This is a genomic window from Acinetobacter proteolyticus (assembly GCF_000367945.1).
GTDB lineage: Bacteria > Pseudomonadota > Gammaproteobacteria > Pseudomonadales > Moraxellaceae > Acinetobacter > Acinetobacter proteolyticus.
In genome coordinates this window covers 2,069,747-2,185,089 of record NZ_KB849179.1, presented here as the reverse complement: position 1 = coordinate 2,185,089, position 115,343 = coordinate 2,069,747, and the positions used below count along the sequence as shown (strand labels likewise).

Annotated in this window: 107 protein-coding genes, 1 tRNA gene and 1 riboswitch (1 of these 109 cut by a window edge); of the genes, 60 read left to right on the top strand and 48 right to left on the bottom strand. The window is 41.4% G+C overall.

What is annotated here, in order from left to right:
* A protein-coding gene (locus F993_RS06890) for a TonB-dependent receptor (protein ID WP_004655427.1) crosses the window boundary here: on the top strand, positions 1 to 1,296 show its 3' portion. The gene continues 945 nt to the left of window position 1, outside the view; only the last 1,296 of its 2,241 coding nucleotides appear in the window; its start codon lies beyond the left edge, outside the window; it ends in the stop codon at positions 1,294 to 1,296.
* Between the two features lie 56 nt (positions 1,297 to 1,352).
* Here F993_RS06890 and gigC read toward each other — a convergent pair whose 3' ends face one another.
* Positions 1,353 to 2,237, bottom strand: coding sequence for a LysR family transcriptional regulator GigC (gene gigC / locus F993_RS06895; RefSeq protein ID WP_004655424.1), 885 nt, complete (start codon positions 2,235 to 2,237; stop codon positions 1,353 to 1,355).
* A gap of 84 nt (positions 2,238 to 2,321) precedes the next feature.
* On the opposite strand from gigC, the gene F993_RS06900 reads away from it, so the two are divergent.
* Both F993_RS06900 and F993_RS06905 read left to right on the top strand, forming a co-directional pair.
* Positions 2,322 to 3,083, top strand: coding sequence for a ferredoxin--NADP reductase (locus F993_RS06900; protein WP_004655422.1), 762 nt, complete (start codon positions 2,322 to 2,324; stop codon positions 3,081 to 3,083).
* 126 nt (positions 3,084 to 3,209) lie between these two features.
* On the top strand, positions 3,210 to 3,461 hold the full coding sequence (locus F993_RS06905) for a hypothetical protein (RefSeq protein ID WP_228254117.1): 252 nt from the start codon (positions 3,210 to 3,212) through the stop codon (positions 3,459 to 3,461).
* Positions 3,462 to 3,491: 30 nt separating this feature from the next.
* Here F993_RS06905 and F993_RS06910 read toward each other — a convergent pair whose 3' ends face one another.
* Positions 3,492 to 3,914 (bottom strand): hypothetical protein, encoded by a 423-nt coding sequence (locus tag F993_RS06910; protein ID WP_004655415.1) that lies wholly within the window; start codon positions 3,912 to 3,914, stop codon positions 3,492 to 3,494.
* A 204-nt stretch (positions 3,915 to 4,118) separates the two neighbouring features.
* Between F993_RS06910 and F993_RS06915 the strand changes: the two genes are divergently transcribed.
* From F993_RS06915 to F993_RS06925, 3 genes are all read left to right on the top strand, one after another.
* Positions 4,119 to 4,319: a hypothetical protein gene (locus F993_RS06915; protein WP_004655414.1), complete on the top strand. Its 201-nt coding sequence runs from the start codon at positions 4,119 to 4,121 to the stop codon at positions 4,317 to 4,319.
* Positions 4,320 to 4,545: 226 nt separating this feature from the next.
* Positions 4,546 to 6,141 (top strand): mechanosensitive ion channel, encoded by a 1,596-nt coding sequence (locus F993_RS06920; protein ID WP_004655413.1) that lies wholly within the window; start codon positions 4,546 to 4,548, stop codon positions 6,139 to 6,141.
* 212 nt (positions 6,142 to 6,353) lie between these two features.
* Positions 6,354 to 6,533 carry a hypothetical protein gene (locus F993_RS06925; protein ID WP_004655412.1) on the top strand — a complete coding sequence of 60 codons (180 nt, stop codon included), beginning with the start codon at positions 6,354 to 6,356 and terminating at the stop codon, positions 6,531 to 6,533.
* 45 nt (positions 6,534 to 6,578) lie between these two features.
* Here the strand turns inward: F993_RS06925 and F993_RS06930 are convergent, their stop codons facing one another.
* From F993_RS06930 to F993_RS06950, 5 genes are all read right to left on the bottom strand, one after another.
* Positions 6,579 to 7,775, bottom strand: a complete 1,197-nt coding sequence (locus F993_RS06930) for a BaiN/RdsA family NAD(P)/FAD-dependent oxidoreductase (protein WP_004655410.1) — start codon at positions 7,773 to 7,775, stop codon at positions 6,579 to 6,581.
* A gap of 54 nt (positions 7,776 to 7,829) precedes the next feature.
* Entirely contained in the window at positions 7,830 to 8,702 is an 873-nt protein-coding gene (locus tag F993_RS06935; protein ID WP_004655409.1) for a 1-aminocyclopropane-1-carboxylate deaminase/D-cysteine desulfhydrase, read from the bottom strand.
* 66 nt (positions 8,703 to 8,768) lie between these two features.
* The gene (locus F993_RS06940) at positions 8,769 to 9,932 is read right to left on the bottom strand and encodes an HlyD family secretion protein (protein ID WP_004655408.1); all 1,164 of its coding nucleotides are present in this window, start codon (positions 9,930 to 9,932) and stop codon (positions 8,769 to 8,771) included.
* Positions 9,933 to 9,955: 23 nt separating this feature from the next.
* The gene (locus F993_RS06945) at positions 9,956 to 11,602 is read right to left on the bottom strand and encodes an MFS transporter (protein WP_004655407.1); all 1,647 of its coding nucleotides are present in this window, start codon (positions 11,600 to 11,602) and stop codon (positions 9,956 to 9,958) included.
* A gap of 13 nt (positions 11,603 to 11,615) precedes the next feature.
* Positions 11,616 to 12,164 carry a TetR/AcrR family transcriptional regulator gene (locus tag F993_RS06950; protein WP_004655406.1) on the bottom strand — a complete coding sequence of 183 codons (549 nt, stop codon included), beginning with the start codon at positions 12,162 to 12,164 and terminating at the stop codon, positions 11,616 to 11,618.
* A 185-nt stretch (positions 12,165 to 12,349) separates the two neighbouring features.
* Here F993_RS06950 and F993_RS06955 point away from each other — a divergent pair, with 185 nt between their 5' ends.
* From F993_RS06955 to F993_RS06970, 4 genes are all read left to right on the top strand, one after another.
* The gene (locus F993_RS06955) at positions 12,350 to 13,027 is read left to right on the top strand and encodes a DUF1345 domain-containing protein (RefSeq protein WP_004655405.1); all 678 of its coding nucleotides are present in this window, start codon (positions 12,350 to 12,352) and stop codon (positions 13,025 to 13,027) included.
* 100 nt (positions 13,028 to 13,127) lie between these two features.
* Positions 13,128 to 13,895 (top strand): class I SAM-dependent methyltransferase, encoded by a 768-nt coding sequence (locus F993_RS06960; RefSeq protein ID WP_004655404.1) that lies wholly within the window; start codon positions 13,128 to 13,130, stop codon positions 13,893 to 13,895.
* Between the two features lie 103 nt (positions 13,896 to 13,998).
* Complete coding sequence (locus F993_RS06965) at positions 13,999 to 14,607, top strand: hypothetical protein (protein WP_004655403.1); 609 nt, start codon at positions 13,999 to 14,001, stop codon at positions 14,605 to 14,607.
* A gap of 7 nt (positions 14,608 to 14,614) precedes the next feature.
* The gene (locus F993_RS06970; RefSeq protein ID WP_004655402.1) at positions 14,615 to 15,133 is read left to right on the top strand and encodes a hypothetical protein; all 519 of its coding nucleotides are present in this window, start codon (positions 14,615 to 14,617) and stop codon (positions 15,131 to 15,133) included.
* A 109-nt stretch (positions 15,134 to 15,242) separates the two neighbouring features.
* Here the strand turns inward: F993_RS06970 and F993_RS06975 are convergent, their stop codons facing one another.
* Positions 15,243 to 16,865: an oleate hydratase gene (locus F993_RS06975; RefSeq protein ID WP_004655401.1), complete on the bottom strand. Its 1,623-nt coding sequence runs from the start codon at positions 16,863 to 16,865 to the stop codon at positions 15,243 to 15,245.
* 359 nt (positions 16,866 to 17,224) lie between these two features.
* Here F993_RS06975 and F993_RS06980 point away from each other — a divergent pair, with 359 nt between their 5' ends.
* Complete coding sequence (locus tag F993_RS06980; RefSeq protein WP_004655400.1) at positions 17,225 to 17,848, top strand: LysE family translocator; 624 nt, start codon at positions 17,225 to 17,227, stop codon at positions 17,846 to 17,848.
* 61 nt (positions 17,849 to 17,909) lie between these two features.
* Here F993_RS06980 and F993_RS06985 read toward each other — a convergent pair whose 3' ends face one another.
* The 3 genes from F993_RS06985 to metG all read right to left on the bottom strand — a co-directional run bounded on the left by F993_RS06985 (position 17,910) and on the right by metG (position 21,861).
* Positions 17,910 to 18,887, bottom strand: coding sequence for an MBL fold metallo-hydrolase (locus F993_RS06985; RefSeq protein WP_032812513.1), 978 nt, complete (start codon positions 18,885 to 18,887; stop codon positions 17,910 to 17,912).
* A 129-nt stretch (positions 18,888 to 19,016) separates the two neighbouring features.
* Entirely contained in the window at positions 19,017 to 19,706 is a 690-nt protein-coding gene (locus F993_RS06990) for an SEL1-like repeat protein (protein ID WP_004655397.1), read from the bottom strand.
* Positions 19,707 to 19,803: 97 nt separating this feature from the next.
* A complete protein-coding gene (gene metG / locus F993_RS06995; protein WP_004655396.1) occupies positions 19,804 to 21,861 on the bottom strand; it encodes a methionine--tRNA ligase in 2,058 nt (685 codons plus the stop codon).
* A gap of 204 nt (positions 21,862 to 22,065) precedes the next feature.
* Between metG and F993_RS07000 the strand changes: the two genes are divergently transcribed.
* Positions 22,066 to 22,521: a hypothetical protein gene (locus F993_RS07000; protein ID WP_004655394.1), complete on the top strand. Its 456-nt coding sequence runs from the start codon at positions 22,066 to 22,068 to the stop codon at positions 22,519 to 22,521.
* Here the strand turns inward: F993_RS07000 and F993_RS07005 are convergent.
* Together F993_RS07005 and F993_RS07010 are read right to left on the bottom strand one after the other, a co-directional pair.
* Positions 22,518 to 22,976: a hypothetical protein gene (locus F993_RS07005; protein ID WP_004655391.1), complete on the bottom strand. Its 459-nt coding sequence runs from the start codon at positions 22,974 to 22,976 to the stop codon at positions 22,518 to 22,520. The two genes, F993_RS07000 and F993_RS07005, sit on opposite strands and share 4 nt — an antisense overlap.
* Positions 22,977 to 23,048: 72 nt before the next feature.
* Positions 23,049 to 23,546, bottom strand: coding sequence for a hypothetical protein (locus F993_RS07010; RefSeq protein WP_004655390.1), 498 nt, complete (start codon positions 23,544 to 23,546; stop codon positions 23,049 to 23,051).
* Positions 23,547 to 23,655: 109 nt separating this feature from the next.
* Between F993_RS07010 and F993_RS07015 the strand changes: the two genes are divergently transcribed.
* Positions 23,656 to 24,192, top strand: coding sequence for a GNAT family N-acetyltransferase (locus F993_RS07015; RefSeq protein ID WP_004655388.1), 537 nt, complete (start codon positions 23,656 to 23,658; stop codon positions 24,190 to 24,192).
* Between the two features lie 186 nt (positions 24,193 to 24,378).
* Complete coding sequence (locus F993_RS07020) at positions 24,379 to 24,828, top strand: hypothetical protein (RefSeq protein ID WP_004655386.1); 450 nt, start codon at positions 24,379 to 24,381, stop codon at positions 24,826 to 24,828.
* A gap of 95 nt (positions 24,829 to 24,923) precedes the next feature.
* Here the strand turns inward: F993_RS07020 and F993_RS07025 are convergent, their stop codons facing one another.
* Positions 24,924 to 25,604 carry a hypothetical protein gene (locus tag F993_RS07025; RefSeq protein ID WP_004655384.1) on the bottom strand — a complete coding sequence of 227 codons (681 nt, stop codon included), beginning with the start codon at positions 25,602 to 25,604 and terminating at the stop codon, positions 24,924 to 24,926.
* A gap of 260 nt (positions 25,605 to 25,864) precedes the next feature.
* Between F993_RS07025 and apbC the strand changes: the two genes are divergently transcribed.
* The gene (apbC, locus tag F993_RS07030) at positions 25,865 to 27,094 is read left to right on the top strand and encodes an iron-sulfur cluster carrier protein ApbC (RefSeq protein ID WP_004655380.1); all 1,230 of its coding nucleotides are present in this window, start codon (positions 25,865 to 25,867) and stop codon (positions 27,092 to 27,094) included.
* Between the two features lie 146 nt (positions 27,095 to 27,240).
* Positions 27,241 to 28,119 (top strand): 5'-methylthioadenosine/S-adenosylhomocysteine nucleosidase, encoded by an 879-nt coding sequence (locus tag F993_RS07035; protein WP_004655379.1) that lies wholly within the window; start codon positions 27,241 to 27,243, stop codon positions 28,117 to 28,119.
* A 24-nt stretch (positions 28,120 to 28,143) separates the two neighbouring features.
* Here F993_RS07035 and F993_RS07040 read toward each other — a convergent pair whose 3' ends face one another.
* Positions 28,144 to 28,701, bottom strand: a complete 558-nt coding sequence (locus F993_RS07040) for a DUF2062 domain-containing protein (protein WP_004655377.1) — start codon at positions 28,699 to 28,701, stop codon at positions 28,144 to 28,146.
* A gap of 316 nt (positions 28,702 to 29,017) precedes the next feature.
* Here F993_RS07040 and F993_RS07045 point away from each other — a divergent pair, with 316 nt between their 5' ends.
* The 10 genes from F993_RS07045 to F993_RS07085 all read left to right on the top strand — a co-directional run bounded on the left by F993_RS07045 (position 29,018) and on the right by F993_RS07085 (position 46,521).
* Positions 29,018 to 29,611 (top strand): LysE family translocator, encoded by a 594-nt coding sequence (locus F993_RS07045; protein WP_004655374.1) that lies wholly within the window; start codon positions 29,018 to 29,020, stop codon positions 29,609 to 29,611.
* Positions 29,612 to 29,717: 106 nt separating this feature from the next.
* Positions 29,718 to 30,287 (top strand): dCTP deaminase, encoded by a 570-nt coding sequence (gene dcd / locus F993_RS07050; RefSeq protein WP_002120290.1) that lies wholly within the window; start codon positions 29,718 to 29,720, stop codon positions 30,285 to 30,287.
* Between the two features lie 361 nt (positions 30,288 to 30,648).
* Complete coding sequence (locus F993_RS07055) at positions 30,649 to 33,630, top strand: two-partner secretion domain-containing protein (RefSeq protein ID WP_032812507.1); 2,982 nt, start codon at positions 30,649 to 30,651, stop codon at positions 33,628 to 33,630.
* Between the two features lie 86 nt (positions 33,631 to 33,716).
* Entirely contained in the window at positions 33,717 to 35,420 is a 1,704-nt protein-coding gene (locus F993_RS07060) for a ShlB/FhaC/HecB family hemolysin secretion/activation protein (protein WP_004655370.1), read from the top strand.
* 419 nt (positions 35,421 to 35,839) lie between these two features.
* Positions 35,840 to 38,485, top strand: a complete 2,646-nt coding sequence (locus F993_RS0119765; RefSeq protein WP_004655369.1) for a hypothetical protein — start codon at positions 35,840 to 35,842, stop codon at positions 38,483 to 38,485.
* A 13-nt stretch (positions 38,486 to 38,498) separates the two neighbouring features.
* Positions 38,499 to 39,263 (top strand): hypothetical protein, encoded by a 765-nt coding sequence (locus F993_RS07065; protein ID WP_004655367.1) that lies wholly within the window; start codon positions 38,499 to 38,501, stop codon positions 39,261 to 39,263.
* 21 nt (positions 39,264 to 39,284) lie between these two features.
* Positions 39,285 to 41,747 carry a hypothetical protein gene (locus F993_RS07070; protein WP_004655366.1) on the top strand — a complete coding sequence of 821 codons (2,463 nt, stop codon included), beginning with the start codon at positions 39,285 to 39,287 and terminating at the stop codon, positions 41,745 to 41,747.
* A 17-nt stretch (positions 41,748 to 41,764) separates the two neighbouring features.
* Entirely contained in the window at positions 41,765 to 43,726 is a 1,962-nt protein-coding gene (locus tag F993_RS07075) for a hypothetical protein (RefSeq protein WP_004655365.1), read from the top strand.
* A 188-nt stretch (positions 43,727 to 43,914) separates the two neighbouring features.
* Positions 43,915 to 45,351, top strand: coding sequence for a hypothetical protein (locus tag F993_RS07080; RefSeq protein ID WP_004655364.1), 1,437 nt, complete (start codon positions 43,915 to 43,917; stop codon positions 45,349 to 45,351).
* 141 nt (positions 45,352 to 45,492) lie between these two features.
* A complete protein-coding gene (locus F993_RS07085) occupies positions 45,493 to 46,521 on the top strand; it encodes a DUF6160 family protein (RefSeq protein WP_004655363.1) in 1,029 nt (342 codons plus the stop codon).
* Between the two features lie 65 nt (positions 46,522 to 46,586).
* Here the strand turns inward: F993_RS07085 and F993_RS07090 are convergent, their stop codons facing one another.
* Both F993_RS07090 and F993_RS07095 read right to left on the bottom strand, forming a co-directional pair.
* Positions 46,587 to 47,516: a tRNA dihydrouridine synthase gene (locus tag F993_RS07090; RefSeq protein ID WP_004655362.1), complete on the bottom strand. Its 930-nt coding sequence runs from the start codon at positions 47,514 to 47,516 to the stop codon at positions 46,587 to 46,589.
* Positions 47,517 to 47,596: 80 nt separating this feature from the next.
* Positions 47,597 to 48,406 carry a cytochrome C assembly family protein gene (locus F993_RS07095; RefSeq protein ID WP_004655360.1) on the bottom strand — a complete coding sequence of 270 codons (810 nt, stop codon included), beginning with the start codon at positions 48,404 to 48,406 and terminating at the stop codon, positions 47,597 to 47,599.
* Between the two features lie 147 nt (positions 48,407 to 48,553).
* Between F993_RS07095 and ffh the strand changes: the two genes are divergently transcribed.
* Both ffh and F993_RS07105 read left to right on the top strand, forming a co-directional pair.
* Positions 48,554 to 49,963 (top strand): signal recognition particle protein, encoded by a 1,410-nt coding sequence (gene ffh, locus F993_RS07100; RefSeq protein WP_004655358.1) that lies wholly within the window; start codon positions 48,554 to 48,556, stop codon positions 49,961 to 49,963.
* A 150-nt stretch (positions 49,964 to 50,113) separates the two neighbouring features.
* Positions 50,114 to 50,701, top strand: coding sequence for an RBBP9/YdeN family alpha/beta hydrolase (locus tag F993_RS07105; RefSeq protein ID WP_004655356.1), 588 nt, complete (start codon positions 50,114 to 50,116; stop codon positions 50,699 to 50,701).
* Here F993_RS07105 and F993_RS07110 read toward each other — a convergent pair.
* Entirely contained in the window at positions 50,671 to 51,414 is a 744-nt protein-coding gene (locus F993_RS07110) for a pantothenate kinase (protein ID WP_004655355.1), read from the bottom strand. The two genes, F993_RS07105 and F993_RS07110, sit on opposite strands and share 31 nt — an antisense overlap.
* A 15-nt stretch (positions 51,415 to 51,429) precedes the next feature.
* Complete coding sequence (locus F993_RS07115) at positions 51,430 to 52,206, bottom strand: biotin--[acetyl-CoA-carboxylase] ligase (RefSeq protein ID WP_004655353.1); 777 nt, start codon at positions 52,204 to 52,206, stop codon at positions 51,430 to 51,432.
* Between the two features lie 6 nt (positions 52,207 to 52,212).
* Here F993_RS07115 and F993_RS07120 point away from each other — a divergent pair, with 6 nt between their 5' ends.
* Positions 52,213 to 53,013: a sulfite exporter TauE/SafE family protein gene (locus F993_RS07120; protein ID WP_004655351.1), complete on the top strand. Its 801-nt coding sequence runs from the start codon at positions 52,213 to 52,215 to the stop codon at positions 53,011 to 53,013.
* A gap of 5 nt (positions 53,014 to 53,018) precedes the next feature.
* Here the strand turns inward: F993_RS07120 and F993_RS07125 are convergent, their stop codons facing one another.
* Positions 53,019 to 53,561, bottom strand: coding sequence for a GTP-binding protein (locus tag F993_RS07125; protein ID WP_004655349.1), 543 nt, complete (start codon positions 53,559 to 53,561; stop codon positions 53,019 to 53,021).
* A gap of 14 nt (positions 53,562 to 53,575) precedes the next feature.
* Positions 53,576 to 54,541, bottom strand: a complete 966-nt coding sequence (locus F993_RS07130; RefSeq protein ID WP_004655347.1) for a hypothetical protein — start codon at positions 54,539 to 54,541, stop codon at positions 53,576 to 53,578.
* A gap of 352 nt (positions 54,542 to 54,893) precedes the next feature.
* Here F993_RS07130 and F993_RS07135 point away from each other — a divergent pair, with 352 nt between their 5' ends.
* From F993_RS07135 to F993_RS07155, 5 genes are all read left to right on the top strand, one after another.
* A complete protein-coding gene (locus tag F993_RS07135; protein ID WP_004655345.1) occupies positions 54,894 to 55,589 on the top strand; it encodes a GntR family transcriptional regulator in 696 nt (231 codons plus the stop codon).
* Between the two features lie 10 nt (positions 55,590 to 55,599).
* A complete protein-coding gene (gene smc / locus F993_RS07140) occupies positions 55,600 to 59,091 on the top strand; it encodes a chromosome segregation protein SMC (protein WP_004655343.1) in 3,492 nt (1,163 codons plus the stop codon).
* Position 59,092: 1 nt separating this feature from the next.
* The gene (locus F993_RS07145) at positions 59,093 to 60,070 is read left to right on the top strand and encodes a cell division protein ZipA C-terminal FtsZ-binding domain-containing protein (RefSeq protein ID WP_004655340.1); all 978 of its coding nucleotides are present in this window, start codon (positions 59,093 to 59,095) and stop codon (positions 60,068 to 60,070) included.
* Positions 60,071 to 60,141: 71 nt separating this feature from the next.
* A complete protein-coding gene (gene ligA, locus F993_RS07150; protein ID WP_004655338.1) occupies positions 60,142 to 62,169 on the top strand; it encodes an NAD-dependent DNA ligase LigA in 2,028 nt (675 codons plus the stop codon).
* Positions 62,159 to 62,983, top strand: coding sequence for a hypothetical protein (locus F993_RS07155; protein ID WP_004655336.1), 825 nt, complete (start codon positions 62,159 to 62,161; stop codon positions 62,981 to 62,983). The genes ligA and F993_RS07155 overlap by 11 nt, the downstream gene beginning before the upstream one ends.
* Positions 62,984 to 63,031: 48 nt before the next feature.
* Here F993_RS07155 and F993_RS07160 read toward each other — a convergent pair whose 3' ends face one another.
* Positions 63,032 to 64,087, bottom strand: a complete 1,056-nt coding sequence (locus F993_RS07160; RefSeq protein ID WP_004655334.1) for an SDR family oxidoreductase — start codon at positions 64,085 to 64,087, stop codon at positions 63,032 to 63,034.
* Between the two features lie 353 nt (positions 64,088 to 64,440).
* Between F993_RS07160 and ftn the strand changes: the two genes are divergently transcribed.
* Complete coding sequence (ftn, locus tag F993_RS07165) at positions 64,441 to 64,905, top strand: heteropolymeric bacterioferritin subunit Ftn (RefSeq protein WP_004655332.1); 465 nt, start codon at positions 64,441 to 64,443, stop codon at positions 64,903 to 64,905.
* Between the two features lie 281 nt (positions 64,906 to 65,186).
* Here ftn and F993_RS07170 read toward each other — a convergent pair whose 3' ends face one another.
* The 7 genes from F993_RS07170 to benA all read right to left on the bottom strand — a co-directional run bounded on the left by F993_RS07170 (position 65,187) and on the right by benA (position 73,346).
* Positions 65,187 to 66,446: an OprD family outer membrane porin gene (locus tag F993_RS07170; protein ID WP_004655330.1), complete on the bottom strand. Its 1,260-nt coding sequence runs from the start codon at positions 66,444 to 66,446 to the stop codon at positions 65,187 to 65,189.
* Positions 66,447 to 66,491: 45 nt separating this feature from the next.
* The gene (locus tag F993_RS07175; RefSeq protein ID WP_004655329.1) at positions 66,492 to 67,850 is read right to left on the bottom strand and encodes an aromatic acid/H+ symport family MFS transporter; all 1,359 of its coding nucleotides are present in this window, start codon (positions 67,848 to 67,850) and stop codon (positions 66,492 to 66,494) included.
* A gap of 469 nt (positions 67,851 to 68,319) precedes the next feature.
* Positions 68,320 to 69,513: a benzoate/H(+) symporter BenE gene (benE, locus tag F993_RS07180; protein WP_004655327.1), complete on the bottom strand. Its 1,194-nt coding sequence runs from the start codon at positions 69,511 to 69,513 to the stop codon at positions 68,320 to 68,322.
* Positions 69,514 to 69,569: 56 nt separating this feature from the next.
* Positions 69,570 to 70,355, bottom strand: a complete 786-nt coding sequence (gene benD, locus F993_RS07185) for a benzoate diol dehydrogenase BenD (protein ID WP_004655326.1) — start codon at positions 70,353 to 70,355, stop codon at positions 69,570 to 69,572.
* Positions 70,356 to 70,376: 21 nt separating this feature from the next.
* Positions 70,377 to 71,393 carry a benzoate 1,2-dioxygenase electron transfer component BenC gene (gene benC, locus F993_RS07190; RefSeq protein ID WP_004655324.1) on the bottom strand — a complete coding sequence of 339 codons (1,017 nt, stop codon included), beginning with the start codon at positions 71,391 to 71,393 and terminating at the stop codon, positions 70,377 to 70,379.
* A gap of 73 nt (positions 71,394 to 71,466) precedes the next feature.
* Positions 71,467 to 71,967, bottom strand: coding sequence for a benzoate 1,2-dioxygenase small subunit (gene benB / locus F993_RS07195; RefSeq protein ID WP_004655322.1), 501 nt, complete (start codon positions 71,965 to 71,967; stop codon positions 71,467 to 71,469).
* On the bottom strand, positions 71,964 to 73,346 hold the full coding sequence (gene benA, locus F993_RS07200; protein ID WP_004655321.1) for a benzoate 1,2-dioxygenase large subunit: 1,383 nt from the start codon (positions 73,344 to 73,346) through the stop codon (positions 71,964 to 71,966). The genes benB and benA overlap by 4 nt, the downstream gene beginning before the upstream one ends.
* A 249-nt stretch (positions 73,347 to 73,595) precedes the next feature.
* On the opposite strand from benA, the gene F993_RS07205 reads away from it, so the two are divergent.
* Positions 73,596 to 74,555 (top strand): LysR family transcriptional regulator, encoded by a 960-nt coding sequence (locus F993_RS07205; RefSeq protein ID WP_004655319.1) that lies wholly within the window; start codon positions 73,596 to 73,598, stop codon positions 74,553 to 74,555.
* Positions 74,556 to 74,633: 78 nt separating this feature from the next.
* On the opposite strand, the gene F993_RS07210 is transcribed toward F993_RS07205, so the two are convergent.
* Positions 74,634 to 75,209 carry a peroxiredoxin gene (locus tag F993_RS07210; RefSeq protein ID WP_004655317.1) on the bottom strand — a complete coding sequence of 192 codons (576 nt, stop codon included), beginning with the start codon at positions 75,207 to 75,209 and terminating at the stop codon, positions 74,634 to 74,636.
* Positions 75,210 to 75,341: 132 nt separating this feature from the next.
* Here F993_RS07210 and F993_RS07215 point away from each other — a divergent pair, with 132 nt between their 5' ends.
* From F993_RS07215 to F993_RS07245, 7 genes are all read left to right on the top strand, one after another.
* Positions 75,342 to 75,671 (top strand): DUF6176 family protein, encoded by a 330-nt coding sequence (locus tag F993_RS07215; RefSeq protein WP_004655315.1) that lies wholly within the window; start codon positions 75,342 to 75,344, stop codon positions 75,669 to 75,671.
* Between the two features lie 42 nt (positions 75,672 to 75,713).
* Entirely contained in the window at positions 75,714 to 76,427 is a 714-nt protein-coding gene (locus F993_RS07220; protein ID WP_032812505.1) for an alpha/beta fold hydrolase, read from the top strand.
* A gap of 320 nt (positions 76,428 to 76,747) precedes the next feature.
* The gene (gene bioA, locus F993_RS07225; RefSeq protein WP_004655312.1) at positions 76,748 to 78,043 is read left to right on the top strand and encodes an adenosylmethionine--8-amino-7-oxononanoate transaminase; all 1,296 of its coding nucleotides are present in this window, start codon (positions 76,748 to 76,750) and stop codon (positions 78,041 to 78,043) included.
* Positions 78,030 to 79,184, top strand: a complete 1,155-nt coding sequence (locus F993_RS07230; protein WP_004655310.1) for an 8-amino-7-oxononanoate synthase — start codon at positions 78,030 to 78,032, stop codon at positions 79,182 to 79,184. The genes bioA and F993_RS07230 overlap by 14 nt, the downstream gene beginning before the upstream one ends.
* Positions 79,181 to 79,969: a malonyl-ACP O-methyltransferase BioC gene (bioC, locus tag F993_RS07235; protein ID WP_004655309.1), complete on the top strand. Its 789-nt coding sequence runs from the start codon at positions 79,181 to 79,183 to the stop codon at positions 79,967 to 79,969. Before F993_RS07230 ends, bioC begins: the two co-directional genes overlap by 4 nt.
* A complete protein-coding gene (gene bioD, locus F993_RS07240; protein WP_004655307.1) occupies positions 79,966 to 80,607 on the top strand; it encodes a dethiobiotin synthase in 642 nt (213 codons plus the stop codon). The genes bioC and bioD overlap by 4 nt, the downstream gene beginning before the upstream one ends.
* Positions 80,608 to 80,861: 254 nt before the next feature.
* On the top strand, positions 80,862 to 81,527 hold the full coding sequence (locus F993_RS07245; RefSeq protein ID WP_004655304.1) for a hypothetical protein: 666 nt from the start codon (positions 80,862 to 80,864) through the stop codon (positions 81,525 to 81,527).
* 74 nt (positions 81,528 to 81,601) lie between these two features.
* Here the strand turns inward: F993_RS07245 and F993_RS07250 are convergent, their stop codons facing one another.
* The 5 genes from F993_RS07250 to F993_RS07270 form a co-directional block, all read right to left on the bottom strand.
* The gene (locus tag F993_RS07250) at positions 81,602 to 82,021 is read right to left on the bottom strand and encodes an ExbD/TolR family protein (protein ID WP_004655303.1); all 420 of its coding nucleotides are present in this window, start codon (positions 82,019 to 82,021) and stop codon (positions 81,602 to 81,604) included.
* Positions 82,022 to 82,035: 14 nt separating this feature from the next.
* Entirely contained in the window at positions 82,036 to 82,464 is a 429-nt protein-coding gene (locus F993_RS07255; RefSeq protein ID WP_004655302.1) for an ExbD/TolR family protein, read from the bottom strand.
* An 11-nt stretch (positions 82,465 to 82,475) separates the two neighbouring features.
* Positions 82,476 to 83,351, bottom strand: a complete 876-nt coding sequence (locus tag F993_RS07260; RefSeq protein ID WP_004655301.1) for a MotA/TolQ/ExbB proton channel family protein — start codon at positions 83,349 to 83,351, stop codon at positions 82,476 to 82,478.
* A gap of 41 nt (positions 83,352 to 83,392) precedes the next feature.
* A complete protein-coding gene (locus tag F993_RS07265; RefSeq protein ID WP_004655299.1) occupies positions 83,393 to 84,106 on the bottom strand; it encodes a TonB family protein in 714 nt (237 codons plus the stop codon).
* A 154-nt stretch (positions 84,107 to 84,260) separates the two neighbouring features.
* The gene (locus tag F993_RS07270) at positions 84,261 to 86,960 is read right to left on the bottom strand and encodes a TonB-dependent receptor (protein ID WP_004655296.1); all 2,700 of its coding nucleotides are present in this window, start codon (positions 86,958 to 86,960) and stop codon (positions 84,261 to 84,263) included.
* Positions 86,961 to 87,618: 658 nt separating this feature from the next.
* Here F993_RS07270 and F993_RS07275 point away from each other — a divergent pair.
* Genes F993_RS07275 through F993_RS07300 form a run of 6 tightly spaced genes read left to right on the top strand, consistent with a single transcriptional unit; the run spans position 87,619 to position 97,128 of the window.
* Complete coding sequence (locus tag F993_RS07275; protein ID WP_004655295.1) at positions 87,619 to 89,403, top strand: ABC transporter substrate-binding protein; 1,785 nt, start codon at positions 87,619 to 87,621, stop codon at positions 89,401 to 89,403.
* Positions 89,404 to 89,414: 11 nt separating this feature from the next.
* Positions 89,415 to 91,232, top strand: a complete 1,818-nt coding sequence (locus F993_RS07280; RefSeq protein WP_004655294.1) for an ABC transporter substrate-binding protein — start codon at positions 89,415 to 89,417, stop codon at positions 91,230 to 91,232.
* 26 nt (positions 91,233 to 91,258) lie between these two features.
* On the top strand, positions 91,259 to 93,277 hold the full coding sequence (locus F993_RS07285) for a M3 family metallopeptidase (RefSeq protein ID WP_004655291.1): 2,019 nt from the start codon (positions 91,259 to 91,261) through the stop codon (positions 93,275 to 93,277).
* Positions 93,278 to 93,289: 12 nt separating this feature from the next.
* Positions 93,290 to 94,228, top strand: coding sequence for an ABC transporter permease (locus F993_RS07290; protein ID WP_004655290.1), 939 nt, complete (start codon positions 93,290 to 93,292; stop codon positions 94,226 to 94,228).
* Between the two features lie 10 nt (positions 94,229 to 94,238).
* Entirely contained in the window at positions 94,239 to 95,381 is a 1,143-nt protein-coding gene (locus F993_RS07295) for an ABC transporter permease (protein ID WP_004655289.1), read from the top strand.
* A 13-nt stretch (positions 95,382 to 95,394) separates the two neighbouring features.
* Positions 95,395 to 97,128, top strand: a complete 1,734-nt coding sequence (locus F993_RS07300) for an ABC transporter ATP-binding protein (RefSeq protein ID WP_004655288.1) — start codon at positions 95,395 to 95,397, stop codon at positions 97,126 to 97,128.
* Positions 97,129 to 97,178: 50 nt separating this feature from the next.
* Here the strand turns inward: F993_RS07300 and rluB are convergent, their stop codons facing one another.
* Genes rluB through F993_RS07315 form a run of 3 tightly spaced genes read right to left on the bottom strand, consistent with a single transcriptional unit; the run spans position 97,179 to position 99,562 of the window.
* Complete coding sequence (gene rluB / locus F993_RS07305; RefSeq protein ID WP_004655287.1) at positions 97,179 to 98,129, bottom strand: 23S rRNA pseudouridine(2605) synthase RluB; 951 nt, start codon at positions 98,127 to 98,129, stop codon at positions 97,179 to 97,181.
* 42 nt (positions 98,130 to 98,171) lie between these two features.
* Entirely contained in the window at positions 98,172 to 98,771 is a 600-nt protein-coding gene (gene scpB, locus F993_RS07310; RefSeq protein ID WP_004655286.1) for an SMC-Scp complex subunit ScpB, read from the bottom strand.
* The gene (locus F993_RS07315) at positions 98,768 to 99,562 is read right to left on the bottom strand and encodes a segregation and condensation protein A (RefSeq protein ID WP_004655285.1); all 795 of its coding nucleotides are present in this window, start codon (positions 99,560 to 99,562) and stop codon (positions 98,768 to 98,770) included. The genes scpB and F993_RS07315 overlap by 4 nt, the downstream gene beginning before the upstream one ends.
* 242 nt (positions 99,563 to 99,804) lie before the next feature.
* Here F993_RS07315 and F993_RS07320 point away from each other — a divergent pair, with 242 nt between their 5' ends.
* A complete protein-coding gene (locus F993_RS07320; RefSeq protein ID WP_004655284.1) occupies positions 99,805 to 100,521 on the top strand; it encodes a GNAT family N-acetyltransferase in 717 nt (238 codons plus the stop codon).
* Between the two features lie 191 nt (positions 100,522 to 100,712).
* On the top strand, positions 100,713 to 101,219 hold the full coding sequence (locus F993_RS07325) for a hypothetical protein (RefSeq protein ID WP_004655283.1): 507 nt from the start codon (positions 100,713 to 100,715) through the stop codon (positions 101,217 to 101,219).
* Between the two features lie 105 nt (positions 101,220 to 101,324).
* Here F993_RS07325 and F993_RS07330 read toward each other — a convergent pair whose 3' ends face one another.
* Positions 101,325 to 101,942 (bottom strand): L-threonylcarbamoyladenylate synthase, encoded by a 618-nt coding sequence (locus F993_RS07330; RefSeq protein WP_004655282.1) that lies wholly within the window; start codon positions 101,940 to 101,942, stop codon positions 101,325 to 101,327.
* An 87-nt stretch (positions 101,943 to 102,029) separates the two neighbouring features.
* Positions 102,030 to 102,692: an elongation factor P hydroxylase gene (locus tag F993_RS07335; protein ID WP_004655281.1), complete on the bottom strand. Its 663-nt coding sequence runs from the start codon at positions 102,690 to 102,692 to the stop codon at positions 102,030 to 102,032.
* 96 nt (positions 102,693 to 102,788) lie between these two features.
* Between F993_RS07335 and F993_RS07340 the strand changes: the two genes are divergently transcribed.
* The 6 genes from F993_RS07340 (at position 102,789) to lysM (ending at position 106,536) form a co-directional block, all read left to right on the top strand.
* Positions 102,789 to 103,349: a YceD family protein gene (locus F993_RS07340; RefSeq protein ID WP_004655280.1), complete on the top strand. Its 561-nt coding sequence runs from the start codon at positions 102,789 to 102,791 to the stop codon at positions 103,347 to 103,349.
* A gap of 75 nt (positions 103,350 to 103,424) precedes the next feature.
* A complete protein-coding gene (gene rpmF, locus F993_RS07345) occupies positions 103,425 to 103,610 on the top strand; it encodes a 50S ribosomal protein L32 (RefSeq protein WP_004638135.1) in 186 nt (61 codons plus the stop codon).
* Positions 103,611 to 103,807: 197 nt separating this feature from the next.
* Positions 103,808 to 104,800: an ACP S-malonyltransferase gene (fabD, locus tag F993_RS07350; RefSeq protein ID WP_004655277.1), complete on the top strand. Its 993-nt coding sequence runs from the start codon at positions 103,808 to 103,810 to the stop codon at positions 104,798 to 104,800.
* Positions 104,797 to 105,531 carry a 3-oxoacyl-ACP reductase FabG gene (fabG, locus tag F993_RS07355; RefSeq protein ID WP_004655274.1) on the top strand — a complete coding sequence of 245 codons (735 nt, stop codon included), beginning with the start codon at positions 104,797 to 104,799 and terminating at the stop codon, positions 105,529 to 105,531. Before fabD ends, fabG begins: the two co-directional genes overlap by 4 nt.
* Before the next feature lie 86 nt (positions 105,532 to 105,617).
* On the top strand, positions 105,618 to 105,854 hold the full coding sequence (gene acpP, locus F993_RS07360; RefSeq protein ID WP_004655272.1) for an acyl carrier protein: 237 nt from the start codon (positions 105,618 to 105,620) through the stop codon (positions 105,852 to 105,854).
* Positions 105,855 to 106,062: 208 nt separating this feature from the next.
* Positions 106,063 to 106,536 (top strand): peptidoglycan-binding protein LysM, encoded by a 474-nt coding sequence (gene lysM / locus F993_RS07365; protein ID WP_004655271.1) that lies wholly within the window; start codon positions 106,063 to 106,065, stop codon positions 106,534 to 106,536.
* 79 nt (positions 106,537 to 106,615) lie between these two features.
* Here the strand turns inward: lysM and F993_RS07370 are convergent, their stop codons facing one another.
* Positions 106,616 to 107,383, bottom strand: coding sequence for a hydroxymethylpyrimidine/phosphomethylpyrimidine kinase (locus F993_RS07370; RefSeq protein ID WP_004655267.1), 768 nt, complete (start codon positions 107,381 to 107,383; stop codon positions 106,616 to 106,618).
* Positions 107,384 to 107,476: 93 nt separating this feature from the next.
* On the opposite strand from F993_RS07370, the gene F993_RS07375 reads away from it, so the two are divergent.
* Positions 107,477 to 108,151, top strand: coding sequence for an HAD family hydrolase (locus tag F993_RS07375; RefSeq protein WP_004655265.1), 675 nt, complete (start codon positions 107,477 to 107,479; stop codon positions 108,149 to 108,151).
* 48 nt (positions 108,152 to 108,199) lie between these two features.
* Here F993_RS07375 and ribB read toward each other — a convergent pair whose 3' ends face one another.
* Positions 108,200 to 108,859, bottom strand: coding sequence for a 3,4-dihydroxy-2-butanone-4-phosphate synthase (gene ribB / locus F993_RS07380; RefSeq protein WP_004655262.1), 660 nt, complete (start codon positions 108,857 to 108,859; stop codon positions 108,200 to 108,202).
* A 98-nt stretch (positions 108,860 to 108,957) separates the two neighbouring features.
* Positions 108,958 to 109,115, bottom strand: a riboswitch (FMN riboswitch).
* 184 nt (positions 109,116 to 109,299) lie between these two features.
* Between ribB and F993_RS07385 the strand changes: the two genes are divergently transcribed.
* A complete protein-coding gene (locus F993_RS07385; protein WP_004655260.1) occupies positions 109,300 to 109,515 on the top strand; it encodes a hypothetical protein in 216 nt (71 codons plus the stop codon).
* Between the two features lie 12 nt (positions 109,516 to 109,527).
* Positions 109,528 to 110,706 (top strand): hypothetical protein, encoded by a 1,179-nt coding sequence (locus F993_RS07390; RefSeq protein ID WP_004655258.1) that lies wholly within the window; start codon positions 109,528 to 109,530, stop codon positions 110,704 to 110,706.
* 13 nt (positions 110,707 to 110,719) lie between these two features.
* On the opposite strand, the gene F993_RS07395 is transcribed toward F993_RS07390, so the two are convergent.
* From F993_RS07395 to F993_RS07420, 6 genes are all read right to left on the bottom strand, one after another.
* Positions 110,720 to 112,510 (bottom strand): patatin-like phospholipase family protein, encoded by a 1,791-nt coding sequence (locus tag F993_RS07395; protein ID WP_004655257.1) that lies wholly within the window; start codon positions 112,508 to 112,510, stop codon positions 110,720 to 110,722.
* Between the two features lie 189 nt (positions 112,511 to 112,699).
* Positions 112,700 to 113,080: an aspartate 1-decarboxylase gene (gene panD, locus F993_RS07400; protein ID WP_004655255.1), complete on the bottom strand. Its 381-nt coding sequence runs from the start codon at positions 113,078 to 113,080 to the stop codon at positions 112,700 to 112,702.
* 139 nt (positions 113,081 to 113,219) lie between these two features.
* Positions 113,220 to 113,801: an aminoacyl-tRNA hydrolase gene (gene pth / locus F993_RS07405; RefSeq protein WP_004655253.1), complete on the bottom strand. Its 582-nt coding sequence runs from the start codon at positions 113,799 to 113,801 to the stop codon at positions 113,220 to 113,222.
* Positions 113,802 to 113,820: 19 nt separating this feature from the next.
* Positions 113,821 to 114,117: a 50S ribosomal protein L25 gene (rplY, locus tag F993_RS07410; protein WP_004655250.1), complete on the bottom strand. Its 297-nt coding sequence runs from the start codon at positions 114,115 to 114,117 to the stop codon at positions 113,821 to 113,823.
* Positions 114,118 to 114,212: 95 nt separating this feature from the next.
* On the bottom strand, positions 114,213 to 115,166 hold the full coding sequence (locus tag F993_RS07415) for a ribose-phosphate pyrophosphokinase (RefSeq protein ID WP_004655249.1): 954 nt from the start codon (positions 115,164 to 115,166) through the stop codon (positions 114,213 to 114,215).
* Positions 115,167 to 115,266: 100 nt separating this feature from the next.
* Positions 115,267 to 115,341: transfer RNA gene (locus F993_RS07420), tRNA-Gln, on the bottom strand.
* Positions 115,342 to 115,343 lie beyond the last annotated feature (2 nt).

The window sequence follows — 115,343 nt, the reverse complement described above, 5'->3', positions numbered from 1 at the left end:
GAATATAAGCTTTTACCGAATTTAAAAGCATTTGCAGGTGCAGGTTTTAATGAACGTGAGTATCGTGGACATTTATTTGGTACGCGTATGGTTGTGCGTGACCTGCCAGCCAATTCAATGGGAATGAATAATCCTGCTTTGATTGGGGCGAATGGTGATGCACTGGCACAATATTATCGTGTCGGTTCAAAGGAACATAACACCACATTTAATGCGGGTTTAGAGGGTCAAATTTTCACGGGTGATATTTCTCATACGCTGGCATTCCGTGCGGATTATCTCAAACGTAAATACAGCCAACATAAAGGGCGAGGTGCAGCTGAGGTCTATTTCCCAACCAATATTTACAATCCAAGCAATGAAGGGCATATGCCAGATACATGGCCAGAGATTGTCCCTACTGCGGATGATGTATATGTCAGCTATAGTCTGAGTGACCAGATTTCCATGCTGGACGATAAGCTACAGTTTATTTTAGGTGTACGCTATCAAGACATGGATTTAAAAGCGCTGACCACCAATACCAAATTAAATGCTGATAAAGTGTCTCCGAGTGCAGCAATCGTTGTGAAACCTTTTGGTGAGGAAACCTCGTTCTATGCCAGCTATGTTGAAGGTCTGGTCAGAGGGACAACCGTGAATGTGGCTACGGATGTCAATAACAAAAAAACCTTTGCGCCCTTTGAAAGCAAACAATATGAAGTCGGTGCCAAATATCAGGGAGATCGTTGGTTACATACGTTAGCGCTCTATCAGATTAAAAAGCCAAGTACGATGACAATGCAGTTGGCAAAAGATGATCCACGATATGTAGATGGTAAAACGACACAAATCACAACTGATGGCGCGAAGACCGAATCCAAAGGGGTTGAATATGGTTTTTCAGGTAAAGTAACGGATGATCTGATTGTTTACGGTAATCTGGCTTATATTGATACTGAATATAAAAAAGCGGCTATGAACCAAGGTAAAACGATTGAAGGTACACCTGAATTTACCGCAGGTGTTGGGGTTGACTACCAAATCCCATTGATTGAAGGTTTAAGCGTCAATGCCTTTGCGACTTATGTTGATGAGCAATATTTAACGGCGGATAACACACTCAAGTTACCTGATTATACCCTGGTTGATTTAGGTGCGAAGTATGCAACTAAACTCGGTGGGGTCAACACAACATTCCGTGCCAATGTTGATAATGTTGCAGACAAGAAATATTGGGATGGTGTATTTACCAGTGGCTTTACCACGGTAGGTGCAGGCCGTACCTATAAATTGGGTGTTAGCTTCGACTTCTAATCATGAATGCAATAAAAAACGCTTCTGATCGGAAGCGTTTTTTATTTTCGCAACAATTAAATTTTATTTTCACAGAACTGCAAAAAGGCTTTTAAACCCGGTCCTTGATACTTTTGACGATGCACGAGCATATAGAGCGGGCGGGTTAATTGCCAGAATGGAGTATCCAAGATCACCAACTGACCTTTCTCTTGTAGCGGTTCAATCGCGAGGCGTGATACGCAGGACATGCCTAAACCACCCGCGACAATTTTTAGGATCGCTTCATTATGACCTAGTGTTAAACGGATATTGGCATCTGGCAGATCTTGCAAAATCGCATTATCAAACACTTCACGAGTGCCTGAGCCTTCCTCACGTAAAATCCACTCCACATCTAGAAAATCAGTTGGACTCACGGGGCGATTCAGCTGTGCCAAGGGATGATCAGGCGCACAACATACGGCTAGCTCGTCATCACGCCAATGGATACATTGCAACTGAGGCAAATGACAAGACCCTTCGATCAAGGCTAGATCCAGCTGGAATTGATTAACCGCTTCAATCATTTGACGGGTATTGCCGACTTGCAGTTGCAAATGTGCTTGTGGATGGCGTTGCAAAAAGTCAGCCATCAAGTCAGGCATTAAATAGTCACTGATGGTGAGCGTTGCACCTAAACGTAGGTCAATACTTTGTAATTCACCTTTAGCCGCTTGCTCAAACGATTCACAACGACCTAAAATTTCTAAAGCTTGCGGGAGTAAAAAACGTCCCAAATCATTGAGTTGTAATCTTTTACCTAAACGGTCAAACAATGGTGCACCCAGACCATCTTCCAAATCAGCTAAAGCCATACTTGCCGCACTTTGTGTGAGTCGGACAGCATCACTCGCTTTGGTAACCGTTCCTTCCTGAGCGACCGCCACGAAAACAGCCAATTGGCGTAATGTCATGCGCATGTTAAATAGCCTTAATGTTTTGAGTATCCATCAATTATTCGATCATGCTAACATGAGCGCACTGTTTCGTGCCACGTTCTCATCATGTCAATTGAAAAATTTAGCGTAGAAAAGGTTTTATCTGTACATCGTTGGACTCATAATCTTTTTAGCTTCACCATGACCCGTCCAGCACATTTCAAATTTACCGCAGGGCAATTTGCCCGTATTGGTTTAATGGTTGAGGGAGAATTGGTTGTCCGTGCCTATTCTGTTGTTTCGTCACCTTTTGATGAAACTTTAGAATTTTTTTCAATTGTTGTGCCTGATGGCGCTTTTACCTCGAATCTGCAACACCTCAAAGTCGGTGATGAGTTGTATCTGGAAAAAATTTCCTATGGCTATTTAACGTTGGCACGTTATCAGCAACCTTTACCACAGGATTTATGGTTATTGGGAACAGGGACGGGACTTGCGCCGTTTTTATCGATGTTACAAGACTTTGAAACATGGAATAAATATCAGCAGATCAATCTGGTGTATAGCGTACGGACTGAATCTGAATTGGCTTATGTCGAGCGTATTCAAGAGATTGCAGCCTTATTTGGCGAAGGGCATACCGGCTTTAAATTTATTCCAATTATTACCCGTGATCCGAACGCAGCCCTGCATGATCGCTTGCCTGTTTTAATTGGCAATGGTGAATTAGAAAAAGCAGCAGGACTGTCTTTTAACCGAGACAGTAGTCATGTGATGTTATGTGGTAATCCACAAATGGTGGAAGATACCAAAGAAGCGCTGAAGCAACGTGGTCTCATTATGAATCGTCGTGGTGAAGGGAATATTGCCGTAGAGAATTATTGGTAAAGCAAATACATCATCACTTTAGTTGTTTTAATAAGAATAAGGAAAAAAAGTAGGATGGAGGAGCAAGTCGGAAAAAAGGCAATTGGAAAAGTTCCTTATATCGCTTTTTTTGTAGGAATGCTCATCATGAGCATTTTACTCATCTACAGTTATACGACGATATATACTGGCGGATGGGGTGATTTAAGTCGAAATATCATGGTTGGACTGTCCTTATTGGTTTTTGCAGTCTATTGCCTGTTCTTTTTTATTTGCTCGTTGTATCTGTGGGTAATTTATCACAAACAGCCCAACTTGGATGTGTCTCCAACACATTGGGCTATGGCATTACATGGTTTGGCAGTTGTGTTGATATTATTGTTTTTTGCGGGTAGCTAAACTCAATCAGATAATGGTTTCTGTTTGATCTTAATGTACAAACATATCCATAAATTCACGAATTTCTTGAATAGCAGTATCGACATCCGTGGTTAACCACGTCGGCTCGAACAAGCCGATATAGTGTTCCAAGCGATCTTGTGGCACCACCAGACGCACTGGGCAATCTTCTTCAAGTAGACGCCAAGGCAGAATAGGTACTTCATTATCCAGAAACGGTTGTACATTGCGAATATCGACAATCATGGCATTGATACAGTCGGGCAATGGCATCACCGAAAATTCTTCGGTACGACGACGGAAGTACTCTAAATCGCCCCATTTTAAGATATAGCTCGGCTTGTTGAACTCAATAATTCCAATCAAATGTTCATCGCGTGTGTGATGTAAAAAACATTGATGAGTCACATCAGTGTCTAATTCGAGGGAGATGCTTTGTTGGCTGTAGGACATAAAGCAGAACGATTGAGAAATGAGGCGCGTATTATAGCTTATTTTAGCCCATTCTAAAACCGCCTATATTTTAGACAAAAAAAGGATTGATGAAAAGTAGAGTTCTGCAACTATGGCAACGATAGTCCGAAGCTTTTTCACACAATGCAACAGTCAGTGTTGTTAATATAAAACTTGAAAAGTAAAAGGATGAGGGCTGCTATCATGCATGATTTTAGTAAGCCACAGCCTCATGTGGCCAGCAAAGAAGAAATTACCAAAAAGAGAAGATTACCCGTTTATATTTTGATTATGGTCGGAATCTTCCTGATTGCATTACTTGTTTATATGGTTGCTGATCATTCAGCCAATCCAACTGCTCAAGTGATCATGTCACAGTTGCAGTCGGCCATTCTGAATGCTTAGGCAAGCATTTTTAGACCAAAACCCATTCATAATAAAGCTCATTGATGTGAATCAATGAGCTTTTTTGCAAAATTATGAGACCTTTTTGTTGTATTAGTGCTGCCATTGATTGATTGGAAAATAGACAAAAACTAAGGTGGAAGCATCCATAAATCATGTTCTTCATTGCAGAACGTTCTTGGGTGGATGTGTATCAAGATTTAAAACACAATATAAGGATAACAACATGAATGAATTTTTTAATGACCCCTCCAATCGAGGAGGATTTGATGCAATGTATTATTGGGATCAGTTTCATCCTATTTTTGCTGCAGTTGTCATCCTACTGGTGGGATGGATTGTTGCTTTGGTGATTGCAGCAGGTGTGAAAAAATTACTGCAAAAACTTGATACCAATCATAAATTGTCTTCCGCAACTGGCCGTACCCCAAATATCGAAAATCTGATCTCCAAACTGGTGTTCTGGTTTGTGCTGATTCTGGCCGTGGTGGGCGCACTCAATGTATTAAATATCAGTGGGGTCAGTGATCCTTTCAGCAATATGGTGGGTCGTGTGTTGGCCTATGTACCAAACTTGCTGGCAGCCGTTGCGGTGGGTTTTATTGGTTGGATTGTGGCACGTCTGGTTCGAGCAGGGTTGACCAATGTCCTTGCCAGAACTGAACTGGATGAGAAGCTGAGTAATGAAGTTGGTGTCAGCTCACTCAGTACCAATATCGGCGAGATATTTTATTGGTTGGTGTTATTACTGTTCTTGCCAATTGTTTTATCGATTCTTGGTCTGACTGGCTTATTGATCCCTGTACAGAATATGGTGAATGAAGCGATTGCTTATCTACCGAATCTGTTCATCGCCGCTGTGATCATTTTCGTGGGATATATTCTGGCGAAAATTGTTCGTGGGATTGTTGAGGGGCTCAGTAATAGTCTTGGCCTACAAGCACAAGCAGAAAAAGTTGGCTTATTTAAAAACTCGAATGTGGCGAAGTTCTTAGGTTCATTTGTGTTTGCCATCATTATTATCACCACCTTAATTGTGGCCTTTGAAGCATTGGGAATCCAAGCGATTTCTCAACCAGCAACAGCGATGCTGAATCAAATCATGTATGCAATACCACAAATTATTGCAGCAGGTTTGATCTTGATCGTGGCCTATATCGTATCGCGTTTTGTGGGACGTTTAGTCGCGGAACTGATTTCTGGGGCTGGGGTGGATGAAATCCCGATGAAGCTTGATTTACAACGCTTCTTGGGTCAGACCCGTGTTTCTGATGTGGTTGGTTATCTCATTGTTTTCTTTACCATGTTGTTTGCGGTTTCAGAAGCAGCCAATCGACTTGGCTTAGAGCAGGTCAGCGTACTGATCGCCATGTTTATCCAGTTTGGTGCCAGTATCTTACTTGGTGCAGTGATTCTAGTAATCGGCTTCTGGTTGGCCAATGTAGTTGCCAATATCGTTCAACGTGGTGAATACAACAGCTCACGCTGGTTGGCGAATTTGGTTCGTATTCTCATTATGGGTTTAGTGATTGCAATGGGCTTAAAAGCTATGGGAATCGCAGATTCGATTGTGAATTTGGCCTTTGGTTTAACCTTGGGTTCTGTGGCAGTCGCTTTTGCTCTAGCTTTTGGTTTAGGTGGTCGTCAACCTGCAGAACGTTTGCTTGGCGATTTACTGGATAAAGCAAAAAATGAAGCAAAACAACCGAATCCTTTACATAAGAAGGAGGTTGTAGCAAGTGAAACTGTGAATCCAACAGCACCGACTGCGACCAATCCGGTGAATCCAACTCCACCAACACCACCGTATTCGGATGAATAGAAAAAATAATCTTTGATTTTTTTGATTAATTCGACCACTCTAAGCAGGGTGGTCGTTTTGTTTGTATCAGTATTATTGGGTGTTATTTGGGATTGTAATTGGGTGTTTTAAGCGGGTTTAAATGCTTTAATGAAGAAATTTGACCTCAAAAGCAATTCATTTATAGCTCAAGTATCAATAGTCTCTAAATAAAAAGTCGATAGGAGAATGAAATGAAGAGGCCAAATCGAGTATTCGCACCGATTATTATTGCAGGGATTACCGTTGGATTCTTGGCGAGTGCTTATAAGTTTGTCGTTGCTAAATCAAACCCTTCTAAAGAGAAAAGTATTGAAAATACGCAGCACATGACAACTTCTGAAGCGGCAAACTCTTCCGAGCAACGCAACTAAGCGGGTTGCATTCAATCAAGCCCGCAGTATTCCGATGAGATCGTATTAAACGAATTGAGCTGCGGCTTGTGCAGAAGACCACGCCCATTGAAAGTTATAGCCGCCTAAGTGCCCCGTCACATCGAGTACTTCACCGATAAAATAGAGCCCTTTCTGTTTTTTACTTTCCATGGTTTTGGACGATACTTCACTGGTATCCACCCCACCGAGTGTGACCTCGGCAGTACGATAACCTTCAGTGCCTGACGGTTTTACCGTAAAGGCATGCAATTGCGCCGCAATCTGTTCGAGTTGTACATCACTGAGATTGCCAATTGGCGTTTCACTTTGTTCTGCCCAAATCAGTTGCTGTAATTCAAGTACGATACTTTTGGCGGTAAATTCACTGATTAAGGTACGCAGTAGAACTTTAGGCTGTGATTTTTTCTTGTCTTTAAAGAATTGTGCAAAGTCTTGGCTTGGGAAGAAATCAATTTTAAAGCTTTCCCCAACATGCCAGTAGTTTGAAAGTTGTAATGAGCTTGGGCCACTGAGACCGCGGTGGGTAAACAGCAAAGCTTCGGTAAATTGATGACGATCATTGACCAAAGTGGCATCTAACGCATTGCCGCTCAAGCGTGTGGTAACTTCTTTAAACTGATCGGAGAAGGTGAAAGGAACCAGACCCGCACGGGTTGGGTAAACATGATGACCAAACTGTTGCGCCAGTTCATAACCAAAACCCGAGCCACCGAGGGTTGGAATAGATAATCCACCCGTTGCCACGACTAAGGATTCACAGTGATAAGTCCCTTGACTGGTTTCAATCATAAAACTTGAATCTGCCTGAGCCTTCACTTGCTGTACTTCACAGTGGGTTTGAATCTGTACACGTTTGGCTTTGTCACATTCTGAAAGTAAAAGTTCCAGAATTTCTTTAGCGCCTTTGAGTGTAAATAATTGTCCGTGTTTGCGTTCTTCGTACTCGATGCCATATTCACAGACTAAACTGATAAAGTCCCAGTTGGTATAACGGGTTAAGGCTGAGATGACGAAATGCGGGTTTTCAGACAGAAAATTGGCAGGTTCGACCTCCAGATTGGTAAAGTTACATTTACCACCACCTGACATCAAAATCTTTTTGCCGACTTTATTGGCTTTTTCCAAGACCACAACTGAGCGCCCACGTTTGCCTGCTTCTGCAGCCAACATCAAGCCCGATGCGCCTGCACCTAAAACAACAACATCAACTTGATGAACCATGGGAAAATACTCAAGGGAGGAAAAGCGGGCAATTATAAAAGATTTATGCGGCTTTTAGTATGTTTTCAATTTTCCTTGCAAGCCACCGGTATGGATCGCCAAAATACGTGTATGTTCAGGAAAATACTGCTGCTGGATTAAATCGAATAGCCCCAGCATCATCTTGGCGGTATAGACCTGTTCCAAAGGAATTGCATATTGTTGTTCGAAGTGTTGCATAAATTGCAGCAACTCAGCTGTGGTTTTGGCATAACCACCACAGCAGTAGGCATCGGTTAAAGACCAATTACTTTTATTGGTCCACTGTTGAATATCCCGTTTTAGGAAGTCGCCTTTCAATGCTGAAAAACCTAGAACCTTTTGTTGTGCAGTGCTGCTTTCAATCAGTCCAGCAATGGTGCCACCTGTTCCAACTGCACAACAAATCACATCATAATTTTCTCGATCATCTTTGCTTAAAATTTCCTGTGTCCCTTGCAGTGCAAGTGCATTGCTGCCACCTTCAGGAACCATAAAGGCTTGAGGATATTGCTGTTGAAGTTGTTGTAAATATTCCATCTCATAGCGCAGTCGATACTCAGCCCGGCTGACAAAATGCAATTGCATGCCAAAATCTTGCGCTGTCTGTAGGGTAGGGTTTAAGTCTTGAGTTGCAAGTTCTTCACCACGAATTATGCCAATGCTTTGCAAGCCAAAGCGCTGTGCAGCATAGGCGGTTGCAGCAATATGATTTGAGAATGCACCCCCAAAAGTCAGGATTTGGGTCAAACCTTGTTGTTGTGCTGCAAGCAGGTTGTATTTCAGCTTATAAAATTTATTACCTGAAATATGAGGATGAATTAGGTCTAGACGCTTAATGGTCAGTTGCACTGAACTGGGAAGCGTTAATGTTTGATAGGGTGTGGGAAAAGCAATGTGATCAAACATTTTCGAACAAGAGAAATAGATTTGACCACATTGTAAATGGATTTGATTGAGAATGTCAGTGTTGCATTAGGAGTCAGTATCCACCGAGGTAATTACCGACATCCCAGGACGTAAGTTTTCGATGCCTTTTTGATTTGGATCTATGGCGATGCGGACTGAAATACGTTGTACCACCTTGGTGAAGTTACCTGTTGCATTGTCGGGTTTGAGCACGCTGAACTCTGAACCTGCCGCAGGGGAAATCTGTTCAACATGTCCTGTAAATTTCTGATGATTCATCGCATCGACGGTGAAATAGGCTTTTTGCCCAATTTTCATATTGGCAATTTGAGTTTCTTTAAAGTTGGCAATCACCCACGTTTGTGTCGGGATCAGATAAAGCAGTTGTGTTCCCGCTGCGACATATTGACCGACCCGTGGATTGACTTCACCTAATTGTCCATCCAGTGGTGCAACAATGGTGCTGTAGTCCTTGGTGGTATTGGCTTGGTCGAGTTGTGCCTGTGCACTATTCACTTGTGCTTTTAAGCCAGATTGCGCCACTTGCGCTGTTTTTAAAGCTTCTTGCGCCACCAAGATATTGGCTTCGGCCTGTTTCAATAAGGCGTGATTATTCTGCGTATCTGCCGCGGCTTTATCTTGTTCAGATTTAGACGCCGCACCGCTATCACCCAATTGCTGGTAGCGTTTTAGCTGTGCTACAGATAAATCGTATTGTGCCTTGACCTGATCCAGTTTGGCCTGTGCGGCCACAACATCAGCCTGACGTTGTGCAATGGCTTGGGTTTGGTTGGCAAGGCTGTTTTCAGCCTGTTCTACCCCAGATGCTGCCTGTGTGACTTTTTGATCATAGGTGGTGGCATCAATATGCATCAAAACCTGACCTTGTTTAACTTGATCAAAGTCTTTGACCAAGACATCTTTAATATAGCCATTGATCTGTGAAGACAGGATGGTGGTTTTACCTTTCACATAGCTATTGTCAGTTTGTTCAACTGCTGTATGGAAGGGGCCAATGCGCCATGCCCATAAAATAATGGTGATTCCGACCAATAGCACCAGCAGCATCCACCATAGGGTAGAGCGTTTGGTTTTAATGAGTTTACTGGTCGGCGGTGGAGGTGGTGGTGGCATTTGGACGACAGTCTCAGGCACCTTTGCTGCTTGAGTTGTCTCATTTTGCTCAGTGGTTTGAGCATTATTATTTTCGGGTTTCTCTTGTTCGGACATAAGCTTTTCTCAATCAAAAAGGACTAACTGGCTGCTTGCAGATTCTTTCGGGTTTTGTATTTATCCCGTGCATATTTAAATAAGCCCCACAGCAATAACACCACTGCAAAAATACCGTTCAATACAATCACATCGTTATAGGCACGCACCTGCGCCTCACGGGTGACCACTTTATTTAGGTTCTGCAAGGCTTGGTTATTTTGTAAAACAGGGTCATTGCTACTGACCGTAGCACTGCGCTGATAAGCCTGTAAGCGTTGGGCCACTATTGGATTTGTCGGATCAAGATTGCTATTGATTTCGACTTTATAATCATAGGTATGGCGCTGCTGATAGGTGTTGAAAAAGGAGGAGCCGACCAAACCACCAAAGTTCTGTGTGGCCGAAAACAGCACAATAAAGGTCACCACATATTGCGGACCGCGTTGTAGGGTACGCATAAAGCCCATCAGCAGCAGTGGGCCGATAAACACGCCTCCTGCAAAGCTGACGAGAAATTGACTGCGGTAAAAGTTGGCAGGACGTACATCACTGGTCAGGTGATAGTCCAGCGCACAAGCAATCAAAATCAAGATTTCAGCCAGAAATAAATTCAGAATCACCCGTTCGCGGTGAAAGGTCAGCGCACTAAATACAGAACCTGCAATGGTGCCGCAGAAGATCACCACATACAGTGGTACAAACTGGTCGGGTCCCATGCCCATGGTTTTCAAAAAATTGACTGCGGCATAGCTTTGTTCTGACATCAGTAAACGTAGGGCGAAGGCACTGACCACAAAACTGAGCAGATCACCAGCCGCCAACCAACGGGTCATAATCAGTGGATTACTGCGATAATGTTCGTAAGTAAGCCCCAATACAATCAAACAAAAACCCACAATTAAGGTATAAGCCAGCCAAGGGCTATTGAACCACCATAGAATCGGCCCTTGGGTCAGTACGATACACAGGCAGGCAAAACCGGGCGCCAGCAAGGCAAAGGTAAAGAAGTCCTGCTTCTCAAACACCTCCATACGTAAGCTACGGGGGAGTTTTAATGCCACCACCATGGCAAAACAACAAATCGCCAAGCCCAATTCAAAGGTATAAATCACGTCCCACTGGTTGGCGCTAAGCAGAAAAGGCGAGATGATCCATGCCAAAGGCAGACCAAGTTGCTGAAAGCCGAAGGCCAGATAAATTCCTTTGGCCATATCCGCCTTTCCAAAGGCCTGCATGGTGTAATACATCCCCAGTGAACTGAGTGGTGCCGCGGCCAGACCTGCAATGAATCTTACAAATAAGGCCATTTCATAGGTTTTGACAAAGATATGTAGAATCAGTACACCAATAAAAACTAGCAAACCGATTTCAGAAAAAAGGCGTAAGCCATATTGTTGGCGGGCTTTAAACAGAATCAGGTTAGAACTGACATTTGCCATCACATAAGCTGCGGGGAGCCATGCTGCCTGCGATGGGGTGAGGCCATATTCACCTTGGAAAATCGGCAAATTCGCAACAATAAAACCATTACTTAAACTGGCTGCAATACAAATAAACAGACCAATAATGAAGTAAGCAAAACGTTTCGGTCTGGCATGGGCAATTGCAGCAGGCGAACCAGGTAAGGTTGGGCGCTCATCAGCTGACCAATCTGGAGGAGTCTCAAGATAGCGAGGGCTTTTATCCATGTTATTTCCCGAACTAAACTTTAATGCCGTTTAATAATAATTCTATTGCACGTTTGGCTAAGCGAACTTGATCTGAGGTGTTATGCCCTTGAAATGAAGATCCCAAAATCGCCGTGATCATACCGAAATCTTGCGGGGTGAGATCAGAACGGCAGAGTTGATGCTGTATGGCTTGATCAATCAATGGCTGTAACGCTTTATCACGCCGCTCATAAATGTTTAGCATGATTGGGTCTTGCCGATCAATAATGCGCCAGTAATCAATAAGAACCACCAGATGGGGGAGCTGTTGGATATGACCTTCAATCAACCGAATAAAACCATCATTAAATTCTTGTAGTGCCTGTGCTCGTTGTTCTAAACGTGTAATCGCTCGTTCCAGCAAGGCAGCAATCAGCGCTTTACGATCGGCAAAATTACGATAGAAGGTTGCACGTCCCACGCCAGCATGATCAATGATAGCTTGCAAAGGCACATGAACCCCTTGTTTGCGAAAGATTTCTTCGGCTGCATTCAGGAGTTCATCACGATTATGCGCTGCCAATTGCTGACGTTTTGCCATGACCTAAATTTCTTGGGAGATATAGAGTGAATTAAACGGACATTTTTGTCCGAAGTAAATATACTGAGAAACTTTATTTTGTTTAATTTCGGTAAAATCGCCGTTCAGAGGGATTTTCTTAGACAATACAGTGTTAAAAAATAAGAGTAAATTACGCATGCATAAAAAATACAAATAGGTGAAAAATGCAAGGATTCATTCCGCGGTTGCTGCAAGGAATAAAATATCGGCCATATTTGTCTGCAACTTTCTCTTTGGGACTGGTGATTTATGGGGCTTTGCATCTGCTTACCCAATGGCATTGGGCAACCTGCTTGCAGCTTGGTTGGAATATTGCGATTTGGCTGTATTTATTTCTGACCTTGAAAATGATGTGGCATTTGGATGCCACCCATATTTTACAACGCGCCAAGCAGCAGGATGAAGGCAAGTGGATGATCTTGACCGTTGTTCTTGTTGCCATTGTAATCTGCTTTATTTCGATTGTGGTGCAATTGGGACACGTCCCCAAAGATCAGCCGATTTTAAAAAGTGCCCTGATTTTACTCACCATCGGGACGATTTTTTCAACTTGGTTATTACTGCATACGTTATTTGCGATTCATTACGCGCATGACTATTACCTTGCCAAAAGTCGTCATCAAGATGCAGGTCTAGATTTTCCAAAAACCGATCAACCGGATTATCTGGATTTTATTTATTTCAGTTATATCATTGGTACCTCCGCACAAACCGCCGATGTCTCGATTACCAGTTCAGAGCTGAGACATCTGAATATTTTTCACTGTGTCTTGGCTTTTATTTTTAATACCGTGATCTTGGCTGTGGCGATCAATGTTGCAGCCAGTTTGATTGGCTTATAATTGATAACTTATTTTTATTAATTAATATAAAATTGATCATTTTTGTTTTTGATTGAGATTGGCTATTTTGAATCTAAACCCATAGCGCAAGGCTAAGAAGATGAATACCCAGCATCAAGTCAATCAACAGCAATATCAAGATAAATCGCAAGCCTATTTAAACAGCACGGTGCATGCGCAAGGTGTTGAGTTTGCAAAAATGCAGCACTTGATCCAGTCACATCAATTTAAAACCGTGTTGGACTTAGGCTGTGGTGGTGGCCATGTCAGCTATCAGATCGCACCATTTACCAAAGCAGTGACGGCTTATGATTTAACGCCGTCAATGGTGGAATTGGTGGCTCAACAAGCCAAGCAAAAGGGCTTTGATCATGTCAAGGCTGTGCAAGGTGCTGCCGAAAGTTTACCTTTTGCCGATCAAAGCTTTGATTGTGTAATTACACGCTATTCAGCACATCATTGGCAAAACGTGGCACAGGCGATGGCGGAAATTCGCCGTGTATTGGCGTCACAAGGCAAGGTGATTATTGTCGATATTTTAGGGCACTCAAATCCCGTGATGGATACTTTCTTTCAGAGTATTGAAAGCATTCGAGACCCAAGTCATGTACGCAATTATAGTTTGCAAGAATGGATGCGCTTTGCAGAATGTGCAGGTTTTAGGGTAGAGAGCGTTGAAAAGCAATATTTAGATTTAGAGTTCAACAGTTGGACGGAACGGATGCAGACCCCGGACTATGCGATTCAGACCATCCGTAATTTACAGAACAAGGCATCTGATCAAACCCAGCAATATTATCGCATTCAAGCAGATGGTTCATTCAGCAGTGAAGTGTTGTATTTGGTGCTTTCAACCTCATGTGGATGAGGCCAGCAATAAAACATTGAATTCCCAATCTATTCTAAGCAGAATAAGCGGTCTATTTTGTGGCATATAGACCACGGCTTAAATCAATTGGGTATATTATAAAATGACAAATAGATTAATTTTAGCGATCAGTTTGCTCTGTTGCAGTACCGTGCTATGGGCTAAAACCGAAGTTTTGGCTCAAGCGGGTGAGGTCAAAATTATTAAACGAAACTGCAATGTAAAAACCGATGCCTGTGACTATATCAAAATCTATAAAGGTCAAGAAAAGGTCTTAATATCGCAATGGAATAAGACGGCAAGAGCCTATCAATTCACCCCAAAACTGATTGGTTTTCAGTTGGGTGCCACTGGCAGTGCGCATATCCTCACGGTGTATGATCAAGATAACAAGCAGCAGGAATTCTTTGAATTATTAAAAATGTCACCCGATCAAAAGTGCTTTGTGACCAAACAGCAATTGGACAAAGAACATGACAAAGTGGTGTTTTACCGTTTGCCTGAACTCAAGCCTTATTTAAGCATCAGTAAAAAAGATCCAAAGTTTAGCGAGATGGGACAGATTGGCTATTCCACATTCTTTGATGAGAGCGATGCATCGTTTAATTTTGGCTATGATGCAGAAGAAGACGGAGAGAAATACTTTCAGGAGATCAAAGTTGAAAATCCATGTAGTTTAAAACCGAAAATCATTAAACAAGGTGATGAGTAAAATCAAAATGACTAAGCAAAATAAGATGTTGAAATGGGTACTTACTGCCACGCTATTGGTTGCTACACAGACTGCTTTTGCTGCGGAAAGCGTCAAGAAAACGCGTTATGGGCAAGTGCAAATTAAAGTCAGTCCGGAGACTGGACAAGAAACGCTATATTTTAATCATAAGATGGTACTGCCAAAAATTGAGGGCAACAACGGTCTGTCAATTGAAGGCATTTATCAATTACACCTGGATGATGTGGTTTTGGTGCAAGACATTGGCGGCAGTGGTTGTCCGATCCAACTGAATTTTGTGAAAATCAGTCCGAATCAGAAAGTGACAGTTTCACCTGTTTTTGGTTCATGTTCAGATCTCATTAAAGTTTCAGCGAAGCCGAATCAAATTATCGTGACCATGCCTGACTTTATGGGTGCGCCAGAAAGTGAGGAGCAAGAACGCAAAGTTGCTCAGAAGAAAATGATTTATAGCTATGATGGAAAACTACTGAAAGAAAATGGCAAGCTGCTGCTTCAAGAATGAGTAAGCTATTCAGCAAATTCGAGTGAATTTTGCTTATAGCTCTATGGACTAATCATGTGGATGAAGTAGATCTTCAAGATCTACTTCATGTTTCGTATTTCACGATGGTTTAGTGAAATACGGTTTCCAAGGCTTTTAAGCCGACTTTAGGGTCGAGCAGACCGTTGTAGATTTCAGGAACTTCACGATCTACGCCTAAGAGTTGGTAAATGGCGAGCATGGCGCCACGGATGGAATATTCCACGGTAAACACCACATCATCTTCCAGTTCCACAAATTGACCCAAGAAAGCAAAATTAACGGCATTCTCTGGAATCAGTAAGGGACGATCGCCTGTTTTACGACAAGCAAACAGCGCAGAGGCATACGGCATCATTACCGTGCTAATGTCACTATGCGCCAGTACATGATCTAGGATATCGTCGAATCCGAGTTGATGAATTAACTCAATCACAATCTCTTGCCCAGTGGCTTCACTCATTGGTTTTTTGATGTAGTCACCGATGTGATCAATTTCAAAGCCATAGCCCCATAGGGTAAATTTGCCTTCTGGTAGGTCAGCAAAATGTGGCTGTGCAGGCACCACGATGGATAAATGCCAGCCTGATTCAAACCAAGTCATCAGTGCACCCGTTCCCGGTTCATTGCCTGTGTATTCAATGATACGTTTCAGCAGCACATCATCATGCAGGGTCAGGGTAAAAGACTTCCATTTATGTTCGTCGATATTGCCATTAAAGGTCATTGGGCGACCAAAATCAGGTGCTTTTTGTGCAAGGGTTTCCCATAGGCGCCAGCCATGATCCTGTCGATCACGAATTAAGGCTGGCACATCATTTTGACCGCCATAACGTGAATCTGCTGTAATCGAACCTAAGGTAAATAATGCGAGATCATGTTCACCTAAGATAATCTGTTCAGTCCCTTCTGGGAGATTCAGATAAAGCTTGCTTACCTTACGTTGTTTGCTCTGCTCATCTTCAATAAAATCAGCATCGGTGACATACGTGCCAAAGCGTACATCTACACCTTGTTCGACCAACCAACGTTGCAGAGGATAAATCATCGAATCATATTGATTGTATTTAGTGCGCTTAACCCCAGCCAAAGTATGAATACGGGGTAATTCTTGAATAAAGCGTATGAAATAGCGGCGTAATTCTGCTGCACTATGCCATTTCTGAAAGGCAAAGGTGGTGCGCCACATCCGCCAGAAATTGCTTTGAAAAAATGCATCATCAAAAAATTCATCAATACGACGACTGCCAATCCGTTCTTCTTTGAGTGCCAACAGGCGTAGCATCTGGGCACGATTTAAGGTGGATAAACCGAGCTTTTCGGCCTCTGCAATGACATGATTCGCATCAATTAAACGGGCTTGGGCATGGGTCTTAATTTTTTCATTAAATTCACGGCATTCCTCACGGACAGAAATGTTTGGATCTTCCAGTGAGGGGATGCTAGAGAATAGATCCCATGTACATAAATAGGTTTCATCGGTCAGCATTCGTCCGCCACGCGTCACCCAAGCATGATTGGGATTGAGTGGATTATGTCCACCATCCATTGAACCACCTGAAACCTCAAGCTCTTCTAAAATATGAATGTTTTGGGCGGGTACTTTGGCGTCACGAATAGCAAATGCTGCCGCCGCCATACCTGCAATACCGCCGCCAATGATCCAGAGATGTGATTGTGAAGGGTCTAAAGTTTTCAGTTTTTTAGTTTGCATCTGATGTGCCTCGGTTATCGTTATTGATGAAAATGAATTTAATTCCATAAATTTATTATGGGATTTAAACTACTAAAAATAAATGAAAGTTACACTAAAATGGATGACAAATTTTGATCATAAAATTAGTTTTATAGAAAAATCGGATACTTGATTTATGACGGAGATGAATATGCTATTTTTAAGTGTTTGATATTCATTATGAATTGAGTCTTTGCTCTAGTTTATTGCTTTCTAATCAGATGACATCGACTGAAGCTCTCAAAAATTGCTGAGATTAGTCAAAATTTTTATATCTTCTGGCGATACTTTTTCAGTAAAATTAATATTTGAAAATTATTCTAATCTAGAGGTTTCACTTGGAATCGTTATTGATTTTAGGCTCAATTGCTTTGGCGTTAATGTTGGGTGCAATCAGCCCAGGTCCTACATTTATTTATGTGGCTAAAAACTCAATTGCGATTTCGCGTAAGCATGGCTTATTTACTGCCTTGGGAACTGGAACAGGGGCTGCATTATTTGGTTTGCTTGCTGTTATGGGTTTGCAGGCAATTTTATTGGCGGTACCTTCTGCTTATATTGCACTAAAAATATTTGGTGGTCTGTACTTGCTTTGGCTGGCCTATAAAATTATCAAACATGCCAAAGAGCCAATGGAAGCAGTCAATGGCACTGTGAATCGCATGAGCTACGCACAAGCCTTTCGTTTGGGGCTGATTACTCAGCTCAGTAACCCGAAAATTGCGATTATCCTTGCCAGTATTTTTACCGCCTTATTACCGAAAGACATTCCAAGTTATTACTATGTGGTGTTGCCAATGCTGTGCTTCTTTATTGATGCAGGTTGGTATTCGTTGGTTGCGGTGGCATTGTCAGCCGAAGGCCCACGTAAAGTTTATCTAAAATCTAAATCGTTATTTGATCGCATTGCGGGTGGGGTGATGACCTTGCTCGGATTAAAACTGATCTTTGGTATGAAATAATAGAGCAGAAAAAGCGACCAAGAAGGTCGCTTTTTTATTGCCTAGAATCAGCGCATACAGCTTAATCTTTAAAATGCACAGGAATCCATTGATAGCTCTTTCCATCAGCAGAATAAATATGTCCAATTCCCGGGAAAGGTAGATGTGGTGCTGCAATGGTTTGTCCATTTTTAGCGAAGTCAGCAAACTGTTTTAAGCGTGTAGCAACGGCTTTTTTCGGGTCAATATCGTATTCAATCGCAGTTTCGGGCTTATCAAATTGCACAGTATGCGAATGCACGATATCCCCAATAAACACCACGCTTTCGCCTTTGCTTTTTAATTCATAGCTAAAGTGACCAGGCGTATGTCCCGCCGTGTTAATGACTTTAAAACCTTGAATCTCATCACCGAGTTTATAGGTCTTAAAGCGTTGTTTGGCTTGGTATGGGGCAATCGCCTGTTTAATGTGCTTAACCGTTCCTTCATAACCTGCTTGTTTGTCTTTCGGAAGCTTAGCTGCCTGTTTTGGATCTAACCAATAATTGGCTTCATCACTGGAAACATAAACGGTTGCATTGGGGAAGTTGGCAACGCCATCTTTACTGATACCGCAAACATGGTCAGGATGTAAATGCGTGAGTAAAATGGTATCGACCTGTTCCGGTTTATAACCTGAAGCCTCTAGGTTTTTTAGAATCGAGCCTAAATGCGTACCAAAACAACTGGCTGCACCACTATCCACTAAAACCAGTGATTTTCCTGTATTGACGAGGAAAGCATTGATGGAGGTCTGTACGCCTTTATCCTGATCTGCATAGTACTTCTTTAAGATTTGCTGCACTTGTTGCTGAGAAATATCTTTAAACAAGCTTGGCGACATAAAGTTAGTGCCATCGAGCAGGGCGGTAATTTGTACATCACCGACTTGGTGTTGATAGTAGCCCGCAATTTGTTTTTGCTGTTCAATGATTGGCAGGATCTTGCTTGTTTCTGCATGGCTAAGTAAAGGGAAGCTGCTCAAGAATGAGACGGAAAGGAGGAGGGCTCTTTTTTTCATAGAATCATTAAATTTATTAGAGAAAAACTTTTTTACCATGAATTCAAATAAAATTGGGTATTTGAGCGCAGAAAAAAATCCACTTTTGTAAGCGGATTTTATGAGAGGTTCTCGTCTTAGCGTATGGCTTTACTGCTGGGTTAGCTTGGAAAAGTCTACCATTTCAAATTCTTCAAGATCACAATTTGCCAGTGCACATTTCTGCTCGGTATAGGCCGCTTCACCTAAATTTTGTTTGGCCTTATTTGCCCAAAACGCAGCTTTTTTGGCATCTTGCTGTTCAACCGGCAGTCGAAAACCATATTCATCTGCAAGTGTCATTTGTGCAGCAACAGAACCTTGCTGCCCTGCTTTTTCGAGTAAGGGGATGTATTGCTCAGTAGTTGAATAGTATTGCGCCAGCAAATAACTTGCATAAGCATCCTTTTGATTGGAAAGCTTTTGAATTGGCTTAAGATCGATTTGTTCTTTTAGCGCTGAATCTTGTGAAAATAGAGCAAATTCTAAAAGTGCAACAGATGCAGTTGAGTCTCCTTGTTTGATATAGTGATTCATCTGCTTTAAAAATAAGTTTTGTTGTTGATCGATATATTCTTTTGCCTTCTCCTCCTTATTTTCTGAAAGTAGCTGTTTTAATGTAGGATCAACTTTTATATTTTGATTCTCGTCATCCGATTGAAATAAGGTATTGAATATTAGCTGAACTTGATCTTTAGCTTGTTGTACTTGAGGACTAAATTGAGATTGAATTTCCTGAGCTAAAGCAATTTGAAAAGAAAAAATGCTGAAAAAGAAGACAGTGATTATTCTCTGGAACATGTTTTACCTAATGTATTTTTCGTTCATTTAATATTTTGGTTGAATTATAGCAATAAAAAAAGGGCTTCCGAAGAAACCCTTACATAAGTTTTATATATTAAGACACTTTATCGCCTGGTTTTGCGCCAGATTCAGGTGAAATCACCCAAACACCTTCACCATTACCTGCGGCAAGTACCATACCGTTAGAAATACCAAAGCGCATCTTACGCGGTGCAAGGTTAGTCACCATTACCACTAATTTGTTTTTTAGATCTTCTGGCTGATAGAACTCGCGAATACCACTAAACACATTACGTGGTTCAGCTTCACCGACATCTAAAGTCAATTGCAGCAATTTATCAGAACCTTCAACCGTCGCGGCTTCCAATACTTTTGCCACACGAAGATCAACCTTCATGAAATCTTCGATACCGATAATTTCAGCTTCACCTACTTTTGGCTCAGGCTTCTTCTCGGCTTTCTTTTCTTTTTTCTTCTCTACTTTCGGCGCTTCTGCCGCCGCAGCTAAAGAATCTTTAGATGCATCCACCATTGCAGCCACAGCTTTGGCATCAACACGTTGCATCAATGGCTGGAATTGAGCAATTTCATGACCAAGCAAGATGTGCTGACGTGATGCAAAGTCAAAGCTTTCAAGTTGTAAGAAGGTTTGAACTTGAGCTGCAAGTGTTGGCAACACAGGCGCCAAGTAAATCGCAAGTTGACGGAATAGGTTAATACCCACCGAGCACACATCGTGAACTTGTTGCTCTTGACCTTCTTGCTTGGCAAGTGCCCAAGGTTTTTTCTCATCAATATATTGATTGGCGCGGTCAGCCAAAGCCATGATTTCACGGATTGCTGCTGAGAATTCACGTGCTTCATAAGCCTGTGCGATTGAATCACCTGCATCAATAAAGCTTTGTACCAGTTCAGATTCTGCACATGTCTCTGACAAGGTATTATTGAAGTTGCTGTTAATGAATTTTGCACAACGGCTGGCAATATTTACCACTTTACCCACAAGGTCAGAATTCACTTTCTGAACGAAGTCATCTAGGTTCAAATCTGAATCTTCAACTTTGTCAGACAGCTTAGATGCAAAGTAGTAACGTAAATATTCAGGATTCAAATGCTCTAAATAGGTTTCAGCTTTAATGAAAGTCCCGCGAGACTTCGACATCTTCTGACCATTCACGGTTAAGAAACCATTCACAAATAAACCTGATGGGGTACGGTAGTTGGCACCTTCAAGCATTGCAGGCCAGAACAGCGCATGGAAGTAAACAATGTCTTTACCAATGAAGTGATAGACTTCTTTATCGCTGTCTTTTTTCCAAAAATCATCAAAGCTTAGATCAGGACGTTTAGTTTTGATGTAGTTTTCAAAACTCGACATATAACCAATTGGTGCATCGACCCAAACATAGAAATATTTGTTTGGCGCATCTGGAATTTCAAAACCAAAATAAGGTGCATCACGCGAAATATCCCAATCCGATAAACCCGCTTCAAACCATTCGTCTAGTTTGTTGGCAATCGAAACAGGCAGACGACCTTGGTCACGGGTCCATTTCTGTAAGTATTCTGAGAAATTCGGAAGTTTAAAGAAGTAGTGATCTGATGATTTCTCAACAGGAGTCGCACCACTTAAGGTTGAGCGTGGGTTTTCTAATTCGGTAGCGTTATAAGTTGTACCGCACACTTCACAGGCATCGCCGTATTGATCTTCCGCTTTACATTTCGGGCATGTACCTTTAATGAAACGGTCAGACAGGAACATGCCTTTTTCAGGATCGAATAACTGTGTTACAGGACGGATTGCAATATTGCCTGCTTCACGGTTTTTGATATAGATTTCTTCTGAACGTGCTTTGTTCTCGTCACTATTGGTTGAATCATAGTGATCGAAATGTACGCCAAAACCATCAAAGTCACGGATATGTTCTTTCTGAACATTGGCAATTTGTTGTTCCGGACTAATCCCATTGGCTTCAGCACGTAGCATGATTGCTGTACCGTGAGCATCATCCGCACATACATAAGTCACATCATGGCCCATTGCACGCATCGCACGAACCCAAATATCTGCTTGGATATAACCGAGTAAGTGACCCATATGGATAGGACCATTGGCATAAGGTAGGGCATTGGTGACTAAAATTTTACGCACGGATATTGTTCTCTCATTCGTATTTGCAAGGCAGATGATTTTACATGACTTGACCCGGACTTGCACAAGGGATTCAGTGAAATCTTTTCAAGCTGCGTTATGGGGCTATTTTCACGACTTCATGCAAGCTTCACTTGTACTTCAATCAAAACACATTTCCTTTACTGATAATGGTTGTATGGTCAATAAATAAAGGAAACAACCATGAGATCTTGGCATTTGCTTTGTGCATCTTTTTGCGCAAGTGTGGCATCGGTTTTTAGTTTTGTGATTCCGTATTGTTTGTTCTTAAATTTTCAGCAAAACCATTTATTGCACGTGGTCAGCAATGCGATGCAAGTGATGCTGTATCTCACGCCATTTCTCGTCGTGCTTGCTTTTATCTTCTACGTCATCGTTCTATCAGTATTGAAATTACCCAGCAAAATTTTTGATTTGCTACAATTTTTTAAAGTCAGTCTGGTCTTTCTTACAGGGTGGATGTGCTTAGTATTGATAATTTTATTTGAAGATCAGGTCAATGGCTTTGATTTTGAAACATTGGCCGTGAGTCTTTTTATTTTTGTTGCGGTTTTACCTGTGCTTGCGGTGGGCTGTATCAGTGCCAATAGTTGTTATGTATTGATATGCAAGAAACAGTATAAAAGTGCTTTTAGTTAAGTACTTTTAATTAACTGGAGCTTTTTTGTGTCATGGTAGAAATAAACACTGTAGCTTTTGAGTTTAGTTTGATGTCCACTCATGCTGAAATAACCTGAACAGGGTACTTGCCATTGCTTCTCTGTATTCTCAGTAAAGCCGATCCAAGCTTGGCCACTAAATGTAAACGTAAGATCATCTTTCATTGTAAATTCATCAAAATAGATTGCATCGCACCAGAATGTATTTTGACCAAAATTTAATTTAGAAAATTTCCAGCAACTTAAAAAAGCAATTAAGGTTTCTAAGTCTTGGCTTTGTTGATATGTTTTGAATTGAAGAATAGTGTGGGCAATATCACGCTCTATAGCCAAGACTCTACGTTGAATTCTTCTTTTGTTGGAGTAAACATATTTTGACCACTTTTCATACCTTTCATCTTCTTGTTTTTGCAGTATAAGTTCTTCTTTATTCATATTCGATTTTGAGTCATTTTATCTATGAATTTTTGATTATTGAGTTGAGAAAAAAGTATGTATCCCGAAGGATTACATACTCTGCATTTGTTTTACAGTGACGCTGTGCTTAGAGTTCTTTCTTAAAGAGATAATTTTGCCTTTCGATAAGAAATGGATGTGATAGCCCTTTAACCCGTCCGTTTTAGGATCAAGGGTAATTTCAGCAAACATCGGCGTCTGCCAAAGTTCATCACTACCCAAAATACCTAACCAAGCCTGTGCTTTTAAGGCAACACTAAATTCATCTCTGATTTCAAGCTCAGTAATGCTGAGTTCACTGCACCAATGTTCAGTTTTAGGAAACTCGGCTTTAGAAAATTTCCAGCAAATGGTTAGCGCCAGACTACTTTCAACAGGTGCTTTATCGTCACTCTGTTGATCAATCACTGGAATTAACTGTTCAGCAAGATCTTTTTCAAACGAAAGAAGCATTTTCTGGATTCTTCTTTTACTGGAAAGAATGTAGTTCAAGCGTTTTTCTTGGGCCTGAAGTTCATGCTGAATTTCTAAAAGTTCATTTTCATTCATATTAGGCAATTCTGCTATCTAGGTCTATGATTGAGATATTGCGGAAGTATATCCGAACTATCTCCTTATATTGTTAATAGTTTTTAATACAAATTTATTGGATGTAAAAATGATCGAAACTGCACGATTACGCTTAAGACAATGGCAAGCAGAGGACTATGCATCCTTTGCCGCAATGGGTACTCATCCACAGGTGATGGAATATTTCCCTAAACTCCTGACTCGAGCAGAAAGCGATGCATTGATTGATCGAATGAAATCAATTATCGACGCAAAAGGTTGGGGTTTTTGGGCGGTTGAATTAAAACACAACCAGCAATTTATTGGTTTTACCGGTTTACATGATCAACCGACACAATTTTCATTTTCGCCGTGTGTGGAAATTGGATGGCGACTCGATCAAGCCTATTGGGGACAAGGTTATGCACCAGAAGCGGCTCAAGCTGCGCTCGCATTTGCTTTTGATCAATTGAAATTGGAGAAAGTGGTTGCCTTTACCACTTTGGGAAATGCCAAATCACAAGCCGTGATGCGAAAATTAAACATGCAAAAAGTGTCTGAGTTTCAGCATCCCGCTTTAGCCTCAGAGCATCCTTTAAGCTGGCATGTGCTGTATGAGATTCTACGATCTGATTTTGTTGAATAAATGGGAGGTTATTCATTTATATGATTTTTATATCTAAAAATTAAAAGCTTTATCAATCCGCAATCATTTGAATCTTCCTGTATTTCATTTGTTTCAATTTGCAGCAATGGACAAAAAGATCCTCCAAACACGGTATAACTAAGACTGGTCCAAACAATATGTTTTTACCTATAGTGAGGAAATACCATGACAAATGAAAAACTTGATGAATTAAAAGACCAAGCCGCAGAATTGGGTAATGACTTAAAATACAAAGCGAAAGAAGCTCAGCTACAAGGTGAAAAAGCAGTGGATGACTTAAAACATTCCGCAGAGGAATTAAAGTTAAAAGGTGAAAAAGCCTTTGATGATTTAAAGAAAGATGTCTCTGAGCAAAATGCAGAGGGTAAAGAAGCGGTTTCATCTAAAGTGGATGATCTTAAAGCCAAACTTGAAGATACCCAACATGCGGTTCAAGATAAATTTGATCACTTTAAAGAAGAAGCTAGCCATAAACTGGATGATGCCAAAGCCAAAGCCTCTGAGTTGAAAGATGAAGCTGCTGCAAAGTTTGATGATCTAAAAGCTCAAGCAAGTCATAAGCTGGATGATTTAAAGAAAGCAGCAACGGATACCATCAATAAATTCAAAGGTTAAGCTTGCTAACCTTGTGATCGACTGAAGATCTTCCTCAAACATAGGCAAACTATGTTTGAGGATTTTTATTTGGATATTTTTTAAATGGGTTTCGATCAGGCCGTACAAATAAATCGTACTGGCTGATTAATGGGCATATCAATGTAGTGTTGGCGTTCGAGATCGAAAATCTTATAAAAGGGCTGAGTACGTTTTTGATAAGGAAAAAGCTGATTCATTAATGCTGTTTCTAAGGGTGGCTGAGTTTCTTGGTGGTGTATTTTGCCTTCTTTATCGATGTAGAGTTTGACATTCAATCTGAATGATTCACCTTCTAATGGAACACTTTTTTGTAAAAGCAAACAGGCCATTTCAGTTAAGGACGACGGTGCGGAAACCCGTCGGATACGTTGTATAACAGCTTGATCTTGCATGGAAATAAAATAATAAACTTGCTCATAGTTTGAGAATAGGCGTTTATTATTGTGATCACGCTGTTCTGCCGAAGTCTCCTGAGTGGGTAAATCCTCTGGCTTTATCTGTTGTGCAAGCGCTAAAGCATGCCGATTAAGTCGCTCTGAGTTACTTGCTTTGAATAATTGAACCTTTAATCCGTTTTTTTCTGGACTGATTCTAATTGATATCTTAATTTCAGACGATGGAGTTTGCTCTTTTTGCTTATTTACCACGATTTCTGTTTGTGGTGGCAATTGATAAACAGCACGATTCATCGATTCTTGGGCGAGTAGCGGGAAGCAAGCAAATAAACTACATATCGCCAAATAATATCGTGTCATTGAACACCCTCCTAAGCATAAACATCATGTGGCTCAGCATATGATGAAAGCGTCATCCTATATTTTTATCGTCTATATGATCAGCTTAACAAGATATCCCGTTCCTGTGAAAAGTATCAGTTGCTGAAGATTGAAATTTAAAGCAGAAAAGTTGCTATAAAAAATGAGCAATTATCTGTTTTGATATGAGCGTCAATTCTTCAATACTGCTAAACTAACCAAACTCAGTGAAATGTTGATCTGTTTTTGGAGTAAACAAAATGTCGTGGCTTTCTTCCTTAAAATCTGTTTTTTCACCAGCACAAGAAGTGAAGGAAGACGAGATTCAAACAGTTCTACAAAATTATGTACTGCCACATTCTGACAATGCGTTAAAAGAACGCATTAGCCAAGTGAATGTACAAGGTCGAATTTTACAACTTACAGTGAATACCTTTCCTGAAGAAAAAGATCACTTACAGCAAATCCATGATGAGCTGGCTGAAGCTTTGGAAAAATGCGGTATCCAAGAATTAAACTTACATATTATCCAACAAAAACATGCGGCGCATGGTGAAGCAGGGCATAGTTGCTCATCGAAGCCAAAAGCAGAAAATAGCAATTTACCTCCTGTGATGGATGCATCACCTCAAGTAGAAGCCGATCCGAATAATCCTCCGATTCAAAAAGCTGCACCACAACAACGTGATGTGGCTGCGCATCCACGCATTCAAAATATGATTCTGGTTTCCTCAGGGAAGGGCGGCGTAGGTAAATCAACGACTACGGTGAATCTGGCACTTGCATTGCAACAACTTGGTCTAAAAGTTGGTGTGTTGGATGCCGATATTTACGGACCAAGTATCCCAACCATGTTGGGCAATGCGGGTAAAACCCCACAGATTGAAAATGAACACTTCGTACCTTTAGATGCTTATGGCATGGCGGTACTGTCGATTGGGCATTTAATTGGTGCGCACAATACGCCTGTGGCTTGGCGTGGTCCGAAAGCGACTGGTGCCTTGATGCAGTTGTTCAATCAGACTTTATGGCCTGATCTAGATGTGCTGGTGATTGATATGCCACCCGGTACAGGCGATATTCAGCTGACTTTGGCGCAACGTATTCCTGTGACAGGTGCAGTGATTGTCACTACGCCGCAAAATGTGGCGCTAATGGATGCCACCAAAGGGATTGAATTATTTAATAAAGTGAAGATTCCAGTACTTGGTGTGATTGAGAATATGTCGACGCATATCTGTTCAAATTGCGGTCATGAAGAGCAAATTTTTGGTACAGGTGGTGGTGATCAGCTATCTGAGCAATATCATATTCCTTTGCTCGGTCATTTACCCTTAGATGCAAAAATCCGAGAACATGCAGATCAAGGCACACCAAGTGTGATCGCAAAAGATGCAGCCGCAGACAGTTATCTCAATATTGCACAAGCCGTGTTGCAACAAATGGAGAAGTTACCCAAACGTCAGAAAGATGATAAGCGTATCTTCTAAAATGCTTAAAAACCCAGCATATCCTGCTGGGTTTTTACTGTTTGATTAAAATAAGTTTTTATTTTTACGCTTTAAAAATAAATTAAAAAAATAAAAAATGGTATGTTGCTTGCTTATCACTTGTTTTGATTTTTGAGTATAGATCAATGATGCAATTTAAAAGCCTGATGGGTATTGTCAGTGTTTGTGCAGCTTTAGTTTTAAGTGGCTGTAATGGAGATGGTTCTTCAGATCGTAATAACCAAGTACAGGAAAAGCCAAAATTACAACCGATTGTGATCCAAGGCGCATTGCCTGTTGAATCAGAGCGAATGGCATCAAAACTAGAAAATGTGAGTGTAGAAACCATTGGTGGCTGGAAATTCTGGAAAGGCACTTATAAAGGCTATCCAATGGTGGTGTCTAAAACCCGGATGGGCATGAGCAACTCGGCCGCAGCCACTGCCATTGCAATTCAGCATTATCAACCGATTGCGATTATCAATCAGGGTACCTCGGGTGGACATGATCCAGACCTAAAGGTGTTTGATATTGTATTAGGCAAATACACCACCAATATCGGTGCATTTAAAACCCCAAATAAGCCAATTGGCGGTGGTTCTAATTCACTGGAGTGGAATGAAGCATTTGATGTCTTACCAGAAGATGAGTCTGATCCAGAACCGATTGCGATTCGTAAATTCGAAGGGGATAAGGAATTACTGATCGCCGCTTATAAAGCCAAAGTGCATTACAGCAAAGGACAAGTGGTTGAAGGCACTATCGGTTCAGCAGATACCTGGAATAATGAACTCGATCGTATCAACTTTTTCCATACTAAATATGGAACCTCTGTAGAGGAAATGGAAGCCGCATCGGTGGCGCAGATCGCGCAACAGTTCAAAGTACCATTCCTTGGGGTGCGCATCTTATCGAATAATATTACCAATAATGGTGCCTATGACTCTGCAACAGGGGAAGCGTGTCAGGATTATGCACTTGAGGTTGCTGAACAATATATGAAGGCAAAAGCAGACGCTAAATAATGAATATGATCGAGAAGAAATCATTTAAATGGTTTCTTCTCTTTGTTGTTTTTCACGTTTGCGCCAACTGCGAATCACCACCCAACGCCATAACAGGTGAGTCGCTAGATAAAATAAAACGGCAAATAAAACGGCTTCAATCATTAAACCAGAAACCAAAATCTTGGCCAAACTAAAATCTATATGGCCATGCCCAAAGTTTTTAATCCAGTTTAAAATTTGATGTAACACTCCAAGCAACATCTCTTTATTAATCATATTGACGTGATAAATTTTTGTCCCAAACCAAAAACCTAAATACAGAATTGGCACCACGGTAAAAGGATTGGTGAGCCACGCCATACAGAGACCGATCGGTAAATTTACTTCAAAAAATAACACCGTCAAAATAATAAACAGACTATGGAATGGAACAGGCAAAATGCCCCAGAAGGTGCCAATAAACATGGCTTTTGCAATTGAGCGACGATTCACATACCAAAGCAACGGATTTAAGGCGCGATCACCAAAAATTTTCATCAGCTTAAGGCCAGCGACTTTCTCTGATGAAGGCAGCCACTTGTGAAAGAATTGCTTAGGCATAAATGCGAAAATAGACCCAATAGGACAGATAGATAGGAAATTGTATAGAAAATAACACGATTTACTTAGCGAAAACTTAAAATAGCGCTGAACATTATTGCACTAAAAACAAGACCAAGGCGAATAGCTTACATTTATTGTATTTTAAATAGGCGTCTTTTATGCTGTGACTGTTGAGTAGAGTTGACTTGAAATCTATAAAGTAAATATAAAACAGTTGCTTAAGTTGTATTTGGTCATAACTGTTTACAGTTAATTTTTTGCTATGGTTTAGGAATTGGATTAATCTGAAAATATCTTCTAGTGAGGTCATTCAATGATTTCATGGTTCTTTATTGGTTTAGTCATTACCATTCTGTTGACTCCTGGTCCCACCAATACCTTATTGGCATCTTCGGGTATTCAAGTTGGATTACGCAAATCTTTACTCTTGATTCCAGCAGAAGCGGTTGGCTATATCATCGCAATTAGTGCATGGGGCATGCTGATTGGTAAAGTCTCAGCAACTTTGCCTGCATTGCCGATTTTTCTGAAATTATTAAGTGCGGGTTATATCGTCTTTCTTGCGATTAAATTATGGCGCACTGCGAACCAAGAAGTGGCTTTAAATCAACCAACGATTCGACCTAGAGAGTTGTTATGTGCAACCTTGCTTAATCCGAAAGCATTGTTATTTGCTTCAGCAATTTTTCCTGTTGCAGCATGGAAAAGCCAAGAGATTTATATGGCACATATGAGTACTTTTGTCGGCTTGATTTTGCCCATTGCATTATTCTGGATTTCAGTCGGTGCAATGTTAGCAACCAATAAAGTTGCATGGTTATCTCAATCAAAATTACAGCGCACTGCATCTGTAGTACTTATGGCTTTTGCCATCCCAATTAGCTATTCAGCATTGATCAATTTATAACTTTGACAGCGTTATCCACATAACAGGATAGCGCTGTTGTTTTCATTGATACCATTTTACGTTAAAGTACTCGCCAATTATTAACTTCGTCTATGGATAAAAAGTCATGGCAATAAAATCTGATCGTTGGATTCGTGAAATGAGCGAAAAACACGGCATGATTGAACCTTATGCAGAGAATCAAGTTCGTTTTGATAAAAACGGAGAAAAGTTGATTTCTTATGGGGTATCGAGCTATGGCTACGATGTTCGTTGTGCGCGCGAATTTAAGGTGTTTACCAACGTTCATTCAGCGATTGTTGACCCAAAGAACTTCGATGATAAAAGCTTTATCGATATCGAATCTGATGTGTGTATCATTCCACCAAACTCATTTGCGTTAGCGCGTACGATTGAATACTTCCGTATCCCACGTAATGTGTTAACCGTTTGCTTGGGCAAATCGACTTATGCGCGTTGCGGGATCATTGTGAATGTAACGCCATTAGAGCCTGAGTGGGAAGGTCACGTTACTCTAGAGTTCTCAAATACCACCAATTTGCCAGCGCGTATTTATGCAGGTGAAGGAGTTGCGCAAATGTTGTTCTTTGAAAGCGATGAAGTATGTGAAACATCATATAAAGATCGTGGCGGTAAATACCAAGGTCAAACAGGTGTGACTTTACCGAAGACCTAATTATTAATCGTTTTAAATTTTTAACCATTGATCATCGGGTCAATGGTTAAAACCTTCTCATTAAAAGCTAAATATAATGCTTATCACATCATCATAAATCGTATCATTTTTAATGAATAATAATTCTTAAATTTTTAGTATTTCCTTATTTTTAATCAATTAGATTTATCCATCTAAATAAAATGTTCTACGTCTCGTTCTCTTTTAATTCAAGAGAAGTACTCACCTGTGATTTATGTTATTGCTTGATGATGTTTTAACCATTGGTCAGGAAAATATATAAATTAATCAAATAATAAAAAAGATATGCTAAAAATAAATCGCAATTTTTTTAAAATATTAAGAACAGATGGGGATAATTGTGAATAAGATCTATCAAGTGGTATGGAATGCGACACATCTTTGCTGGCAAGCCGTGAGTGAGAAGGCCAAAGGTGGCGTGGTTGCAACGCAATCAACAACAAAAATCAAATCTAAAACCGCAGTTGCTCATAAAGCAAAACTAGCAGCATTCTTTGCGGTGAATGTATTGAGTGCAAGTATTGTTTTTGCAGGACCAACTGGTGGGGTGGTGAGTTCAGGAACAGCGAGCATTTCAACTGCAGGAACAACGACAACCATTAACCAGTCCACCGCAAAAGCTGCAATTGACTGGAGCAGCTTTTCGACTAATAGCAATGAAATTGTGAATTTCGTGCAACCAAATAGCAGTTCGATTACTTTAAACCGCGTCACAGGTACCAGTGTATCCAACTTAAATGGTCAGTTAAATGCCAATGGACAAGTATTTATTATTAACCCGAATGGGGTGCTATTTGGCAGTACCTCACAGGTCAATACCGCGGGTTTGGTGGCATCAACCTTAAACCTGAGTAATGCTGATTTTAATAACAATCTATTTAATTTTAACAATCCTACCAATAACAAAACCGTTGAGAACCGCGGCAAAATCACTGTACCGACAGGTGGTACGGTTGCTTTAATTGCCCCGACCGTAAAACAGACAGGTACCATTAAAGCACCACAGGGCAATGTATTATTGGCTGCAGGTGGAGATATCACCCTGAATCTAAATAATGGTAGTTTGTTGGGGTATACCATTAACCAAGGTAAGGCACAGGCCTTGATTAACTCAGGCGGAATGATTCAAGCCGATGGCGGTAAAGTGATCCTTACCGCAAAAGGCATTGATGAATTAAGTAATGCAGTGGTGAATAGTGTTGGGGTGATCCAAGCGCAAACGGTAAATAATGTTCGTGGTGTGATTGAGCTCGGCAGTGATTTAAGCAGTGGTACCGTGAATGTCAGCGGTACCTTAGATGCATCAGCCCCAAATGGTGGTAATGGTGGGCAGATTAAAACTTCTGCGGCAGAGGTAAACATCAATTCTGGTACGAATATCACGACACAGCGAAATAGTACCAGCAGCTTACCGCCGACCACCAGTGGCTGGGAACTGAAAGCTAAAAATATCGATGTCGATTTTTTTGGTGGTAGTGTCAGCAGTACCACTTTGGGTGATGCTTTAAATAAAGGCAATGTCACTTTGAATGCGATGGGTACAGCAGAAGGTCAAGGCAATATTAATATCAATGACGCAACCAGTTGGAATGCCAATACTGCACTGACACTAACCGCAAACAAAGATATTAACTTTAATAGTGATTTGGACTTAAGTGGGGATAAAGCCAAACTTGCCATGAATTATGGTACAGGCTCGGATTACAACTTAAATAATGGCGCCAAAATTAATATCAGCGGTTCATCACCGACGTTGTTGATCAATGGAAGTTCCTATATTGTGATTAATGATCTAGGTGAAGAAGGTGATGCCAATATCAATACTTTGCAAGGGATGAATAATAACCTGACTGGGAATTATGCCTTGGGCAGTAATATTGATGCCTCTGATACGGTGAATTGGAATAATGGGAAAGGCTTTGATGCGATTGGACAATTACCAGTAAAAGTCGATGGCGGTATTCAACAAACACCTGAAGGTGGCATCCCTCCAGAAACTCCAATTTTCCAAGGAAACTTTCATGGTCTAGGGCATAAGATTGACGCTTTAACCATTAATCAACCACAACCCAATTGGGGCCCCATAAATGATCAAGTTGCGATTCCTCAGGGATTGTTTAGCATTACCTATGGCAGTGAGCTAAGAGATGTTGGTCTTACCAATGTGTCAATCAAAGGTCATGCTTATATGGGAGCACTCACTGGATTACATTTGGGAGGCAATATTAAAAATGCCTATAGTACAGGTCATGTTCATGGTTTGTATTATATTGGAGGCTTAATTGGTGGTGCGGTTGGGCAAAATATTAATAGCAATTTAGGTACAATTAGCCAAAGTTACTCAGAAGCAAATGTGAAAGGTATTTTAGGTGTTGGCGGATTAGCTGGTGGGAGTATGCTTCCTATTTATGATAGTTATGCTACAGGCAATATCTCTTTAGCCGATCTTACAATGTCATTAGAACAAGAGCAAAATCTCGATCCTAATTATACAGCTGGGCTAGGTGTTGGTGGGCTATTAGGTAGCGGACAGGGCGTCTATAATAGTCATGCTACAGGGAATATATTAACGGGTGCATATGTAAATGGAAATTGGCATCCAGAACTTGGTTTCGGTGGTGCAGGTGGTTTGATTGGACTACTAGGAGCTCAGGAAAATAGTTCGCATTATGTAGATCATAGCTATGCTACAGGCAATGTCAGTGGGTTGGGGGGGCTAGGAGGACTAGTCGGAATAATCGTTTATAGAGGTTCTGATCAAACACCACGTCTATATATCAATAACAGCTATGCCACAGGTGATGTGATTGCAAGTAATGCTATTACAAGTCAGTATGTTGGTGGTCTTGTTGGGGCAAATGCGCCATATAATATTATCAACAGCAGTTATGCGACTGGACGGACGAAAGGTCATACTAGTGTTGGTGGTCTTGTTGGTTATAATAATGGCGGAATTATAGCTAATTCATATTCAACAAGTATAACTGAAGGCGACACATCTGTCGGTGGGTTAATTGGCATCAATACTGGAACAGTTGAAAATAGTTATTCAAATGGAGCTGTAACTGGGGTAAATCATGTCGGAGGGCTCATTGGAGATGACCCTTATGCTGCTAATGGTATAGTTATTAATAGTTATTGGAATACCGAAACTTCTGGTCAATCAAGCAGCGCGGGTGGTACTGGAAAAACCACAGCAGAGCTGCAAAAAATTCTGACTTTTTCAGGGTGGGATATTGCCGATGCTTCTGACCCAAATTCAAGCTCGACTTGGGTGATTGATGAAGATAATGTGGCCCCATGGCTCCGTTATAATCATTAAGATTAAAAGAGATTATTAAGATATAAGACCAGAGGCTTAAGCCTCTGGTCTTAAATAATAAGATATTGATTAAATTTAGAGAAATAATGAAATTTTATTTATATAAACAAGCAGGGATGCGCAATAAAACACTCCTTCAAGTATTGGGAGGGATGAGCATTTTGGTTGCTGGTTCTTCTATTGTCCATGCTGAAGTTGTGATTCCTGATAGTGGTACCATTACGAAGCAATTAGGTCCTGAACAATTCAAACAAACACCTAAAGCAGACCAACAGTACTTTGGCGCTGATTTATCGCAGCAAAATTACAGTCAAGATCAAACCCCTATTTGGGTCACAAAAGTCCAGATAGAAGGGAATCAACAAATTGCTACAGCAGTTTTACATGATTTAGTCAAACCACTGGAAAATAAAAACAATGTACTGGCTGATTTACAGCTTGGCGCAGAAAAAATCACCCAATACTATAAAAAGCAGGGTTACTTTCTGGCGAAAGCCTATCTACCCAAACAAAAACTAGAAAATGGAATATTGGTGATCAGAGTACTCGAAGGACAACTGGGGCAAGTTCTTTTAAATAACCAGTCTAAAATTAAAGATACAACCATTAAGCGCTTTGCCGATCAAATTCCTCATCATCAGGCGTTACAACAACAGCAAAGTAATCAGACTTTGCTACTTATTTCAGACCTAGCAGGTGTGGGGCAAATTCAGGCAAACCTACAGGCTGGCGAAAAGATTGGGCAAACTGATCTTGTTTTGGATATTCTGGGACAGCCAACTTGGCTCGGACGAATTGGTATTGATAACGCTGGAAGTAGTTATACAGGCAAATATCGACTTTCAAGCTATATCGAAAGTAATAGTTTATTGGGATATGGAGAGAAGCTATCTGCTCAATTACTCGGAAGCAATCAAGACTTGGTTTCAGGTAGTTTAAATGCTCGGTTTCCTGTAACAGGAACGGGTCTATGGCTGGGCGGTGGTTATAGTAGAACTGAATATGAACTGGGTGAACAATTTAAGCAATTGGATGCGACAGGGACCTCTGAAAACTATAATGTAAATCTCACTTATCCATTGATCCGAAGTCAAAAGACGAATTTGAATTTGAAGCTGCTGGCTGAAAAAAGAAAGTTATTTGATGAAATTGCGGCCACGAATACAGAGGCATCTAAACAGATAGAGGCGAGTCGGATCTCATTCAATTTTAGCCGAATGGATGATTGGGGAATTGGAGATGCCAAAGGTGGTATCAATCAATTTGAGTTGATCACGACGATTGGCAATCTGAACATTCAAAGCCCATCAGCCTTAAATATAGATCGCTTATCTGCAAAGACGCAAGGGAGTTTCAATAAATATGAACTTAAGCTTTCCAGACAGCAAAGATTAACAGCATCTTCATGGTTGACCAGTGAGTTATATGGACAACTTGCATCTAAGAACCTCGACTCAGCCGAGAAATTTTCCTTGAACCCAATGCGTGCTTATCCAGCAGCAGAAGGACTTGGAGATCAAGGTTGGGGGACATCAATTAATTTTTATTATCAACTGACACCATGGCTAAGTACTTATTTATTCCAAGATGTTGGACGAATACAGCAAAATAAAAATTCATATCTGAGCGATAAAAATACTCGCGCTATAGCAAGTACAGGGATTGGCTTTGGTGGTGGCTATCAAGACTTTGATTATAATGCGACACTCGCATGGCGAAATACTTCAGCTGCGAAAAGCGACAAGGATCAGCAACCACGATTGCAGTTTGGTATTGGATGGCGGTTTTAGTTGCGAATTTAGCGTCTGATTTTATCTGAGAAGTGCCGAGCAGGGTTTTGCACAAAGTAGTGTTAATTCTAGCTTAACTAGACTTTAATCCAGTAATTACATTTTGCAACAATGATCTGAATTTGACAGATGCTGAAATTTTACTTTATGGAAAACTAATAAGCAGATAAAAATCATTAGTATAGAAAAATTAAAGAGCGTTCAACTTTTCTTTCACTCATCGGAAAATACACCATTTACCTAAATTATTTTGCTTTTGTGTAAATTATCAGCATAATGAAGAATGAGATTATGTAGGCATATTGTCTGCCCATGAGTGAAGCGTGAATACGATTTTCCTTATAGCTTGTAGGGATTCACTCAAAAGGATGTTAGAAAAAGAATGATGATGCGGAGCATCGGGTAATAGGAAGGTCAAGATGACTAGATTAACTTCTACGGTTTTGTTTCAAAGAACTGTTTTAGCAAGTTTTATTAGCTTGTGTGTAAGCCAATCTATTTTTGCACTACAAGAAATTTCCGATGATGCTTTAAGTGAAACTACAGGTGAAGGGATTGCTTTTTTACCTGAACAATTTTCTATGCGTATGAATGGTGCTGACACAGCAAATGGCGGCGCGGGTACATTCGATACAGGTTATATTCGTCTGATTCCTATTGGGCCTTTACAAGGAAATAAAAGAACTGGAACTGCGGGTAACTATACCTATACACCAAACTATACATATAATACAACGGATGGTGAGGTTTATGACGGTAATGGACAGGTTATTCAAAAAGCTGACATATTCCTATACGGCTTGAATTTATCACAATCAAATGCTGCTTGGGGTGCTCCTCGTGGTAATGCTCATACGGATGTCATGAGTTTTGGCCGCCCAATTGATAGTTGGGGAACGGCAAATAACCCATGGATTTTTAAAACTGAAACAAAGAATGTTCAGCAGTTTTCAGGGAATGGTGCTGCAGGTCAACCCGTCACTTTCTTTAATTTTGAAGCACCTTTATATAATCAATTAACTGCTACAAATAGTTATAATGATATCAACAATCTAAGTGCTGCAGAAAAGTCAGCCTATAACTTGCGGTTAAGTTTATGGGGAGATGCTTTTATGCGGGATGCAAATATCGCTGAAGGAAAAACAACAGCCAATGCTTATAGTGGTTTAAGTAACCAATTACGTTTTAATATGGTTTGGGATGGTTTCAGTGTAAACGGCTCAAATTTTAAAATGTTCCGAACATTGGGTGGAGTAACAAATCAATTAGGCTTAAGTAAATCTTATAATAATACACTTGGTATGGCTGCCTTGGTACGTTTGAATTCAGGGCCAACTGATAATGCTCGTGCTAATGTGGTAATGGGGACACCAACAAATACGTGGCAATCCTATGATGCTAGTAGCATTAAATATGTTAAAAATAAGTTCAGTGAAATAGAGCTTGCAAATTTAAGTAGTGGTCAAACTATTGTAAAAGATGGTATCAGTATAGACAAAAATAGTGTCATTATTGCAGATGGTTCTGGAAGTGCTCCATCTGGATCAGTATTATGGAATGGTAAAATTGCCTATAGTGGTTCGAGTTATGATTTAGCCAATCCTGCTAATCCGAACAGTGCGCATGTTATTAAATCATACGTACCTTTAGGGAATAGTCAGGGTAATAGTGTGATTGATGATGCAACACCAAGGACACGAATAGTTGATGGTAAGACAGTTTACCTAAATTATAATACCTTTTGGGTAGATGGTTCATATACAGGGCTTGCGGGTGCATTCGGTGACGCAATTGGTTATGGGCAGCGCTCAATTTGTGGTGCCGCAGGGGGTACACCAGGACAGTCAATTGCAGGCGGAAATGTTGGGCCAGGTACACAATGTTTTAATCAAGAAGGTTTTCGAATTATAAGCGCGGTATCAAGCAATACCAATACATGGACCTTACCGGATAGTGCGAAGAAAAGTATTCTACGGATTAATGCTGCCCCGATTGCTGCGATGGATACCCCTGCTTTGGGTGGAGCGAATCCTAACTTTGATGATGCGACTAAAGGTCTCTTTTTATATGGTTTGAATGCAAATTTAGTGATCGGATCTCTATATCAACCGCTCATCTTTGATGCGAAAGGTGGGAACTTTAGTATAGAAGTCACTCGTGTACCAAATGACCCTAATGTCTATAAGAACATTTATACGCGTTATGATTTTGATGCCAACACAAAAGAACTCGATGGTACGACGACGCTAGCTTATACAGGTTCAACCTGTAATATTTACCAATGTGGCGCATCTAGTGTTTCAGGTTACCAAGGTTCAGCAGCAACGCATAGTAGTATTACTATAGGCTCAACCGTGTATGATCCGAATAAAAACTTACTTTCTGCTTATAAAGGGGTTGAAGCTTATGGTATTTCATTTGGTGCTCTGGATGCGAATCCAAATTATGGACAACCCTTAACGAGTACTGGGCAGCGTGATTATGTACAGACCTTTAACACTACGCGAACCATTCAAAATAATGTTCAAAAAGATGTTTATTGTACTGGTACCTTTATTGTTTGTTTGGGATGGGCTTGGCAGGATGTAACATGGACTGCAGGTTGGATGCCACAATACTTTACGAATAGAACAGTAGATGGCGTATCATATAGCATTACGTGTCCTGGTAGTGGAAGTGGGGCATGTACTTTTACCCCCAATACGCCAGCGGCGGGTAGTGGCATAGTTAAAGTTTCTCAAAGTGGGAATAATGATAACAATAAAGCTTATTTTCAAGATACTAATTATTTAACAAGAAATTCATGGGTTAATCCTTGGACCAAAACAGACGGTACTACTCGAACTCAAAATACAAATTATCAAATTTTGGGTCAGAAAACTGGATGTTTGAATAATTGTGGCGTAAATGATTTTAATGCAAATGGAACTCTTAAAAACTCGATTCCAACGACCTTTCCAACAGATTTAACCTCAGCTAAAACACTCTCAAATAATATGGGCTCAGCTGTGATTGATGGCCTATTAATACAGCATTTGAAACTAACGACCACTGGTTTAAATTAAGGAGCAAATAGAAATGAAAGGATTCCGCCCATTATTTGCACTTTATTTAAGTTTGATTGCAACATCTGGTTTTGCTGAGTTAAATGATCTTTCTGATCTGGAGTTACAAAGTACGGTTGGTCAAGCAGGTGCTGATTTAAGTTTAGCCCTAAGTCTGAATCAGGGACCTGTTATGGGAACCGTGAATAACAGCATATTGGCAATGTATGACCCTGCGCGGACTCCTCAGTTTGATACTTCACTGTGTTTGAAAGATGCTTTAGAGTACTGTCGTCTCGCAATTGCATTGAATAATCGGTCTGTTGACACGAGTGGTAATCCATTGGGAACCAATGTTGGGAAAAAACAATGGATAACATTTAAAGGAATTCAGGGGACTGTTAATATTCCGAAGTTGGGCATAGATGGTGTAGATGTAACTTATACTAAAGTAGGTGGTGGAACTGTGAATAAGCCAGCACTTCAGTTTAGTTTTGATCCAAAGGTACCTATTCAGGTTCGGAATCTTGGTTTTCAGTCCCTTGCGATCGAAACGGATACCGATTTGAATTCAGATGCGACACCAACCCCTGCAGCCTCAAATACATTAACCCGAGGATATTTAAAGAAGGTTCAATATGGAGATGCAAGCGGAGCATTTGATGCGAATAATCCAAACTATAGTGAAAAGGTTGGTCGAGAGCAGGGCTTTTTAGGGGTAAATATGAATGCCAATTTATCTCTGACAGGTTCAATTAAAATGTTCAGTTGTGCTGGTGGTACCCACGCACGTTGTTAAAATAAAAAAGGAAGTGTAAAGATGAAAAGGAAAACGACATATACGCACCATTTTGTTTTAACAGCATTGGCAAGTAGTATTCTATTGACTCAGAGTGTATATGCTTTACAAGAGTTACAAGACAGTGATTTAAGTTTGGTGAATGCTCAGGATGGTTTGTATTTGCAGACAGAATATGGACAAATGGATTTTGATCAACTGTATTGGCAAGATAAAGCTGGTACGCCTACTGGAGAGAAAGATTTAAGAGGGACTGCTAACGGAGTGCAAGTCCGTAAGAATCCTGCATATATGAATAATAACTATAAATTGGGAACGAACTATAAAATTCAATCAGGAACAACAGTTGTTAACGGAAATTCAACAGCAGGGTTAGATCTTGAAATTGAAAGTCTACCATCAACAATTTCGGTAAAAAACTTTCAAATTTGTAATCAAACAGCTGGTAGCTGTGATGATCCAATTGGGAATCTTGCGATACAAACAGGCTCACCTCAATATATCCATTTTAAGACTCAAAATGGTTTATTTGACCCGAATTCGCAATCAGATTTACGCTTAAGTTTACAGAATATTAATATTTATACTGGGTTGGAAAGCACGACCGCTAATTATTTTAACCAATTAATTTTGAAAAATTTTAATTTCAATTTTTCGGGTAAAGGGGTCATGTACGTTGATCCTGCAAAAGGCTTAATGCTGCAAACCAATAAGGCATCCGCATCATCAGGTGCAGGGAAAGCCCAACAGCCGAATGATACTTATGGTTATATCGACTTCAAACGTGTTCCAATTCCGAATCTAAGCGTAGCTGATAGTGTCAATGCCACCTATAAAGATACTGATCCAAGTTCACCAACTTATGGCGTAGCAACAAGTTCGGGGCTGAATATTGAGTTAATGACCAAGAAAGATGCTTATGTTGATCCGAATAATCCAGTTTATGCGCTATCTGCTGGGGTTAGTGGGACAAATGCAGCGAAGGGACTCATTCGTGTTGGTGCAAGTGGGCGGATGGTCAATAGTTCGCTTCAAATTCGCGGTGTAAATGCAAACGCTCAAGACCAAACAAAAAATATTTTAGGTTATGCGACGAGTGCTAATAATGCTGATGCAAGTATTTCTACTGGAGCAAATGGAACGGTGATGGGCTCTACAGGTATTGGCTTCCGTTTGCGTGGTGAGTTTACGCGTGATGGGGATGGAATGCTTGGAACAACAGCAGCAAATAATCTAGGAGAGTCTACCAAGTTAGAGATTGGTGGTGCAGGAACAAATACTTTTGGATTTGAGTTTAGTGAAATTAGTCCTCTAGTTTCAAACTCGAATGAGCGAGCTTATTTTGATAGTGGTAATATTTACATCAATTTGGCAAATACAAGACATCTGCTATTGCCAGTTAATACTGTCCTGAATAGTGCTCGCTTGGGCGGTTCAAGTGGTACTTTAACAACTGTGGCTGATTACAATCAACAAATATATAGTGGCACAACAACTCCAAACAGTGTTGCAATCGCAATACGTGGCGGTGATTTCCAAGCAGTCTCTAAAAGAGGACGATTTACCTCAAGCGCTGGTGTTGCAAATGGAAATAAAATTGATGCAGTTGCTGGAACAACAAATACATGGGGGCTAGGACTGCCTTATTATAATTTGAATAGTAATATTGCTGTATATTCAACTAAATATTCAGGCAGTGTGTTTAATTTAGATAATGCAACTAATTTGGTGAGTTCTACTCCTGTAAACAATGTGGATCGTTTAGGCTTGGCGCTTGGTTTAAGTGTGCAGGGCCGTAGTGCTGATGGTACAAAAACAACGTCTATTATGGTCGTCGATGCGAGTCGAGATTATTATATTGGTTTACGTAATATTGATATGTTATTACGTGGTTATGGCAGCATGGGCTTTGAAAATGGCAATGTAAATGTCGACTTGAAAGACTTGTTGATGGTCATGGCAGCAGAAATCGCAGGCGGTTACTTGCCAAGCTATAATACTGCGGGTGTGCCAAGCTCAGGTGTGAAAAATCCATTTAATCTACCCGATGATGTTCTATTTGGTTTAAAGCTTAAGATGTTGGGTGATATGAATTTTAGTTTGATTCCAAATAACGAAATCACTGCAAATAATGGGGCTCGTTTATCCATTATTGGACGTTATCTATTAAAAGATGGTGCAATCCAACTGAGTGATCCTGTTGATGAGTCCATGATAGGTTTAGACAATATTTCTGGACTTATCCAGTTTAATAATGCCATCGTGATTAATAAGGATAATGTTGGATTTAATTATGGCTTTACTATAAATCCTGAGCGTAGTGCGGCCAATGTACTACGAGTAAGAGATATTAATTTATATCCAAAACTGACTGATGCAACAAATACAGGGCAGCGTTTAGGTGAAATGGTAATGACAGGTGGCCGTATCAATGCGAATATGGGGCTTACGCCTCGTAATGGTAACTTCACTCGCTTGCCATAAAAATAAGGACAGTAGCAATGAAAAAATATGGAATATTAAGCACGCTAACACTCAGTATTTTGGCTGCGCAGAGTTTTGCTGCATCAAGCTTACATCGTTTAGATGATGAACAAATGCGACAAGCGACAGGTCAGGCATTGCTTTATATGGGGACAACTACTGGAACATCAATTGATCCTGATTATACAAATAAATATGGAAGTATGAGTTTCTATAAGATGGGCTTACAGGCTGATTTGGAAGCGAACCTAAATATTAAAAAGCTACAGTTAGGCTGTGGTGGTGTGAATGGTGCAAATGGTTGTGATATCGATATTGAAAATCTAGCTCTTACAGGTGTACCGACCTCGGTAAAAAGTGACGGTACACCGCAATGGAACTATAGTGGCACAACAGATGGATCAGGTACTCTAGTCAACGAGCGTGCATCAAGTGATGCAATATTGCGTAATCCATTTGTTGAGTTTGCAATAAAGAATCCTGCAAGTGCGGCTTTACGAGAGGTGGCTGGGGTGCGCCTTAGTGCTGAAGGGATTAAAGGGTATATGACAGCAGGGACATATAATGATTCAGCAACGTCTACAAATAACCAAGGAGGAATTAATACCTTTAGTGGCTATTTGATTACAGATGTTGTTGATGCGAGTGCTAAGACTGCTGCAGCAAAGTTCGGTCTAAGTGAAGATCAAAAGATATTTGTACCAGTATATGCAAGTTTGGACTGGTCATTTATTGCAAAACTGCAAGCCAGACGAACTGCCTATACCGATGTAAGTGCAATGAGTACAACCAAACCTAGTGATAAAGGGGTGGATGCTTCCACACTGGCTTCTGACAGTTGGGGAATTAACATTGCCTCATTGGCTGTTAATTTTAAATTCCCTCAAACAGTTGTGACAGGCAGTCGTATGTCTCAACTTAACCTCAAAGTAGATAATGTACCAATTAATCCAATTGTTGTCTCAGCAAAAGATGGTCCAATTTACGTTGCAATGGATCAATCTATTGTAACTGGTGGATTAGCGAGTGTTATTGGTTTAAATGAAGTAAAAAATGCAACCTTCTTTATGGGGTTAAGCGGTACCTATTCTTGGACGGTTGTAGATCCTAATAATACCACGGCATATAATGCATTAAGTACAGCGCAAAAAAATGATAACTTGACGCTTGCAAAAGATTTGTACAATACCAATTCTACGATTAAAGCTGCGGCAGATGTAAGAATCAGTCAAGGGATGGGGGCTGACTTAGCAAAACAAGTTGCATCGACGAACTACATGGGATGTATGAAAAGTGGAGCAATGGCAACTGGGTCTTGTACTACAATTGATAATCTGACTGCGAATGTTGCTGTTAGTCAGGATTTCAAGCGCATGCATAACTTACCAGTTGCAAAGGCATTAAAAGATGCAAATGGTAATATTACGGGATATGATTTTAACAAAGGATTTTATTTAGCATTGCAAAATCAAAAATTACGTTGGCCTGGTAGTAATAGTGACGATATAGCTCAACCAGGATGGTGGATGTCATTCTCTGAGCCTTTAAACTTTGGTAAGTTAGAGGTTCAAAAGGAAATTCCAATGAATGATGTATTACCTCAAGTCGCAAGTTTCATCACAAACTATTTCTCGATACAAGATGTAAATGCGCAAAACCAACCTCTATATGCAGTCAAAAATGGCAGTGGTACGATTACAAAACCCGCATCAGATGGTTCTGGGGATAATGTAACAATGGATTATAATTCCGTGACCACAAATCCTAATGCTTCGGGTGTTGTGGGCGCAGTTCCAAAGAATCAAGTTATTTTAGGAAACTCAGGTGCTCAAAAAGCAGCTCAAGGTCTTCCATTGTATGTACCTTTAGGTAGTATTGATATTAAAGGTGTACCTGCCGTAATGCAGCTTTCAGATTTACCGCTTTCTAATTATCAAGCAGTGGTTCCAAACTGTTATGGCGGATTGAAATTTTGTTAATTAAATCTTTAATTAAGCGACTTTAGTCGCTTAATTTTTTAACCGAAATATTTTTAGTTGCTATCAAAAATTGGAAAATCTTAAATATTTTTAATAGAAAATTTAATTTTTTATTTACAAAAAATTAAATTAACACTAAATATGATAGATAAATGCAATAAAAATTCAGTGATGTAAGGATATATTCAGTGAACAAACAAGTAACCTCTCAGGTAATGATCGCTTCATTAATGTTGGTATTGAGTGGTTGTGGTGGGGGTGGTGGGAATTCGTCAACGCCAACGCCGACACCAACACCAACACCAACACCGACACCGACTCCAACACCGACTCCGACACCGACACCGACACCAACACCGACTCCAACGCCAATACCAACACCTACACAGAATGCGCCGTGTCAGGTAACTTTTGATCAATGGAAGCAACTTACAATAAACGATGGGATTGAGCTGACGAATAGTAAAGTAAATTGTAATGGTTTTATGTCAGCTACGTTGATAAATACGAATTCTCAAACAACAACTTATTTATGGGGGGCGAACTTAGCGGAACCAACGATTCTTGCTCAAATGAGCCAAGGTAAATTGAGCTATAAAGTATTTTTTCCGCCTAAATCAAATACAATAACTTGTTTACCATCAAAAGAAATAATTGATAGGTTGAACTTTGATCAAACTCTTGGAGATATTGAAAAAGCATCTAATTGTAAAGGAGTTTATCAATATAGTGTAGAAAGTAGCAGTACTAATGGGGCAGTATCATCCTATTTATGGAAAGATGATACTGGTAAAGAGAGTTTGACAATTACCTTTGATAAAAATAATAAATTTCTAGAAAAGTCACTTGTTAAAGCTCCTGTACAGGTTGATACCTGTACACCGTTAAGAAGTAAATGGGATGGGGTTGTGATAGATGAATCTTATGAAGATGCTAAAACGAAAATGGGATGTGAGGGTGTATTGACACAAACACAGGATTATAATGGCGTGCCTGCTGTTTTAAGAGAGTGGGGGAAAGAAGATAATAGTATTGTAGACCATGCAATTTTATCCTTGTTTAATAATAAAGTGATATCCAAGCGTTTTATTTTTAAAGATGCTAAATCTACGTGTATGCCGAGTTTAGATAAGTGGCAAGCATTACAATTTGATATTACTTATGACCAAGCGCAATCAGCTACGCAATGTGGCGGTGTTTTACAAATGCTGTTTAATCAAAGTAAAGAAGAAGATAAATTACAGTCGTTGTATGGTTGGCAAAACTTTTTATCGAAAGATGCTAAAGAGGGAGAGGAATTACCACTGGGAGGTATCGCACATCAATTATTTTTTGTGGGTGGTAAGTTGAAAACAAAGAGTTATACAAACAATACACAACCATTTTCAAGTTGTGTCCCGACTAAACTCGGCTTTGAAAAAATCACTCTTAGAGAAGATTGGAATATTGATAAAAATCAAAATGCAATGGGTTGTCCAGCATTACTAACGTCAAGTTCTGAAAGTTCTAGTGATAGCCAGAAACAATATTCATGGGGTGAAACAGCTGCTCAATATGCATATGTTACACTTGATACTACTGGTAAAATTATAGAGAAATATATTAGCTTTACTCCTGCTAAATAAGTGATTACCCACAATCATTTACTTTTGATTGATTGTGGGAATCCAAAATCTATAAGTAGGTTATCGGTTTTATCTTGTGAATTTAAAAAATTGTGCTAGTCTTTTGAGTATATTTTAAACATTTGTCTATGGATTAGGGCAATGGTAAGAAACAAAAAAATAGGATGCTTATCACTGTTATTGTTAAGCCCATTGACGATGGCAATGCAACCTTTAGATGATCAAAGTCTTGCGACCATGACAGGTCAAGATGGTTTGAATATTGGTCTACAAGTCCAAAAAATTGATTTTAAGCAAATTGCGATTATTGATACGGACGGTTTTGCAAAAAAAGGCGAAACGGCATTACCAAAAGCTGCCTTAGTAATGGCTGCAAGACCTGATGCAACATCAACACCTATAGGCATTGATTTTGTGCAAACATTTAATGCAGATGGATCAATACAAGGCAGTACCTCTCAGTTATTAAAAGCTGTTATAGATACAGATAAAGGTACGGGAAGTGGCGGAGCATTTGCAAACATCGCAGTCACTTTGGGAAATGGTGTCAATGGTATGCGAATACGGCCATTTTCAGTTTATTTGGTGCCTGATAATGTTGATGCTATTTCATCATTGGTTGGATCAAATTATGCTCAAAAATCTATTTTTAGTTCTGGCACAACTCTAAAATCTAATATTAAAGAGTTGTTGCGGACTGGTAATATTGATATTGAGTTTATTGCAAATAATAAACCTAATATGAATATCCAACTTGGTGCTGCACCTCAAGGGCATATGGTTATGTTTGGTGGGGCACTTAAATCAATTTGTGGTCCAACCACAGCAAATCCTGATGGATGTAATTTTAATCTAGTTTCAGGTACAACGGGGGCTAAATTCGATTTACAGATGACAGGAAAAGACTCTAATGGCTTTTCTCTAAATGGTTTTTATGCGGGTGTTTATAATGAAGCAACGGATGGAACAACTACAACCTCTGGTGGTCTAGTTTTTGGTAATATAGGTACATCCGATAAATTCAACTTATCTTTAAATAATATTAAATTAGGTGAGATGGGGAATACTGATCCGAATGCTTTTAATAATTTACCAAATGGTTCGATGGGAAACTTTGGTATCAAAGGTGCATCAATTACAGACTTTAAAATGAAAGTCAGTGGAATGTAACAACTAAATTCATTTTTCCAAAGCGGCTTTTGCCGCTTTTTTATTGCATAAGGATAATTCTAAATTTAGCTTTGTTTTAAAAATTGAATAATCTCATCTAATTGCTTGATTTTTTTCACTTGGTCCCACAAGACTTGTGCTTCAGGATAAGCTTTGGTCATCATGCCTAGCCACTGCTTATAGCGTCCTACCATGCCGATTTCGGTCTTATATTGACCGCTTAAGAATCGCAGCTGTAATTCCACCAGATCATGCCAAGACAACAATGCCTGATCCATATCTTGACGTACACACAAGGTTAAATCAGGGGTCGTTACAGCACCACGTCCGATCATGATATCTTGGCAATGCGATTGAGCTAAGCAGGCTTTTGCATCGGCATTGTTCCAGATCTCGCCATTGGCAATCACATTGATATTTAAGGCTTCTGTAATGGGTTGAATTTTTTCCCAATAGGCCGGTGGGGTATAACCATCGGCTTTAGTCCGTGCATGTACAGTAAGCCAGCTCGCGCCTGCATCTTCAATGGCATGGGCATTATCTAAGGTATGATTTTCATCTAGATAACCTAAACGCATTTTGGCTGAAACGGGAATATGCGCAGGTACAGCATCACGTACCGCTTTGACCAGCAGATGTACTGTTTCAGGCTCATCTAATAAAACAGAACCACCGCGATGACGATTCACTGTTTTGGCTGGACAACCGAAATTTAGATCAATGGCTGGTGCGCCCAGTTCTACGACTTTGGCGGCATTGGCAGCGAGCATATCGGGGTTGTTGCCAAGAAACTGTACATGTACAGGTGTACCTGCTGCAGTTTTACCACCATTTTTTAGTTCTGGACAAAAGCTATCGTAGATATGATCTGGCAGGATGCTATCGGTAATACGGATAAACTCAGTCACGCACCAATCAAAACTGCCAACATGAGTGAGCACATCACGCATGATTGGATCAGTCAGACCTTCCATTGGGGCGAGTACAAGTTTCACGATTTACTACCTAGTGAAGCGAAAACAGCGTTATACGCATTTTCAGATAGGCTGTCTAGTTTTTATTAAAATGTAAAAAACTAGCGCCCTAAAATCATTTCTAATACAAATTTACTGCCCATAAAACCAATAGCGAGCAGGATAAAACCAGTAATGGTAAAGCGAATGGCTTTGCGGCCACGCCAACCAAATTTGTAATGGCCGATGAGTAAGGCGCCATATAAGAACCACGAAATGATACTAAAAGCTGTTTTATGTGCCAGATGCTGTGCAAAGAAGTTATCAATGGTAAAGAAACCAAATAACAAGGCTGCTGTCAGTAGGCCAAAACCTGTGATAATCAAGTCAAATAACAGGGATTCCATCACTTGGAAGGGCGGTAGCAAGTTTACCCAGATGCGTCGTTTTTGTTTCTTTTTCAGTTCTCGATCTTGAAACCATAATAGTACCGCATGAATGGTGGCCATCAGCAGTACGGCATAAGCAGATAGAGAGAGAATGATATGTAAATCTAAGCCAAAGCTATGCTGTTCAATTATTTGGTTGGGTTGGCTAAAGGCAAAACCTAGGATTAAACCAAAAGCGGCGACAGGTGTACCGATCAGGTTGAGTGGCAGAATCGGGCGAATCAGGCTCAAAATCAAACTCAGCGCCAACATCAGCCCTGAAGTAAATGACATCAGGTTAAAGACATCATAATTCACCCCAATCGGTGTCATCATGTCTTGGTAGAGCACAGTACTATGCAGTACTAACCCTAGTCCAACCATAAGACCATAACACCAAAGATTTGGACTACGTTTTGACATCAATCGAATAAATAAATACCAAAATGAACTGGTATAGGCGATGAGTGCCAAAATGGTGTAAACCAAGGGGAGACTGATCATGTCAAACCTTTTTTAGGAGGATGAATAATATTCACCATATAAGATATAAATTCGCTTCGAACTACAGTATCCTATAGCATCTTATGCATAAATTTTCTATTTTAAGAAAGATTTTTTTGCAACTAGCCATTTTAAGCGGATTTCGCAATGTTTGATACCTTAACAGAACGACTCACACAGAGTTTAAGAAATGTTACTGGCTCAGGGCAGCTGACCGAAGACAATATTAAAGATACCCTACGTGAAGTACGTATGGCACTTCTTGAAGCCGATGTGGCGTTACCTGTAACTCGTGAATTTATCGCGAAGGTTAAGGAAGAAGCGCTCGGTCAAGAAGTCATGACTCAGCTTTCTCCTGGTCAGGCATTTGTAAAGATTGTCTATGATGAACTCACCAAGATGATGGGTGAGGCCAATGAAACACTGGATTTAAGTGCAAAACCACCTGTTGTTGTCCTGCTTGCAGGTTTGCAAGGTGCGGGTAAAACCACAACGGCTGCAAAATTAGCGCGCTTCCTAAAAGAGCGCCAAAAGAAAAAAGTCATGACCGTTTCTGCCGACGTGTATCGTCCAGCAGCGATCAAGCAGTTAGAAACCGTATCCAATGAAGTTGGTGTGGGTTTTATTGCTTCAGAAGCAACTGAAAAGCCAATTGATATTGTGAATCGTGCGATTGAGCAAGCGAAAATCCAATTCGCGGATGTCTTGATTGTCGATACTGCGGGCCGTCTGCATGTCGATGAAGACATGATGGACGAGATCAAAGAATTACATGCTGCGGTCAAACCAACCGAGACCCTATTCGTTGTCGATGCGATGACCGGTCAGGATGCTGCCAATACAGCGAAGGCTTTTAATGATGCTTTGGCTTTAACTGGTGTGATCCTCACTAAAACCGATGGTGATGCGCGTGGTGGTGCGGCACTTTCTGTTCGTGCCATCACAGGCAAGCCAATCAAGTTCTTGGGGATTGGTGAAAAGCTAGATGCATTAGAACCATTCCATCCAGATCGTGTTGCACAACGTATCTTGGGTATGGGTGATGTCCTTTCTTTGGTCGAAGAAGTTGAACGTAAAATCGACAAAGAAAAAGCCGAAAAAATGGCGAAAAAATTGCAGAAAGGCGGAACCTTCAACTTTGAAGATATGCTGATGCAGTTTGAGCAAATGAGCAAAATGGGCGGCATGATGGGCTTCTTGGATAAGTTGCCTGGTATGAGTAATGCAGGCATTCAGGATGCAATTGAAAAAGCCAACCCTGAAAAGCAAGTTAAGCGTATGGAAGCCATCATTCAGTCGATGACGATCAAAGAGCGTCGTAATCCTGATTTGATGAATCCAAGCCGTAAAAAACGTATCGCAGCAGGTTGTGGGATGGATGTGGCTGAGGTCAATAAGTTGATCAAGCAACAGGCGCAAATGGCGAAGATGATGAAGAAATTCGCGAATCCATCGGGTATGAGCAAAATGCTGAAATCACTAGGTAATATGCAAAAGCAATTTGGTGGTGGCGGAAATATGGGACCTTTATTTGGCAGTAATGACCAGAAAAAGTAAGTTCTATACTTCCTAAAAAGGCGCTTGATGCGCCTTTTTTAATGCGAGAGTGTTGTATGAATTTAATACAAAACATCAACATTCAAAGTGCTTTAAAAAGAAGAGAATTAAAAATAAGTCTATGTTTTACATTGAAAAGTAGTGTTAAATATGTCACATAATTCAAAGAATAGCGTATTTATTCTGCATTGTGAAAATGCTGATCCAGAACAGCATTGGTATGCATGGTTGGAACAACAGCTGAAAAGCGAAGAGATTAGGGTTGAGCGAGTTTTTCTCGCTGATGCCAATCATCCTGAAGCTGAGATTTGGCAAACCTGCTTAGAAGCACAACTCAAGGGGTTGAATGAGCAGAGTATTGTAGTCGCGCATGGTTTATCTTGTGTTGCCGTAGCCAAATTTCTAGCAAAAAAACTAAAGCAAATGACATTGAAGGCAGGGGTTTTTATTGCTGCTTTTAATGATCCGATCCCTCAACATCCCGAGTTTAACAGCCTTCTTGAACACTCTCCTTTTGAAAGTGGGTTATTGCGGGCTAATATCCAGAGGCGTTTGGTTTTCTTTTCCAGTAATGATCCTGTCATCCCTGTACCACTCACTTTTAAATTTTCTAATTTACTCAATGCCCAACTGATTGAGGTGGCTCAAGCTGGGCACTTTCGTGCAGAAGATGGTTTTAAGGAGTTTCCAGAATTATTGCAGGCACTTCAAACTTTGCTCAAAGCTGAGTTCAGTTGAACATAGTGGCGTAAGCCCTTGAGCAATAAGTCGGATTCAACTCGTGGTTGATAATGGCTAAGGAACTTGGCGAATAAAGTAGCATCACCGCCAGTCAAGATCAGCTTTTTAGGGGATTGCTGCATAATTTGATCAATGGTACTGATCAAGCCCAGCAAGATACCGTGATGTACGGCATCGACCGTATTATGACCAGGTTTTAAATTGTCAAAAGCAGAATCTGGAATCTTAATGCCTTTGGTGTTTTGAATCAGTGAGTCTCGTTGCAGGTACAAGTTCGGCAGAATATAGCCGCCTAAATGTTGCAATCCTTCGACCAGATCAATGGTGAGGGCAGTGCCACAGCCAATCACACAGAAGTTTTCATCTGGCTTTGCCATGGCCAAGACTTGTAACCAGCGGTCAATCCCCAGTTGACTTGGGACATCATAACCACAGTGGAGACCTGCATATTCAGCATGGACTTTGGCAAAAATGATTGGAATATCCAAAATATCGAGAATCATATGAATACGTTGGTTATTTTCCGAATCCAGAACTGAAGAAATCCCGACACGACTTAAATTTTGATGGCGGAAGTGTTGGATCAAGCCGAGCAATAAATCGGCAGGGGATTGTAGGTGTAATTCGGCAGCATGTTCAATGACTTGATCATGTGCAGTGATCCAATATTTTAAGCGGGTATTGCCGATATCCAGCCATAAACTTTTCATAGAATCATCATTTCCTCAAATCGAAGCGAGACGTAAACGACCTTGATAGAATTGTTGGGTTTGATCCGTTTTGATCAGTACCGCACCGTCATTGGAAATTCCTTGAAAAAGGCCCTGAACTTTACCTTGAGTATGTTCAAATTCAACCTGTTGATTCAGCCAGATCGCATGATGATTAAAGCGTTCTGCTAAGTTATAACTACCATGTTCAAACCACTGTGCTGCCTGCTGGATTGCGGTATACAGTTCAGCAATCAGGGTTAAACGATCAATGTGGGCTAAACCGAGCATCTCTAGAGAGGTAATGGGTTGATCTGCATTGTCTACAGGGGGCGTGTTTAAGTTAATACCGACGCCGACAATCGCTTGGTGAGGGGAAAGTGGTTCAACCAAAATTCCACCCCATTTGCCTTGTGGGCTATATAAATCATTTGGCCATTTGACCTGTAATGTTAAGCCGTACAAGCTTGGCATTTGTAGAATATTCAGTGCAACTTCAAGAGCAAGGCGACCGTCCAGTGCTGTATTGCTTTGAATCAGTGTGCTTAAATAAATGTTGCCTTCAGGGGAGGCCCATTGTCGTTGGTGTTGACCGCGACCTTGTGTTTGCCGTGCGCTGCATACCAATCCTGTCGTCATGCCTTTTTGCGCAATTTCACGCATATCATCATTGGTCGAGGTTGTGGTTGTTTTAAGGAGCACCACTTCTGGATATTGATTTTTTGCGTTCAATAATTGTTGAAGCTGGCGGGTTTCGAAATCATCCATCATTTTTACAAGTAGAGTGGTCATGTGTTTATGGAGTTAATCATATATTTGCTGATTGGCGCAATTGCTGGATTTGCTGCGGGGCTATTCGGTGTGGGTGGTGGCTTAATTATTGTGCCAATTTTATATATTGTGTTCACCCAAATGAATTATGACCCGAATGTGATTATGCATATTGCAGTTGGAACCTCATTGGCAACCATTATTGTGACCTCGATCAGTTCGGTGATGGCACATCATAAAAAAGGGGCGGTGTTATGGCCGGTGTTCCGAAATCTAGCACCAGGCTTAGTGCTCGGTTCATTTCTAGGGGCGGGTGTGGCCGATCTGATGTCAGGGCAACATTTACAGTTGGTGATTGGGGTATTTGCGGTTTGGATGGCCTATAAGATGTTTAGAGGGGCAAATGCGGTGGTTGATCCAAACCGTCATCTTCCGTCTGCAGCGTTACAGCTTGCTGCGGGTGGCGGCATTGGTGTGGCATCCGCGATTTTTGGTATTGGGGGTGGCAGTCTCACCGTACCTTATCTCAATCGACATGGTGTGGTGATGCAAAAAGCAGTGGCGACCTCTGCAGCCTGTGGCTTACCGATTGCAGTGGCGGGGGCAATTGGTTTTATGTGGTTTGGCGCTAAAGAACAGATTGAAGTGCCGAATACCATTGGCTATGTGCATATCTATGCTTTCTTGGGGATTAGTGTGATGAGTTTTATCACTGCAAAATTTGGTGCCAAAGTTGCACATCGTTTATCACCGGCTATGCTGAAAAAATGTTTTGCAGGCCTGTTGGTGGTCGTTGGCAGTTACTTTATTTATAAAGGATTGATCTAATTTTTTTAGTGAGTAAGACCATAATGTACTTCAATGGTGGCAATCAAAGTTTCGACCAGAAGAAGTACATCATCTTGCTGACGTGCATCGATAAAGAACAACGGATAATTCAGTTCTTTGGCTGCCAGCCAGTCACGATACATGGATAAGGTTCGTTCTGGCATGCGGTCAATATGGGTAATTGCAATCACAATATTATGACCAAAGGGCTGAAACGCCTGAAGATATTGCTCTAAATCCAGTAAAGGATTTTCAGCAGCGTGGTCAATCATCACAATAGTGCCAATTGCGCCTTTACAGATCACTGCCCAAATAAAATCAAATCGATCCTGCCCAGGCGTACCATATAAACCTACTTTTACACCATCGTCCAAGGTCAGCTCACCATAATCAATACCAACAGTGGTCAGTAATTTGTCATGGGATTCGGTATCGGTATTCAATGCCTCGGTACTCAGTACTTCAATTTCAGACAATGCTTTGATCGCCGTAGATTTTCCCGAGCCCATGGTGCCACCGAAGACAATTTTATATTGATGTAAAATCATAGAAGTATCCTCGATTAAAAGCCTAAACGATGGCGTAAGCGACCAAATAGTTTTTTCATAAAATGTTGTTCTGTTTCGCTTTGCTGAGTTTGCGGGCGATATTTTGCCTGTTGATCTTTAATTAGTGCTCCACACTGTGCACCCAAGCATGCTGCAACAAAGTGCCTGACTTTCTGTTCAGGGAGGTTAAGTTGTTGGGCAACAAGGCTGATTTGTGCGCCTTGGGCAAAACAGGCTGACATCCGCAAGATATCTTGGCGGTCAAGCTTGTTTTTGGGTTGTGGCCAGACTTGCAGATAAAAACTTGAGGCAGAAGCTGGACAGAGTTCTTCAAAATCCATAGAGGTCCAAAGTAAATGCCAAAGCCATTGTTTTAAGTCTTGCTGAGCTGCATCTACGATCCAATGCAAATCATTCTGTGTGGCATAGGTATAGTTCAGGCTTGGGTCGGTTTGAAAAGAATGAAATTCAGGATGTTGCCACAGCCATTGATTGCGTGGGTCGGCAATGGCGAGTAGTCCTTGGTTATCAAACAGCTGAATCTTGCCATTTTTCGGATTCTGGATTTCTTGCAATACCTCTTTAATCTGTTTGCGATGAAAGGTTGGCGTATCATCAGTTTCGAGATTTTCTGATACTTGATTTAAGCGTTCATCCAGATGAAGGCTCAGCCAGTGATGCAAGGAATGAAGATGGTTCAAGGGCAGAAATAAGGTGTCATCTTCGATGGCGCTATTTTTATCAACATCATTGGCAATTTTCAGCACATTGATTTTATTGTTTTGCAGTAGGCTCTTGATATTGGGGGAGTCAAAAAATACTTGGTTAATCATGAGAATATCGAGCTGTGGCTCGGCAATATTGCTCCAATTGATTTGGACATGTTGCGGCACAGCCGTTTGAACCTGCTGTTTTAACTCATTTAAGGTTCTGAGACTGAGTCCAAAAATGGCAATATTGACGGCTTGATGAACACCCATGTTATGACTCATCTATGTATGTACTGAGCAATTCAGTAGGAGATTTAAAGTGCGATACTATTAATGAAAATATTATTTTTTGTGACATGTATCAATTAAAAAGCGATAAGAGAATGTCTTTTCAGATGTGCGGTTAAATATCAGTTACAAGCATAAATATTTGATATTCAATATAGAAAAACTGAGTGTTTAGTACATATTGAGAATCATATTGCGATTTTTTAGCGCAATTGGCTTAAAAAGCAATAAAATTGTCAGACAATGATATAGAATTTATAGGGCGAGATCAGTTAAAACAAAAAAGCGCAAACAGCATTGAATCAATGCGTATAACAAAGATAGCGAGGGACTCATGAATCTCGAAGAGGCTGATAGTCTTTCTGAACAGATTGCAAAGTATATTAGTGAACAAATTATTAGTGGTGAGCTGGTTGAAGGCGAACGCATTCAAGAGTTGCGCATTGCGAAAGAATTAGATGTCAGTCGAGGCTCGGTTCGTGAGGCACTGTTGTTACTGGAGCGGACTTATTTAATTGAAATTTTTCCGCGTCGTGGCGCAATCGTCTCTGAAATGTCAGCACAACAAGTCAAAGCCCTATTTGATACCAATGTGATGGTGCTTGGGCACATTGTGCAACGGATTAGTGAAACGTGGCGAGTCAATGAAGCAGAGCAATTGCAAGCGTTATTGGATCAACTGGTCGAGTTTGTTCGTGCGGGCGATATCGAAAAATTTTACGATGCGATCTTTAAATATCTGGCAGAACAGCATGAAATGGTGGCGAATCCCTATCTGATGCAATTCTATAAAGAACTACTGCCATCGTTACGCCGTAGCTATTTTTTGACCTTGAATACCTCACGTCGAGAGCTACAAGAATCGTTTACCCTGTTTAAGTTGGTGATTGATGCTATTTTGATCCGAAAATCACAACAAGCTGCTTTATTTATGGAAGATTTTTGTCGACACTTGCGCAACCTTGTGTTGGAATCTCTGACACGTATGAAACAGATTGAATTGGCTTGGGCTAGACGCTCACGCCGCTAGTTAGGGCAGTATGCGTTTAAGCAGTTTAAAACTTTCAGGCTTTAAATCTTTCGCCGATAGTACAACATTACATTTTAAGGCCAATCGTACTGCGGTGGTTGGGCCGAACGGTTGTGGTAAATCAAATGTCATTGATGCAATTCGCTGGGTCATGGGCGAGTCCAACGCACGTCAGTTGCGCGGTGGCAGTATGCAGGATGTCATTTTTACTGGCACAGCCAAACGTAAACCTGTCGGGGTGGCGAGTGTCGAACTTCGTTTTGACAATACTTATGGCAAATTAGGCGGCGCTTATAATGCTTATAGCGAGCTGGCAGTCCGTCGCCAAGTCACCCGTGAAGGTAAATCTGAATACTTCCTGAATGGCACGCGTTGCCGTCGCCGTGATATCACTGATATTTTCTTGGGTACAGGTTTAGGACCGCGTTCTTATGCCGTGATTGAACAGGGCATGATTAACCGTCTGGTCGATGCCAAGCCTGAAGAAATGCGTGTGTTTATTGAAGAAGCGGCAGGCGTGTCTCGGTATCAGGCGCGTCGTCGTGAAACCTTGCAGCATTTAGAGCATACTGAGCAAAATCTGGCGCGTTTAGACGATATTGCTGCTGAACTAAAATCCCAACTTAGAAGCTTAAAGCGTCAATCTGAAGCTGCGATTCAATATAAGACCTTAGAAGGTCAGATTCGTACGTTAAAAATCGAAATTCTTTCGTTTCAAGCCAATCAAAGTCAAAAGCTACAACAAGAATATACGGTTGAAATGACCGCGCTGGGTGAAAACTTTAAATTGGTCCGTTCAGAATCACAGACCATTGAACATGATCTTGAAGCCACCAGTGCTTTATTCCAACGCTTAATTCAGCAGTCTTCACCGTTGCAGCATGAATGGCAACAGGCCGAGAAAAAGCTGTCTGAATTAAAAATGACCTTGGAACAAAAACAGAGTTTATTCCAGCAAAACAGTACCAGCTTGCTGCAACTTGAACAGCAGAAAGTACAAACTAAAGAGCGTTTGCAACTCTCTGAATTACAGGTTGAAACCTTAAGCACTCAATTTGATGAGCAAAATGAAAGTTTGCTTGCCTTAGAGCAGCAGACACAAACGGCTGAGCAAAATTTTACCGATGTCCAAGCACAATACAAGCAAGCACAACAGCAATTTGACCAACTGAAAACCCAAGTCGATCAGCAACAACAGAAAAAGTTGCAGATGGCAGCGCAAATTGAGCAGTTGGGTAAGAATGTGCTGCGGATTGAGCAGCAAAAGCAGACCTTGCAAACGCAAAGCACTCAGATTCGTGCTCAGGTTCAGGATGATGAACAGGCGCAGTTAGAACAATTGCAGCAGCAACTGCAACAGGAAATAATTGCGTTAGAAGCGGCAATTGAGCAATTACAGCAGGATGTTCAGACACAGCAAGATCAGCAACAGTTGCAGAAGGCTGATGTGCAGAGTTTGAAAACTGAGATTCAGGTTTTATTGGCTGAACAAAAGAACTTAACTCAGCTCGTCGCAAAGCAAAGTCCGAAGCATGATCAAAACGCAGTTCGATTGATGCAAAGCCTACGTTTAAGCGCTCAAGCTAAAGCGCATGCAAATATTATTGAGAAGTTCTTGGCTAAGTGGCTGCAAGCGCATTTACTGGATGATGAACAGTCATTTCAGGAAGGTGTGGCGCGTCAGTTAAAAACAGAATCTCCCCTAACCCCTCTTTTTAAAAGAGGGGAACTCCCTCCTTTTATAAAGGAGGGCTGGGGTGGATTTAATGGTTATTTAAGTGATTGGATCGAAGCCCCCCAATCTTCTTTATGGACCAATGTAGCGGTTGCAGAAGATTTAGCCACAGCTTTGCGATATCAAGTGGATCTCCAGCAAGCACAATCCATTTTGACGCTGGATGGTTATCATGTCGGCGCCGATTGGGTGATTGCGCTGCATTATGATGAAGACAGCCAAACTGCGCAGGGCATGCTCAGTCATCAAGTGCGTTTAGAGGAAATTGAACAGCAGCTGGCACAGCAACAACCGCAGTTGCTTGATCTGGAAAGTCAATTTTCTCAGCAATTACAGGCTTTGCAACAGCAGCAACAGCACTTGCAGCAGCAACAGCAAAGTCTGAAGCAAAAGCAAAAAGAGTTACAACAGTTGGATGTGCAAATTGCCAAACTACAAAGTACCGCACAGGCCTTTGTGTTGCAGCAACAACAATTGGCCGATCAACTGAAACAGCTTGATCTACAGCTTGAAGAAGATGCTATGCAGCGTGATGATCTGGAGATTGATCTGCATGCGCTTGCATTGAAATTAGAATCGGTGTTGCCAAATTATAAGACTTTGCAATTTCAGGTGGAAAACTTGAATGAGCAGTTGGATGAGCAGCAACAACAGTTGACTCAACAACAGCAGCAACGTGAAGCTTTGCGTCGCCAGACTTCGCAAGCCAATCAGCAAATTGAGTTGTTAGAGAAAGATATCTCGTTCCTAAAAACACAATATCGTCAAATCATTGAACAAATCGAACAGGCCAAGAAGTTTGTTGATCCGATTCAGCTTGAACTACCCAACTTGGAGTCACAATTCCAACAGCAATTCCAGCAAACCGAAAAGCTGCAAAAAACCTGGAATGAATGGCAGCTGGAACTGAATCAAGTACAAGAGAAGCAGCAGCAACTGACGGAACAACGCCATCAAGCACAGCAAAAAGATGAGCAGGTGCGTGAGCAGTTAGAGCAAAAGCGCTTGGCTTGGCAGGCGGCGAAATCAGATCGTGAACATTATTTAGAGCAATTGAAAGAACTGAATACAGATGCTTTATCTGATGTGTCGATTGAAATTAAAGATCATCAGCAGAAACTGGAAAAAGCCCAGCAGCAATTTGAGAAAATTGGTGCGGTAAATCTAGCGGCTTCACAAGAATACGAAGAAGTGTCACAGCGTTTTGATGAGCTGAGTCACCAGATGCAGGATCTACAAAATACCGTTGATCAGCTCAAAGACGCGATGAAAAGCATTGATCAGGAAACGCGTAAGTTATTTATGACCACCTTTGATCAGGTCAATCAAGAACTGCAACTGTTGTTTCCAAAGGTATTTGGTGGTGGTGAAGCGACTTTAAGCCTTGAAGATGATTGGCAGTCTGGGGTGAAACTGATGGCGCGCCCACCTGGCAAGCGTAATAGTTCCTTGGCCTTGCTTTCAGGTGGTGAAAAGACCCTAACGGCTTTGGCTTTGGTGTTTGCGATCTTTAGATTGAACCCTGCACCGTTCTGCGTATTGGACGAAGTTGATGCGCCGCTTGATGATGCCAATGTACAACGGTATTGTAATTTGGTAAAAGAGCTTTCTGAACAAGTGCAATTCATTTACATTACACATAATAAATTGGCGATGACAATGGCAACTGATTTACTTGGAGTCACCATGCCAGAGCCAGGTACATCAAAATTAGTGACTGTCGATTTAGAACAGGCAAAAGAATACGGGTTAGTTGCGGAGTCTTAGTATGGAAATGAATACAATAATAGGCATTGTTGCCGCCGTTGCGATTATGCTCGTTGGTTTAATCATGATTTTAAGAAAACCAAAACCAGTTGAGCCATCATTAGAAGCAGATTTACATATTAATCCTGAGAGTCAGCAACCTGTGATTCCACGTCATGTGCGTGACCAGCTTTTACAAAAAGAAGTGGTGACCTCAACTGAGCGTGTTGAACCAAGTTTAAATACTGAAGCAATCGAATCAGAGCCTGTGGCGAAGCAAGCAGTTGATGCTGTGAATGTTGAAGCAAAAACGACGGAAATCGAACAAACTGCTAAAGCAGATGAGGTTGTTGAAGCTGTATCAGAGCTGGAAGCGGCTCAAAAAGATGAGACAGTAGTAGCTGAAGCAGAAACTAAAGAGAAAGCAGAGGAAAGCAAAGCGGAAACTGAGCTCAGCCTAAATCCAAATATTGAAACCGTCGCGATTGAAGAGTTTGATGGTGAAAGTAATATTCTGGATGTGCACTTACATGAACAGCAACGCTATGATGATGAAAGTGCTTTAGCAACCGCAGAACAGATTATTGCCTTGAATGTTTATCCGAATCCACGCCGTGCCCTATCAGGTGATAAAGCACTCAAAGTGTTATTGAAATACGGCCTACGTTTCGGTGAAATGTCGTGTTTTCATCGTTATGAAAATACCGACGAGCCAAGTGCCTTGATGTTCTCTGTATTGCGGATGACGGATAATGGTCCTGCAGGTTTTGATTTGGAAACTTTATCGGGCGAGCAAGTGCAAGGTCTTGCATTCTTCCTGGCTTTACCAAATAGCAAAGCGGTTACAGGTTATGACATGATGACCAGTATTGCAGGCTTAATTGCACGTGAAGTCGATGGCAAAGTCTATGATGAAAACAATTTAGAGTTTACACCGCAGTTGAAAGAGCATTGGCGTCATCATGTGATTGATTATCGTCCAAATCAAGCAACCGTCTAATGAATCTTTTATAATAAATTTAGTAAAAATTATAGGGCGGTTTTTCCGCCCTTTTATATGGTGAAATTTAAATGGAACACAACTCAGTTATTGAGCAAATGCGTCAGTTGATTCAACTGATTGCAAAACATAATCATGCTTACTATGTGATGGATCAACCCTCCATTTCTGATAGTGAATATGACCATTTATTTCATCAGCTGAAAGCCTTAGAACAACAATATCCAGACTGTATTCAGGCCGATACCCCGACCAATAAAGTCGGTGGTCAAGCGCTATCAAAATTTGAAAGTTTGACTCATGCAGTGCCGATGCTGTCATTGGGGAATGTCTTTAATCAGGAAGACCTATTCGCTTTCGCCCGTCGTATTGACGAGCGTTTACCGAATCAGAAAGTCCAGTATGAGGTTGAACTGAAACTCGATGGTTTAGCGATTTCACTGTGGTATGAAAATGGTGTCTTGGTTCGTGGTGTAACACGTGGTGATGGTGAAACAGGCGAGGATATTACCCAGAATGTTAAAACCATTCGGAATCTGCCGAAAGTATTATCCAGTCAGCATCAAGCGATCCCAGAGTTTCTTGAGGTTCGTGGTGAAGTGTTGATGCCAAAGCAAGGCTTTGAAAAGCTCAATGCGGATCAAGAAGCCAAAGGTGACAAGACCTTTGCCAATCCACGTAATGCCGCAGCAGGAAGCCTGCGTCAACTTGATCCAAATATCGCAGCTTCACGTCCGTTGGCGTTCTATGCTTATGGAATTGCCCAGTGTCAGCCTAACCATGGTCTTGAAACCATGCATGACAGTTTGCATTGGTTAACCCGATTTGGTTTTGAAATTGCAGAACGTCAATTCCTGTGTGCTTCGATTGAAGAAGTGCAACAACGTTATGAACAGATTCAACAAGAACGTCCAGATCTTAAAGTTGAAATTGATGGCATGGTGATTAAGGTAGATAGCCTTAAACAGCAACAACAATTAGGTTTCTTGAGTCGTGAACCACGTTGGGCAACAGCTTATAAATTCCCTGCACAGGCAGCACTGACCAAAGTTGAAAATATTGACTGGCAAGTGGGGCGTACTGGAACACTCACCCCAGTTGCGCGTTTAACACCTGTGTTTGTTGGTGGGGTGACGGTGTCTAATGTTACCTTGCATAATATTGGTGAAATCCATCGTTTAGATGTGCGTGTTGGTGATACTGTCAGTGTCTATCGTACTGGTGATGTGATTCCAAAAGTTGAGAAGGTTTGGGCTGAGTTCCGACCTGCCGATGCCGAGATGGTGCATCTTCCGACCAATTGTCCAGTCTGTGATTCACCTGTGGTGATGCCAGAAGGTGAGGCCTTGGCACGTTGCTCAGGTGGTCTATATTGTGCGGCACAACGTATTGAGGCCATTCGTCACTTTGTTTCACGTAAAGCGCTAGATATCGAGGGTTTGGGCGATCGTTGGGTGGAATCACTGTTACATCTCGACCTACTCAAAGATGTGGCGGATATTTATCATTTGCATGAGCATCGTGACACCTTATTGACCATCGAAAAAATGGGTGAGAAATCTGTTCAGAACTTGATTGATGCGATTGAGGCAAGTAAGAAAACCACTTTGGCGCGTTTTATCTATGCATTGGGTATACGTGGTGTTGGTGAAACCACAGCGCGCATGTTGGCCAATACCTTCCAGACGCTTGAGGCATTGAAAGCTGCGGATATTGAAGCACTCAAGAAAACGCCTGATGTCGGTGATATTACTGCTGAATGGATTGCTGATTTCTTCCAAGCACCACATAACATCGAAGTGTTGGATCGTTTAATGGCAGCAGGCATTCATTGGGATGCACCGACTGCACCAACGCGTCAGCCATTAAATGGTGAGAGTTGGGTGGTGACCGGTACATTGGAAAGCATGGGACGTGATGAAGCGACGCAAAAACTTCAAGCCTTGGGTGCGCGTGTCAGTGGTAGTGTGTCCAGTAAAACCAAATGTGTAGTTGCAGGTGAGAAAGCGGGTAGTAAGCTGGATAAAGCACAGAAGTTAGACATTCGAGTATTGAATGAGCAAGAGTTTTTAGCGTTTTTAAAGCAGTATGAAGCTTGATGACGTAGATAAAGAAAGTGCTAAGTTAATCATCATGTATTGCTTAGCACTCATTCTTCCTTTTTTTGTGATGCTTGCTTATTATCGTTATGATAATGCAGTTAAATGCAATCAAACGAAAGTGCTAGGTAGTGTACAAGAAGATGTCAATACCCAGCTTTTAAATGCTGTATTGGAAAAAATTGAATTAAGACAACGCTTGTTTTTCGATTTATTAAAAGCGCAAGAAATACAAAAAAGGTCGGCTTGTCTACAGAAAAGTCATGAGGATGCAGAGAGATGCTGGAGAGAATTTCAGTTAGACGTCCAAAACGAAATCAAGGTGTTTGATCATGCTGTTGAGCAGTTCGCTCACGTGAAACCGCATCATCTGATTGCTTCTGATTCTATTTATGATCAAGGGTTGTTAAAGTCAAATGTGTATCAGCCAAATCATATGGTGGAGTTCGCTTATCAGCAAATAAAACGATATTTAGTCGATCAAATAGATCAAGAGGATGCTTCACTATCTCAACTTGATTTTGAGTTACGTTGGCAATTAAGACAGAAACTCTATCAATATGCTGATTTAAGGTTGGGTCAGGTGAAAAGTGTTGAGTCTGAAAATAATTCACAAAAAATCTGTCGTGTGAACGTTGAATTTCAAAAAGGTAAGACTGCTAAACTTATCTATCAACCTTATGAAAAGCTTGAATCCGCTGGTCGACATGGGGCAAGAAAAGAATATGTCACGTTGCTCTATTTAGAAGACCACCATGGTCATCATTATAAGGATATTGGTGAATACATCTTAGAAGCATTTAAGATTAAATAACGGTGAGCGAGGCACCTCTCAATGATGAAATTGAGAGGTGCTTTTTGATTAAATATATTTTTTCACAATACCATCATCCAGCAATTGCTGGAAATGTTCACAGACACTCTCACGCACATCGCGATATTCAATGCCCAGCTCTTTCACACTGCGTTGCGCATTAAAATAAATTGGATAGCCCATATTCAATTTTACAAACTCACGTGAATGTCCGAGAACAGGTGCTACAAAAGCAAAAGCAGTCTTTGGCACAGTAAAGTGTGGGAAGGGGAATTTATAGCCAAATTTCTGAGTAAGTGCCTTACCCATATCCAATAAGCTCAGTGTGCCACCACAAATGATATAACGGCCTTGTGCCTTAGGATTCAATGCCGCAGCGACATGTGCATCGGCAACATCACGTACATCGACAATACCATTCCACATTGGCGGGACACCAAATAAGGTAGTGCCATTACCAAACTGTTGTAATACTTCAATACTACCTGACTGGCTGGCATCGGTGAGGGAAGGCCCCATCACTAAGGCAGGGTTAATACAGACTAAATCCCAGCGCTTTTGTTGTTCAGCCATTTCCCATGCTTTGCGCTCAGCAGCAACTTTTGAATAAGGGTAGGGCTGATGGGTTTCACTACTGGTATTGTTCCAATGGCTTTCATCAAATTCATTATTGGCGGTATTTTGAATCTCAACTGCATCGCCATAGGTTGAAGCAATGCTTGATGTCAGCACCACACGTTTGACTGACTCGGTGCGATTAACACTGTCTAATACGTTTTCTGTGCCTTTCACCGCAGGTTCAATAATGTCTTTGACTGCATCTTTATAATTGGTCACCACAAAAGGTGATGCAGTATGAATCACGATTTCACACTCTTTCATTGCATCATCAAATGAACGCGGTTCAAGCAAATCTGCTTTAAAAAATTCAATCTTCCCAGAAGATTGATCTGCCAGATCGTACAAATGCTGAATCTTATTTTTCTTGGATGGATCACGCACTGTGGCATGAACCGTATAACCTTGCTTGAGCAGACGTTCGATAATCCAGCCTGCAATATAACCCGTCGCGCCAGTGACCAAAATTGGTTTGCTTTTATCCATTGTGGTTTCCACATTATGTTTTTGTGATTGCTGTTATTTACCGAATTTTGCCTAAACAAACAACAGCTGAGCAGTCATTTTTTATGATTTTTTGATCAAAACATCAGCGGAATAAGAAGCATTGCTAATGGTTACAAAAAATCAAACAAATGATTTTCAATAGGATTATCTCTTTTTAAAACCATAAATGATATGCAAAGGCTTATTTTATTTAGATAAATTGAGCTAATTAGAACTGTAAATGCGTATGTTTCTCATTTTAATTTTATAAAAATCATAAACTTACACACTTTTGTTTTTGCAATTCTATTGTAACTTGGCCATAATATTGTCATTCGATAGGAGTAAGTATTATGCGTGGCAATCCAGAAGTCATCGACTATTTAAATATGCTCATTGGCGGTGAATTGGCTGCTCGTGATCAATATTTAATTCATTCAAGAATGTACGAAGATTGGGGCCTGAGCAAAATCTACGAGCGTATTGACCATGAAATGCAAGAAGAAGCATCTCATGCGGATTCAATCATTCGTCGTGTTCTGTTCCTTGGTGCTCAACCGAATATGAACCGTGAAGACATTAATGTCGGTACGGATGTTGTCAGTTGTTTAAAGGCGGATTTGGCACTTGAATACCATGTCCGTGAAAAATTGGCAGTGGGTATCAAGCTGTGTGAAGAAAAAGGCGACTATATTAGCCGTGATATGTTGCGTCAGCAGCTTTCTGATACAGAAGAAGATCATACTTATTGGTTAGAAAAGCAATTACGTTTAATTGAACTGATTGGTTTGCAGAATTATATTCAGTCACAAATTTAAATAATTGCTGTAAATGCCGTAATCAAAAAAAGGACTCTTAATAGAGTTATCACATGAGTCATTTTTTAGCTTTATTGAATTCGCAATCAAATTTCCCTCTCCTTTTTAAAGGAGAGGGCTAGGGAGAGGATTTAGATAAAGAATTCCCCTCATCCTAACCTTCTCCCAAGGGAGAAGGGACTTTCAACACTTAGTGTTGATTATTTTCCAACTTTTAAAAGAGCTCCAATAAAGTTCCCTTTTTTTAATTTTGGGCTGAAAAAAATGCTGAAAATGAAGACTTAGAATTTTTTACTATAGTTCACAAATAAACGGTCTTCACCAAAGTCATTGCCATGTTTCACATCATAGTCAATGCGGATGTATTGCAGTGCAAAGCCTTTGAGATAAGGCTGCTGAAAAGCATAGTTCACAATAATATTGGACTCAGTTTCGTGGTTTTTATCACCATTGGCTGCCTTAAAGTCATGACCATAAACATATTTCACCATCGCATTCAGCCCAGGTACATAGTCCTTAAAATCATAGCCATACATCAGGTGGTAAGACTTTTCATTCTTTTTAAAGAAGCCTGTGGCATTCCAGTTGATAAAATAGGTTTCAGGCAGGAAACCATCAGGTAAAGGATAGGCCGACTCCCCGATAATCTGTTGATAGCCTAAACCAAAAGACTGATTATTCACTTTCAGCATTTCCAGTATTCCAATATTTTGGGCATCAATATCAAAGTTGCTACCGTCATTTTTGGCATTGAAATATTTAAACTTGGAATTCAGGGCGAAGTTGGGTTGTTTCCAGGTATGGTCTAGCCCAAGGTAGTGTTTATTGTAGAGGTCTTCTAAATTACCAAAGTAGTATTCGGCCTTCAGCGATGGTGTCAGTTGATAGCGTAGATCCAGATAATTCAAACCATCAGAATATTCAGTTTTGCCATTGGCTGTAAAAGAAAATTTACGAAAATCTTCTTCATTGCGGGGTGACACTTTCGTGACTCGGCCTATTTCTGCATAGAGTTGATCAGAAAGTTGTGACTTTAAATTGGTGCCCCAATACGATGCCAATAACTGACGACTGGCATCTACCGCCGTCACAGGAAGATCCAGCCAGAGTTCACCGATACTGAGCAGTGCTTTGTCATAGCCCAGTTTGAGGGTCGCGCCATATTTTAAATAGTCAGAGGCTTGTGATTGGGTTTGGGGATCAAAGGGCAACACCGTATCTGCGACATGCTTATCTTTGCTTAAACGTACCGCATATTGCACCGAAGCATCCGCCCCGATGGTGATTGCTTTGTCCGCGATTTGTAGGGGTGTATCCTGCATATTTGACTTGTAAAATAAAGACGCCGCTTGTGACCAGCTACCTGTATCTTTAAGGCTTGGATTGTCATAGTCACGATTAATATAGGCATTTTTAAGTGTGAATTTCCATTGATCTTGAGTTGTCTCCGCAGCAAAAGCAACCGAGCTAGACAAGCTGCCCATTGCCAATAGGGTTGCAACCGTTAAACGCATAGGGCAAAAGCGCTGTAATAATTTCATAATCCATATCCGAAGTCAGTGCGCCAGTCCTCGGCGCACATGGTTTTATTGCTGAGACAGTGAAGATTGTGGGGTAAAGCTTGTCGCAGGTTGAGCCGCAACCGAGACTTTTAAATTCACCAAGAAAATGGCGAACGCCGCGATAATGCCGGGAATCGCGATGGCGAGAAAATTCATTTGATGGGGCAGTTCAAAGGTGAGTAAAGCACCAGTGAGGACAGGGCCGATGATGGCACCGATTCGGCCAATACCCGAAGCCCATCCCATCCCGGTTGAACGTACTGCGGTTGGGTAGAATTGTGCCACAAAGGTATAGAGCAGAATCTGTGAGCCAATTGTGGCTGCGCCTGCGATTGCAATCAGGCTGTATAAAATAAACTGTGGGCTATTAAAACCAAGTAAGATCAGGGCAGCAGCACCGATCACAAACATGCTGGTAATCACGGGTTTTAAGTGGAATTTATCCGCTAAGGCACCACCGCCAATCGCGCCAACCATACCTCCAATGTTCAGTGCAAACAGGAATAGCATACTGGCACCTAGAGAATAACCCGCCTGTAGCATCAATTTTGGTAACCAGCTACCCAACGCATAAACCATCAACAGGCACATAAAGAAGGCCACCCAAAACATAAAGGTGCTGAAACTACGACCTTGTTGGAATAGGGCACGAACAGGTGCATCAGTTGTGGTACTTTCATTTAGAACCAGTTCTGAATGATTGCTTAATTCAGTTTCAGGTGCGATTTTAGTGACAATCATTTTGGCTTGTTCGTGCTGATTCGATTTCACTAAGAAAGCCAATGACTCAGGCAGAAATTTCCAGATTACAGGCAACAGTAACAGCGGAATGCCCGCAATTAAAAACATGATCTGCCAACCCATATCTTTGACTAACCATGCGCCCAATAAGGCAGAACTCATCCCGCCAATGGCATAGCCACTAAACATCAGTGCGACTAAGGTACTGCGGATTTTTTTCGGTGCATATTCGGTCATCAATGCGACAACGTTTGGCATCACACCACCAATGCCAAGTCCCGCGATAAATCGTAAAATGGCAAATTCAGTGGGGCTTTTCGCAAAAGCACCTAAGAAGGTAAAGCCACTGAATAAAGTGACACAGATCAGAATGGTTTTTTTACGCCCCAGTTTGTCTGAGAGCGTGCCAAAAATCATGGCACCAAACATCATCCCGAACAAAGCTGCACTGGCAAGCAATCCCGCTTGCACTGCAGTTAGTGACCATTGCTGCATCAACAAGGGGAGAGCTACCCCGTAAATAACCAGATCATAACCGTCAAAAATAATAATGATGAGACACCAGATTAATACTTTCCAGTGAAATGCCGTAAAACGGGCTTTATCAATAATGTCATTAATATTGACCTTATGTGTATCCATTGCTTCACCTCCAATTTGTGAAGTACCGAGTTATTTTTTATTAAGCTATTTTGTTATTGGGTGAGAGTCAAAAACCTAATTGATATATCTTTATGTCTTTAAGGTATTGTGATTTTATTTATTTAATACATTGAAATTTATGTATTTATTTTTTTGTTTTAATTTATTTTTAAATATGGGTGAAATATTAAATAGTGAGAATTTTAACTATTTTATGATGTTAAAATCTTATTTTTTATAATTGAAAAATCATTAAATAAACTTATAGCATGATTGAAAATAAATCAGGATGTTTTATTTTACCTATTGGTTAAAATAATGATGAACGTCCAATTAAGTTGAATGAATTGAGATTTTAAAGTGAGGTTTAAAAAATTGCCTTGCTGAGTTTTGATTGCTTAGCTTTAGGGGCAAAGTAGTCTGTTATTCGACAGCAAGGCGGAGAGGCGGGGGAGTTGTTCTCTTTTTATTAAGCGGATTGTGTTGCTGTGCGTTGAGTGAGAATGAAATGAGCAATCACCCCAATACAAATGCCCCAAAACACCGAACTTAATCCTAAAAAATGCATGCCTGAAGCGGTCGCCAGAAAGGTAATCAGTGCGGCATCACGCTGTTGTTCATTTTTCATAGCAACGGCAATATTGGTGGAAATTGCACCGAGCAAGGCCAAACCCGCTAAAGCCGCAACCAATTCTTTCGGTAGTAAGCTAAATAGCATCACAATACTGCCCGCAAACAGTCCGCCGAGAATATAAAAAATCCCGTTGGCAATCCCTGCGATATAGCGTTTTTCTTTCAGTTCATGTGCATCTTTACCCATACATAACGCTGCTGTAATGGACGCGAGCACGATGGTAATACCGCCAACACAAGCCACAGCGAGAGAGGCAATACTGGTAGCACTGATAATCGGTTTGGCAGGCGTGTCATAGCCACTCAGTTTCATAATCGCCATACCCGGTAAGAACTGACCTGTCAGACTCACGAGGATTAAGGGCAGCGCCAGACTTAAGGTCGAAGTCCATGTCCATTCAGGGCTAATCCATTGTGGAATCGCTAGATGAAAACTGAGCTCCACAGGATTCATTTTTCCCAAGAATAAACTGAGTGAAATACCCGCTGCCAATACCCAGATCATGGTATAGCGCGGCATCAGTCGTTTAGCGACCAGAAACACAATCAACATGCTAAACACAATCAGCGGCATGCGATCTGTGGCCGTAAACAGGTTAATGCCAAATTGAAACAAGATGCCTGCCATCATGCCAGCAGCAACATCTTGCGGAATCCATTTCAGCAGTTTGTCGAAACAGCCTGTAATCCCAATGAGAAAAATCACGATGGCAGAGGTGATATAGGCAGCGACCGCTTCATTCAGAGAAATGTCAGGAAATAGCGTCACCAATAAAGCAGTACCGGGCGCAGACCAAGCAGTAATGACGGGAGTTTTATATTTAATTGATAGATAAATCCCTGCAACAGCTGCACCGATGGAAATGCCCCAAATCCATGACACCATCATCTCTGTCGAAACATGGGCACGTTGCGCCGCCTGAAAGAAAATAATCAGTGGCCCTGAATAGGAAATCAGCACCGCAAGAAAACCCGCAACCGTGGCTGAAATGGACCAATCTTGTTTTAATGTTTTGAGTAAAGTTGTCATTGGGTGATGGCCTCCATGCACATCCTGTACTTTATCTGAAATGCAAAAGATCAGGGCTAACCCTGATCTCCACCTCCCACGGGGATGACGCTGCCCGTGATATAGGAGGCATCATCGGAGGCAACGAAGACAATGGCTTTGACTTGTTCCTCAATACTGCCATAACGGCCCATGAAGGTGCGATCTATGGTTTGATCCACCACTTGTTGCATCCAGTCTTTTTCATTTTGACTGAGTGGGTTGCTATTACGCGGTACTTTGCGAGGTGGGGCTTCGGTGCCACCTGTAGCGATGGCATTGACCCGAATTCCATCTTTGGCGTGTTCAAAGGCCAGCGACGCTGTCAGTGCATTGACGCCACCTTTGGCGGCAGAGTAGGGAATTCGGTTAATCCCGCGAGTCGCAATCGATGAAACATTGACGATCACACCGGCCTGTTGCTGAATCATTGCAGGCAAGACCGCTCGGCAGCACCATAAAGTCGGAAACAACGAGCGATTCACTTCCTTGATAATTTCCTGTTCAGAAAATTCCTGAAAAGGTTTCATCCAGATTGCGCCGCCAACATTATTGATCAGCACATCGATCCGGCCAAAATGTTGAATAGCTTTGGCAACCACAGTTTGTGCACCTGCAAAGCTTTCCAGATCGGCTTGAACCGTAATGGCCTCAGCACCTAAGGCTTTGACTTCGGTCAGTACCTCTTGCACATAATCGGAAAGGTCGGCCAGAACTAGTTGCGCACCTTCCGCCGCCAGTTGTAGCGCCACCCCACGACCAATGCCTTGAGCACTACCTGTGACAATTACCACTTTATCGCTAAATCTTTGAGTTTGAGACATGGCTTGATTTTCCTGTGGCTATTAATTCGCAGAGAACTTTTCGAACAGGAAGTTGGCTGGTTTGATCTGTTCTGTATCTAACCAGCCACGGACGGCTTCGACCATCGGTACAGGACCGCACAGATAAATATCGACATCGCCGCTATTGAGCCATTCAGATTCGATATGACCTGTGACATAGCCTTTACGCGCATGCTGACTGTCAGGATGCGCAACGACAGTTCGATATTCAAACCAAGGGAATTTCGCTTGTAATTCTGCCAGTTTCTCCAAAGCCACCAGATCAAAATCGTTGGTCACACCAAACACTAAACGCACAGGTTGGGTTGAACCTTTTTCTTCAAGCACCTGTAACATCGACATAAAAGGGGCGATGCCTGTACCACCTGCCAGCATTAGCACAGGACGAGTGACATTACGTAGATAGAAGCTGCCGAATGGTCCTGTGAAGCTCATTTTATCGCCTGCCTGCGCAGCCTTGCTTAAGAAATCGCTCATTTTGCCATTTGGGACATTACGCACCACAAAACCTGTTAAGCGATTGCCCGGCTTTGAGCTAAATGAATATGAACGGGTTTCACCTGTTTCAGGAATGGCGACATTGACATACTGCCCTGCAAGAAAATGAATATCGGGTTGCCCTTCATCCAGTTGAATATCAAAAGTAATGGTTGAGTCGGAAAGATTTTCGACCCGAGCCAATGTGCCTTGGAAAGAATGAATTTCGGTTTTACAAACATCAGATGACGCCTGAATTCGGAATACTGCATCTGAGCTTGGACGACATTGGCACGCCAGAATATAACCTTGCTCTGCTTCTTCTGGGGTGAGGGCATCTTCGATATAACTTTCTTCTGGCATGTCATAACTGCCAGATTCGCAGAATGCACGGCAAGTACCACAGGCACCGTCACGGCAATCCAACGGGATATTAATTTTTTGGCGATAGGCTGCATCGGACAGGGTTTCACCTTGAGCAACACTGATAAAACGTGTCACACCATCTTCAAATTGAAGTGCTACATTGTGGTTTGACATGAGATGTATCCTACAAAATAATTTAAATTTGGGACCCCAACCAACAGTCCATTTGGCTGAGGCGACCTATTTTTTACAGGTGATAGATATCAATCACTTGATTGATATAGTCATTTTTGAGTACGACATACTTGCTTAGAATTTTTGGTTCATCATCTGAACAATCAATGACATAACGTGACATGCCAAAGTAGCTATAGGTGGTTTTGTAGCGGAAGCTCAAGGTATTCCAGTTGAAGCGAACGGTGACTTTATCGCCGTCGCGTTCAATCACTTCAATATTGGCAATATTGTGGCAAGTACGGGTATCAGGCATGGTGGCAGAAGAGCGTTCGGTTTTGATTCGGAACACACGGTCTTCTAAACCTTGGCGATCTGGATAATAAATCAAGGAGATTTCAGACTGTGGATCTTCGGTGAGCTGATCATTGTCATCCCACGCTGGCATCCAGAAGCTGGCTTCAGGCGCATAGCAATTGAGCCAGTCATCCCATTGTTCATCATCTAAAAAGCGAGCTTCACGATAGAGAAACTGAGCAATATTTTCCAAGCTGCTTTGATCTTGAATACTCATGCGTTTTCTCCTTGAGCAGCAATTTGCTTCTCAGCGACAATGGCGTGTTTCATGGTATGCAACCAATATTGATGTTGCGCCAGATAGAGGCCTTCATCTTCGGTTTTAATTCCGCTTAACATCGGTTTAAGCCCAATTTCATTGGCTGCATCATCGGGGCCATAAATCCAGTGCTTGGAACCACGGCACATGTCATTCCATTCCAGTGCGATCCCGGCATAACCTGCCTGACAGGCACGGAATTCTTCTAGGTCATCGGGTGTGGCCATGCCTGAGGCATTAAAGAAATCTTCATATTGGCGAATACGACGCGCACGTGCCTCTGGGGCTTCACCTTTCGGTGCAATACAGTAAATCGTGACTTCAGTGCGATCGACTGAGATAGGACGTAACACCCGAATTTGTGAACCGAACTGGTCCATTAAATACACGTTTGGATAGAGGCACAGATTACGCGAGCGTTCGATCATCCATTTCGACATGGCTGCACCGTATTTCTCGGTATATTCATCTGCTTTCGGGAAGTTTGGACGATCTTCTGGATTGGCCCATTGTGTCCAAAGCAGCATGTGTCCATTTTCAAAACCATAAGAACCACCACCTTGTTTGCCCCAAGAGCCTGCACTCATGGCACGAATATTATCGGCGGCTTGGGTCTCTTTGCGGTGTTGTGTGGTTGCGGCATAGTTCCAGTGCACTGCTGAAACGTGATAACCATCAGCACCATTTTCCGCCGTCAGTTTCCAATTCCCTTCATAGGTATAAGAGGAAGTACCGCGTAGAACTTCTAAACCATGTTCGGATTGATCGACAATCATGTCGATGATTTTGCTGGTTTCACCCAAAAATGCTTCAAGGGATGGTACATCTGGATTGAGGCTGCCGAACAAGAAACCTTTGTAGTTTTCAAAACGTGCGACTTTTTTCAGATCATGTGAACCATCCTGATTAAAGCAATCTGAGTAGCCCGCTTCACTTGGATCTTTGACTTTGAGGAGTTTGCCTGAGTTGTTAAAGGTCCAACCATGGAAAGGGCAAGTATAAGTGGCTTTGTTACCGCGTTTATGACGACAAAGTTGGGCACCACGATGCGAACAGGCATTGATCATGGCATTTAGCTCGCCGTTACGGTTGCGGGCGATGATGACTGGTTGACGACCAATATAGGTGGTGTAGAAATCGTTGTTATTGGGGATTTGGCTTTCGTGTGCTAAATAAACCCAATTGCCTTCGAAAATGTATTTCATTTCAAGGTCAAATAGAGCTTGATCGGTAAATACTGAACGATGAAGTTTAAATTCACCTGTGTCGATATTATCGACCAGTAATTCATCAATGCGGTCAAGATGGCTGGTATTGATTACAGGAATACGTGGCATGTCCGTTCTCCGACTTTCCAAAACTGTGGAAGTCATCGAGTTGCGCTAAAAGCGTCTCGATATCCTAATAAGTTGAATGTGGCGAGTGTTGTGGTTTGAACCGATAAGGATGAATGTGGGCAGCTGGAATCTAGCGGAAGCGATTCATAACTTCATCGGTTTATCTCTTGTCTATACCTTAAAAGAATGAGTAAACTCTGTCTAAGACCGAATTTATATTTTTATATATCTTAAAGGTATGGAAACCTCATGGAATTACGTCATTTACGGTATTTTGTTGCGGTTGTTGAAGAACAGAGCTTCACCAAGGCCGCAGAAAAACTATTTATTGCTCAACCACCTTTGAGTCGGCAGATTCAAAATTTGGAAAGTGAGTTGGGTATTCAACTGTTTGAGCGGGGCAGCCGACCTCTACAAACCACACCTGCGGGACATTTCTTTTATCAGCATGCGATTAAACTTTTGTCTAATGCCGAAGAAATTAAAAGTATGGCGAAACGGATTGGGCTGATTGAACGCAGTGTTACCATTGGTTTTGTCGGTTCGCTGCTTTATGGTCTATTGCCACGGATCATCTATTTATTCAGACAACAGCAGCCGCATCTCAATATTCAACTGGTTGAAATGAGCACCACTGAGCAGTTACAAGCTTTAAAGGAAGGTCGAATTGATGTGGGCTTTGGTCGTTTGCGGATTAGTGATCCTGCGGTCAGACGGATTTTACTGCGCAAGGAGCGTTTGGTTGTGGCGGCGCATACCAGCCATCCGATTGCACAGCGGACAGAAGGGGTCTATCTGGCAGATCTGATTGATGAAAAGATGTTTATGTATCCGACTTCACCGAAACCGAATTTTTCGACTCAACTGCTGAATATTTTTGCCGAGCATAGTTTAGTGCCGAAAAATATGCATGAAGTGCGGGAAATTCAATTGGCTTTGGGTCTGGTCGCTGCAGGTGAAGGCTTGTGCGTGATTCCTGCCAGTGCCGATACCATTCGTTTTCCACATCTCAATTACATTCCGATTCTGGACAATGGTGCGGTTAGCCCAATCTTTTTGACTGCACGGGCAATGGATCGTAGTGAAGACTTACAACTGTTATTTGATTGTGTTTATCAGGTCTATGATCTGGAAGGCATTCCGTATCAACGGACCGTGTTTACACTGGATCAGAATCCGATTGATGATTCCAATGGTATTGATTTTTAAACACATATAAAAATGCCTAGACTTCAAATAGCTAGGCATAAAAACAATCAATAAGCTGATTCAAAATCTTCAAAGCGATTATTTGCTTTGTAAGTTTTTTAGATCTTTCAAGACTTGATCGGCATGAGTTTGGGTATTCACGCTAGTGTAGTGATACATTACCGCGCCTTGAGGATTAATCAAAAAACTCTCGCGTTTGGCGATCTTGGCAATTCCTAGATTTCGAACGATGCCGAATTTAGTTGCCAGTTCGCCTTGATCATCAGCAAGAATTGGGAAGGGTAGGCCGAGTTTTTCTGAGAATTTTTGATGTGAGGCAACATCATCAAGACTGACACCCAGCACCACCGCATTTGATTTGGTAAATTGGGGATACAGCGATTTAAATTGATTGGCTTCTTGAGTACAGCCTGCTGTGTTGTCTTTAGGATAGAAATAAAGTACCACCCATTTGCCTTTATATTGATTTAAGGTGTGCCATTTGCCAGTTTGATCTTGCAGTTTAAAGTCTGGAGCAGACTGTCCAACCCATTCTTTTTGTGCAGTATCTTGCTTAGAAAATAAGGTAGTTTGTGCGCTACTGAGCGTGGGTGCACTAAGTAAAAAAAGTGAACTACATAAAACGAAAACTTTGGACTTTATCGTATTCATCATGTTGATCTCAAAGTGTAATAGCAGCTACTTTAGCAAATTTAGAGATTGGATGGGGTAGAAAATTCTTTACAGGGTTTTGATCTGCTTTATATATTTAAATCGAATGATCATTAAAAAAGAAAAGGAAAATTAATGGATGTTGGTGCAGTTCTGATTAAATTAAAAGCAAATAGGCAGGCTGAGGTCGAGGCTTGGCAGCAAGAAATTCAACAACGTAAAGTAGAAGCGATTCAAACACTTCAAACTGAAGGGGTAACAATTGAATCTTGGTTTCAACTTGAATTGAATGGCGATCATTATTTACTCGCCTACATGCGTGCTAAAGATATTGCTTATGCACAACAGGCAGCAAGAAATAGTCGCTTTGAGATTGATCAAGTTCATCGACAGTTCAAGCAACATTGGGAGCAAGTGATTCCAGCGCAGCTTTTGGTAGATTTGGAAAATAATGAGCAGTGTTAATCAGAGTATACTGCGTTGAAGTTTTTGGGAATGAGCAAGCACGTGACCTATAAGATTCTACTCATCACGGGATGGGGCGGTGGTGCCGAATTATTAAAACCTTTACATGAGGCTTTAGCACAAAAGGGACATAGCATTGAGCGAATCAATATCTTTAATGCGCTGAATGATGACATCTTGCAACAGCATGTCGAACTTGCAGTGAAGTTTGATGTGATCATTGGATGGTCGCTTGGTGGACAACTGGCAGCATTACTGGTTGATCAGATCCAACAACAATACGCTGAACAGAAAGTGTTAATCACTTTAGCGTCGAATCCATGTTTTGTGGCTCAAGCAGATTGGATGGCTGCCATGCCTGTTGAAACCTTTATCCCATTCAAACAGGCTTTTGAACAAGATGCGATTAGTACTTTAAAGCGTTTTGGCTTGTTAGTGTGCCAAGGTGCAAGTTCGGCAAAGAAAGATTTCGTAGCTATGCAGAAATTGATTCGTCCACAACAGATTGCATTGCTTAGGGACGGTTTACAGTTGTTAGAGCAATTAAACTTGGTTGAGTTGTATGAAAATTATCAAGGTAAGCAGTTACATGTCTTTGCAGAGCATGATGCTTTAGTTCCTTACCAAGTTATACGAAATATTGATGATTTAGCTGCAAAAAATCTATCTGTTGTTTTGGTTGATGGAGCTTCACATGGTTTTCCTTGTTTTATGGTTGAGCAGACTGCGCAGATAATTGAAGATTTTATTCAATAGACGGTTTAATCTTGCTTGAATTGAAAGTTCTCGCAATATATTTTAGGTTTTGACAAGTTTAAGATAAAAAGCTATTGAGATTTATTGAACGTTCTTATCATTATTGAAATTTACTTTTAATATTCGCTATCGTGGAGGCGACATGGATGTCGCCGTTAGGCTGTGGCATCAAGGATGTGCCATCAGCCTAACAAAAGACTTTTGCTTACTTTTCATCTTTGAAAAGTAAGTCCAGCTGAAGGCTTATCCTGAAATTGGCTGAGTACTCGGAATGACACTGTACAGCACATCGTTAAATATTGAATTTACAGAGGTAAAGGATGACAGACCCATTTGATTTAGAACATATATGGCATCCCTATACTTCGATGTTAAATCCACTACCAACCTTTAAAGTCAAACGTGCCTATGGCGCAACCATTGAACTGGAAGATGGTCGAACTTTAGTTGATGGCATGTCGTCATGGTGGTGTGCAATTCATGGTTATAATCATCCTGAACTGAACCAAGCGGTTACAGATCAATTGCAGAACATGGCGCATATCATGTTCGGTGGTCTGACCCATGAACCTGCAATTGAATTAGGTAAATTATTATTAAAAATTACGCCGCCGAACTTAGATAAGATTTTCTATGCAGATTCAGGTTCGGTTGCCGTAGAAGTGGCTTTAAAAATGGCAGTTCAATATTGGGCTGCATTAAACAAATCAGAGAAAACCAATTTTATTACCACACGCTCTGGCTATCATGGTGATACTTGGAATGCGATGTCGGTGTGTGATCCAGTCACGGGGATGCATCAAATTTTTGGTACAAGTTTACCCAATCGCATTTTTGTTCCTGCACCACAATGCCGCTTCGATGCAGAATGGGATCCGCAAGACATCCAGGAACTCAAGCAACAGATTGAACAGCATCATCACACTATTGCTGCTCTGATTATCGAGCCAATTGTACAAGGTGCAGGTGGCATGCGTTTTTATCATCCTGAATATTTGCGCCAAGCTAAAGCATTGTGTGAGCAATATAATCTATTGTTAATCTTTGATGAGATTGCCACAGGCTTTGGGCGTACAGGTAAAATGTTTGCATGGGAACATGCCCAAGTAGAACCCGATATTATGTGTATTGGTAAAGGTTTAACAGGTGGTTATATGACACTGTCTGCGACCTTAACCACCAAGCAAGTGGCTGAAAGCATTAGTTGTGGTGAAGCGGGTGTGTTTATGCATGGCCCAACCTTTATGGCGAATCCACTGGCCTGTGCAGTTGCTTTAAGAAGTACTCAATTATTGGTTGATCAAGACTGGCAAGCCAATATTCAACGGATTGAAAAGATTCTGGCTGAACAATTAATGGATTTAGCACAGCTTGACCACGTTGCAGATGTACGTGTTTTAGGTGCGATTGGCGTGGTTGAATTAACCAGCAATGTGGATATGAAAACCTTGCAGCAACAGTTTGTAGAGCGTGGTATTTGGGTACGGCCATTTGGAAAATTGGTCTATGTGATGCCGCCGTATGTGATCACAGATGACGAACTCCATTATTTATTAGCACAGATGAGTGAAGTGGTAAAAAATATGCAGGAAGTAAATAGCAATGTCCTTGCTTGATCATTATGCTGAGCAGCTTGACCTACTTAAGCAACAGGGTAATTTCCGTCAATTCACTTCAAATGAGCAATCTGGACGATGGATTACCATCCAAGATCGAACCATGTTGAATCTGGCATCCAATGATTATTTAGGTCTTGCCGCTGATTTAACTTTAAGAGAAGAGTTTCTTGATACGCTGAAAATCGAACGAGCGCTCTTTAGTTCATCTTCTTCACGTTTGCTCACGGGAAATTTTGCGGAATATGAACAATTTGAAAATAGCCTAAGTAAAGCCTTTGGCCGTGCTGCCTTACTCTTTAATAGTGGCTACCACATGAATATTGGTATTTTGCCAGCCTTAGCTGATAGTAAAACCGTGATTCTGGCCGATAAACTGGTGCATGCCAGTATGATTGATGGCATTCGACTATCGACTGCTCAATATGTGCGTTATCGTCATAATGATTTGCAGCATCTGGAACAGTTATTGCAAAAGTATCATCAAGATGAGCAAGTTGAACGCATTATTGTGGTGACTGAAAGTATTTTTAGTATGGATGGCGATGAGACGGATTTAGCAGCCTTGGCGCAGTTAAAGCAACGCTTTGCCAAAACTATGTTGTATGTCGATGAAGCACATGCGATTGGTGTCAGGGGGGAGCAAGGTCTGGGTTGTGCTGAACAATATGGCGTGTTAGATCAGATTGATTTCTTGGTTGGGACCTTTGGTAAAGCAATTGCCTCGGTAGGCGGCTATATCATTTGTGATTCAATCATTCGTGATTATCTGATCAATAAAATGCGCCCATTGATTTTTAGTACAGCTTTGCCTCCAATCTCGATGGCATGGTCAGATTTTATTTTTAATAAAGTGCTGAGCATGCAGCAACAGCGTCAATACTTGACTGAGATCAGTCAGTATTTACAACGGGCGGTGATTGCAAAAGGTTTCTCGAGCCCATCCAGCAGTCATATCATTCCAATTATTTTAGGCGAAAGCCAAGCGGCCATTGAAAAAGCACGCTATGTACAACAACAAGGTTTTTATGCCATGCCGGTACGCCCACCAACAGTGCCACAGAATAGTTCACGCCTGCGTATTTCATTAACTTCTTTGGTGCAAAAAACTGAATTGGAACAATTGGTGGAGTGTTTGTGAGCATCAATAAAGCATTGGTTGCACGACGTTTTGCCAAAGCAGGGCAAAGCTATGTCGAGCATGCTGTGGTACAAAAGCAAATTAGTGCACAGTTATTTAAATATCTTCAAACTTATTGTCCGCAAAGCTTGGGCTCAGTCCTAGAAATTGGCTGCGGTTCAGGCAATCTCACCCACTTACTTCAATCTCATTTTCAAGTTGAGCAACTGTTTTTAAATGATTTATATGACGATGTAGAGCAGCATTTTTCAAATTTTAAATCCCCTCTAAATCTCCCCTTTATTAAGGGGAGACCTAAGGTTGATTGGTTGATCGGTGATATTGAGCAACTGGTATTACCGCAATGTTTGGATGCAGTGATTTCCAGTTCTGCTTTGCAATGGATGATGGACCTGCCCGCGTTATTACAACGGATTCAAGTGGCGTTAAACCCTCATGGATATTTCGGCTTTTCTACCTTTGGGCCTGATAATCTCACTGAAATTAAGCAACTGACAGGACAGGGTTTAAATTATATTGGCCTAGAATCTTTAAAACGACAGCTTGAACAGCAAGGCTTTGAAATTCTATTAATACAGCAAGATCATAAGCAGATTTATTTTGATCATCCAAAATTGGTATTGCAGCATTTAAAGGCGACAGGCGTGACTGCAACAGCAAAATCACATCGCTGGACCAAGCAATCCTTGCAGCAGTTCTATTCGGATTATCAACAGTTTTATGATGAGCAGGGTTTTAGTCTGACTTATCACCCGATTTATGTGATTGCGCGGAGAATAGCATGAGTGCAGCAATTTATTTTGTTAGCGGTATTGATACTGAAATTGGTAAAACTTATGCCACAGGTTATCTCGCCAAACTTTGGACCGAACAGGGACAGCGTGTCATTACTCAGAAGTTGGTACAAACTGGGAATGTAGATATCTCCGAAGATATCGAAAAGCATCGTGAAATTATGGGCAGTGGCTGGTTTCAGGAAGATCATGACAAACTCACCATGCCTGAAATTTTTACGTATCCAGCCTCGCCGCATTTAGCCACACGTTTGGATGGGCGTGATCTGGATTTTGCCAAGATCGAAGCAGCGACTAAAGTATTGGTTCAGCGGTTTGAGGTGGTGCTATTGGAGGGTGCAGGCGGTTTGATGGTACCTTTAACAACAGAATTGTTAACGATTGATTATATCGTTCGGCATCAATTTCCTGTGATTTTGGTCACTTCTGGGCGTTTAGGTAGTATTAATCATACTTTATTGAGTTTAGAGGCTTTAAAGCAGCGTGGTTTGAGTTTGCATACTTTAGTGTATAACTTAAAAGATGAGTCCAAAGATCCACTTATTTCGAAAGATACCGCAGATTATTTAAAAGCTTATTTGGCAAAGCATTTTCCTGATGCTCGATGGATTGAATTGGAAAAATTCTAATTTAATTCATTAAATTTAGAATCTTATTCAATAGGGGGAACCACAGCGTCTTCCCGAGTTTTCTCAAATGAATACCACATTCTCTTACTTTTCAGGGATGATGAGCTGTGACTGAAACAGCGCAAGACAAAATCCTTTGTAGGGCTGACGGTATATCCTTATACCGCAGCCCTACGGGCGGCATCCATGCCGCCGTCACGATAGCTAATAGATTTTTGGAAGCCATTTAACTAATAAATTTAAGGTGACTAACAATGAATAACAAGAATTTTGTTTTTATAACGCTATGTTTGTCAGGTTTAATCTCGACAACTCATGCTGCTGTACCAACAGATAAAACCATCATCAGTTGGATCACCAACTTACAAGATTCAAATGCCAATCCTCCTCATGCCATTCAGATTGATTCTACCGAAGCCGTAAAACTGATCTCAGGGGAAGAAGCCTATTTATCGGGCGTGAGTTTTGACAATGCAGGACGTAATTTTTGGGCTGGTTATGTATTAACCCGTCCAAAATTAAAACAGGCTCAAATCTTAAAAGAGTTTGGTGGCCAATCGAATAGCTTTAAAGTGCATTCAACCGTTTATAAAGGCAAACCGATTCAACTGATCGAAATTGAAAGTGCAGGTTCAGGACAGGGCACAGTCGAATCGAGTAAAAGTCTGGTTTATTTCACTCAATGGACAAGTAAGCTGATTGCAGAGGTAGAGGAGTCTTCTTATGACGGTCGCTATGATGAAAAACTGGGTGCAGAAGATTGCCGTACAGGACGGGAAAATTCAGGCTATTTAAATGTGATGCCTTATTCACCTTATATCATTCGAACCACAGTGACAGGGGATGCCTGTAATAATAAACCACAAGGCTATAAAGTGAGCAGTAAGCTTATTCCAGTTGTCATCAATGAAATGAAATAAAAAAAGCTAACAAGCGAACTTGTTAGCACAGGAGTAAAATTATAGTTATCTGATTAATTTCTTGTTTTTATTGTTTAGTTATTACTGACGATACCGATTTTGGTGATATTGCTTTGTTGAGCGAGCGCCATCACCATCGCGATATTCTTATATTCGGCCTGTGCATCAGGCTTAAATTTAATCTGATCCTGATCCGCTTTTTGAGCAACTGAATCAAACAAGGCTTTTAAGGCTGAACGATCAGCAACTGCTTGATCATTCCAGAAAATATGCCCTTGTGCATCAACCCGTAAATTAATGGTTTCTGGTGGCTTCTGATCTGTTGGCGGTGGTGGTGTGCCATTTGGCAAATTAATGTTAATGGCGTTGTTTGGAATTGGAATGGTGATAATGAACATAATCAGCAGCACCAACATGACATCAATTAGCGGTGTCATGTTGACGTCGAGCATCACATCTTCTTCATCATTTTTTGAACCCACATTCATACCCATGTGTGATTCTCCTATTATGGTGTAGAAGCAGGGGGAGTGGTAACAAAAGCGATTTTGCCAATCCCTGCTTGCTGTGTTGTGCTGATCACCTGATCTATCGCTTCATAATGAGTCTGTTGATCGCCACGAATATGAACCTCAGGCTGTGGACGTTTTTGCGCTTCAGCTTGTAAACGGGCAAGTAAAGTTTCTTTATTTGCAACGTATTGTTCATTCCAGAAAATATCCCCCGTTTTATTCACTGAAAGCTGGATATTTTGTGGGGTGGTGGCATAAGGTGTATTTTTTTCTTCGGGTAGTTTTACCGGAACAGTGTGTGTGACCACTGGCACTGTAATTAAAAAGATAATCAGCAGCACCAGCATGATGTCGACTAGCGGGGTCGTGTTAATCGTCCCGATGACATCATCGTCACTTTGATCTGAATTAATCATCATGCCCATAATGGTGTTCCTTATTTAGAATCACGGTTTGGGTGATTACTGTTTAAGTCACCGCTGAGGAGTACGGCATGTAGGTCTGAACCAAATGAGCGAACATTGTCCATAACCGCTTTATTACGACGGGTTAACCAGTTATAACCCAGTACAGCAGGAACCGCGACTGCAAGACCAATTGCGGTCATAATCAGTGCTTCACCGACAGGTCCAGCCACTTTATCAATCGATGCTTGGCCTGAAATACCGATCGCAGTAAGCGCGTGATAAATTCCCCAAACTGTTCCAAATAAGCCGACAAATGGCGCAGTTGAACCCACAGTGGCAAGGAAGGCTAGGCCATTACTGAGATGACTTTGCACTTTTTCGATTGCACGTTGGATTGAAATCGTCACCCATGTGTTGAAATCAATACGCTCTAATAATGTGCCGTCATGATGTTTGGTGGAACGAATGCCTTTTTCAGCAATATAACGGTAGCTACTATTGCTATTTAAACTTTCTGCAGCACTATTTAAAGATTCTGCTTCCCAGAAATGACGTTCAGCTTCTGTGCCATGGCGTTTGATTTTACTTTGTTGAAAAACTTTAGACAGAATGATGTACCACGTTCCAATCGACATCAGTACCAAAATAAATAACGTCGATTTTGCGACTAAGTCACCTTCGCGCCAGAGGGCTTCTAAACCATAAGGGTTATGTACTTTTTCAACAGTTGCAGGTAAGGGTGGTGGAGTTGGTGCTGCTTGCGCTACGGCATCAGTTGCTACAGTGGTTGCTGCTGTGGTTTGCGTGGTTTCATCAGCCCATACGGTTGCAACAGGCAGCAATGTACTGCCTGCGATGAGGCCAATTGCTGCAATTCGAGAAATACGTTTTGCTGTGTTTGTCATCTTTAAATTCTCCAAAAAATTTGTTTGTTCAATGCATTTAATTAGGAAATCGTGAATGGATATTCGATTTCGTACCATTCTTGTTGTGGTACACCGTCTTTCATTGCTGGTTTAAACGTACACAGGCTATAGGCTTTGACAGCTGCTTTATCTAAGCTTTTACTACCACTCGATTTTTTGACTTTCGAATCAATCACTTTGCCTGAACCATCAACCAACACACGAATACGCACTGTTCCTTCTTCTTCATTCATCAAGGCTTCACGAGGGTATTCAGGTTTTTGACATCCCGCTTCGCCTTCAGAAACACCGCGCGAAATTCCTGCGGGTTTTGCTGGAACCGCAGGTGCGGCAGGCGCTGTTGGAGCAGCAACAGGGCTCGGACTTGCTGCAGCAGACGTAGGTGTTGGTGTTGCAACAGCCGTTTTGGTAGGTTGAGCAGGTGCTGGTTTTTGTACAGGTGTGACTTTCTCCACCTGTTTAGGTGGGTCAGGCATCTTGGCCACTTTTTCGACCATTTTTGGTGGCTCGGGTGGCTTTTCTTTAGGTTTTGGTTCCTCTGGCTTTGGAGGCGGTGGTGGCTTGATGTCCTGAATAATCTGTAGTTCTACAGGCTTATCGACAGGCTTGCTAAAGTCGGTCGCTAAACTTGTCATCAGAATATAGGCGATAATGAGATGTAGAAATAACACCAGACCAATACCAACAAGGCGTTTGGCAGGTTGATTTTCATTCTCAGAAAAGGGGATGCCCATAATTACTCCTGAAATTGTAATCATGGATTCATCGTCGTTTGGAGGATGGGATCAATTAAAAAATTGATACTGACCGCTTTAATTTTTGATGAATCAGAGGATTACGGTGAACCACTACGACACAATAAACATCATGTCGTAGTGGTGAAACACATTAAAATTTATAAGTACCACGGGCGAAGTAAGTTCGACCTGTTACATCACCAAAACGTGGGTCATAGCCATACTGGAAATTCTCCAAGGTGTTAGATGCTGCTGGTTCTTCATCAAAGATATTTTTAATACCGAGCGTTAAATCCAGATTCTTGAAACCACGGTATGTGCCTGAAACGTTATAAAGGGTATAGTCACTGACACGATGATTCTTATAACCATCATCAAGATTTTCTGAGTTTTGATCTTTATAGCCGCGTGTGAATTGCTGTTGGAAGTTTAGTGACCAGTCTTCATAACTCCAGTTAAGATTTGCGACATGCTTCCAACGGATGGTTGGTCCATCATCCTTGTAAACACCTAAACTGCTGATCCACTCACCATCTTTTTCATTTTGATATTCGTATTTGGTGACATACGTTCCATCAATTCCAAAGCCAAAACGACCAGTTGATGTGACAGGAGTTAAGTAGTTCAGGCTGACATCAAAACCTTGGGTTTTTAAATTGCCCATGTTCTGCATAGTTGTAATGATATAGTCGATTGAACCATCTGCTTTACGAACAAATTTGTCTTTATATTTATCTGGGCTTTCAAAAATGGTCGATGCCTCAAGTGCCGAGATTTGATTTTTAACTTCGACATTGTAGTAATCTAGAGAGAACACAAGGTTTTTGATTGGTTCAAGTACAAAACCTGCTGTGATCGACGTCGATTTTTCAGGCTCTAATTCTTTGTTACCGCCCTGCATACGATCAAACTGCTGATCACAGTCACGAGCCTGACTACCATCAGGGGTAGCTTTGCCCCCTGGGCATAAAATTGGGTCACTGTTACTTGGTGATAACGTTCGACTATTGGTTTTATTGATTTCATATAAGGTTGGTGCGCGGAAGCCTGTACTATATGAAGTACGGAACATGAGTTGTTTAAGTGGTTCCCAACGTAAAGCAATTTTTGGATTAAAGGTATCACCGACATCACTATAATTGTCGTAGCGCGCTGCAATTTGTGCTTCTAACGTTTTATGTAATGGGATTTGTAGTTCTGTAAATACAGATGAAATATCGCGCTTGCCTTCCTGATGTGGATTGTTTGGATCAGTCCCAAGACTTGGTAAACGAGCAGCGAGATCTGAGTTTACAGTAGAATCCCACTTGTCATGGCGAAAACTGCCACCAAATGCGAAACCTACATCACCAGCAGGTAAGCTATAAATTGGTCGGCTTGCTGTAAAATCGACTGTACTCGATTCTAATTTTGCTTTGTTGTAGTCTCCTGAAAGTGACAGTTTGTTCCAAAGATTCGGATCATCTCCAGCCGCCTGTGAACCAAATGGATTAAGTTGGCCAGCATCTAAAGCGGATTGCACAGCTGCTTTATCTAAATATCCACTAGTTGCTGTCTCAGTGACGGCACTACGTGCATAGCTGACACCTGTATTGATATCCCAACCATATGCTTCACCTTCAATACCTGCAAAAACTCGGTGAGATTCATTCTCGGTATCACTAATGCGATTGCCGGCTTGTGAACGCAGTGAGAGTAGAAGTGGTTCACCACTGAGGCCCGCAACAGTCGGTACTAAACCATTTCCTGGATAATACTTACTATTCTTGCTAATTGAGACTTTATTATTGCCGTTATAGACATCAGGTGCGACTGAGGTTGAGACCTTGTTATTGGCATAAACATATTCACCAATAGCGTTGAAGCTATCATTTAGCTTCAGTGTTAAACGACCCATTGCCGAAATATCTTCTGTTTTCGGTACGATTCCAATCAGGTTTTGGGTGTTTAATAGGCAAATTTTATCAAGCGCTTCAGTACCTGCATAACCTCCACAGCCCGTTGCTGCATAAGGATTTCCACTGGCTCCATTTTTAGAATCAACGAAATTGGCAGGGAAAGAGGCTGAACTTCGTGCATCAAGACCAAGTTCGGGAATCAGGCTGCCTTTTGCACTAACCTTTCTATCTTTAGCCATGATGTCATTGCCATGGCGATAATCAACCACACCAAATACATTAAAACCATTGTCTTCAAGGTCGCCATAACCACCAAAAATACTGAAGTCTTGGGTATCACCACCTTTGTGTTCTGGTTGAGTAAGACCCCCACTGATATTCAGCCCAGTGAATTGTTTTTTGGTGATGAAGTTAATAACCCCACCAATCGCATCAGTCCCATAAATTGCAGAAGCGCCATCTCGGACGATCTCGATACGTTCCAGCATAGCGAGAGGAATGATATTTAAATTGGTCACCCCACTATCAAATGCACTAGCAGCCAAACGGCGACCATTGAGTAAAATCAAAGTTTTATTTTCACCAACGCCTCGTAAATTGGCTGTTGCTCCTGCTGTACCAGAACGCCCGACATTTTGTGAAGTCACAAAACCAGCTTGGTTGGCAGTAATTTTGGTCAGTGCTTCTTCTGTCGTGGTTACCCCTTGTTTTAGAATCTCATCAACCTTGACGACCGTGATCGGTGAAGCACTCTGTGCTGCAACACCTTTGATGGATGAACCTGTAACCGCAACCTTTACGACTTTGGCTGTTTTTTCCTCGGATGGTGATTCTGCCTCAGCAGCGTGAGCCATGGTTAAACACAACATACTTAAACTAAGCGTACTGAGTTTGAGTATGGTTTTGCCTGCTTTTGGCAGAGCAGTTGGTTGAGCGAAGTTGGCTTTTTTCATTGATTATTTAACCCCTAAATGGATTGCCACTCTAAAAATTCAATAAATCCGTTTTAGCAAGAGCTGTGCCAAACCCTATTTTTAGATTTCGCTTAATGTAGAATAAAATGTGTAAAAGTGTTTTAGTTTTTATATATAAGATTTTCATATTTTTACTAAATATTAAAAATATTGAAATAATTCAGATGTTGATTGGTTAACATAAAGTTCCAAATAAGGTGTGATTTTTTAATGCATTAAAATGAATCATAAAGTTTTATTTTTGCTTTTTTGTGGTGCGTTAAGTCTTTTATTGCTATAAAACATTAGGTTTGTTATTTTTATTTCATTGAAATAGAAAATAATATATAAAAATATGATTTGGCATAAAGTTACTTTTATTTAAGATGCGTGAAAAATAAGTCTGCTTGGAAAGTTTTTTGATTAAAAAATAGGCTTAATTTTTTTATTTGAAAAGTGGCATGAAATTAGCTAGGTAATTTTCGATCTTTAAGGGGTTTTTCTTTTGACTTAATTTTTCCATCTGATAAAAAATCGTTAAATAAATGATTTTTTAATAAAAAGTTGGAATCAGACATGCTGAAAGGGAAACGGTTGTAGTGTTGAATGCTATGCAAAAGTCTAGTATTTATTAAAAAACGATAATGTGAGCAATGATTTGAAGTCAACTTTTTTTACGGTCACTGTATTATCAACCGTTATTGCATTTATGCCGATGGGGTATGCAAAAACACCTGCTCAAGCAGATAAAGTACTCCGTGTTGCATTTGAAGCGCCAGATGATGGTTTTGATATGGTTAAAACTTTTAATTTTTACAGCGGGAATGTAGCCGATGTGATTTTTGAAAGATTGCTTCAATACGATTATCTGGCTAACCCTGTAAAATTGGTTCCGTCGACAGCAGAAAGCCTACCTGTGATTCAAAAAAATGGTCAGGTTTATATATTTAAAATAAAACCAGGGATTTATTTTACCGATGATCCTGCATTTAAAGGCAAGCGCAGAGAGCTAGTTGCAGAGGATTATGTCTACTCCATTAAACGGATATTAGATCCTAAAAATCACGCTTCATCATTTTCTTTTATTGATAATAAAATTGTGGGCGCCAATGCTTTGGTTGATCAAGCCAAAAAAACCGGCACATTTAACTATGATGCCAAGATTGAAGGCGTCAAAGCATTGGATAAATATACGATTCAATTTACCTTGACGCAACCTGATTATAATTTTCCTTATATTTTGGCCTATAGCACCTTTGGTGCGACTGCACGTGAAGTCGTTGAATACTATAAAGATCGTTTGGCTATGCATCCTGTGGGAACAGGACCTTATATGCTGAGTAAATATGTCCCCCGCAGCAAGATTGAATTGGTTGCCAATCCAGATTATCGTGGTTTTGTCTGGAATTTTAAATCGACAGGCACAGCATGGGATAACCAACTGGTTAAAGACATGAGTGGCAAGCAAATGCCGCAAATTGGCAAGGTCAATATCAGCATTATCGAAGAAGAACAATCACGTTGGCTCGCTTTTCAGTCCAAACAACTGGATTTTGATAAGGTCACTGAAAATGCAATTCCTAAAGTGCTGGATCAAAATAATCAGTTAAAAGCTGAAATACAAAAACAGGGGATACGTCTCTATGCCAATAAAGAGGCAGAGATCACCTATTCGATGTTGAATATGCGTGATCCTGTTGTGGGTGGCAATAGTTTGGATAAAATTGCATTAAGACGTGCAATTGCGATGTCTTTTAATGTCAATGAATATATTCGTATCTTAAGAAAAGGACAGGCGGTTAAGGCTGAAATGCTCGTTCCAGCGGGTATCAGCGGTCATAATCCAAATTATCGCAGTAGCATTGGTTACAATCCTGTGTTAGCCAATAAATTATTGGATCATTTCGGCTATCAAAAAGGCCCAGATGGCTATCGTAAGCTCCCAAATGGTAAACCTTTAACCTTAAAAATAAATACAGAAACGGGATCAGCCAAGGTGATCTACTCAGAGCTTTGGAAAAAAAGTTTGGATGCAATCGGGATTCGAGCAGACTTTAAAGTCAGTAATTTTGCCGATAACTTAAAAGCCGCAACCCAGTGTCAATACATGATGTGGAGTGGCGCATGGCATGCCGATTATCCAGAGGGTGAAAATTTCACCCAGTTGCTTTATGGTCCGAATGTTGGTCGTGGTAATCAATCCTGTTATCAGTCAGCTGCTTATGACAATTTATATAAACAGGCGATGCAGCAAGCCCCTGAAAAACGTATGCCATTCTATGAAAAAATGAGTCGCCAAATTGAAGCAGATGGAACGTGGATTTTACAAGATACACGGATTCGGAACTGGTTGATTCAACCTGAGGTGCAGGGCTTTAAAGCTCATCCAATTATGAATACCAACTGGCAATACTTAGATATTGTTTCACCAAATCAAAAATAAGTGATGTGTTTATGATGAAGCAAAATTTTAAACTTTCGATGCAACGGATTAGTCTGGCGCTGTTATTGGGGACAACATTAAGTCTAGGGGTAACGATTACAGAAGCGAAAAGCCCTGCCGATCCAAAAAAAGTTTTACGTTATGCCTTTCCAGTGGCGGAAACGGGATTTGATCCCGTAGCGACACAAGACTTGTATTCGGCCCATGTCCTATATTCGATCTTTGAAACGCTCTATACCTATGATTATTTAGCTTCGCCTGCCAAGTTGGTACCGAAAACGGCAGTCGCACTACCTGAAGTGAGTGCAGATGGGTTGACCTATACCATTCGGATTCAGAAAGGGATTTATTTCACACCTGATCCTGCATTTAAAGGCAAGCCACGTGAACTCACCGCTGCGGATTATGCGTATTCATTCAAACGCTTACTTGATCCAAATCTGCATTCTCCAAACAGTTGGTTATTTGAAGATAAAATTGTGGGTATTGAACCACTTATTCAACAAGCCAGTAAAACAGGAAAGTTTAATTATGATCAGCCAATCGCGGGACTACAAACGCCTGATCGTTATACTTTGGTGATTCGTTTAAAAGAACCGAATCATAATTTTCCGATGCTATTGGCGCATCAACCCACGGGTGCAGTGGCACGTGAAGTGATTGAAAAATATCGTGATAAGGCGGGCTATGTGATGGGACGTCCTGTGGGAACAGGTCCTTATATGCTGTCACATTGGACACCAGGTTCACGGATTATATTGAAGGCAAATCCAGATTATCGTGGTTTTACATGGGACTTTAAGGCCAGCACTCCTGAAGATCAAAAAATCGTACAACAGATGCAAGGCAAAAAAATGCCACAAATCGGTGTGGTCGATATTCAAGTCATTGAAGAATCACAATCGGGTTGGCTGTCATTTCAGAAAGATGGTTTGGATTTATTTACACTTGATGGTGAATTACCTGCACAGGCTTTGCAATCCGATGGTTCATTAAAACCTGAACTTGCTAAGAAGGGCATCCAACTGTCTCGTATTTCAGATCCTTCGATTGATTATTTGTATTGGAATATCCAAAACCCTGTGGTCGGTGGTTTTAGTAAAGATAAGATTGCATTGCGCCGCGCGATGTCCATGGCAGTTTCTAAAGAAAAATTTATCACGGTCTTGGCCAAAGGCAATGCCCAAAAATTAGAATCACCGATTCCATATGGTGTAGCAGGGCATGATCCAAATTATAAAAGCAGTATTCCTTATTCTGTAAAGGCAGCCAATTTGCTATTGGATCGCTACAACTACAAAGTAGGTAAAGATGGTTGGCGAACTTTACCTGACGGAAAGCCTTTAGTGATTGAATTTATGCCATCGACCAGCAGTGCACGAAGTATGCAAATGGCCGAGTTACTCAAGAAAGATTTAACCAATATTAAAATTAATATGGTATCGAAGCCAGTTCCTTTCGCAGAAGGTTTAAAAGCGGAGAAACAATGTAAAACCATGTTTAAGGCTTCGGCTTGGATTGCAGATTATCCTGACGCAGATAATTTTGTGCAGTTGTTTTATGGCAAAAATATTCATGCAACCAATCATACCTGCTTCAAATTACCCGAATATGACCGTCTCTATGAGCAATCGTTGAGACTTGAGGATGGTCCTGAGCGCGATATGCTGTATCGCAAAATGTCACGGTTATTAGAGTTTTATTCACCCGTACAATTTATGTCGACGCGTTACCGGACCGTGGTCGCTCAACCACGTGTGATTGGTTATAAAAAACACCCTGTTCTGCCAGCAGAATGGATGTATATCGATATTCAAGACAAGAAATAACCAACAAATTAAATTGGAGAAAGCGCATGGCGAAAAGAATATTAAAGTTATCGACACTGGGACTGTTATCGATGGCGGTCACGGGGATGAGTCAAGGCATTTGGGCTGAAAATACAAGAACCACATTACCGATTTTAAAAACCAGTGAAAGCGCACAATGGTGTGATGCCAACTTACAGACATTTAAACAGCGTATTTCTCAACTAGAAAAACAAACAGTAAAACCGCAATCTGATGCCGCGCCTGTATTGGCAGAGTGGGATCAGTTAATGGCAACTTTCGAGGATTTTGCCGGGCCGATTAGCTTATATAGCAATGTTGATCCAGATGCTAAATTACGCCAAGCGGCTGAAGATTGTGAAGTCAAACTCAACCAACTCCAAACCGAAATTTATCAGAATCCGAAGTTGTATCAACGTTTTAAAAACACTAAAGCCAACGATGCAATCGATACTAAGTACCGCCAAGATATTCTCGATGCCTTTGAAGATACAGGGGTACAGCTCCCCGCTGCAAAAAGAGCACGGGTCAAAACGATTTTTGATGAACTGACCAAACTTTCGCAAGAATTCTCTCGCAATATTCGTGATAATCCAGAAAAATTAGAATTTACGCCTGCCGAGCTAAAAGGCTTACCAGATAGTTATATTTCAGGCCTGAAGAAAAATGACAAAGGCAATTATTTATTAGGTTTTGAATATCCAGAGTACCAACCCTTTATGGAGTTGGCCGACAGTGATGCTGCACGCAAACGTTATCAAACCGCATTTACACGTCGTGGTACAGAAAAGAATTTAGTGTTGCTGAAACAGATTATCGACTTACGCTATGAATTGGCGCAACTGTTTGGTCAGCCAAGCTATGCCGATTGGGCGCTAAAAAAACGTATGGCGAAAACACCAAAAACGGTTAACACCTTCTTGGCAGATGTACACAACGTTGTTGCACCGCTTGAGCAAAAAGAAGTGGAAGAACTCCGTGCTTTTAAAGCCAAAACCTTGAACACAACTGTAGAAAAAGCTGAAATTAACCGCTGGAATGTCAATTATTGGAGTGAAAAACTTCGTAAAGACAAATACCAGATAGACCAAGAAAAACTGCGTGATTATTTCCCGACCCTAGCTGCACAGAAATGGTTATTTGCGATTTCTTCCGATCTTTATGGGATTGAGTTTAAACCAGCCAAAGTCGAGGCATGGCAGGATGAAGTTGAATATTACGATGTTACTGACAAAAACACTGGTGAAGTGCTTGGTGGCCTATACATGGATAAATTCCCACGTGAAGGCAAATATGGTCATGCAGCGGTGTGGGGCGTATATGGGGGCAGTACTTTAAGCAAGCGTAAACCGATTTCTGTACTGGTGACCAACTTTAACCGAAAAGGTTTAAATAGTGATGAACTTGAAACTTTTGTGCATGAGTTTGGTCATGCCTTGCACGGCATTTTATCGAAAACCCGTTATTCAGGTCAGTCAGGCACCTCGGTAGAACGTGACTTTGTTGAAGCACCTTCACAAATGTATGAAGAGTGGGCACGCCGTAAAGAAACCCTCTCTAAAGTAGCCGATTATTGTGATCCAGCTTGTCCACGTGTTGATGATGCACTAATCGAGCGTCTGAAATCAGTACACAATTATGGACGTGGTCTTCGTTATGCACGTCAAACCCTATATGCACAATATGACATGGCTTTACATGGTGCGGATGCATTGAAAGTACAGCCGATGGATGTCTGGAAAAAAATGGAATCAGCAACCGCATTGGGCTATGTACCAAACACTGAGTTCCCTGGGCAGTTTGGCCATCTGATGGGTTATCAAGCGGGCTATTATGGTTATATGTGGTCTGAAGTTTTAGCCTTAGATATGTTGTCCGCTTTTGGCGATAATTTGAATAATCCAGAAGTGGGACAACGCTACCGTCAGGCGATTTTGTCACAAGGCAGTCAAAAGAATGCAGCGCAACTGGTCAAAGACTTCTTAGGCAGAGAGCCAGATAACAAAGCCTTCTTTAATGAAATTACAGGTCAACGGGTCAAATAAGGATTTGCCATTATGCTTGCTTATGTCGTGCGTAGACTATGGCAAATGATCCCGACCATGTTGGGTGTCATTTTGCTGATTTTCTTCTTGTTTAACTGGGTGGGGGGCGATCCTGCATATATCTTGGCAGGGAAGATGTCTAACCCCGAGCAAATTGAAAACATCCGTAAACAGTTAGGAGTTGATCAACCGTATTATGTGCAACTCTGGATTTTTATTAAACAGATTCTGACGTTTGATTATGGTGCCAGTTGGAGTACAGGCGAATCTGTTTCACAGATTATTCTGACCCGATTAGGCCCATCATTGACCTTATTAATTCCACTGACCATTTTACAAACCGTGATTTCAATTATCTTGGCGTTGGCGGTTGCATCAGTACGTGGTTCGTTGACTGATCGTATGGTGATGATGCTGTGTACCATTGGTATGTCGATCAGTATCTTGGTGTATATCATCGTGTTCCAATATGTGCTGGCTTATCAGTTAAGCTGGTTCCCTGTACAGGGCTGGAGCGATAGTTTTAGTCAAAACTTATTCCATTATGCCTTGTTGCCGATCTTAATCATGTTGGTGGTGAGTATTGCCCCAACACTACGTTTATATCGCAGCTTTGTCTTGGATGAAATTAACCAAGATTATGTGCGAACTGCGCGTGCTAAAGGTGTAGGCGAGTCTCGTGTCCTCGGTGTGCATGTATTGCGTAATGCATCGATTCCAATTGTCACTGAAGTGATGGCCAGTCTGCCTGCCTTATTGATTGGTGCTTTTTTGATTGAGCGATTCTTTGGTATTCCGGGGATTGGGCGAGAAATTATTATTGCGGTTGAACGCAGTGATTTTCCTGTGATTAAAGCCATCACCGTATATATCGCTGCTGTCACCATGATTTTTAATTTGATCGCCGATCTGATTTATAAGCTCCTCGATCCTCGTGTACAGTTGAAATAGGAGGATGACGATGCTCAGTACAATTTTTAAAGGCAAAGCCTCCTCAAATGAATCTTCTGCGTCAACAGGACTCTGGTATTTAGCCTTGAATCGATTGAAGTCAGATCGAATCGCCGTGGTGTCTTTTGTCGTCGTATTATTTTATTTCATCCTGCTCGCTTTATCGATGACAGGGGTAATTGCCTCAAACTGGAATAAAGAAGTTGCAGTCAGTTACGCACCACCCACTTTCTTGGGTGCGGATACAGAGTCAGATCAAATTAAGGCAACTACAGAAAACACAGCAACTTTGCCTGAAAATCCTGTTGATCCTCTGAAAGACGTGATTCAGCAGCTGAATGCGGAAATTCAAGCTGAACAGCAAGGTGGTTCAGTCATTGATAATTATGGCGTGGTTGATCCTTTGGCTGAGGATATGCAGCAGATCGACCAGCAACTCGGTGGGCATTTACTGGATCAAAAGCAAGAGCTCAAAACCACTTTACCTTTTGGGGCGGATAAGTGGGGACAAGATGTGTTGCTAAAGACCATTAAAGGGGCTGAAACTTCAATTCTGGTCGGTTTATTGTCTGCTTTATTGGCGGTGTTGATTGGTACTTTCCTAGGTGCAATTGCAGGTTATTTTGGTGGCTGGGTCGATGATATCCTGAACTGGTTTTATAACATTTTCACCTCAATTCCTTATCTGTTATTGGTCTTGGCTATTGCCGCAGTCCTACAACAAAAAGGCATTCTGTCGATTGTATTGATCTTGGGTTTAACGGGTTGGACGGGAGTATTCCGTCTGATTCGTGCCGAATATATGAAACATAAATCGCGTGAATATGTCCTTGCAGCCAAGGCCATAGGAGTGAGTCATCTGCGCCGTATGTTTGTGCATATATTTCCAAACGTGAGTCATATTGCCTTGGTACAGATTTCGATTTTGGTGGTGTCATTCATTAAATCTGAAGTCATTCTGAGCTTCCTTGGTTTTGGTGTGCCTGTTGGCGTGGTGTCTTGGGGCAGTATGTTGAATGAAGCACAAAGTGAATTGATTTTAGGTAAATGGTGGCAATTGGCTGCGGCATCTATCGCAATGGCGGTGTTAGTCACTGCATTCTCGATGTTTACCGATGCCTTACGTGATGCTTTAGATCCTAAGTTGAAATAGCGGAGAGACAAATATGCAATATCAGAATGAAACAACGCTATTACAAGTAGAAGATCTTCGGGTCAGCTTTAAGGGTGAAAATAAACAATGGATCGAAACAGTTAAAGGGATTTCATTTTCAATTCCTAAAAATAAAACCGTAGCGTTGGTTGGAGAGTCGGGCAGTGGTAAATCGGTCACTTCCTTAGCTGTGATGGGGCTATTGCCTAAAGGACAAAGTCAAATTGGCGAACAGAGTCAAATTTGTTTTGAAGGACAAGACTTACTGAATTTATCGGCTAAAGAAATTCGGAAAATTTGTGGTAAAGACATTGCCATGATTTTTCAGGAACCGATGTCCTCGTTGAATCCAGTCTTTACAGTGGGAGATCAAATTGCTGAGGTGTTATGTATTCACTTAGGCATGGGACGCAAGCAGGCCAGAGCACGGGTACTTGAGTTACTGAAAGAAGTGGGTATTCCTGCACCGGAAACCAAGATTGATGCTTATCCAAGTCAGCTTTCAGGTGGTCAGCAACAACGGGTGATGATTGCGATGGCAATTGCCTGTGAACCAAAGTTACTGATTGCCGATGAGCCGACCACGGCTTTGGATGTCACCATCCAAAAGCAAATCATTGATTTATTAGAGTCATTACGACAACGCCATGAAATGTCGATGCTGTTTATTACCCATGATTTAGCTTTGGTGGGTGAAATCGCGGATGAAGTGATTGTGATGCGTCATGGTGAGATTCGGGAAAGTGGTCCTGTTAAGCAGGTGTTGGAACAACCGCAAGATGTGTATACCCGTGCTTTGTTGCATTGCCGTCCACAGTTGGCGACTCGTCCATACCGTTTGCCTGTGACCAGTGATTTTATGCAGCAGGACGAAAATGGACAGTTGATCGAAACCACCAATCTGTCTGATTTAAACCTGAAACAACGTGCTCGTGGTCTGACTGGCGATGAACCCATTGTTTTAGAAGTAAAAGAGCTGAAAAAGTCATTTTATAGCCGCAAGGGCTTGTGGGGACATGAAGAATTTCAAGCCGTTAAAGGTGTCTCTTTTCAATTGGCGAAAGGTAAAACCTTGGGACTAGTTGGAGAGTCGGGTTCAGGTAAAACCACGATTGGTTTATTATTGATGCGCTTGCATGAAGCAACAGGCGGACAAGCTTTGATTGGTGGCAAAGATATTCTGGCGATGAGTGAGAAAGAGTTTTGTCAGTATCAACGTAAAATTCAAATCATTTTCCAGAACCCATATGCCTCACTCAATCCACGCTTTACCATTGGACAAATTTTATTGGAACCGATGCGGATTCATGGTATTGGTCAAAATGATACTGAGCGCAAAAAGATGGCATTGGAACTGTTAGAGCGCGTCAGTTTACCAGTGCAAGCCTATGACCGTTATCCACACGAGTTTTCAGGTGGGCAACGGCAACGGATTGCAATTGCACGTTGCTTGACCTTAAAGCCTGAAATCTTGATTTGTGATGAATCGGTTTCTGCACTGGATGTATCGGTACAGGCGCAGGTGCTGAACTTATTGCAGGACTTACAGGATGAGTTTGGTCTGAGCTACATCTTTATTTCACATGATTTATCAGTGGTGAAATATATTTCCGATCAGGTGATGGTGATGAATCATGGCGAGTTGGTTGAAATTGCCAATTCAGATGAACTGTATTTACATCCACAACATGAATATACCAAAAAGCTGCTGAATGCGATCCCGCAAGGTATTGTTCAGCATAGTTAAAGCCAAAAAAACGCTCTTATTAGAGCGTTTTTTATTTTTAGGATCAAGAATTAAAACTTCTTGAAGCCTTTATTGAAACCAATGGTTTTACGACCATTGTTATTATTTGTATTGCCATTTGGACGTTGTTGCTGTGACTGATCTTGTTGCTCATCATCACGACGTTGCTGACGTAAGTAACCGCCACGACGTGCCGCCATTGGCTTTTCAGACATACGTTCGGTACGGCGTTTTGCCATACCGAATAGACCTGTACCTTGACGTGGTTTTAATTCCACAGATTTCGCCAAGTTGTCGATATCTGTTTTATCTAATTCCATCCAACGACCTGTACGTAATTCACGTGGCAAAATCACTGTGCCGTAACGGGTACGCAATAAGCGGCTGACTTTTAAGCTTTGTGATTCAAAGATACGACGAACTTCGCGGTTACGGCCTTCTTTAACCACCACTTGATACCAACGGTTGATACCATCACCACCGATTTCAGAGAATGATTCAAACTTGGCTGGGCCATCTTCAAGCTCAACACCTTTTAGCATGTTATTGCGAATTTGTGGTGTTACTTCGCCCATGACACGAACCGCGTATTCACGCTCAACTTCGTTTGAAGGGTGCATTAAACGGTTGGCAAGTTCCCCATCATTGGTGAATAACAATAAACCAGTACTATTAATATCTAGACGACCCACCATGACCCAACGATCATTGGCGATTTGAGGTAAATGATCAAATACGGTTGGACGCTTTTCAGGGTCATTGCGTGAACAAATTTCACCTTCTGGCTTATAGTAAATTAATACACGACGACGAATTTCGTCTTCAATTTGGAATTGTACTTTACGACCATCGATACGGAGTTCATCACCTGGTTCGATACGTTCACCGACTTGGGCAATACGGCCATTAATACTGACACGACCAGCAGCAATGACTTCCTCCATATAGCGACGCGAGCCTAACCCGACTCTCGCTAAAACCTTTTGTAATTTTTCACTCATGACAGCACAACCTTAGACATAATGATCAACAGTTCACCTTTCTCAAGACTTCGGCGCATGTGCGTCGAGTGTCATGAATGCTTCCTTGGCGTTCTGCAGGGGAGGCAATTGACCTAGCGAAGCTAGACCAAAAGCATTTAAAAATTGGGGCGTTGTGATTAACAACGCAGGTCTTCCAGGTAAATCTCTGAAACCAGCTTCTTTAATCCAGTTCCAGTCGAATAGCGTTCTTAAATTCTGGCTATTATTGGAGACACCACGAATCTGTTCAATATCGGCACGTGTGACAGGCTGATGGTAAGCAATCACTGCGACAGTTTCGAGTAATGAAGGTGACAACTTGGTTGGACGCTCTGGCCAAACCTGCGCAATAACATTTCGATATTTGGCACGTACTTGAAAGCGAAAACCTTGTGCCGTTTCAATCAACTCGATTGAACGACCGTGTTGTAACATCGCCAGTTGCTGTAAAAACGTGCGTAATTGCTGCTTATTATATTGGTTTTGAAAGGCTTCTTTTAGACGTGCAAGCGAAACTGGTGAGTCACTGGCAAATAGAATCGCTTCAATTTGCAATAAAACTTCATGATGAATGTCCTCAAACGACATGCCTTCATTTTGTTCAAATTGATCTAAACTCATGCACTCACTCCTTGAATCGTTAAAGGAGCTTCAATGCCTGTATGGATAATCTGAATTCTTTGCTGACGTGTTAATTCAAGTACCGCCATAAATGTAACCACCATCCCCATACGACCTTGCATGGGATTTAATAATTCAATAAAACTCAATGCCTCACCTGATGCGAGCTGGCTTTCAATAAAGGCAATACGCTCTTCTAATAATACAGGCTCTTGTGCCACCACATGGGTGATGGGTTCAGGGCGATTAAATACGCAAAATAAAGCATCATGCAAGGCAGTAACATCATAGCCTTCATAAATCGGAGCGATGTGCCCAATACTGACATTGGCGCTAAAAGTATCGCGCTCGAAGATCGGCATTTGTCCCAATCGTTCAGCGGCTTGTTTAATGCGTAAATAAGTTTCCAAACGATCAATTAATTCTTGTTTTGGATCTTTTTCGAATTGATCAACAGCGACGGGTTTAGGTAGGAGTAAGCGTGATTTTAAATCGGCAAGCAATGCGGCCATGACCATATAATCAGCCGTAAGCTCAATATTCAACGATTTCATACTATCCATATAAGATAGATATTGAGTGGCAATCGGGGAAATATCGATGTGTAATAAATCAAAGCCATTTTTTTGAATCAGGTAAATCAGAAAGTCTAGTGGACCTTCAAATTGTTCCAGCAAAATTTCAAACGCGGCAGGCGGTATATATAAATCTTCAGGTATGACTTCCTGCCACTCGTCAAGCACGCGAATGGAAGGAGTGGACTCCAAAGTTTGGGGGAGAATTTGGTTCATTACCGTTATAAGCCACGCGAATTTTCAAAAGCATGAAAGATATAATTTTTTGTGCAAAGAAAGGCACATGCTACCAAGAGCAGCTCTATTCTAATCGAAATTGCCAATTTAATAAATTACCTACTTACAAAAACCTTAAAGTTCTCAGGGTATTTTCTATATTTATGCAAGATTACATAGGTCATAGAAAAAACTTATGCTTAAATTAGCAACGAAAACCATTCTTTCTATTATAAATCACGATGAAACATTATTTAAAAACACAACAGAATCAATTTGGGCAAACTGTCGGCTTTGCCCTAGAGCATCACCCTAGCCAGCTGATTCAACATGATTTGAATGGGCAAGATGTCAAATTGATACATATTTCAGGTGAAATCTCTGATCAGGCAGCAAGCCAAATTTGGGAAGCGGTTGCAACCGAAGCCGATGCGGCCTGTTGGACGTATTTGCCTTATGCAGCCCCACAAAGCCAAGCTTTGTTAAAACAGGATTTGCAAAATCTATTTAGCTTTAAAGCGTCGACCCATTTTTTAATTGAAATTAATGGTGAGATTCAAGGCTGGATTGCACTATTAAATCCAAGACTGGAACAGGGGGCGATTGAAATAGGCAATGTTTATTTTTCCCATCGGATGAAAAAATCCAAAGCTTCAACCGAGGTCATCTTCTTACTATTACAACAATGCTTTGACCATGGGTTTAGACGTGTAGAGTGGAAATGTGATGATTGTAATGCGCCTTCTAAAGCCGCCGCTTTACGTTTTGGTTTTCAGTATGAAGGTTTATTTCGTCAAGATCGAATCACTAAAGGGCATAATCGCAATACCGCATGGTTTTCAATTATTGATGAAGAATGGCCTGATTTAGCAAAAATTTATCAGCAATGGCTCAGTCCAGATAATTTTGATGCGCAAGGTTTTCAGAAGCAGCGTTTATCTGATTTTTTTGAAGGCTGATGAGCGATTATTAAAATTCGCTTATGCCTTTTTTAAATAATTCATTATAAAGCAACCGTTGATTTTCTAGTCATCGGAAAGTAAGGTTTTTTGATTTATTTTATTGAATTTAATAAATATTTATAAATAATAGCTCGATCATTAAATGAGTGAGAACTCATAGACTATAAAATTAAATAATGAGGACTAATATGAATATTAAATTTGTTGCAACGGGCCTAATAATTATTGGTGCTCTATTTTGGGGGACTGAGATATATTGGGCCAAGCACTTTGAACAGCAGGCCAGAGACCATTTCAAAAGTATGGCTTTTGTACAGCAAATGAATGAGGCTATGAGTCGAGCGGGCTACCCGATTAAAGTGGATGCACTCAATCAATACCCTCATGTTTTAGTTTATGTCACTTTAACTGAACCAATGACAGAAAACGTAAATAGAGATGATCTAAGAGGGGAAATGGAAAAAGCACATTATCAGATGACATGCGGTTATTTTGATTATATTCAGGAAAAAGAAGCCAGTGACAAATATAAAGATATTGGCAAAGGGGTTGTGAAAGTTATAGAAGAGGATCAGCCAGCCACAACTTATTTTTTTAAAACTTATGATGGTAATGTGTTGTATGAAAAAAAACAGATACTTTCAGAGTGTTCAGAGTTTTTTAAACTAAAGCAAAGTATCGGATATATCTCTTAATTTAAATACGTTGATCTTAATTAAAAGACCATACCTAGCCTTTTTGTTGAAGGCATTTAGCAGCTTACGATTCTTTCTGAATCTAAGCTGCATTTTATACAACATTTACTCAAAAGCACTGACATCACCGACACCACGACGCACGATTTCAGGATTTTCTCCAGATAAATCCACGATACTGGTGGTTGATAAAGTCCCAAAACCACTATCAATAAACACATCAATCCGTTTACCGAGCTGATTTTCAATATCGTATGGATCATCTAGGGGGTCTTTTTGATCTGGCAAAATTAAAGTACTGGTTAGTAATGGTTCACCGAGTTCTTGTAGTAAAGCTTGCGCAACAGGATTGCTTGGAATACGCAATCCAATGGTTTTTTTCTTTGGATGCATTAAACGCTTTGGTACTTCGCTGGTCGCAGGCAAAATAAAAGTCGTAACCGCTGGCGTATTGTTTTTCAATAAACGATACATGGCGTTATCAACTTTGGCATAGGTTGCAATATCAGATAAGTCACAACACATAATGGCATATTGATGCTTAGGGCCTAAGCCACGAATTTGTGCAATCCGTTCCATTGCACTTTTATTCCCGATTTGGCAACCAATCGCATAGGCTGCATCTGTTGGATAAACCACAACATCACCCGCACGAATACGCTCAACGGCTTGTGTGATTAAGCGAGCCTGTGGATTCTCAGGATGAATATGTAAATGCAACATCGTTGAACTCCCTGATCTATATGGCTAAATTCAGTATGAAACGTGTTGAGGTCAAGTTGCAAGCATTAGATGTGACAATTTTGTCTTTTAATCAAGGTCTTCGCGTTTAAATTCATTCAGTTGTAACGGTGTACTATTTCGGGTGCAATGACAGATGTAATCAATGAAATGCGCTGCGTCCCGAGGCAATTTGGCTTCACCAGAAAAATAACGCTGTACTTGTGCATAGACATGGTCTTTAAATTGTTGGCCGTTGCCACCATCACCCGTTAAATTATCTAAAGACACACGAAATTTCCGACCAAATGCAGTCGCAAATAGCCATTCAATCGCTTGCGGTTTGATTTCCACTTGTTCAAATAAAGCTTGCTGTTCGGCCGTTCGACCATCTGGTGCATACCAATAACCGAGATCGGGCAATAGGCGGCGCTTCTCTCCAGAAATACTCCAATGACTAATCTCATGTAGGGCACTATTAAAGAAACCATGGGCAAATTGGATTCTTGCGGCTTGCTCATTGGTCGCTGGGAAATATTCTGGTTCAAAATCACCTTTAACTAGTGTGACATTATGGTGGGAAAACCAGTGATTAAAGTGTAAAATAAGCCAATCGACCTGTTCTGGTTCTGATGTTAACTTTTGCCAAGATGAGCGTTGCACTTGATCTGGTGTTAATACAGGAGCAGAGGTTGAATGGGTGCTTACAAGTAATGAAGTTGTTACTTCAAGTTGCGGCTGCAACAGGTGCATTGCTTAATTTACCCCGAGTTCTGTCTAAAGAAGTGCAAAATTGTATCTTAATCTTTGACAGAGTACCGATGAATTTGTAGAATTGCCGCCTTAATTATGTCAGCAAATACCTTTCCGGCACAGATTGAGCCGTTTAAATGGGCTGAACAGGGCTTTACATGGTCAGGCACACTGCCATTGTCTCGCTTTGCTCGTATCGCTCGTGAAGCTGTTGGATCAATTAATGATCGATTGATCAACGTAGACTGTAAGCTATCAATGGATGCATATCATCGCATTGTATGGCTAGATGGACGTATTGAAACGAAAGTTCCAATGGAATGCCAGCGTTGTCTGGATACTGTTGAAACTGAACTTGTTTCAGATTTTCATTTGGCTTTGATCGATGATGAGTCACTGATAGAGCGCTTGGATGAGGATGCTGATTTCATCGTTTTAGGTGAAAGCGAGTCTTCGAAAAAAGGTGATTTTGATACGCCTGCTTCGATTGATTTGCTCGCACTACTAGAAGATGAACTGTTATTGTTGATGCCTTTATCTCCCAAGCATGATGTTTGTGAGCATAAACATCGACCTACCATTCAGGACGTTGTCGAAGAAAAGCGGGATAACCCGTTTGATGTTTTGGCAAGTTTGAAGGGTAAACTTAACTCATAATTTGTGATATAATGTTGAGTTAAGACAACTGAATTTGTTTCTGATCCATTTTTTCGATCTTTGTAAGGAGCCATCATGGCCGTTCAGCAAAACCGTAAAAGTCGCTCTCGCCGTGACATGCGCCGTTCACATGACGCTTTAACCGAGAATGCATTATCTGTAGACCAAACTACTGGTGAAACTCATCGTCGTCACCATGTGACTAAAGACGGTATTTACCGTGGTCGTCAATTATTCGCTAAAGCAGCTGATGCTGAATAATTGAACCATATGCATTAAGCGTTAGCTTAAAGTATAGAAAAAATGGGAGCGAAAGCTCCCTTTTTTGTTGTTTTTCGCAATTAAAAAACGATTAAATCAATGGTAAATTGCCGCATCGGGAAAGAGTCTGTTGTCATTCTCATGTAAAATCATGTGTGTTGATGAAATTGGCGATAGACCATTTTAAGGATTTTTATATGTCGACTAAACGACTTGAGCAGGCTGCTCAAGCAACAAAAACAGCATTTGTTTTTCCAGGTCAGGGCTCACAAAAAGCGGGCATGCTGGCTGAACTTGCAGAGCAGTTTAGTGTCGTTAAAGATACATTTGCAGAAGCATCAGAAGCGCTCGGTTTTGATCTTTGGCAGATTGCCCAAAGCGGTGAGGGTTTAGACCAAACTGAAAATACCCAACCAGTTTTGCTGACAGCAAGTATTGCATTATGGCGTGTTTGGTTGGAACTGGGCGGTATAGCACCGAAATACTTGGCTGGACACTCTTTAGGAGAGTACAGCGCATTGGTTGCAGCAGAAGCAATGACTTTGGCTGATGCAGTGAAACTGGTGCATTTACGTGGCAAATTGATGCAGAGTGCCGTTCCACAAGGAACCGGCGCAATGGCTGCAATTCTTGGCTTAGCAGATGAAAAAGTGATTGAGCTTTGTCAAAAAGCCAATGCTTCTGCTGCTGGACAAGGTTCGGTTGAAGCGGCAAATTATAATGCGCAAGGTCAAGTTGTGATTGCGGGTAGCACTGCTTTAGTTCAGCAAGTGATGGCAGATGCAAAAGAACAATCAGGGAAGGCCATCGCGTTGCCTGTTTCTGTGCCGTCACATTGTACGTTAATGAAACCTGCTGCAGAAAAGTTTGCTGAAGCTTTGGAACAAACTGCCATTGAGCTACCACGCCTTCCTGTAATACAAAATGTCAACGCGGAAATCGCGACAGATGTTGCTCAGTTAGGTCAGGCATTAACGGCTCAATTGTACCAATCGGTACAATGGACACGGACCATGCAATATCTACAAGATCAGGGGATCCAGTACGTGGTTGAATGTGGACCAGGTACGGTACTGAGTAATCTTGCCAAGCGATTACCGAACATAGAAAAAGCATTTGCCATTGATAGCAAAGCACGTATGGAAGATGCCCTAAACGCAGTGTTAGTGGCAGAAGGAAAAATTGCATGACACAACAACGAAAAGTTGCGTTAGTGACAGGAGCAAGCCGTGGTATTGGCGCAGCGATTGCACAGCAACTCATTCAAGACGGTTTTTTTGTAGTAGGTACTGCGACTTCTGAAGCAGGTGCGCAAAAACTCACAGAAAGCTTTGCTGAGCATGGAACAGGCGCTGTACTCGATGTTCGTGAAGGTGAAGCCATTGATGCACTGGTATCAGACATTGAACAAAAATATGGTTCAGTGCTGGTGTTGGTGAACAATGCAGGCATTACCAAAGATAACTTGTTGCTGCGTATGTCGGAAGATGATTGGGATGACATTCTCAATATTCATCTGAAAGCGGTATATCGCTTATCTAAGCGTGTATTGAAAGGTATGACCAAAGCACGTTTCGGCCGCATTATTAATATTAGTTCAGTGGTTGCTCATTTTGCTAACCCTGGACAAGCGAACTACTCAGCAGCAAAAGCAGGGATTGAAGCGTTCAGTCGTAGCTTAGCCAAAGAGATGGGGAGCCGTCAGATTACAGTGAACAGTGTTGCACCTGGTTTCATTGCCACTGAAATGACTGATCAGTTAAGCGAAGATATTCGTAAAAAAATGACTGATCAAGTAGCTTTAAATCGTTTAGGTGAACCTCAAGATATTGCTGATGCAGTGAGTTTCCTTGCCAGCGATAAGGCTAGTTACATTACTGGTACAGTTTTACACGTAAATGGTGGTCTATACATGGCCTAAGTGGCGATGTATAAACTTTTAAAAATTTTTATATTCAATTAAACTAGTGGCAAATTAAAACGCCACAAGCAATGAGGAGAATTCCTGTGAGCGATATCGAACAACGCATCAAACAAGCTGTAGCTGAACAATTAGGTATGCGTGCTGAAGAGATTAAAAACGAAGCATCTTTCATGGATGACTTAGGTGCTGACTCTTTAGATTTGGTTGAACTTGTAATGTCTTTCGAAAACGATTTTGACATCACGATTCCAGATGAAGATTCAAATGAAATCACAACTGTTCAATCTGCAATCGATTACGTAACTAAGAAACTTGGTTAATCATCTTGCATGATCAAAAGCCACCGTAAGGTGGCTTTTTTGTGTTTATAGGTTTTGCAACAGAATGTTTTTCATTAAGTTCTAGCGCATATACATATATTTACAAGACCGCGTTAAATTGAAACTCGAGTGATTTATTTTTTCTGTATAACTAGATATAGGTCTATTTTGACTATGAATGCGGTTAATAATTACAGAGGAAATAACAATGGGTCTTTTTGATTTTGTTAAAGGTATTGGTAAGAAAAATACAGCACCAGCTGAACCACAAGCTGCACCAGCAACACCAGCTGAACCTTCAGCTCAAGAGATTGCAAATAAATTATTAGGTTTGATCAAAAGTTTAGGCCTTGGGGTTGAAGGCTTATCGGTGACGTATAACGGCAATACTGATACGGCAACCATTAAAGGGCAGGTAAAGAGTCAGGCCGATAAAGAGAAGATTGTGCTTGCGGTCGGAAATATTGATCATGTTGCACAAGTGGATGATCAAATGACAGTCGAAACACCTGAGCCAGAAAGTAAATTCTATACCGTGAAATCAGGAGACAATCTGTCGAAGATTTCGAAAGAATATTATGGTGATCCAAACCAATACAACAAAATTTTTGAAGCCAATCGACCATTACTTAAAAATGCAGATGACATTTTCCCTGGTCAAGTCCTGCGTATTCCACAATAATCTGTGAATATTAAAAAAGGCGCGAGATGCGCCTTTTTTATTGAACTTTGATTCGAAAGTTCGTTTTTCGTGATCCAGCTTAAAAGCGTTTTGGAATCTTTTGCCCATTGGGTACAGGGGTTTCTGCCTGTTTTAGTACGCCAAACAACCAGGTTTCGGCATGTTGAACGGCAATTTTTAAAGAATCACCAAGTGCTAGACGACCTGCAATGAAGCTTGCCAAAGAGCAGCCTGAACCGTGATATTGACCTTCTAAGCGTGGACAGCGGCTTTCTGCAAGCATTTTTCCATCTGCATAGAGCACATTGCGGATATGATCAGGGGTATCTTCATGGCCGCCTTTGACCAATACTGCTTTTGCACCCATTTCAAACAGTTTTTGCGTGGCTTGTTCAATATCTTCCAGACCTGTTAAAGCTCTTAATTCAACCGTATTAGGCGTGATTACTGTCGCTAAAGGAATCAATTCAACAAAGGCTTTGACTAATGTGGCTTGGTCACCTAATGAACCGCCGCTATTTGCGACTAAAACAGGATCTAGGACATAGAGATAATCTGGATGGGCGCGCAAGAATTCAGCCAGTGCAGCAATATTATCGGTTGTGCCCAGCATGCCTGACTTTACACATTTAATCGGCAAGTCACCGACCACGGCATTGGCCTGTGCAAGGAGTAATTCTTTTGAGGTGGCTTCAAAACCAAATACTTGTTGTGAGTTTTGGATGGTTAATGCGGTACAGGCAATGGCAGCATGCGCACCACTTTGTCCAATAGCTTCAATATCTGCCTGTAAGCCAGCCCCGCCAGATGGATCTAAACCTGAAAAACAAAGCACGGTCGGACGCACTGCAATTTCCTTTTAGTCTTCAATATACGGTAGTATAGGGAAGTTTCGAGAAACTCTCGACTATGTTGTGTAAGGCTGCAAGAGATTGAACGAATGACGATCAAAAATATTCTCATCGATTTAGATGGGACGCTGACTGACCCTAAAACAGGAATTCATGGTTCAATTCGTTTTGCTTTGCAAAAGTTAGGTCAACCTTTGACTGATGACGTGGATCTGGACTGGACTATTGGCCCACCCTTAAAAGCATCTTTGGCAAAATTACTCAATACTCAGGATGATGAACTGGCTGAGCAGGCATTACTGGCTTACCGTGAGCGGTTTTCAGTGACAGGTTTATTTGAAAATGAAGTTTATCCGTCAGTTGCAGAAACCTTGCAACAATTACAGGCAGAAGGCTATCTACTATTTCTCGCTACTGCCAAGCCCGTGGTCTTTGCCAAACAAATTTTAGCTCATTTCAAGCTGGATCAGTATTTTACTGCCATCTATGGCAGTGAGCTAACCGGTGAGCGGACCAATAAAGCGGACTTGATCGCCTATATTCTTGAACAACAACAACTGGACGCACAGCACTGCATTATGGTGGGAGACCGCCAATATGACATTATTGGGGCGCGTGCTAATGGCATTGAAACCATTGCAGTCAATTATGGTTATGGTCGGGCAGAAGAATTGGCTCAGGCGCAGCCGGTGACGCAAATTTCACAGTTTAGTCAGCTCATTGAAACAGTGACTGAACTGAATGCAGAACGAAAAGTATCATAACTATCGATGAAATAAAAAGCCTCGAATCATCGAGGCTTTTTATTTTAATTAAACATTATGTTTGAGACGGTATTGCACCAGTTCTTCAATGCTGATCACGGTTAAGCCGTGAGTTTGCGCATAAGCAAGCACTTGAATCCCTGAAGCCATTGAACCATCAGGATTAGTCAGTTCACACAGTACCCCAGATGGTTTTAAACCTGCTAAACGTGCTAAATCAACAGTCCCTTCAGTATGACCACGACGGCTTAGCACACCGCCTTCACGTGCACGTAAAGGAAAAACATGACCCGGACGACTGAGATCACTCGCCACAGCCCCTTCTTTGGTGGCTGCCAAAACGGTGGTGACGCGGTCTTTGGCTGATACGCCTGTGGTTACACCTTGTGCTGCTTCAATGGTTACCGTAAATGCGGTTTTAAACTGGCTTGAATTATCAACCACCATGGGTGGAAGTTCTAAATGGTCAGCCAAGGCTTCGGTTAGGCATAAACAGACGATGCCTGAGCCATCCCGAATCATTTGAGCCATGGTTTCAACTGTGAGTGTTTCGGCAGCAATAATGAGATCTGCTTCATTTTCACGGTCGAAATCATCCATTACTAACACAGGTTTGCCTTGGCGGATATCTTCTAAAGCTTGTTGAATACGTTGTTCAGCAGGAGAAAGGGCTGAGAAGAACAGTTCGGGTTGGATTAAACTTGACATAATGAAACGCTCTCGTAAGTAGGATACGGTTGAACATTTCAGGACTGATGTAAAAAATAAGCGTGCACAAAAACAACGCAAAAAGCGTGTTTCAGTGGTTTCGTCTTCTTTCATCCGGACTATACCGTCGGCTTTGGTTTCTCACCAAATCTGCGAGTACATATAAATATATACAGGCTCGTGGGCTGATTAGGTCATTTGATTACAATGCCTAACTTACCACCGGTGGGGAATTACACCCCGCCCTGAAGCGATGTGCCTTGATTATAGCCAGATTTTTATGAGAAAAGGCAACTTTTTATAGAATGAATCGTTCTATAAAAATGAAAAAACAAGCTGAGAACTTGTTCATGTTTTTCTATTTATTGGTGAAACTGGTAATCGATTTAAATTGGGCATACACTCAAAAGATAAAACAACAATAATGTGGAGGCTTAAGTATGGAAAAGATGGAAAAATCCGAGCTGGAACAATTAGCACAACAATTACATCGGCCTGTCATGAGTCTTAAAGCATTTTCTCAACTCTCCCCACAGGATTTGGTTTGGCTCAATCAACAATTAAAACACACCCTAGAAAACGAAGATCAGAAAATGAATCAGAGCTTGTATCAAACTCCTTTTTTCCTACGTTGGCTGTTTCGAGATAAAGCATAAGGGAGCATACCTATGACTCGACTTGCGGTACAGGCGGAGATGATCAAATTGGCGCGTATCTTCAAGGTCAGCGAATCAGAATTGGCCTTTATGCAGCCCTTGGCACCCGAAAATTTAAGACAATTTCGTTTTGCGATATTAGAACGATTACAAAATCAGCAGAAAAAGCGTTTCCGTTATTTGGCTGCATGGGTGAATTGGTTACCACGCTGGATCAGTGTGTTTATGGTCAAACACTTCTTAGAACCCTTTATTGTGGCCCAAATTGCAGTGTATTTATCGACAGAAAGCTCTTATCGCATCGTAAAGCATCTGCCTGCTAAAACGGTTGCAGCAATTTCAGTGTATTTAGACCCACGTTTGGCAAGAGAATTATTGGGCTATCTCACCACCCATCAGATTACGGACATCACCAAAGTTCTACTGGAGCAACGGGATTTTGTCACGATAGGTCGCTTTGTTAGTATGTTGTCAGATGCGGTATTACAAGATGTGGCGCAAGTGGTCGAGAGTGAAAGTGATCTGTTGGAGATTGCTTTTTTTATCGAGTCACGTGAGCAAATTGATCATTTAGTGCATGTATTGCCCAAACAGCGGATTGAAAAAGCCTTATTGATTATTGGTGATCCAGCACAACGCTTAGTCTGGCCCAAAGTTTTGGCCTTGATGAGTTATATCAGTTATGGGCTGAAGCAGGAATTGGGAGATTTAGCGGTTTTGCAAGGTGAGCCTGTGGTCAATGCCATTATTCAAGCCACACAGGAAGATCAGTTGTGGGAAGATATGCTCCCTGTAGTTGCTTGCCTATCTGCGCAAGCACAGCATTTTGTTGCCAATTTGCCTGCATTAAGACGAGTAGAGATTATCCAGAGTATCGTCGAGGCGGCTGATCGTTGCGATTTATGGACCGATATGTTGGTGATTGTGAATTATATGCAAGATGAGGCTAGAGAAGTGGTCGCGACCGCAATTGCGCAAATTGATGAGCAAGTTCTGCATCATATTGCTTATGCCTCATTGTTGCGCTCACAATGGGAGGTGACATTTGACATCATGCGACGCATGCCTGTTGAGAAACAGCAACAATGTCATCGTATTCTTGATGGCTACATGCAGCAACTAGATCCTGAAACCTACCAGTATTTAGATGCTTTACTGGATCGTTATCAGATTCAGTCTGCTCATGTATAGCTCAATGCATTGTTTATGTATTCGGTAAAGTTTCCCGAATAGGCAAGAGCATTTCAAGCGCATGTTCATAACCTCGTTCGACCAGTTCATCCAGTTTGTGCCAGTCAAACATGCCGATTCCCTCAATCGGCATACGGATGTGTAAGTTGGCACGTTCAATCGCAGCACTTTGAATCATGGTATCGCTGGCTAGGGTAGCGGTACGCATCAATATTTCTGCCAGTCGTGGTGCGTGCAACAATTTATCTTTAATAATTTTATTCCAGTTGAGCAGGGCACTCTGATCTGGTTCTTCCAAGCCAATGCCGGGAACTCGAATGTCATCATGCAGGCTGACATTGCTGGCAATAATAGTGCCTCTTTCTAGATTTTGCATGACATCGGTGGGAAGATTGTTAATCACACCGCCATCGCAGAGTAGATTTTCATGCCATGCAACGGGGGGCGCAACACCTGGCACACTCATGCTGGTACCGACCCAAGTGGCGAGTTCGCCTTGATCATGAATCACGGCTTGTCCTGTGGTGAGATTGGTGGAAATACAGTAATAGGTCTGTCTAAGCTCCTCAATCCGACGGCTCCCAAAGATGGCATGCAGACGACTGTGGAAACGCTGTCCCCGAATCAGGGAAACCCGTGGCATGGTGTAATCATTGAGATAATTACGCGCCACAAAAGTCTCATAGGCGATATGGGTCATTTCTACACTGTCAAAACCACATGCCACCAACGCTGCGACAAAAGCCCCCATACTGGTACCACCGACAATATCAATCGGGATGTGCAGTTGTTCCAAGGCACGAATCAAACCGATATGGGCGAAGCCTCGCGCACCGCCACCACCAAGCACCAAACCCACCCCTTGACTGGAAATCTGACGCGCCACTGCACAGATATCGTTCTGTGCCCAAGGATGGACAAAGTAATGGGCACGAGCATGATAGAGCTGTTTCCAGATCAGGGTATGCGGTGAAGGATCTCCTTCGGAGCGTAGCAAAACCAATTCAATTGGGCTTTGCCAGTCGTGTTGACTGAGAACATGCGAGAGTGGGGTTTGGGTTGGTGTTTGATTGGCTTCTGCCAGAATCAGAATCCGATCCGCCTGATGTAAACAGCGTTTTGACCATTCATCTTCACTGTTATCGGCGGCATAAAGGACATAGCAATGTTTTTCTTCTAAGCTGGCAAGCCATTGTCTCAGTTGTAAATCCTCAGGGCTATAATCCAATGGGGTTTGGCTAAAACCTGTCCCAAATAGGGCATCAATATGTGCTGCAGTCACCAAACGTACATGCGGCCAGCGTTGTAAATGTTCGGTTAGTTTTTCTGCGAGATGGGGAGCGGGAATATGTGCAGAGACAGGGATGACTGAAAGTGTTCGGCTGCTTCCCATCACATGACAATGTTGCTGTTCGGGTTGGGAACGGTTGATGATCAGCCGAGATAAAGCGAATAGGACTTTGGGGTGTAGGTGAATAAAATCTAAAAATTGCTGCTGTGGAATTCCAATAAGCGCTGTATCTCGAACAGCATTGACTGTGCAATGATGCGGCTGATTAGAAATCACGCCTGTTTCACCGACAAGTTCATGACGACCATAATAGGTCAGTAATCCTGTTGTACTGGTGAGTTTGACACGTCCATAGGCAACAATATAGACATGATCAGCAATATCATGGGCACAATACAACTGTTGTCCTGTTTGCAGATGACGTATATGGCAAAACGGAAGCAATGTTTCAAGCATTGCATGATCTAGATCAGCAAAGAGGCTAACTTTACTTAAAATATTAATAATATCCATATTGTTCAAATTATCTTTATTGTCTTTTTATTGAACAAATTCTAGTGTGATTTTACAAGTTTGCTTGCGTAAAACTTGGCCTTATTTTTCAGTGTTTTTGTATTTTTGTTCAAGTGCATGAGTGGCTGTATTTATACAATAAAAAAGCCATGAGCTATGGCTCATGGCTTTTTAGGAATCTTTTATGGTTTATGCAATTTGTACGGGAATACAGTTTGCAGTGTGGTTCACTGTATTGTCTGGGTTTGCATAAACTAAACGTGGTTTGTGAAGATTGGCTTCTACTTCGGTAAAATCGCCGAAAGTTGCAATAATCACTAAATCACCAACATCAGCTTGGTGTGCTGCACCACCGTTGACGGAAATAATACCTGAGTCATCTTCACCGCGGATTGCATAAGTGGTGAAACGTTTGCCGTTAGTGACGTTCCATACGTGGATTTCTTCGTATTCACGAATCCCTGCTAAGTCCATTAATACGCCATCAATTGCACAAGAACCTTCATAATGAAGCTCTGCATGAGTCACAACTGCACGGTGAATTTTACATTTTAATAAACGAGATAGCATGGCTAGCGTCTCCTGAGTAAGACCTAAGATAATTATCTTATGGTTGACTTGTCACGTTTTCCGCGGGCTATAGGCGGTTTGATGCGCATTTTGCGCTTAAAAATGCAATATGGCAAGCGGGATTGATCAACAATTCAGTTTAAGCGGGTTTGTAAGCGTTAATTTGATTCATTGCCTGTGACACTTGTCCATCAACAAGTATTTTCACTTGAGAGAGGGCATGATCAATGGCTGCATCCATCAAATCTTGTTCACTGCTAGGCGCTTTACCAAGCACATGACCAGAAACGCGTTCTTTGGCACCCGGATGTCCAATTCCAATACGTAGACGATGGAAATTAGCACCGATATGCGGAACGATATCGCGGAGACCATTGTGTCCACCGTGTCCACCACCTGTTTTCAGACGAATAATGCCAGGATTCATATCCAGTTCATCATGCGCAATCAGGATTGCTTCAGGTGCAACTTGATAAAATTTTGCGAAAGGAACAACACTTTGACCAGAACGGTTCATAAAAGTGGTAGGGAGTAATAAACGGACGTCATGACCTTCGATGTTGCCACGACCACTGTATCCATGAAACTTAGGATCAGCTTTTAAAGAGATGCCATAACGATCTGCAAGTTGTTCAACGAACCAGAAACCTGCATTATGGCGGGTTTGGGCATATTCCTTTCCAGGATTGCCCAAACCAACAATTAGCGAAATATTTGACACTAATTTACGCCTTTAACACTTATGCGCGTTTGAAGTCAGCGTGCATAGGCGTGTTTTTAGCTGGGTGACGTTGTAACGCTTGGATTTTAACGTTCTCAACTTTGTCACCGATTTTGATTTCGATAACTTCTTCGAAGAAAGCGTTGTTTTCTAAAGCTTTAACGATTTCACGAAGCTCTAAAGTAATCGTTACAGGCTCAGCGCTACCACCGTAGATGATTGCTGGGATTTGAGCAGCGTGACGAAGGCGGCGGCTCGAACCTTTCCCTTGTTGTGCTACTTCACGTGCTTGAGCGTTTAATACGAAGTTTGCCATGGGCATATCCTCATTGAGTTTGAATAACTAAACTTGCGACCAGTTTAGTGATAGAAAAACCCTAGCGAGCTAGGGTTTAAGAAAAAGCTGGGCTATTATAGATAACTATCGAACATTGCGCTAATAGATTCTTCGTTGTTAATACGACGAATTGTTTCAGCAACCATGCTCGCAACCGAAACCTGACGAATTTTGCCTAGGTTCAATGCCTCATCAGAAAGTGGAATGGTGTCTGTAACAACCAATTCATCAATCACAGAGTTACGAAGGTTATCAATCGCTTTGCCAGATAGAACAGGGTGAGTTGCATAAGCAACGACACGGCGCGCACCAAATTGTTTGAGTGCATCCGCAGCTTTGCAAAGCGTACCTGCTGTATCGACCATGTCATCAACGATGACACAGTCACGATCTTTTACATCACCAATCAAATGCATCACTTGTGATTCATTTGCTTTTTGGCGACGTTTATCGATGATAGCTAAATCGATATCACCCATTTGTTTTGCAACGGCACGGGCACGAACGACACCACCGACGTCAGGCGAAACAACCACAAGATTGTGGTGTTGTTGCTGGCGTAAGTCAGCCAGTAACGCTGGCGTACCATAGATGTTGTCAACAGGAATATCGAAGAAACCTTGAATTTGGTCTGCGTGTAAGTCGATCATTACCACACGGTCAATACCCACAGTTGTTAGCATGTCTGCAACAACTTTAGCAGTAATAGGTACACGAGCAGAGCGTGGACGACGATCTTGACGTGCATAACCGAAATACGGAATTACTGCAGTGATACGACCAGCACTTGCGCGACGCAAAGCATCAGCCATAACCAAGATTTCCATCAGGTTATCGTTGGTAGGCGCACAAGTAGATTGAACGATAAAAACGTCTTTACCACGAACATTTTCAGTAATTTCAACTGAAATTTCTCCATCAGAGAACTTGCTTACAGAAGCAGCACCGAGTGGAATATGTAAATGGCTTACGACTTTTTGGGCGAACTGTGGATGAGCACTTCCACTAAAAACGACAAGATTGGGCATGAAGCACCTGAGCGAGGGTTAAGCGAAGCTATGCTTCGACCGAGCGCAAGGGAAAAATTTTTAATTTTTCCAACGGGTAATTTGGAAACAATCTATTATATGGCAGGGGCGGCTGGATTCGAACCAACGGATGCCGAGATCAAAACCCGGTGCCTTACCACTTGGCGACGCCCCTAA

Coding starts and splice junctions, on each gene's coding strand:
- gigC (WP_004655424.1), bottom strand. CDS start 2,237: ATGCGCATGACATTACGCCAATTGGCTGTTTTCGTGGCGGTCGCTCAG.
- F993_RS06900 (WP_004655422.1), top strand. CDS start 2,322: ATGTCAATTGAAAAATTTAGCGTAGAAAAGGTTTTATCTGTACATCGT.
- F993_RS06905 (WP_228254117.1), top strand. CDS start 3,210: ATGAGCATTTTACTCATCTACAGTTATACGACGATATATACTGGCGGA.
- F993_RS06910 (WP_004655415.1), bottom strand. CDS start 3,914: ATGTCCTACAGCCAACAAAGCATCTCCCTCGAATTAGACACTGATGTG.
- F993_RS06915 (WP_004655414.1), top strand. CDS start 4,119: ATGCATGATTTTAGTAAGCCACAGCCTCATGTGGCCAGCAAAGAAGAA.
- F993_RS06920 (WP_004655413.1), top strand. CDS start 4,546: ATGAATGAATTTTTTAATGACCCCTCCAATCGAGGAGGATTTGATGCA.
- F993_RS06925 (WP_004655412.1), top strand. CDS start 6,354: ATGAAGAGGCCAAATCGAGTATTCGCACCGATTATTATTGCAGGGATT.
- F993_RS06930 (WP_004655410.1), bottom strand. CDS start 7,775: ATGGTTCATCAAGTTGATGTTGTTGTTTTAGGTGCAGGCGCATCGGGC.
- F993_RS06935 (WP_004655409.1), bottom strand. CDS start 8,702: ATGTTTGATCACATTGCTTTTCCCACACCCTATCAAACATTAACGCTT.
- F993_RS06940 (WP_004655408.1), bottom strand. CDS start 9,932: ATGTCCGAACAAGAGAAACCCGAAAATAATAATGCTCAAACCACTGAG.
- F993_RS06945 (WP_004655407.1), bottom strand. CDS start 11,602: ATGGATAAAAGCCCTCGCTATCTTGAGACTCCTCCAGATTGGTCAGCT.
- F993_RS06950 (WP_004655406.1), bottom strand. CDS start 12,164: ATGGCAAAACGTCAGCAATTGGCAGCGCATAATCGTGATGAACTCCTG.
- F993_RS06955 (WP_004655405.1), top strand. CDS start 12,350: ATGCAAGGATTCATTCCGCGGTTGCTGCAAGGAATAAAATATCGGCCA.
- F993_RS06960 (WP_004655404.1), top strand. CDS start 13,128: ATGAATACCCAGCATCAAGTCAATCAACAGCAATATCAAGATAAATCG.
- F993_RS06965 (WP_004655403.1), top strand. CDS start 13,999: ATGACAAATAGATTAATTTTAGCGATCAGTTTGCTCTGTTGCAGTACC.
- F993_RS06970 (WP_004655402.1), top strand. CDS start 14,615: ATGACTAAGCAAAATAAGATGTTGAAATGGGTACTTACTGCCACGCTA.
- F993_RS06975 (WP_004655401.1), bottom strand. CDS start 16,865: ATGCAAACTAAAAAACTGAAAACTTTAGACCCTTCACAATCACATCTC.
- F993_RS06985 (WP_032812513.1), bottom strand. CDS start 18,887: ATGAAAAAAAGAGCCCTCCTCCTTTCCGTCTCATTCTTGAGCAGCTTC.
- F993_RS06990 (WP_004655397.1), bottom strand. CDS start 19,706: ATGTTCCAGAGAATAATCACTGTCTTCTTTTTCAGCATTTTTTCTTTT.
- F993_RS07000 (WP_004655394.1), top strand. CDS start 22,066: ATGAGATCTTGGCATTTGCTTTGTGCATCTTTTTGCGCAAGTGTGGCA.
- F993_RS07005 (WP_004655391.1), bottom strand. CDS start 22,976: ATGAATAAAGAAGAACTTATACTGCAAAAACAAGAAGATGAAAGGTAT.
- F993_RS07010 (WP_004655390.1), bottom strand. CDS start 23,546: ATGAATGAAAATGAACTTTTAGAAATTCAGCATGAACTTCAGGCCCAA.
- F993_RS07015 (WP_004655388.1), top strand. CDS start 23,656: ATGATCGAAACTGCACGATTACGCTTAAGACAATGGCAAGCAGAGGAC.
- F993_RS07020 (WP_004655386.1), top strand. CDS start 24,379: ATGACAAATGAAAAACTTGATGAATTAAAAGACCAAGCCGCAGAATTG.
- F993_RS07025 (WP_004655384.1), bottom strand. CDS start 25,604: ATGACACGATATTATTTGGCGATATGTAGTTTATTTGCTTGCTTCCCG.
- apbC (WP_004655380.1), top strand. CDS start 25,865: ATGTCGTGGCTTTCTTCCTTAAAATCTGTTTTTTCACCAGCACAAGAA.
- F993_RS07035 (WP_004655379.1), top strand. CDS start 27,241: ATGATGCAATTTAAAAGCCTGATGGGTATTGTCAGTGTTTGTGCAGCT.
- F993_RS07040 (WP_004655377.1), bottom strand. CDS start 28,701: ATGCCTAAGCAATTCTTTCACAAGTGGCTGCCTTCATCAGAGAAAGTC.
- F993_RS07045 (WP_004655374.1), top strand. CDS start 29,018: ATGATTTCATGGTTCTTTATTGGTTTAGTCATTACCATTCTGTTGACT.
- dcd (WP_002120290.1), top strand. CDS start 29,718: ATGGCAATAAAATCTGATCGTTGGATTCGTGAAATGAGCGAAAAACAC.
- F993_RS07060 (WP_004655370.1), top strand. CDS start 33,717: ATGAAATTTTATTTATATAAACAAGCAGGGATGCGCAATAAAACACTC.
- F993_RS0119765 (WP_004655369.1), top strand. CDS start 35,840: ATGACTAGATTAACTTCTACGGTTTTGTTTCAAAGAACTGTTTTAGCA.
- F993_RS07065 (WP_004655367.1), top strand. CDS start 38,499: ATGAAAGGATTCCGCCCATTATTTGCACTTTATTTAAGTTTGATTGCA.
- F993_RS07070 (WP_004655366.1), top strand. CDS start 39,285: ATGAAAAGGAAAACGACATATACGCACCATTTTGTTTTAACAGCATTG.
- F993_RS07075 (WP_004655365.1), top strand. CDS start 41,765: ATGAAAAAATATGGAATATTAAGCACGCTAACACTCAGTATTTTGGCT.
- F993_RS07085 (WP_004655363.1), top strand. CDS start 45,493: ATGGTAAGAAACAAAAAAATAGGATGCTTATCACTGTTATTGTTAAGC.
- F993_RS07095 (WP_004655360.1), bottom strand. CDS start 48,406: ATGATCAGTCTCCCCTTGGTTTACACCATTTTGGCACTCATCGCCTAT.
- ffh (WP_004655358.1), top strand. CDS start 48,554: ATGTTTGATACCTTAACAGAACGACTCACACAGAGTTTAAGAAATGTT.
- F993_RS07105 (WP_004655356.1), top strand. CDS start 50,114: ATGTCACATAATTCAAAGAATAGCGTATTTATTCTGCATTGTGAAAAT.
- F993_RS07110 (WP_004655355.1), bottom strand. CDS start 51,414: ATGAAAAGTTTATGGCTGGATATCGGCAATACCCGCTTAAAATATTGG.
- F993_RS07115 (WP_004655353.1), bottom strand. CDS start 52,206: ATGACCACTCTACTTGTAAAAATGATGGATGATTTCGAAACCCGCCAG.
- F993_RS07120 (WP_004655351.1), top strand. CDS start 52,213: ATGGAGTTAATCATATATTTGCTGATTGGCGCAATTGCTGGATTTGCT.
- F993_RS07125 (WP_004655349.1), bottom strand. CDS start 53,561: ATGATTTTACATCAATATAAAATTGTCTTCGGTGGCACCATGGGCTCG.
- F993_RS07130 (WP_004655347.1), bottom strand. CDS start 54,541: ATGGGTGTTCATCAAGCCGTCAATATTGCCATTTTTGGACTCAGTCTC.
- F993_RS07135 (WP_004655345.1), top strand. CDS start 54,894: ATGAATCTCGAAGAGGCTGATAGTCTTTCTGAACAGATTGCAAAGTAT.
- smc (WP_004655343.1), top strand. CDS start 55,600: ATGCGTTTAAGCAGTTTAAAACTTTCAGGCTTTAAATCTTTCGCCGAT.
- F993_RS07145 (WP_004655340.1), top strand. CDS start 59,093: ATGGAAATGAATACAATAATAGGCATTGTTGCCGCCGTTGCGATTATG.
- ligA (WP_004655338.1), top strand. CDS start 60,142: ATGGAACACAACTCAGTTATTGAGCAAATGCGTCAGTTGATTCAACTG.
- F993_RS07155 (WP_004655336.1), top strand. CDS start 62,159: ATGAAGCTTGATGACGTAGATAAAGAAAGTGCTAAGTTAATCATCATG.
- F993_RS07160 (WP_004655334.1), bottom strand. CDS start 64,087: ATGGATAAAAGCAAACCAATTTTGGTCACTGGCGCGACGGGTTATATT.
- ftn (WP_004655332.1), top strand. CDS start 64,441: ATGCGTGGCAATCCAGAAGTCATCGACTATTTAAATATGCTCATTGGC.
- F993_RS07170 (WP_004655330.1), bottom strand. CDS start 66,446: ATGAAATTATTACAGCGCTTTTGCCCTATGCGTTTAACGGTTGCAACC.
- F993_RS07175 (WP_004655329.1), bottom strand. CDS start 67,850: ATGGATACACATAAGGTCAATATTAATGACATTATTGATAAAGCCCGT.
- benE (WP_004655327.1), bottom strand. CDS start 69,513: ATGACAACTTTACTCAAAACATTAAAACAAGATTGGTCCATTTCAGCC.
- benD (WP_004655326.1), bottom strand. CDS start 70,355: ATGTCTCAAACTCAAAGATTTAGCGATAAAGTGGTAATTGTCACAGGT.
- benC (WP_004655324.1), bottom strand. CDS start 71,393: ATGTCAAACCACAATGTAGCACTTCAATTTGAAGATGGTGTGACACGT.
- benB (WP_004655322.1), bottom strand. CDS start 71,967: ATGAGTATTCAAGATCAAAGCAGCTTGGAAAATATTGCTCAGTTTCTC.
- benA (WP_004655321.1), bottom strand. CDS start 73,346: ATGCCACGTATTCCTGTAATCAATACCAGCCATCTTGACCGCATTGAT.
- F993_RS07205 (WP_004655319.1), top strand. CDS start 73,596: ATGGAATTACGTCATTTACGGTATTTTGTTGCGGTTGTTGAAGAACAG.
- F993_RS07210 (WP_004655317.1), bottom strand. CDS start 75,209: ATGATGAATACGATAAAGTCCAAAGTTTTCGTTTTATGTAGTTCACTT.
- F993_RS07215 (WP_004655315.1), top strand. CDS start 75,342: ATGGATGTTGGTGCAGTTCTGATTAAATTAAAAGCAAATAGGCAGGCT.
- bioA (WP_004655312.1), top strand. CDS start 76,748: ATGACAGACCCATTTGATTTAGAACATATATGGCATCCCTATACTTCG.
- F993_RS07230 (WP_004655310.1), top strand. CDS start 78,030: ATGTCCTTGCTTGATCATTATGCTGAGCAGCTTGACCTACTTAAGCAA.
- bioD (WP_004655307.1), top strand. CDS start 79,966: ATGAGTGCAGCAATTTATTTTGTTAGCGGTATTGATACTGAAATTGGT.
- F993_RS07245 (WP_004655304.1), top strand. CDS start 80,862: ATGAATAACAAGAATTTTGTTTTTATAACGCTATGTTTGTCAGGTTTA.
- F993_RS07250 (WP_004655303.1), bottom strand. CDS start 82,021: ATGGGTATGAATGTGGGTTCAAAAAATGATGAAGAAGATGTGATGCTC.
- F993_RS07255 (WP_004655302.1), bottom strand. CDS start 82,464: ATGGGCATGATGATTAATTCAGATCAAAGTGACGATGATGTCATCGGG.
- F993_RS07260 (WP_004655301.1), bottom strand. CDS start 83,351: ATGACAAACACAGCAAAACGTATTTCTCGAATTGCAGCAATTGGCCTC.
- F993_RS07265 (WP_004655299.1), bottom strand. CDS start 84,106: ATGGGCATCCCCTTTTCTGAGAATGAAAATCAACCTGCCAAACGCCTT.
- F993_RS07270 (WP_004655296.1), bottom strand. CDS start 86,960: ATGAAAAAAGCCAACTTCGCTCAACCAACTGCTCTGCCAAAAGCAGGC.
- F993_RS07280 (WP_004655294.1), top strand. CDS start 89,415: ATGATGAAGCAAAATTTTAAACTTTCGATGCAACGGATTAGTCTGGCG.
- F993_RS07285 (WP_004655291.1), top strand. CDS start 91,259: ATGGCGAAAAGAATATTAAAGTTATCGACACTGGGACTGTTATCGATG.
- F993_RS07290 (WP_004655290.1), top strand. CDS start 93,290: ATGCTTGCTTATGTCGTGCGTAGACTATGGCAAATGATCCCGACCATG.
- F993_RS07295 (WP_004655289.1), top strand. CDS start 94,239: ATGCTCAGTACAATTTTTAAAGGCAAAGCCTCCTCAAATGAATCTTCT.
- F993_RS07300 (WP_004655288.1), top strand. CDS start 95,395: ATGCAATATCAGAATGAAACAACGCTATTACAAGTAGAAGATCTTCGG.
- rluB (WP_004655287.1), bottom strand. CDS start 98,129: ATGAGTGAAAAATTACAAAAGGTTTTAGCGAGAGTCGGGTTAGGCTCG.
- scpB (WP_004655286.1), bottom strand. CDS start 98,771: ATGAGTTTAGATCAATTTGAACAAAATGAAGGCATGTCGTTTGAGGAC.
- F993_RS07315 (WP_004655285.1), bottom strand. CDS start 99,562: ATGAACCAAATTCTCCCCCAAACTTTGGAGTCCACTCCTTCCATTCGC.
- F993_RS07320 (WP_004655284.1), top strand. CDS start 99,805: ATGAAACATTATTTAAAAACACAACAGAATCAATTTGGGCAAACTGTC.
- F993_RS07325 (WP_004655283.1), top strand. CDS start 100,713: ATGAATATTAAATTTGTTGCAACGGGCCTAATAATTATTGGTGCTCTA.
- F993_RS07330 (WP_004655282.1), bottom strand. CDS start 101,942: ATGTTGCATTTACATATTCATCCTGAGAATCCACAGGCTCGCTTAATC.
- F993_RS07335 (WP_004655281.1), bottom strand. CDS start 102,692: ATGCACCTGTTGCAGCCGCAACTTGAAGTAACAACTTCATTACTTGTA.
- F993_RS07340 (WP_004655280.1), top strand. CDS start 102,789: ATGTCAGCAAATACCTTTCCGGCACAGATTGAGCCGTTTAAATGGGCT.
- rpmF (WP_004638135.1), top strand. CDS start 103,425: ATGGCCGTTCAGCAAAACCGTAAAAGTCGCTCTCGCCGTGACATGCGC.
- fabD (WP_004655277.1), top strand. CDS start 103,808: ATGTCGACTAAACGACTTGAGCAGGCTGCTCAAGCAACAAAAACAGCA.
- fabG (WP_004655274.1), top strand. CDS start 104,797: ATGACACAACAACGAAAAGTTGCGTTAGTGACAGGAGCAAGCCGTGGT.
- lysM (WP_004655271.1), top strand. CDS start 106,063: ATGGGTCTTTTTGATTTTGTTAAAGGTATTGGTAAGAAAAATACAGCA.
- F993_RS07375 (WP_004655265.1), top strand. CDS start 107,477: ATGACGATCAAAAATATTCTCATCGATTTAGATGGGACGCTGACTGAC.
- ribB (WP_004655262.1), bottom strand. CDS start 108,859: ATGTCAAGTTTAATCCAACCCGAACTGTTCTTCTCAGCCCTTTCTCCT.
- F993_RS07385 (WP_004655260.1), top strand. CDS start 109,300: ATGGAAAAGATGGAAAAATCCGAGCTGGAACAATTAGCACAACAATTA.
- F993_RS07390 (WP_004655258.1), top strand. CDS start 109,528: ATGACTCGACTTGCGGTACAGGCGGAGATGATCAAATTGGCGCGTATC.
- F993_RS07395 (WP_004655257.1), bottom strand. CDS start 112,510: ATGGATATTATTAATATTTTAAGTAAAGTTAGCCTCTTTGCTGATCTA.
- panD (WP_004655255.1), bottom strand. CDS start 113,080: ATGCTATCTCGTTTATTAAAATGTAAAATTCACCGTGCAGTTGTGACT.
- rplY (WP_004655250.1), bottom strand. CDS start 114,117: ATGGCAAACTTCGTATTAAACGCTCAAGCACGTGAAGTAGCACAACAA.
- F993_RS07415 (WP_004655249.1), bottom strand. CDS start 115,166: ATGCCCAATCTTGTCGTTTTTAGTGGAAGTGCTCATCCACAGTTCGCC.